114 protein-coding genes, 2 pseudogenes and 1 riboswitch (2 of these 117 only partly in view) are annotated in these 111,767 nt (G+C 70.9%); of the genes and pseudogenes, 56 read left to right on the top strand and 60 right to left on the bottom strand.

All coding sequences use genetic code 11. The features are described from left to right. Positions 1-2, top strand: a 2-nt sliver of a protein-coding gene (locus AB0B85_RS11925) for a YbaB/EbfC family nucleoid-associated protein (RefSeq protein WP_357406286.1). The gene continues 418 nt to the left of window position 1, outside the view; just 2 of its 420 coding nucleotides fall inside the window; its start codon lies beyond the left edge, outside the window; its stop codon straddles the left edge of the window (only 2 of its three bases are visible, at positions 1-2). Beyond that, on the top strand, positions 1-799 hold the 3' portion of the coding sequence (locus tag AB0B85_RS11920; RefSeq protein ID WP_357406284.1) for an SseB family protein. It extends 2 nt beyond the left edge of the window; 799 of the gene's 801 nt are visible here — the last part of the coding sequence; its start codon straddles the left edge of the window (only 1 of its three bases is visible, at position 1); the stop codon is at positions 797-799. Before AB0B85_RS11925 ends, AB0B85_RS11920 begins: the two co-directional genes overlap by 4 nt. A gap of 115 nt (positions 800-914) precedes the next feature. After that, positions 915-1,106 carry a DUF5703 family protein gene (locus AB0B85_RS11915; RefSeq protein WP_013734349.1) on the top strand — a complete coding sequence of 64 codons (192 nt, stop codon included), beginning with the start codon at positions 915-917 and terminating at the stop codon, positions 1,104-1,106. 46 nt (positions 1,107-1,152) lie between these two features. On the opposite strand, the gene AB0B85_RS11910 is transcribed toward AB0B85_RS11915, so the two are convergent. Further along, a complete protein-coding gene (locus tag AB0B85_RS11910) occupies positions 1,153-1,815 on the bottom strand; it encodes a hypothetical protein (RefSeq protein ID WP_357374921.1) in 663 nt (220 codons plus the stop codon). A 57-nt stretch (positions 1,816-1,872) separates the two neighbouring features. Next, entirely contained in the window at positions 1,873-3,201 is a 1,329-nt protein-coding gene (locus AB0B85_RS11905; RefSeq protein ID WP_357406282.1) for a M20/M25/M40 family metallo-hydrolase, read from the bottom strand. Positions 3,202-3,382: 181 nt separating this feature from the next. Between AB0B85_RS11905 and AB0B85_RS11900 the strand changes: the two genes are divergently transcribed. The 3 genes from AB0B85_RS11900 to AB0B85_RS11890 all read left to right on the top strand — a co-directional run bounded on the left by AB0B85_RS11900 (position 3,383) and on the right by AB0B85_RS11890 (position 5,362). After that, positions 3,383-3,991 carry a hemerythrin domain-containing protein gene (locus AB0B85_RS11900; protein WP_357406280.1) on the top strand — a complete coding sequence of 203 codons (609 nt, stop codon included), beginning with the start codon at positions 3,383-3,385 and terminating at the stop codon, positions 3,989-3,991. Positions 3,992-4,077: 86 nt separating this feature from the next. Continuing rightward, positions 4,078-5,058, top strand: coding sequence for a LysR family transcriptional regulator (locus AB0B85_RS11895; protein WP_357406278.1), 981 nt, complete (start codon positions 4,078-4,080; stop codon positions 5,056-5,058). A 58-nt stretch (positions 5,059-5,116) separates the two neighbouring features. Next, positions 5,117-5,362: a hypothetical protein gene (locus AB0B85_RS11890; RefSeq protein WP_357406276.1), complete on the top strand. Its 246-nt coding sequence runs from the start codon at positions 5,117-5,119 to the stop codon at positions 5,360-5,362. Between the two features lie 54 nt (positions 5,363-5,416). On the opposite strand, the gene AB0B85_RS11885 is transcribed toward AB0B85_RS11890, so the two are convergent. From AB0B85_RS11885 to AB0B85_RS11875, 3 genes are read right to left on the bottom strand one after another with little or no spacing between them, the layout of a single operon-like run. Then, positions 5,417-5,767, bottom strand: coding sequence for a DUF3140 domain-containing protein (locus tag AB0B85_RS11885; protein WP_357406274.1), 351 nt, complete (start codon positions 5,765-5,767; stop codon positions 5,417-5,419). Further along, the gene (locus tag AB0B85_RS11880) at positions 5,767-5,970 is read right to left on the bottom strand and encodes a hypothetical protein (protein WP_357406272.1); all 204 of its coding nucleotides are present in this window, start codon (positions 5,968-5,970) and stop codon (positions 5,767-5,769) included. The genes AB0B85_RS11885 and AB0B85_RS11880 overlap by 1 nt, the downstream gene beginning before the upstream one ends. Further along, complete coding sequence (locus AB0B85_RS11875) at positions 5,967-8,525, bottom strand: ATP-dependent Clp protease ATP-binding subunit (protein ID WP_357406270.1); 2,559 nt, start codon at positions 8,523-8,525, stop codon at positions 5,967-5,969. Before AB0B85_RS11875 ends, AB0B85_RS11880 begins: the two co-directional genes overlap by 4 nt. 140 nt (positions 8,526-8,665) lie before the next feature. On the opposite strand from AB0B85_RS11875, the gene AB0B85_RS11870 reads away from it, so the two are divergent. The 7 genes from AB0B85_RS11870 to AB0B85_RS11840 all read left to right on the top strand — a co-directional run bounded on the left by AB0B85_RS11870 (position 8,666) and on the right by AB0B85_RS11840 (position 17,093). Then, on the top strand, positions 8,666-9,046 hold the full coding sequence (locus tag AB0B85_RS11870; RefSeq protein WP_357406268.1) for a hypothetical protein: 381 nt from the start codon (positions 8,666-8,668) through the stop codon (positions 9,044-9,046). A 152-nt stretch (positions 9,047-9,198) separates the two neighbouring features. Continuing rightward, positions 9,199-9,459, top strand: coding sequence for a hypothetical protein (locus tag AB0B85_RS11865; RefSeq protein WP_030504016.1), 261 nt, complete (start codon positions 9,199-9,201; stop codon positions 9,457-9,459). 5 nt (positions 9,460-9,464) lie between these two features. Further along, positions 9,465-10,547, top strand: a complete 1,083-nt coding sequence (locus tag AB0B85_RS11860) for a hypothetical protein (RefSeq protein WP_357406266.1) — start codon at positions 9,465-9,467, stop codon at positions 10,545-10,547. Next, positions 10,540-13,215 (top strand): FtsK/SpoIIIE domain-containing protein, encoded by a 2,676-nt coding sequence (locus AB0B85_RS11855; protein ID WP_357406264.1) that lies wholly within the window; start codon positions 10,540-10,542, stop codon positions 13,213-13,215. Before AB0B85_RS11860 ends, AB0B85_RS11855 begins: the two co-directional genes overlap by 8 nt. Next, entirely contained in the window at positions 13,212-13,874 is a 663-nt protein-coding gene (locus AB0B85_RS11850) for a hypothetical protein (protein WP_357406262.1), read from the top strand. The genes AB0B85_RS11855 and AB0B85_RS11850 overlap by 4 nt, the downstream gene beginning before the upstream one ends. 45 nt (positions 13,875-13,919) lie before the next feature. Beyond that, the gene (locus AB0B85_RS11845; RefSeq protein WP_357406260.1) at positions 13,920-16,538 is read left to right on the top strand and encodes a CHAT domain-containing protein; all 2,619 of its coding nucleotides are present in this window, start codon (positions 13,920-13,922) and stop codon (positions 16,536-16,538) included. 39 nt (positions 16,539-16,577) lie between these two features. Next, on the top strand, positions 16,578-17,093 hold the full coding sequence (locus tag AB0B85_RS11840; RefSeq protein ID WP_357406258.1) for a trypco2 family protein: 516 nt from the start codon (positions 16,578-16,580) through the stop codon (positions 17,091-17,093). A gap of 64 nt (positions 17,094-17,157) precedes the next feature. On the opposite strand, the gene AB0B85_RS11835 is transcribed toward AB0B85_RS11840, so the two are convergent. Beyond that, positions 17,158-17,910: an alpha/beta hydrolase gene (locus tag AB0B85_RS11835; RefSeq protein WP_357406256.1), complete on the bottom strand. Its 753-nt coding sequence runs from the start codon at positions 17,908-17,910 to the stop codon at positions 17,158-17,160. A 62-nt stretch (positions 17,911-17,972) separates the two neighbouring features. Here AB0B85_RS11835 and AB0B85_RS11830 point away from each other — a divergent pair, with 62 nt between their 5' ends. Then, entirely contained in the window at positions 17,973-18,500 is a 528-nt protein-coding gene (locus AB0B85_RS11830; protein ID WP_357406254.1) for a PadR family transcriptional regulator, read from the top strand. A 1-nt stretch (position 18,501) separates the two neighbouring features. Here AB0B85_RS11830 and AB0B85_RS11825 read toward each other — a convergent pair whose 3' ends face one another. Both AB0B85_RS11825 and AB0B85_RS11820 read right to left on the bottom strand, forming a co-directional pair. Then, positions 18,502-19,776, bottom strand: coding sequence for a cupin domain-containing protein (locus AB0B85_RS11825; protein ID WP_357406252.1), 1,275 nt, complete (start codon positions 19,774-19,776; stop codon positions 18,502-18,504). Positions 19,777-19,785: 9 nt separating this feature from the next. Then, positions 19,786-20,091, bottom strand: coding sequence for a hypothetical protein (locus AB0B85_RS11820; RefSeq protein ID WP_357406250.1), 306 nt, complete (start codon positions 20,089-20,091; stop codon positions 19,786-19,788). A gap of 150 nt (positions 20,092-20,241) precedes the next feature. On the opposite strand from AB0B85_RS11820, the gene AB0B85_RS11815 reads away from it, so the two are divergent. Beyond that, a complete protein-coding gene (locus AB0B85_RS11815; RefSeq protein ID WP_357406248.1) occupies positions 20,242-21,021 on the top strand; it encodes a DUF72 domain-containing protein in 780 nt (259 codons plus the stop codon). Between the two features lie 47 nt (positions 21,022-21,068). Here AB0B85_RS11815 and AB0B85_RS11810 read toward each other — a convergent pair whose 3' ends face one another. The 10 genes from AB0B85_RS11810 to AB0B85_RS11765 form a co-directional block, all read right to left on the bottom strand. Further along, the gene (locus AB0B85_RS11810) at positions 21,069-21,497 is read right to left on the bottom strand and encodes a DUF2267 domain-containing protein (RefSeq protein WP_357406246.1); all 429 of its coding nucleotides are present in this window, start codon (positions 21,495-21,497) and stop codon (positions 21,069-21,071) included. Further along, complete coding sequence (locus AB0B85_RS11805) at positions 21,490-21,675, bottom strand: hypothetical protein (protein WP_357406244.1); 186 nt, start codon at positions 21,673-21,675, stop codon at positions 21,490-21,492. Before AB0B85_RS11805 ends, AB0B85_RS11810 begins: the two co-directional genes overlap by 8 nt. A gap of 131 nt (positions 21,676-21,806) precedes the next feature. Next, entirely contained in the window at positions 21,807-22,679 is an 873-nt protein-coding gene (locus tag AB0B85_RS11800; RefSeq protein ID WP_357406242.1) for a DUF72 domain-containing protein, read from the bottom strand. 48 nt (positions 22,680-22,727) lie between these two features. Next, positions 22,728-23,126 carry a TraR/DksA C4-type zinc finger protein gene (locus tag AB0B85_RS11795; RefSeq protein ID WP_357406240.1) on the bottom strand — a complete coding sequence of 133 codons (399 nt, stop codon included), beginning with the start codon at positions 23,124-23,126 and terminating at the stop codon, positions 22,728-22,730. Between the two features lie 161 nt (positions 23,127-23,287). After that, complete coding sequence (locus AB0B85_RS11790) at positions 23,288-23,950, bottom strand: uridine kinase (RefSeq protein WP_357406238.1); 663 nt, start codon at positions 23,948-23,950, stop codon at positions 23,288-23,290. 41 nt (positions 23,951-23,991) lie between these two features. Further along, positions 23,992-24,597 carry a winged helix-turn-helix domain-containing protein gene (locus AB0B85_RS11785; protein WP_357406236.1) on the bottom strand — a complete coding sequence of 202 codons (606 nt, stop codon included), beginning with the start codon at positions 24,595-24,597 and terminating at the stop codon, positions 23,992-23,994. A gap of 248 nt (positions 24,598-24,845) precedes the next feature. Continuing rightward, positions 24,846-25,388 carry a winged helix-turn-helix domain-containing protein gene (locus AB0B85_RS11780; RefSeq protein WP_357406234.1) on the bottom strand — a complete coding sequence of 181 codons (543 nt, stop codon included), beginning with the start codon at positions 25,386-25,388 and terminating at the stop codon, positions 24,846-24,848. Positions 25,389-25,429: 41 nt separating this feature from the next. Further along, entirely contained in the window at positions 25,430-25,921 is a 492-nt protein-coding gene (locus AB0B85_RS11775) for a rhodanese-like domain-containing protein (protein ID WP_357406232.1), read from the bottom strand. Positions 25,922-25,961: 40 nt separating this feature from the next. Next, positions 25,962-26,417, bottom strand: a complete 456-nt coding sequence (locus AB0B85_RS11770) for a cysteine dioxygenase family protein (RefSeq protein ID WP_357406230.1) — start codon at positions 26,415-26,417, stop codon at positions 25,962-25,964. Between the two features lie 110 nt (positions 26,418-26,527). After that, the gene (locus AB0B85_RS11765; RefSeq protein WP_357406228.1) at positions 26,528-26,905 is read right to left on the bottom strand and encodes a signal peptidase I; all 378 of its coding nucleotides are present in this window, start codon (positions 26,903-26,905) and stop codon (positions 26,528-26,530) included. Between the two features lie 63 nt (positions 26,906-26,968). On the opposite strand from AB0B85_RS11765, the gene AB0B85_RS11760 reads away from it, so the two are divergent. Both AB0B85_RS11760 and AB0B85_RS11755 read left to right on the top strand, forming a co-directional pair. Beyond that, the gene (locus AB0B85_RS11760) at positions 26,969-27,361 is read left to right on the top strand and encodes an ankyrin repeat domain-containing protein (protein WP_357406226.1); all 393 of its coding nucleotides are present in this window, start codon (positions 26,969-26,971) and stop codon (positions 27,359-27,361) included. Between the two features lie 32 nt (positions 27,362-27,393). Then, positions 27,394-28,344: a DUF3500 domain-containing protein gene (locus tag AB0B85_RS11755; protein WP_357406224.1), complete on the top strand. Its 951-nt coding sequence runs from the start codon at positions 27,394-27,396 to the stop codon at positions 28,342-28,344. Between the two features lie 20 nt (positions 28,345-28,364). Here AB0B85_RS11755 and AB0B85_RS11750 read toward each other — a convergent pair whose 3' ends face one another. The 8 genes from AB0B85_RS11750 to AB0B85_RS11715 form a co-directional block, all read right to left on the bottom strand. Then, positions 28,365-29,126, bottom strand: coding sequence for a class I SAM-dependent methyltransferase (locus tag AB0B85_RS11750; protein ID WP_357406222.1), 762 nt, complete (start codon positions 29,124-29,126; stop codon positions 28,365-28,367). 133 nt (positions 29,127-29,259) lie between these two features. Beyond that, a complete protein-coding gene (locus AB0B85_RS11745) occupies positions 29,260-29,454 on the bottom strand; it encodes a helix-hairpin-helix domain-containing protein (protein ID WP_357406220.1) in 195 nt (64 codons plus the stop codon). 147 nt (positions 29,455-29,601) lie between these two features. Then, complete coding sequence (locus AB0B85_RS11740; protein ID WP_357406218.1) at positions 29,602-30,093, bottom strand: DUF2231 domain-containing protein; 492 nt, start codon at positions 30,091-30,093, stop codon at positions 29,602-29,604. A 328-nt stretch (positions 30,094-30,421) separates the two neighbouring features. Continuing rightward, entirely contained in the window at positions 30,422-31,162 is a 741-nt protein-coding gene (locus tag AB0B85_RS11735) for a GAF and ANTAR domain-containing protein (protein ID WP_357406216.1), read from the bottom strand. A gap of 178 nt (positions 31,163-31,340) precedes the next feature. After that, positions 31,341-33,632 (bottom strand): accessory Sec system translocase SecA2, encoded by a 2,292-nt coding sequence (secA2, locus tag AB0B85_RS11730; protein ID WP_357406214.1) that lies wholly within the window; start codon positions 33,630-33,632, stop codon positions 31,341-31,343. 74 nt (positions 33,633-33,706) lie between these two features. Then, on the bottom strand, positions 33,707-35,485 hold the full coding sequence (locus tag AB0B85_RS11725; RefSeq protein WP_357406212.1) for an ABC transporter ATP-binding protein: 1,779 nt from the start codon (positions 35,483-35,485) through the stop codon (positions 33,707-33,709). 49 nt (positions 35,486-35,534) lie between these two features. Then, positions 35,535-36,623 carry a zinc-binding alcohol dehydrogenase gene (locus tag AB0B85_RS11720; RefSeq protein ID WP_357406211.1) on the bottom strand — a complete coding sequence of 363 codons (1,089 nt, stop codon included), beginning with the start codon at positions 36,621-36,623 and terminating at the stop codon, positions 35,535-35,537. After that, on the bottom strand, positions 36,616-37,626 hold the full coding sequence (locus AB0B85_RS11715) for a Gfo/Idh/MocA family oxidoreductase (protein WP_357406209.1): 1,011 nt from the start codon (positions 37,624-37,626) through the stop codon (positions 36,616-36,618). Before AB0B85_RS11715 ends, AB0B85_RS11720 begins: the two co-directional genes overlap by 8 nt. Positions 37,627-37,852: 226 nt before the next feature. On the opposite strand from AB0B85_RS11715, the gene AB0B85_RS11710 reads away from it, so the two are divergent. Then, the gene (locus tag AB0B85_RS11710; protein WP_357406428.1) at positions 37,853-38,836 is read left to right on the top strand and encodes a glucosyl-3-phosphoglycerate synthase; all 984 of its coding nucleotides are present in this window, start codon (positions 37,853-37,855) and stop codon (positions 38,834-38,836) included. Between the two features lie 79 nt (positions 38,837-38,915). Beyond that, positions 38,916-40,073 carry a glycosyltransferase gene (locus AB0B85_RS11705; protein ID WP_357406207.1) on the top strand — a complete coding sequence of 386 codons (1,158 nt, stop codon included), beginning with the start codon at positions 38,916-38,918 and terminating at the stop codon, positions 40,071-40,073. 27 nt (positions 40,074-40,100) lie between these two features. Here AB0B85_RS11705 and AB0B85_RS11700 read toward each other — a convergent pair whose 3' ends face one another. Beyond that, positions 40,101-41,573, bottom strand: coding sequence for a PLP-dependent aminotransferase family protein (locus AB0B85_RS11700; protein ID WP_357406205.1), 1,473 nt, complete (start codon positions 41,571-41,573; stop codon positions 40,101-40,103). A 62-nt stretch (positions 41,574-41,635) separates the two neighbouring features. On the opposite strand from AB0B85_RS11700, the gene AB0B85_RS11695 reads away from it, so the two are divergent. Further along, complete coding sequence (locus tag AB0B85_RS11695) at positions 41,636-42,247, top strand: LysE family translocator (RefSeq protein WP_357406203.1); 612 nt, start codon at positions 41,636-41,638, stop codon at positions 42,245-42,247. Between the two features lie 7 nt (positions 42,248-42,254). Then, entirely contained in the window at positions 42,255-42,995 is a 741-nt protein-coding gene (locus AB0B85_RS11690) for a phenylalanine--tRNA ligase beta subunit-related protein (protein ID WP_357406201.1), read from the top strand. Here the strand turns inward: AB0B85_RS11690 and AB0B85_RS11685 are convergent. Continuing rightward, a complete protein-coding gene (locus tag AB0B85_RS11685; protein ID WP_357406199.1) occupies positions 42,968-43,570 on the bottom strand; it encodes an MBL fold metallo-hydrolase in 603 nt (200 codons plus the stop codon). The genes AB0B85_RS11690 and AB0B85_RS11685 overlap by 28 nt on opposite strands. A 411-nt stretch (positions 43,571-43,981) precedes the next feature. Between AB0B85_RS11685 and AB0B85_RS11680 the strand changes: the two genes are divergently transcribed. From AB0B85_RS11680 to AB0B85_RS11670, 3 genes are all read left to right on the top strand, one after another. Then, positions 43,982-45,049, top strand: a complete 1,068-nt coding sequence (locus tag AB0B85_RS11680) for a DUF5919 domain-containing protein (RefSeq protein ID WP_357406197.1) — start codon at positions 43,982-43,984, stop codon at positions 45,047-45,049. An 80-nt stretch (positions 45,050-45,129) separates the two neighbouring features. Then, complete coding sequence (locus AB0B85_RS11675) at positions 45,130-46,017, top strand: pentapeptide repeat-containing protein (protein ID WP_357406195.1); 888 nt, start codon at positions 45,130-45,132, stop codon at positions 46,015-46,017. Positions 46,018-46,130: 113 nt separating this feature from the next. After that, a complete protein-coding gene (locus AB0B85_RS11670; RefSeq protein ID WP_357406193.1) occupies positions 46,131-46,367 on the top strand; it encodes a preprotein translocase YidC in 237 nt (78 codons plus the stop codon). A 7-nt stretch (positions 46,368-46,374) separates the two neighbouring features. On the opposite strand, the gene rnhA is transcribed toward AB0B85_RS11670, so the two are convergent. After that, positions 46,375-46,848, bottom strand: coding sequence for a ribonuclease HI (gene rnhA, locus AB0B85_RS11665; RefSeq protein ID WP_357406191.1), 474 nt, complete (start codon positions 46,846-46,848; stop codon positions 46,375-46,377). Positions 46,849-46,940: 92 nt separating this feature from the next. Then, a complete protein-coding gene (locus AB0B85_RS11660) occupies positions 46,941-48,185 on the bottom strand; it encodes a lycopene cyclase family protein (RefSeq protein WP_357406188.1) in 1,245 nt (414 codons plus the stop codon). A gap of 190 nt (positions 48,186-48,375) precedes the next feature. On the opposite strand from AB0B85_RS11660, the gene AB0B85_RS11655 reads away from it, so the two are divergent. The 7 genes from AB0B85_RS11655 (at position 48,376) to AB0B85_RS11625 (ending at position 53,709) form a co-directional block, all read left to right on the top strand. Continuing rightward, positions 48,376-49,200: a metalloregulator ArsR/SmtB family transcription factor gene (locus AB0B85_RS11655; protein ID WP_357406187.1), complete on the top strand. Its 825-nt coding sequence runs from the start codon at positions 48,376-48,378 to the stop codon at positions 49,198-49,200. Positions 49,201-49,494: 294 nt separating this feature from the next. Beyond that, the gene (locus tag AB0B85_RS11650) at positions 49,495-49,980 is read left to right on the top strand and encodes a hypothetical protein (protein WP_357406185.1); all 486 of its coding nucleotides are present in this window, start codon (positions 49,495-49,497) and stop codon (positions 49,978-49,980) included. Positions 49,981-50,069: 89 nt separating this feature from the next. After that, a complete protein-coding gene (locus AB0B85_RS11645; RefSeq protein ID WP_357406183.1) occupies positions 50,070-50,681 on the top strand; it encodes a class F sortase in 612 nt (203 codons plus the stop codon). A 109-nt stretch (positions 50,682-50,790) separates the two neighbouring features. Continuing rightward, positions 50,791-51,891: a magnesium and cobalt transport protein CorA gene (locus tag AB0B85_RS11640; protein WP_357406181.1), complete on the top strand. Its 1,101-nt coding sequence runs from the start codon at positions 50,791-50,793 to the stop codon at positions 51,889-51,891. A 50-nt stretch (positions 51,892-51,941) separates the two neighbouring features. Further along, positions 51,942-52,715, top strand: coding sequence for an SGNH/GDSL hydrolase family protein (locus AB0B85_RS11635; RefSeq protein WP_357406426.1), 774 nt, complete (start codon positions 51,942-51,944; stop codon positions 52,713-52,715). A 44-nt stretch (positions 52,716-52,759) separates the two neighbouring features. Beyond that, positions 52,760-53,179 (top strand): YchJ family protein, encoded by a 420-nt coding sequence (locus AB0B85_RS11630; protein ID WP_357406179.1) that lies wholly within the window; start codon positions 52,760-52,762, stop codon positions 53,177-53,179. Positions 53,180-53,322: 143 nt separating this feature from the next. Beyond that, on the top strand, positions 53,323-53,709 hold the full coding sequence (locus tag AB0B85_RS11625; protein ID WP_357406177.1) for a VOC family protein: 387 nt from the start codon (positions 53,323-53,325) through the stop codon (positions 53,707-53,709). Positions 53,710-53,750: 41 nt separating this feature from the next. Here AB0B85_RS11625 and AB0B85_RS11620 read toward each other — a convergent pair whose 3' ends face one another. Both AB0B85_RS11620 and AB0B85_RS11615 read right to left on the bottom strand, forming a co-directional pair. Beyond that, the gene (locus tag AB0B85_RS11620; RefSeq protein ID WP_357406175.1) at positions 53,751-55,022 is read right to left on the bottom strand and encodes an MFS transporter; all 1,272 of its coding nucleotides are present in this window, start codon (positions 55,020-55,022) and stop codon (positions 53,751-53,753) included. 221 nt (positions 55,023-55,243) lie between these two features. Then, positions 55,244-56,389 (bottom strand): hypothetical protein, encoded by a 1,146-nt coding sequence (locus AB0B85_RS11615; RefSeq protein ID WP_357406173.1) that lies wholly within the window; start codon positions 56,387-56,389, stop codon positions 55,244-55,246. Positions 56,390-56,600: 211 nt separating this feature from the next. On the opposite strand from AB0B85_RS11615, the gene AB0B85_RS11610 reads away from it, so the two are divergent. The 4 genes from AB0B85_RS11610 to AB0B85_RS11595 all read left to right on the top strand — a co-directional run bounded on the left by AB0B85_RS11610 (position 56,601) and on the right by AB0B85_RS11595 (position 60,622). Continuing rightward, a complete protein-coding gene (locus tag AB0B85_RS11610) occupies positions 56,601-57,731 on the top strand; it encodes an N-acetylmuramoyl-L-alanine amidase (RefSeq protein ID WP_357406171.1) in 1,131 nt (376 codons plus the stop codon). Between the two features lie 90 nt (positions 57,732-57,821). Continuing rightward, on the top strand, positions 57,822-59,396 hold the full coding sequence (locus tag AB0B85_RS11605) for an FMN-binding glutamate synthase family protein (protein ID WP_357406169.1): 1,575 nt from the start codon (positions 57,822-57,824) through the stop codon (positions 59,394-59,396). Positions 59,397-59,477: 81 nt separating this feature from the next. After that, positions 59,478-60,017 carry an N-acetyltransferase gene (locus AB0B85_RS11600; RefSeq protein WP_357406167.1) on the top strand — a complete coding sequence of 180 codons (540 nt, stop codon included), beginning with the start codon at positions 59,478-59,480 and terminating at the stop codon, positions 60,015-60,017. Further along, entirely contained in the window at positions 60,014-60,622 is a 609-nt protein-coding gene (locus tag AB0B85_RS11595; protein ID WP_357406165.1) for a GNAT family N-acetyltransferase, read from the top strand. The genes AB0B85_RS11600 and AB0B85_RS11595 overlap by 4 nt, the downstream gene beginning before the upstream one ends. On the opposite strand, the gene AB0B85_RS11590 is transcribed toward AB0B85_RS11595, so the two are convergent. Further along, positions 60,517-61,491 (bottom strand): YafY family protein, encoded by a 975-nt coding sequence (locus tag AB0B85_RS11590; protein WP_357406163.1) that lies wholly within the window; start codon positions 61,489-61,491, stop codon positions 60,517-60,519. The genes AB0B85_RS11595 and AB0B85_RS11590 overlap by 106 nt on opposite strands. Before the next feature lie 95 nt (positions 61,492-61,586). Here AB0B85_RS11590 and AB0B85_RS11585 point away from each other — a divergent pair, with 95 nt between their 5' ends. The 3 genes from AB0B85_RS11585 (at position 61,587) to AB0B85_RS11575 (ending at position 63,763) form a co-directional block, all read left to right on the top strand. Then, positions 61,587-62,024: a VOC family protein gene (locus AB0B85_RS11585; RefSeq protein WP_357406424.1), complete on the top strand. Its 438-nt coding sequence runs from the start codon at positions 61,587-61,589 to the stop codon at positions 62,022-62,024. 58 nt (positions 62,025-62,082) lie between these two features. Further along, positions 62,083-63,270: a DNA polymerase IV gene (dinB, locus tag AB0B85_RS11580; RefSeq protein ID WP_357406161.1), complete on the top strand. Its 1,188-nt coding sequence runs from the start codon at positions 62,083-62,085 to the stop codon at positions 63,268-63,270. A gap of 124 nt (positions 63,271-63,394) precedes the next feature. Further along, positions 63,395-63,763: a hypothetical protein gene (locus AB0B85_RS11575; RefSeq protein WP_357406159.1), complete on the top strand. Its 369-nt coding sequence runs from the start codon at positions 63,395-63,397 to the stop codon at positions 63,761-63,763. 127 nt (positions 63,764-63,890) lie between these two features. Here the strand turns inward: AB0B85_RS11575 and AB0B85_RS11570 are convergent, their stop codons facing one another. Continuing rightward, positions 63,891-64,556, bottom strand: a complete 666-nt coding sequence (locus AB0B85_RS11570; RefSeq protein WP_357406157.1) for a transglycosylase family protein — start codon at positions 64,554-64,556, stop codon at positions 63,891-63,893. Then, positions 64,556-64,728, bottom strand: a riboswitch (cyclic di-AMP (ydaO/yuaA leader). It overlaps the preceding gene by 1 nt. A 99-nt stretch (positions 64,729-64,827) precedes the next feature. After that, complete coding sequence (locus AB0B85_RS11565; protein WP_357406155.1) at positions 64,828-66,282, bottom strand: nitrilase-related carbon-nitrogen hydrolase; 1,455 nt, start codon at positions 66,280-66,282, stop codon at positions 64,828-64,830. 110 nt (positions 66,283-66,392) lie between these two features. Here AB0B85_RS11565 and AB0B85_RS11560 point away from each other — a divergent pair, with 110 nt between their 5' ends. Next, entirely contained in the window at positions 66,393-67,520 is a 1,128-nt protein-coding gene (locus AB0B85_RS11560; RefSeq protein ID WP_357406153.1) for a histidine kinase, read from the top strand. After that, positions 67,520-68,173, top strand: coding sequence for a response regulator transcription factor (locus AB0B85_RS11555; RefSeq protein WP_357406151.1), 654 nt, complete (start codon positions 67,520-67,522; stop codon positions 68,171-68,173). Before AB0B85_RS11560 ends, AB0B85_RS11555 begins: the two co-directional genes overlap by 1 nt. Before the next feature lie 106 nt (positions 68,174-68,279). Here the strand turns inward: AB0B85_RS11555 and htpG are convergent, their stop codons facing one another. Then, positions 68,280-70,196, bottom strand: a complete 1,917-nt coding sequence (gene htpG / locus AB0B85_RS11550) for a molecular chaperone HtpG (RefSeq protein ID WP_357406149.1) — start codon at positions 70,194-70,196, stop codon at positions 68,280-68,282. 162 nt (positions 70,197-70,358) lie between these two features. On the opposite strand from htpG, the gene AB0B85_RS11545 reads away from it, so the two are divergent. Next, positions 70,359-71,057 (top strand): SDR family oxidoreductase, encoded by a 699-nt coding sequence (locus tag AB0B85_RS11545; protein WP_357406147.1) that lies wholly within the window; start codon positions 70,359-70,361, stop codon positions 71,055-71,057. A gap of 72 nt (positions 71,058-71,129) precedes the next feature. Here AB0B85_RS11545 and AB0B85_RS11540 read toward each other — a convergent pair whose 3' ends face one another. Continuing rightward, a complete protein-coding gene (locus AB0B85_RS11540) occupies positions 71,130-72,578 on the bottom strand; it encodes a M28 family peptidase (RefSeq protein ID WP_357406145.1) in 1,449 nt (482 codons plus the stop codon). Positions 72,579-72,782: 204 nt separating this feature from the next. Between AB0B85_RS11540 and AB0B85_RS11535 the strand changes: the two genes are divergently transcribed. Next, positions 72,783-75,560 carry an ATP-binding protein gene (locus tag AB0B85_RS11535; RefSeq protein WP_357406143.1) on the top strand — a complete coding sequence of 926 codons (2,778 nt, stop codon included), beginning with the start codon at positions 72,783-72,785 and terminating at the stop codon, positions 75,558-75,560. Between the two features lie 16 nt (positions 75,561-75,576). Here AB0B85_RS11535 and AB0B85_RS11530 read toward each other — a convergent pair whose 3' ends face one another. Both AB0B85_RS11530 and AB0B85_RS11525 read right to left on the bottom strand, forming a co-directional pair. Beyond that, positions 75,577-76,320, bottom strand: coding sequence for a hypothetical protein (locus AB0B85_RS11530; protein ID WP_357406141.1), 744 nt, complete (start codon positions 76,318-76,320; stop codon positions 75,577-75,579). Continuing rightward, entirely contained in the window at positions 76,317-76,817 is a 501-nt protein-coding gene (locus tag AB0B85_RS11525; RefSeq protein WP_357406139.1) for a SigE family RNA polymerase sigma factor, read from the bottom strand. Before AB0B85_RS11525 ends, AB0B85_RS11530 begins: the two co-directional genes overlap by 4 nt. A 140-nt stretch (positions 76,818-76,957) precedes the next feature. Here AB0B85_RS11525 and AB0B85_RS11520 point away from each other — a divergent pair, with 140 nt between their 5' ends. Further along, positions 76,958-77,794, top strand: coding sequence for a DUF3152 domain-containing protein (locus AB0B85_RS11520; RefSeq protein ID WP_357406137.1), 837 nt, complete (start codon positions 76,958-76,960; stop codon positions 77,792-77,794). 182 nt (positions 77,795-77,976) lie between these two features. Beyond that, a complete protein-coding gene (locus AB0B85_RS11515) occupies positions 77,977-78,630 on the top strand; it encodes a hypothetical protein (RefSeq protein WP_357406135.1) in 654 nt (217 codons plus the stop codon). Between the two features lie 65 nt (positions 78,631-78,695). Here the strand turns inward: AB0B85_RS11515 and AB0B85_RS11510 are convergent. Next, a pseudogene (locus AB0B85_RS11510) lies at positions 78,696-78,953 on the bottom strand (trypsin-like serine protease); the annotation flags it as partial. Positions 78,954-79,006: 53 nt separating this feature from the next. After that, positions 79,007-79,954, bottom strand: a complete 948-nt coding sequence (locus AB0B85_RS11505) for a DUF5937 family protein (protein ID WP_357406133.1) — start codon at positions 79,952-79,954, stop codon at positions 79,007-79,009. A 108-nt stretch (positions 79,955-80,062) separates the two neighbouring features. Here AB0B85_RS11505 and AB0B85_RS11500 point away from each other — a divergent pair, with 108 nt between their 5' ends. Further along, a complete protein-coding gene (locus tag AB0B85_RS11500) occupies positions 80,063-81,325 on the top strand; it encodes an MFS transporter (protein ID WP_357406131.1) in 1,263 nt (420 codons plus the stop codon). Positions 81,326-81,455: 130 nt separating this feature from the next. Beyond that, positions 81,456-82,019, top strand: a complete 564-nt coding sequence (locus AB0B85_RS11495) for a hypothetical protein (protein WP_357406129.1) — start codon at positions 81,456-81,458, stop codon at positions 82,017-82,019. Positions 82,020-82,046: 27 nt separating this feature from the next. Here the strand turns inward: AB0B85_RS11495 and AB0B85_RS11490 are convergent, their stop codons facing one another. The 5 genes from AB0B85_RS11490 to AB0B85_RS11470 form a co-directional block, all read right to left on the bottom strand. Continuing rightward, positions 82,047-82,625 carry a dihydrofolate reductase family protein gene (locus AB0B85_RS11490; RefSeq protein WP_357406127.1) on the bottom strand — a complete coding sequence of 193 codons (579 nt, stop codon included), beginning with the start codon at positions 82,623-82,625 and terminating at the stop codon, positions 82,047-82,049. Continuing rightward, positions 82,622-83,824: an RNA polymerase sigma factor gene (locus AB0B85_RS11485; RefSeq protein ID WP_357406125.1), complete on the bottom strand. Its 1,203-nt coding sequence runs from the start codon at positions 83,822-83,824 to the stop codon at positions 82,622-82,624. The genes AB0B85_RS11490 and AB0B85_RS11485 overlap by 4 nt, the downstream gene beginning before the upstream one ends. Positions 83,825-83,844: 20 nt before the next feature. Then, entirely contained in the window at positions 83,845-84,198 is a 354-nt protein-coding gene (locus AB0B85_RS11480) for a YciI family protein (protein ID WP_357406123.1), read from the bottom strand. A 122-nt stretch (positions 84,199-84,320) separates the two neighbouring features. Next, positions 84,321-84,710, bottom strand: a complete 390-nt coding sequence (locus tag AB0B85_RS11475; RefSeq protein WP_357406121.1) for a hypothetical protein — start codon at positions 84,708-84,710, stop codon at positions 84,321-84,323. Between the two features lie 255 nt (positions 84,711-84,965). Then, a complete protein-coding gene (locus AB0B85_RS11470) occupies positions 84,966-85,280 on the bottom strand; it encodes an L-rhamnose mutarotase (protein ID WP_357406119.1) in 315 nt (104 codons plus the stop codon). A gap of 167 nt (positions 85,281-85,447) precedes the next feature. On the opposite strand from AB0B85_RS11470, the gene AB0B85_RS11465 reads away from it, so the two are divergent. The 6 genes from AB0B85_RS11465 to AB0B85_RS11440 all read left to right on the top strand — a co-directional run bounded on the left by AB0B85_RS11465 (position 85,448) and on the right by AB0B85_RS11440 (position 91,703). Next, positions 85,448-86,128, top strand: a complete 681-nt coding sequence (locus tag AB0B85_RS11465) for a response regulator transcription factor (protein ID WP_357406117.1) — start codon at positions 85,448-85,450, stop codon at positions 86,126-86,128. 12 nt (positions 86,129-86,140) lie between these two features. Then, positions 86,141-87,610 (top strand): HAMP domain-containing sensor histidine kinase, encoded by a 1,470-nt coding sequence (locus AB0B85_RS11460; RefSeq protein ID WP_357406115.1) that lies wholly within the window; start codon positions 86,141-86,143, stop codon positions 87,608-87,610. Then, positions 87,607-88,506, top strand: a complete 900-nt coding sequence (locus AB0B85_RS11455) for a Gmad2 immunoglobulin-like domain-containing protein (RefSeq protein ID WP_357406113.1) — start codon at positions 87,607-87,609, stop codon at positions 88,504-88,506. The genes AB0B85_RS11460 and AB0B85_RS11455 overlap by 4 nt, the downstream gene beginning before the upstream one ends. A gap of 139 nt (positions 88,507-88,645) precedes the next feature. Next, positions 88,646-89,275, top strand: coding sequence for a TetR/AcrR family transcriptional regulator (locus tag AB0B85_RS11450; RefSeq protein WP_357406111.1), 630 nt, complete (start codon positions 88,646-88,648; stop codon positions 89,273-89,275). A gap of 34 nt (positions 89,276-89,309) precedes the next feature. Then, a complete protein-coding gene (locus AB0B85_RS11445) occupies positions 89,310-90,803 on the top strand; it encodes a DHA2 family efflux MFS transporter permease subunit (RefSeq protein ID WP_357406109.1) in 1,494 nt (497 codons plus the stop codon). Between the two features lie 108 nt (positions 90,804-90,911). After that, positions 90,912-91,703: a maleylpyruvate isomerase family mycothiol-dependent enzyme gene (locus AB0B85_RS11440; protein WP_357406107.1), complete on the top strand. Its 792-nt coding sequence runs from the start codon at positions 90,912-90,914 to the stop codon at positions 91,701-91,703. Between the two features lie 42 nt (positions 91,704-91,745). On the opposite strand, the gene AB0B85_RS11435 is transcribed toward AB0B85_RS11440, so the two are convergent. The 3 genes from AB0B85_RS11435 to AB0B85_RS11425 form a co-directional block, all read right to left on the bottom strand. Next, positions 91,746-92,945 (bottom strand): RtcB family protein, encoded by a 1,200-nt coding sequence (locus tag AB0B85_RS11435; protein WP_357406105.1) that lies wholly within the window; start codon positions 92,943-92,945, stop codon positions 91,746-91,748. Positions 92,946-93,063: 118 nt separating this feature from the next. Further along, positions 93,064-93,189, bottom strand: a complete 126-nt coding sequence (locus tag AB0B85_RS11430; RefSeq protein WP_357406103.1) for a hypothetical protein — start codon at positions 93,187-93,189, stop codon at positions 93,064-93,066. Positions 93,190-93,274: 85 nt separating this feature from the next. Then, positions 93,275-95,272, bottom strand: coding sequence for a translation factor GTPase family protein (locus AB0B85_RS11425; protein WP_357406101.1), 1,998 nt, complete (start codon positions 95,270-95,272; stop codon positions 93,275-93,277). A gap of 304 nt (positions 95,273-95,576) precedes the next feature. On the opposite strand from AB0B85_RS11425, the gene AB0B85_RS11420 reads away from it, so the two are divergent. Beyond that, entirely contained in the window at positions 95,577-97,025 is a 1,449-nt protein-coding gene (locus AB0B85_RS11420) for a glycosyltransferase family 39 protein (protein WP_357406099.1), read from the top strand. Between the two features lie 195 nt (positions 97,026-97,220). Here AB0B85_RS11420 and AB0B85_RS11415 read toward each other — a convergent pair whose 3' ends face one another. Continuing rightward, positions 97,221-98,531: an RICIN domain-containing protein gene (locus tag AB0B85_RS11415; protein ID WP_357406097.1), complete on the bottom strand. Its 1,311-nt coding sequence runs from the start codon at positions 98,529-98,531 to the stop codon at positions 97,221-97,223. A 158-nt stretch (positions 98,532-98,689) separates the two neighbouring features. Here AB0B85_RS11415 and AB0B85_RS11410 point away from each other — a divergent pair, with 158 nt between their 5' ends. Continuing rightward, on the top strand, positions 98,690-99,877 hold the full coding sequence (locus AB0B85_RS11410) for a spore photoproduct lyase family protein (protein ID WP_357406095.1): 1,188 nt from the start codon (positions 98,690-98,692) through the stop codon (positions 99,875-99,877). 11 nt (positions 99,878-99,888) lie between these two features. On the opposite strand, the gene AB0B85_RS11405 is transcribed toward AB0B85_RS11410, so the two are convergent. Then, positions 99,889-100,527 carry a M15 family metallopeptidase gene (locus AB0B85_RS11405; RefSeq protein ID WP_357406093.1) on the bottom strand — a complete coding sequence of 213 codons (639 nt, stop codon included), beginning with the start codon at positions 100,525-100,527 and terminating at the stop codon, positions 99,889-99,891. Positions 100,528-100,631: 104 nt separating this feature from the next. Between AB0B85_RS11405 and AB0B85_RS11400 the strand changes: the two genes are divergently transcribed. Both AB0B85_RS11400 and AB0B85_RS11395 read left to right on the top strand, forming a co-directional pair. Continuing rightward, entirely contained in the window at positions 100,632-101,345 is a 714-nt protein-coding gene (locus AB0B85_RS11400) for a DUF2637 domain-containing protein (RefSeq protein WP_357406091.1), read from the top strand. A 214-nt stretch (positions 101,346-101,559) separates the two neighbouring features. Further along, the gene (locus tag AB0B85_RS11395) at positions 101,560-101,703 is read left to right on the top strand and encodes a hypothetical protein (RefSeq protein ID WP_357406089.1); all 144 of its coding nucleotides are present in this window, start codon (positions 101,560-101,562) and stop codon (positions 101,701-101,703) included. Between the two features lie 508 nt (positions 101,704-102,211). Here AB0B85_RS11395 and AB0B85_RS11390 read toward each other — a convergent pair. The 9 genes and pseudogenes from AB0B85_RS11390 to AB0B85_RS11350 all read right to left on the bottom strand — a co-directional run. Further along, complete coding sequence (locus tag AB0B85_RS11390; RefSeq protein WP_357406087.1) at positions 102,212-102,367, bottom strand: hypothetical protein; 156 nt, start codon at positions 102,365-102,367, stop codon at positions 102,212-102,214. A gap of 1,040 nt (positions 102,368-103,407) precedes the next feature. Further along, positions 103,408-104,217, bottom strand: a complete 810-nt coding sequence (locus AB0B85_RS11385; protein WP_357406085.1) for a hypothetical protein — start codon at positions 104,215-104,217, stop codon at positions 103,408-103,410. After that, positions 104,214-105,308 carry a hypothetical protein gene (locus tag AB0B85_RS11380; protein ID WP_357406083.1) on the bottom strand — a complete coding sequence of 365 codons (1,095 nt, stop codon included), beginning with the start codon at positions 105,306-105,308 and terminating at the stop codon, positions 104,214-104,216. The genes AB0B85_RS11385 and AB0B85_RS11380 overlap by 4 nt, the downstream gene beginning before the upstream one ends. 32 nt (positions 105,309-105,340) lie before the next feature. Continuing rightward, entirely contained in the window at positions 105,341-106,381 is a 1,041-nt protein-coding gene (locus AB0B85_RS11375; RefSeq protein ID WP_357406081.1) for a hypothetical protein, read from the bottom strand. Between the two features lie 872 nt (positions 106,382-107,253). Then, positions 107,254-109,179, bottom strand: coding sequence for a phage tail tape measure protein (locus AB0B85_RS11370; RefSeq protein WP_357406079.1), 1,926 nt, complete (start codon positions 109,177-109,179; stop codon positions 107,254-107,256). Between the two features lie 143 nt (positions 109,180-109,322). Beyond that, positions 109,323-109,724: a hypothetical protein gene (locus AB0B85_RS11365; protein WP_357406077.1), complete on the bottom strand. Its 402-nt coding sequence runs from the start codon at positions 109,722-109,724 to the stop codon at positions 109,323-109,325. Next, positions 109,721-110,212, bottom strand: a complete 492-nt coding sequence (locus AB0B85_RS11360) for a hypothetical protein (protein WP_357406075.1) — start codon at positions 110,210-110,212, stop codon at positions 109,721-109,723. Before AB0B85_RS11360 ends, AB0B85_RS11365 begins: the two co-directional genes overlap by 4 nt. 5 nt (positions 110,213-110,217) lie before the next feature. Beyond that, positions 110,218-110,634: a phage tail tube protein gene (locus AB0B85_RS11355; RefSeq protein WP_357406073.1), complete on the bottom strand. Its 417-nt coding sequence runs from the start codon at positions 110,632-110,634 to the stop codon at positions 110,218-110,220. A 1,023-nt stretch (positions 110,635-111,657) separates the two neighbouring features. After that, a pseudogene (locus tag AB0B85_RS11350) lies at positions 111,658-111,767 on the bottom strand (IS982 family transposase); the annotation flags it as partial.

The raw sequence follows: 111,767 nt of genomic DNA, 5'->3' as shown, positions 1-111,767 counted from the left end.
GACGTCGCCGACCTGGCCGGAGATCGTCACCCGGCTACGGGACACGGTGGCCCGCTGCGACCGGGACACCGACCTGGAGCTGTCCGCCGGTCCGCGCGGGATCCGGCTGCTGGTGCGCCGTGAGGTGGTGCGGGTGATCTGCCCCGGCCACGACGAGGCACGCCTGGCCGCGCTCGGCTGGCACCGCCCGAGGGGCGACGAGGGCTGGTGGCACGAGGCACCCCGCACCCCCGAGCAGGTGGAGCGGCTCAGTGCGTTCGTGACCCGTACCGCCGCCGAGGTGTTGACCGACGAGCCCGGGGCGCTCTCCTGCCGCGTGTTGCCCCCCGCAGCCCGGCCGGGGTCGGCGAGCCGGCCGGCTGCCGCCCGGTCGACGCCCGCCGAGCAGGTGCCCGCCGAGCAGGTACCGGCCGAGCAGATGCCCGCCGAGCCGGCGGTGGTGGCGGTGCTCGCCGCGGCGGCCGAACGGCGTGACCTGCCCGGCTACCTCGGAGTGCTGGCCGGCGCCACGGTGTGCGTACCGCTGGCTGCGCAACCGGCGGCGGACGCCGACTTCCCGTGGACGGTGGTTGGCGACGCGACAGGCGAGCCACTGCTGCCGGTCTTCACCTCACCCCGGACGCTCAGCGCGTTCGCCGGGGACGGCGTGCCGTTCCTCGCGCTGCCCTGCGCCGAACTGTTCGAGGACTGGCCGGACCGGTCGTGGGGGCTGGCGGTCGACCCGGGCAGCGCCCGGGCGGTCACGCTGCCCGCGTCGGGGCTCGCCGCTCTGTTGACGGCGAACGTCCCCGCCAGCTGACCCGCTGCCCAGCCCAGACGATGCGTCGCAGGGTGGCACGAACCGCCCAGGTCAGCGTCGTTGGTCACTCCGAAGGGGGTGGCGAATGGCCGCTGGGCTGGGCAGCATGGATGGCATGGACTACGAATACGCGCCGCTGCGGTTGCCGCCGAACGTCGACCGGCTGACCGCCGCGGCGCAGTTGGCGATCCAGGCGGAGTTCTCCGGATGGGAGTTGGCCCGGGTGCGGCTGTACCGCGACGGGACCCGGCAGGTGGTGCTGCGTCGCCGGCGGGTCAACCAGCCGCAGCCGGGCCTGTCGTACTGAACGGGCCGTGACGCCCGGGGCCCGTGCGGGCCCCGGGCCGTCTCACCTAGTGCTGGTGCCCGGCGTGGTCGTGGTCGTCGTCGAGCTCCAGGAAGGGATGCTCGTCGAGCCGGCCGACCAGCCGGTCGTCGACCGCCGGCTGGAACGGGCCGACCGCGTCGTCGTCGTCGAACGACTCCAGGTCGACAGGGGTGCCCACCTCGCTGACCATCACCACCCCGTCGAGGGGCTCCAACTCGGGGACGTCGAGCGCGCCGAGCGAGCCGTCGCCGCTCTGCAGCAACTCGAGCACCGCCTCGCCGACACCCTCCACCGGCGCCGGCTCGTCGTCCTCCGGGGTGCCCTCGCGGCGGGCCGCCTCGGCCACCCGCAGCAGCGCGGCGACGCTCGGCACCCGGTAGTCGCGACGCTGCCGCACCGAGATCACCCGCGGGTGCGGGTCGCTGGCCTCGGAGCCCTCCGGGCCGCCGAAGCGCTCGTCGGCCTCGTCCGGGTCGATCGAGTCGACATCCCACGGCGTCACCTCACCGAAGGCGTCGAGCAACCGCTCGTCGTAGGCGAAGGAGGCGTTGTTCAACGCCACGTACGCCTGCCAGACGTCGTCGTCGTCGACGCGGCCCTGCGCGGCGCGTACGGCGGCCAGGTGGTGGCGGGCCGCTTCGATCACCCGCTCGAGAGCGGCGTCCAGCTCACCGTGCTGGTCGGTCATGTGGGGCAGTCCCTTCACGTTGGGGAGGTCGCGCGCCGAATGCAGCGTCGGGCGCGGCTAGCAGGTGCGGAGGAACCGGTCGAGAACCCGCACGCCGAACTGTAGTCCGTCGACCGGAACGCGCTCGTCGATGCCGTGGAACAGGGCGGAGAAGTTGAGGTCGGCGGGCAGCCGCAGCGGGGCGAACCCGAAGCAGCGGATGCCGAGCTGGGAGAACGCCTTGGCGTCGGTGCCGCCGGAGAGCATGTACGGGACCGGTCGCGCGCCCGGGTCCTCGGCGCGCAACGCCGCCGACATGGCCTCGACCAGGTCGCCGTCGAAGGTGGTCTCCAGGGCCGGCTGCCGCTGGATGTACTCGATGGCGATGTCCGGGCCGATCAGCTCACGCAGCTGCCGCTCCAGCAGCTCGGACTGGCCGGGCAGGCTGCGGCAGTCGATGGTGGCGGTGGCCCGGCCGGGGATGACGTTGTCCTTGTAGCCGGCGCCGAGCCGGGTCGGGTTCGCGGTGTTGCGGATGGTCGCGCCGATGATGTTGGCGATCGGGCCGAGCTTGGCGATGGCCGTCTCCGGGTCCTCCGGGTCCAGTTCGACGCCGAGCAGGTCGGAGACCTCCTCCAGGAAGGCCCGCACGGTGTCGGTGACCACCACCGGGAAGCGGTGCCGGCCGATCCGGGCGACCGCCTCGGCCAGGGCGGTGACGGCGTTGTCGTCGTGCACCATCGAACCGTGCCCGGGGCGCCCCTTGGCGTGCAGCCGCAGCCAGTCGATGCCCTTCTCGGCGGTCTCGATCAGGTAGAGCCGCTGGCTGTCGTTCACCGAGTAGGAGAAACCACCCACCTCACCGATCGCCTCGGTGCAGCCGTCGAAGAGGTCCCGGTGGTCGTCCACCAGGAACCGCGCCCCGTAGTCGCTGCCCGCCTCCTCGTCGGCGGTGTACGCGAGCACGATGTCCCGCGGCGGCCGTACGCCGGTGCGCTGCCAGTGCCGCACCACGGCGAGCACCATCGCGTCGAAGTCCTTCATGTCGATAGCGCCGCGGCCCCAGAGGTAGCCGTCGCGCAGCTCGCCGGAGAACGGGTGCACCGACCACTCGTCGGCGTCGGCGGGCACCACGTCCAGGTGGCCGTGCACAAGTAGCGCGCCCCGGCTCGGGTCGGTGCCGGGGATGCGGGCCACCACGTTCGCCCGGCCCGGCGCGGACTCGTGCAGGACGGACTCGACGCCCACCTCGGCGAGCTTCTCCGCCACGTACTCGGCGGCGAGGCGCTCGCCGACGCTCGTGTCGTTGTCCCCGGTGTTCGTGGTGTCGATGCGCAGCAGGTCGCGGCAGAGGTCCACGACCTCTGCGTTGGGGTCGGGTCGGGCGGAGGCCGCATCGCTCGTCATCGCCTCTTCATACCAGTCGACGCTGGCCGACCGGCCGGCGCACCGGTGCGGACGGGCCGCCGTACCGGTGTCCCCGGGCCGATGCATCGACGGGACCGGTTTCGCCGCGGCCGGGTTCGGGTACCGCCGCCCACGACCGCATCCCTGCCGGAGCTTTCGCCCGCCAGTCGAGGAGGGCACCATGTCCGCCGTTCCCCTGCCGCCGCTGCCGCCCGCGCCCGCACCCGAGGAGGGCTACCGGCCCGGTGGCCGCAACATCGCCGACGTCGTCGACCGGGAGCACCGTCAACTGTTGGCGCTGCTGGACCAGCTGACCGGCCCGGACACCACGCCGCAGGAGGGGCTGCCGGTGCTCACCGCCGCGCTGTCGCGGCACCTGTCCGCCGAGGAGCAGTACCTGCTGCCGGCGGTCCGCGCCGCGTTGCCCGACGCGACCGAGCGGGTGGACGCCGAGATCGCCGCCGACGGCGGCCTGTTGAACGCCCTGAAGGGTCTGACCGACGAGGCGCTCACCGACGTCGCCGAGCGGGTTCGTCAGCACGTCGACGGGGTGGGCGCGCTCGTCACCGAGCTGCGGGCGGTCGCGACCGAGGAGGAGCTGATCCGACTGGGCAACCGGTTGGAGATCGCCGAGGAGGCGGCACCGACCCGACCGCACCCGGGCACTCCGGCCACGCCGCCGTGGAACCGGATCGTCGAGCCGGCGGTCGGGGTGGTGGACAAGATGCTCGACGCGGTGACCCGCCGGCCCACGTACCTGGCGGACCTGCCGGAGTCACCGCGGGACTGAGCGCGGCGGCGATTCCGAGATGCATTCATTATCACCGATCCGCTCAGGCTATTCCGCCGACTGACCGGTAGTCCTACCGTCACGGTATGAACCTGGAGCTGCGTCACCTGCGGGTGGTCTGCGCGATCGCGGAGACGGGGAGTGTGACGAAGGCGGCGTCGGCGCTCGGCCTGGCCCAGCCGGCGCTCACCGCCCAACTCCAGCGCATCGAACGGACCCTGGGCGGCCCGCTGTTCGACAGGGACCGGCGCGGCGCCCGGCCCACCGCGCTCGGTGAGCTGGTGCTGGCGCGGGCCCGGGTGCTGCTGCCGGCGATGAAGGGGTTGCAGGACGAGGCGGCCCGGCTGGCCGGGGCCGGCGACGCGCCGCCGTGCTACCGGTTCGGGGGCGTGAACAGCCCCATCCTGGGCCGGATGGTGCACCGCCTGGCGGCCGAGCAGCCGCCCGCCCAGATCACCACGTTGGCCTCCTGGTCGGTGGACGAGTTGGCGCAGTTGGTGGCGGGCGGCCGACTGGACTTCGCCCTCACCGGGGTGTGCGGCGACGCCAGCCCGTCGGCGGGGTTCGGCTTGAGCTGGCAGGAGGTGGCCATAGACCCGGTGCTGGTGCTGCTGCCGGAGACGCACCCGCTCGCGGCGCACGACGAGGTGCGCCTGGCCGACCTGCGCCACGAACAGTGGGTGGCCGCCCCGGGTGACGGCTGCTTCAGCGACTGTTTCGCCACCGCCTGCGCCCGCGCCGGTTTCACCCCCCGGAAGGTGTACGAGACCGACATCCGCGGCTGCGTCGACCTGGTCGACGCCGGGGTGGCGGTGGCGCTGTGCCAGGCCACGTTCCGTCCGGTGGCCGGGCTGGTGACCCGCCGCCTCGCCGGCATACCGCTGCGCTGGCGGCTCCTGCTCGGCTGGCACCCGGACTCCCCCGCCGCCCGGGAGGCCGACCGGATGTTGGAGACGGCGAAGGCGGCGTACGTCGACTCGTTGGCCCCGCATCCCGAGTACCTGGACTGGCTGCTGCGCCATCCGGCGTTCGGCGTCCGGCAACCCAGCGGGGTCCGGCCGGGCTGAGCGGGAGGTAACCGGCCCGTGGCGGTGCGAACCGCCGTTGGCCGGGTATCTGGCGGACATGACCGACCTCTACCCGCCCGCCGACGACCGGGAACTGCTCCGCGCGGCGGCCGCCGCGCACACCGCCGCCACCCGTGCGGTGGAGGCGTTCCTGCGCCGCCTGCCGCAGGTGCCCGACCCGGCCGCCGTCACCGAGTACGCCAACCTGCTCACCCGGGAGGACCAGACCCGCGCCGACCGCGACGCCGCCGCCGACGCGGCGGGGCTGACCATCGCCAGCCTGGAACCGGACCAGGGCCAGTAGACCAGCGCGACGGTGCCGTTCCCGGTGGGACGGCACCGTCGCGCGTGGCGTCGGTCAGCGTTCGACGAGCGGGTCGTGACCCAGGTCGAGCAGGGAGTGCCGCCAGTCGTCGTCGGCGTTGCCGCGCGACGGCTTGGCGTCCATCAGCTCGCGGATCCGCTCGACCGCCTCCCGCATCACCTCGATGTCCTCCGGGGTGAGGTCGACCTTGCGCTTGTTGAGCACCTTGAGGATCTCCCGGCCCGGCTGGGGCAGGTCGAGGTTCGGGTTCGGGCTGAACGAGTCCTCCCCGGAACCCCGGGTCAACAACCACGTCCGCAGCTGCTCCGACGGAACGTTGACCTCGGCGTGGAAGTCCTCCCAGAGCACTTCCACCTCGGGGTCGAGCCGCGCTTCGCGTACCATCAGGTCTCCTCTCCGGGCGGTTTCCCGGACGTCTCCGGGTCGTCCTGGTCGGTCTTGGGATGCAGGCCCTCCGCGGGCACCCGGGTACGGCGGGGGTTCGCGGTGGGCGACGCCAGGATCGGGTCGGGATGGTCGTCCTCGTCCCGGGGTTTCGTGGGCTCGGGCGGGTCCTCGTGTTCGTCTCGTCGTGCCGGCCCGCTCATCGTGGGTGGGTGGTCGTGGCGGCGGTGTACCCGCGCTCCCCCGCGCTCACCTCGAAGGTGAGCGCGCCGTCGCGGACGTCCACGGTGACCTTCTGCCCTGGTGAGATCGCCGACTCCAGCAGCATCCGGGACAGGTGGTTGTCCACCTCCCGCTGGATCACCCGGCGCAGCGGGCGGGCACCGAACTCCGGCTGGTAGCCGTGCTCGGCGAGCCAGTCGATGCCGGCGGTGGTGAACTCCACCTGGAGATCCTGGGCGTGCATGCGACGCCGGGTCTCCTCCAGCAGCAGCGCGGTGATGTCGCGCAACTGCTCGGCCTCCAGCCGGCGGAAGATGATGACCTCGTCGATGCGGTTGAGGAACTCGGGGCGGAAGTTCTCCTGCAGGCGGCGCATCAGCCGCTCCCGCAACTCGTTGCTCTCCTGCTCGCTGCCGACGTCCCCGGTGCCGAAGCCGACCGAACGCTGGGCGCCGGTGATCAGCTCCGAGCCGAGGTTGCTGGTCATGATCAGGACGGTGTTCTTGAAGTTGACGGTGCGCCCCTGGCTGTCGGTCAGCCGACCGTCGTCGAGCACCTGGAGCAGGATGTTGAACACGTCGGGGTGGGCCTTCTCGATCTCGTCGAGCAGCACCACCGCGTACGGGCGGCGACGCACCGCCTCGGTGAGCTGGCCGGCTTCCTCGTAGCCGACGTATCCGGGTGGGGCGCCGACCAGCCGGCTGACCGTGTGCCGTTCCTGGAACTCGCTCATGTCCACCCGGACCATCCGGTCCGCCTCACCGAACAGCGCCTCGGCCAGGGCACGGGCCAGCTCGGTCTTGCCGACGCCGGTCGGCCCGAGGAACAGGAAGCTGCCCATCGGCCGTTCCGGGTCGGCCAACCCGGCCCGGGAGCGACGGACGGCCTCGGCGACAGCGGTCACCGCGTCGTCCTGGCCGACCACCTTCTGGTGCAGGTGCCCCTCCAGGCGCAACAGCCGGTCCCGCTCCTCCTCGGTCAGCTGGCTGACCGGGATGCCGGTGGCCCGGGAGACCACCTCGGCGATCTCCTGCGGACCCACCTCCGGCACCTGCGAGGAGGACATTCCGTCCTCGCCGTTGGCCTGGCGGATCTGCTGTTCCAGCTCGGCGATCCGGTCGCGCAGGGCGGAGGCGCGCTCGTACTGCTCGTCGGTGACTGCCTGTTCCTTGTCCCGGCGTACCTCGTCGAGTTCCTGCTCCAACTCCCGCACGTCGGACGCGGGGGTACGGGTGCGCAACCGCACCCGGGCGCCGGCCTGGTCGATCAGGTCGATCGCCTTGTCGGGCAGGAACCGGTCGGTGACGTACCTGTCGGACAGCTCGGCGGCGGCGACGAGCGCCTCGTCGGTGAACCGCACCTGGTGGTGGGCCTCGTACCTGTCGCGCAGCCCGCGCAGGATCGCGATGGTGTCGTCGACGCCGGGTTCGGGCACCAGCACCGGTTGGAAGCGCCGGGCCAGCGCGGCGTCCTTCTCGATGCTCTTGCGGTACTCGTCGAGCGTGGTCGCGCCGATCACCCGCAACTCGCCACGGGCGAGGGCGGGTTTGAGCATGTTGGACGCGTCCATCCCGCCCTCGCTGCCGGCACCGCCCGCCCCGACCAGGGTGTGGATCTCGTCCATGAAGATGATCAGCTCGTCCCGGTGTGCCCGGATCTCGTCGATCACCTTCTTCAGCCGCTCCTCGAAGTCGCCCCGGTACCGGGTGCCGGCGACCAGGCCGGCCAGGTCGAGTTGGACGACCCGCTTGCCGAGCAGGGTCTGCGGGACGTCGCCGTCGCAGATCCGTTCGGCCAGGCCCTCGACGATGGCGGTCTTGCCGACACCGGCCTCGCCGATCAGCACCGGGTTGTTCTTGGTCCGCCGGGACAGGATCTCCACGGCCTGCTCGATCTCGTCGGCCCGTCCGATCACCGGGTCGATCTGGTCGTTGCGGGCCAGATCGGTGAGGTCCTGCCCGTACTGGTCCAGGGTCGGCGTGCCGCGATCGGGCTTCGGGCCGTTCATCGGCCCGCGCTCCGCGTTGGCGGCCTGCAACGACTCGGGTTGGATCCGGCCGGCGGCAAGCATCCGCCCGGCCGGCGACTCCGGGTTGAGCGGCAGCGCCATCAGGATGTGCTCGGGGCCGATGTAGTTGGCACCCATCGCCCGGGACAGCTGGTGGGCGTCGAGCAGCGCCCGCTTGGCGGCCGGGGTCAACGACAGGTTGGGCGGCACCTCGCCGCGCGGCGCGCCGTCGCCCTTGCCGCCGAGGGCGTTGAGCAGGGTGTCCGGGTCGGCCCCGGCGCGGCGTACCAGGTCACGCAGCGGTTCGCGTTGCAGCGCCGCCCAGAGCAGGTGGTCGGTGTCCAGGTCGTTGCTGTGGCGTTGCGCGGCCCGCCGGGCCGCGTCGGCAAGCATCTCCCGGGCGTCCGCGGTCATCAGTCGGGTGATGTCGACCCGGTGCGGCGGTCGGCGCCCTCCCTCGCCCCGACCGAAGTATCTGGCCAGGAATTCGTCCCACGGGTCGGAGCCGGTGTCACCGGGTCCCATCATGTCTTACCTCCGCAGTCGGGCGCGGCACGGTCGGCAGGGGCTACCCGGCGCGCGCCCCGACAAACGCCGTGGACGGCGGCGTAGCGGCGTTCCGGCAGTGGCGTCGGGTCGAGGCCGGCCGTTGGTGGCAGGCTGGTCGGATGGATGAGACACCGCTGCTGATCGTGGACGGCGCCAACGTGGTGGGCTCCCGCCCGAACGGGTGGTGGCGTGACCGCGCCGGGGCGGCGGCCCGCCTGCGCGACTCCCTCGCCCCGGTGGCGACCGGCGGGCTGCCGGCCCGGCTGCCCGCCCCGGTGGAGGTGGTGCTGGTGGTCGAGGGGGCCGCGCGGGACGTACCCGGGACCGACGGTGTGCGGGTGGTCGCGGCCCCCGGCTCCGGTGACGACAGCGTTGTCGACCTGGTCGCGGGTGCCCCGCTGCGGCGTCGGTTGGTGGTGACCGCGGACCGGGAGCTGCGCGAGCGGGTCACCGCCCTGGGCGCGGAGGTGTACGGGCCCCGCTGGCTCCGGGATAGCTGAGAAGTTCTCGCACTGGGAGTCCCACAGAACGGACTCCCGGCACTTCCGGGGTCCTACCGGACAGGCGGGCAGGAACACCGACAGGGCGGATGTTCTTTCGCGGTGGCCGATAGGCTCTAATGGAGATCTCCCCGCCCCCAGGAGGTTCCGCCGTGGCGAGCGTCGCCGAGCTGAAGGCTGCCATCGATGTCGCCCTCCAACAGATCGGAGACGGCCAGACAGCCGTGCAGGCGGCCGGCGAGAAACTGGCCGAGGCCCAGCAGACCCTGGCCGGTGCGCTGGAGGGCAGCGGGCACGAGACGGTGGAGGCGGCCCAGGCGTCGCTGACACAGGCCAGCCAGGAGCTGGAGGAGTGTCTCGCCGCGACACTTGTCGCGGTCGAGCAGGCGCAGCTCTACGTCGCGACCCTGTAGCCGCCATGTCCATCATCGAGGACGTCGGTGGGCAGGTCCGCGCCGCCAGCGAGGAGTTCCCGCTGGCCCTGCTCGGGCAGGCCCTGGACAAGTTCGGCCTGGCCGCGGAGCGACTGCGCTGGGTCCGCCAGGAGTCGGCGAACCCGATGGGAGTGCCGGAGTTGTCCGCCGCTACCGAGCATGCCGAGAGCGCCGGCTACGCGTTGCGGGTGGCACAGGAGCAACTCTCGGCGTACCTGGCGGCGATCGGGCTGGGCGCGGACGGCGGCCCGGCGCCCCGCCCCGAGCAACGCGCTCCCCGACACGACACGCCGCCGTCCGCAGGGCCCACCGCTGTCGCGCCGGAGCCGGCCGAGCAGGTCCGCATGAGCCGCTGGTGGTCGGTGCGGGTGGCCGAGCTGACCGGCGGACGCGAGAGCACCGACGACGAACCCGACGAGCGGGTGGACGACTCCCAGGAGTTGCTGCGCCGGGTGGTGGGTGGTGTCCGCTCCGGCGACCGGGACCGGCTCCGCAAGGATCTGCGCCGGGCCCCGGCCGACGTGGGGCTGGGTATGGCGGCGCTGGCGCCGCCCCTGCTGCGCGAGCTTGCCGGTGAGCTGCTCGGGCATCCGCCGCGCGCCGCCGACCTCCCTCGACTGCGCGGGGAGCTGGACGGGCGGGTCCGCGACCTGCTGCCCGGGCTGCCGCCGCCGGTGCTGGAGACACTGCTGACCCGGGTGTGCCGGATGCCGCCGCCGCGCGCCACCGGCGAGCCACCGCACGCCGCCGACTCCGCGGTGACCGCCGGTGTGGCGACCGGGTTGCTGCTCGCCCGCCTCGGCCGGGACCTGCCCGCCGGCACGGCCCGACCAGGCGGCACGGGCCAGTCGGGCGGCACGAGCCAGTCGGGCGGCACGGGCCAGTCGGGCGGCACGGGCCAGTCGGGCCGCACGGGCCCGTCGGGCGGCACGGGCCAGTTGGGTGTGCGCCCCGCTGGTGCGGTCCGACGGCCGGCGGATACGGGTGGACAGCGCTCCGGCGGGCTGCCGGCACGCTCGGGCAGCCCGTGGCGGGACGCCCCGACTCGCCGGGGCTCCGATGGCTGACCGGCGTGGTCAACTGGCCCGGCGGATCCGGGACACCCTGGCCGAGGCGTTGGGCGCCACCCGTACCCAGCTGTCCGCCGCCCAGGCGGAGCTGACCTCCGGGCGGGAACGGCTGGCCCGGGTCCAGCGGGCGGCGGCCGCCGTACCGGAGCGGGTGGGCGCCCAGCGGGACCGACGCATCGCCGAGATCGACGCCCGCTACTCCACCCGGATCGCCGAGCTGGCCCGCAGGGCTGCCGAGGCGGCCCGGCAGGAGGCGCCCGGCTGCGCGGGGGCCGACTGGGCCCGGTGGACGCCGACACCGACCCGGCGGGCGGAACCGCCCGGCGCGCTGCGGGTCGGCACCGTCCGGATCGACGGCGTCGACCCGGTGCCGGCGCTGGTGCCGCTCCTGGACGCCGGCCACGTCCACCTCTCCGGAGACGATCGGGCCGGCTGCGACGCGGTGGTGTCGGCGTTGCTGCTGCGGGCCGCCGGCCGCGCCGAACCGGGGGCGGTACGGCTTGTCGGGTACGACCCGGAACAGCTTGGTGGCGGCCTGGCCGGGTTCGCGCCGCTGGGCACGGCGGGGCTGCTCACCTTCGTCGGCCCCGGCGGGCTTGGCGCACTGCTCGACGACCTGGTGGAGCAGATCCGCCGGATCAACGAGACGGTGCTCGCCGGCGAGTACGCCTCGCTGCGCGAGCTGGCCGCGGCGACCGGCCGACGACCCGAACCGTGGCGGGTGGCGGTGCTGCTCGGCGGCGACGAGCTGAACCGGCACGAGCGCGGCCAACTGGACCGGGTGGTACGCGCCGGCGCGGCCTGCGGGGTGCACCTGGTGGTGCACGGTGTGCCGGTGCCGGAGGACCCGACGGTGACCCGGGTGGTGGCCGAGGCCTCGGGTGCCCGGGTCGGCGGGTCGGCCGGGCTGCCGGTGCGGTTGGATCCGCCGCCGCCGCCGACGCTTGTCACCGATACCTGCCGGGAGATCGCCGCCCAGGTGAACGCGGGCCCGCCGCCGACGCCGTTCGCGGACCTGCTGCCCCCGCCCGAGCTGATGTGGCGGGAGGACTCCGCCGACGGGTTGACCGCACCTATCGGTGAGGGACCGCAGGGCCGCCCGGTTCGGCTGACGTTGGGCGACTACCCGCCGCACGCGCTGATCGGTGGGCCGTCCGGCACCGGCAAGACCAACCTGATCTTCGCGTGGATCGGCGCTCTGGCCGCCCGCTACTCCCCCGCCGAGTTGGAGTTCTACCTGCTGGACTTCAAGGAGGGGGTGTCGTTCGCGCGGTTCGCGCAGGGCCGGCGTGACCCGAGTTGGTTGCCGCACATGCGTCTGGTCGGCATCAACGTGAACACCGACCGGGAGTTCGGCCTGGCGCTGTTGCGGTTCCTCGCCGAGGAGCTGCGCCGGCGGGCCGACGCGGCCAAGAAGCACGAGGTCACCAAGCTGGCCGAGCTGCGGGCGGTCGACCCGACCGGGCACTGGCCCCGGATCGTCGCCGTGGTCGACGAGTTCCAGATGCTGCTGGCCGGTCGCGACGTGGTCGCCCGGGAGGCCGCCGACCTGCTGGAGGACCTGGCCCGGCGCGGCCGGTCGCAGGGCATCCACCTGGTGCTCGCCTCGCAGGACGTGCGCGGCATCGAGGCGCTGTGGGGTCGCCCGGCGCTCGTCGCCCAGTTCACCCTGCGTATCGCGCTACCCAAGGCGCTGCGGATCCTCGCCGAACGCAACGACGCGGCGCAGTCGCTGCCTCGCTGGCACGCGGTGGTCAACGCCGAGTCGGGCATGGTGGAGGGCAACGAGGTCGCCCGCATCCCGTCGGCAAGCGACTGGGAGACGTGGAGCGGGTTGCAGCACCGGCTGTGGCGGATGCGGCCGCCCGACGCGGCACCGGCCCGACTCTTCGACGGCGACGCGATCCCCCGGCTGGCGGACGCCCCGGACTTCCGGGCGCTCACCGCGCCCGCGGACGGGAGCGTGCCGCGCAGCCCGGTGGCCCTGCTCGGCGAGATCATCGACGTGCAGTCCCGCTCGGCGGCGCTGCGACTGCCCCGCGCCCCGGGGCGCAACCTCGCGGTGCTGGGCACCCGGGTGGACGAGGCGTGCGCGGTGCTGGACGCGGCGGCCCGGTCACTGGCCCGCCAGCACCCGCCCGGCACCGCCCGGTTCTCCATCGCCTGCCTCGACGCGGACGCCGACCCGATGGCCCGGGCCCTCTACGACGACCTGGCCGACGACGCCGCCTGGTACGACGAGGAGACGGTGGGCGAGCTGATGGCCGAGACAGCCGACGGGTTGACCGGCCCGGGTACCCCGCACTACCTGCTGCTGTTCGCTGTCGACGCGGCGGCCGGCGCGCTCGCCGCCCGGGTGGGTCGAAGCACCGGCCTGGAGCAGCTGCGCCGGATCCTGCACGACGGGCCGGAACGACGGACGCACGTGCTGGCCTGGTGGCGGGGAGTGGCCCGGATGCGCGCCGACCTCGGCGGGCCCGCTGCCCGCACCGACCAGATCGGCGCCTGGGTGGCGCTTGACGCGCACGGCGGGGAGCTGGGTTCCTCGCTCTACCCGGGCACCGGCGGCCCGGACTGGTATCCCCGCCCCTGGCGAGGGCTCTTCTTCGACCGGGCTGTCCACCGCACCGGACAGGTGATCATCCCTTATGGACCGTCGCGATGAACGAACCAGTGGCCAGTGAGACGTACGCGGCGCAGTTGCGGCGGCTGGCCGAGCTGACCGCGCGGGTGGGTGAGCAGCGCGCCGAGGCACACAGCTGGTACGAGCGGCAGTGCGCCGCTGCCGAACGGGCCGTCGCCGACGCCACCGAGCAGGTCCAGGACGCCGAGGTGGCCCTCGTCGAGGCGCGCGAGCAGCAGGAACGGGTCGACGCCGAGGTGGCGCACCTGTGGCAGCAGGTACGCGCCCGCCTGGGCGCCCGTCGTCTCGGCGGCCCGCCCGCCCCGGCGAGCGGCGACGGGGCCACCGACGCGGTGCTGCTGCTCACCCGGGCCCGGGACCTGCTCGACCGGGCCGGGCAGCCGGGTGAGCTGCCGGGTTCGGTCAACCCGCTGCTGGCGCTCTGCGGGGTGGCCGGCGCGATGCTCGCGTACGCCCTGGGGGCCGGGGCGCGGGCGTTGGGCGTCGGGTACGGCGGCGACCTGGCGGTGGGCATGCCGGTGCTGGCGCTGGTGGTGACCCTGTTCGGGCCGTTCGTCGGGCTGGTGCCGGCGCGGGTGCTGGCCGACCGTCGGCACGCGGTGCTCGGCCCCCGGCCGATCACCGTGGTGCTCGGCGCGGGCCTGCTGACCACCGCGCTGCTGCTGACCCTCGGCCGCTGACCGGTCAGTCCGCAAGGGGTTGTCGAAAAGCTGACCCTCGGCCCGATGATCGATTCTGGGATCTTCGATATCGTGGGTGGGATGGTGAGCTTCTCGCTGAGTTACCACACCGACAGTGAGAGCCACCCGGCGCGTCTGCTCGTCGACGCACTGAGCGCCCGCGTCGGTGAGGACCACATCCTGCGCGGCGATCCGAGCCTGGTGGAGTCGTCGGCTGATCTTCGGCGTCGGCTGTCGGCCTCGGCGGCGCTCGTCGTCGTGATCGGGCCGCAGTTTCTCAGCGTTCTCCGGGATCCGTCGGCGGGCCTCCATGAGGTCGTCACCCGCGAGATCGAGACGGCGTACGAGCTGAAGGTCCGGATTGTCGCAGTGCTGGTGGAGAATGCCGAGCTACCGGCCGGCATGGAGAGGTCCCGGGCGCTGCGGGCACTGCGATCGTTGTGGACAGACCAGAGGCGGCTCAACCGACGCTTCGGCCCGCGATGGGTGAGCGATTCGGTCGACAGGCTCGTGGACGAACTCGCCACCGGCCCGCTCGGCCGAGTCGGGCCGGTGATCCCCCTGGTGCTCAGCGAGGAGCCGGTGCGCGTCGGCATGCCGCCGCGCGCACACCCGGGGGCGGCGGTGGTCTACCTGACTCGTCACGGTGACCTGGAGGTCGCCGAGGACGACCCACCAACCGGATCGCCGAAGATCGACGCCCGGTATTCCATCCGATACGAGGTGGACGCCGGCGGCCAGCAGGCCTCACTCGGCCTCCGACTGCCCACGTTGGACGAGGACTACTTCGAGGCGTCGTTCGCCGTCGACTTCCGGGTGACCGGCGCGGCCGAGGTCGTCCGGCATTCGGTCCGGGATGCCGCCGCCCGGCTCCGCTGCTTCCTGCTGGACATCTGCCGGCCGATCAGCCTCCAGTTCACCGTCGAGCAGGGCGCCGAGGCCGAGGAGGCAATCGATAGGCGGCTTGCTCGGCACCCGCTCGTCACCACCGGTGTGACGCTCTCCCGCCGCTACGTCTTCCTAAGCCACCCATCGACCCATGAAAGGTATCGCCAGCCTGCTCCGCCGCGGGTCACGGCCGAGCCGCCCATGGACTGGCCGACGCCGGTCGCGGGCTGGCCGACGCCGGCCACGCAGGGCCGGCCCGAAACTCCGAGCTGGGCCGGTCCTGCACAAAGCAGGGCGACTGTCGAGCCTGAACCGACGACGACTCCCACCCCGGACAGCACCGCAGAGCCGGATCGGCAACTGGAGGTCCGGGCGCCCGCTCGCGTCCCGGTGGGGCGGGACCTGAGCGTCGAGGTCCGGCTCGTCACCGTGGGACGGCCCGTCCATCCCGACGCCTTTATTGCTCCGATGCCGAATCTCATCGTCGCCGACGCCGGCACGCCGGTGACGGTGACCATTCACGCGCCAGCCGGCCTGCGCCCCGAGGGTCCGCTCCAGCAGACCGTGCTGGTCACGCCCGACGACGATCCGGATCCGATCCGGTTCGGCTTCGGCGCGCGTACCCCCGGTCTGCATCGTGTCGACGTGACCGCCTGGGCCGGTGGCACCTTCCTCGGCGAGGTGTCGGTGGAGGTCTTCGTCGCGGACGGTGGGCCGTTCCACCCCGGCCAGCCGAAGGCGGCGCCGATGGGTGCCCCGTCGGCCCGGCCCCGCGAGGTGACCATGGAGGTACGGTTCGACCGCGGTCGGTACACCTTCCAGTTGCGCTCCGACGCGGCCCTGTTCGCCCCGGTCGTCGAGCGGGTCACCACCACGCCGGACCAGACGGTGGAGCACACCATCCGGAAGTTGCAGCTGATGGCCGGAGGCGGCTCCCGCCACGGCGCGACGATGGCTCGCGAAGTCCTCCGGGCAGCGGGCATTCAGCTGTGGTCGGAGCTGGTGCCGGCCGCCGTGCGGGAACAGTTCTGGCAGGTCGGCGCTGACATGAGTGCCTTCACGATAGCCACCGACCACGACGTGGTCCCGTGGGAGTTGCTCTATCCGCTCGGTGCCGAGCACGATGACGGTTTCCTCGTCGAGCAGGTCCCGGTGGTGCGACGCACCTACGGGCAGCACCGCGCCGCAAGGGTCGGCCTGCGCAATCCGCGCTTCGTGCTGCCGGCGGAGTCGCCGACCGGCGCACACGAGGAGGTCGCCACCATCCGCGCGATCCTCGACGCGGCACACAGCGAACCCATCACCAGGTCGACCGAGTTGCTCACCCTGATCAGGTCCAGGGCGTCGGGCGCGCTCCACTTCGCCTGCCACAACACGTTCTCGTCGACCGGCTCCTTCATTGCCCTGGACGACGGACGATTTGAGCCGTCCCTGCTCAACGAGGCATGCCTGCAGAGACTGCTACAGGAGACCGCGCCGCTGGTGTTCATCAACGCGTGCCGCAGCGCGGGCGTCGCCCCGACGTACACCAGGATGCTCGGCTGGGCGCAGCAGTTCATGTCGTCCGGGGCGGGCGCTTTCGTCGGTACGCTCTGGGCGGTGCGCTCGGACAGTTCGGCGCGCTTCGCCACCGCGTTCTACCGGTCCCTGGCCGAAGGCGTCACGCTCGGCGAGGCGGCCCTCGCCGCCCGGGTCGAGCAGCGGGGCGACCCGCTGGACCCGACCTGGCTGGCCTACACCGTGTACGGCGACCCGTTCGCCACCGCGGCCTTGTGAACGATCGGCAGTTCAACTAGTGCGCAAGGGTGGTGCGACATGAACGTGGACGACTACAGCGTGCCCGTCGGGGAACTGGTGGCCGCGGTGAAGTATGCCGTGGAGCAGGCCGGCATCTCGACTACCGACGAGGGTCGGGACCTGCGGGTCGCCTCCGTTCAGCTGATCCTGAGCGCGGTCGTCACCACGAAGGGCGGTGCCGGCGTGGACTTCCGGGTCCCGGTGATCGGCTGGAAGGTCAAGGTGGGCGGCAGCCGATCCCACCAGAAGACCCACACGATCGACATCACCCTCGTCGCCGAGGATCTCCAGGATCGGCACGAGCTGCGGCACAGCGCGGTCGCGGCGACCCTGGTGGACGCGATCACCACGATCCGGGCGGTCGTCGCCGCCGGCAGCGGCGGCGACGACCCGCTCGTGTTACAGGCCGGCACTGTGGAACTCGTCTTCGGCGTCACCGAGCAGGGCACGATCTCGCTCGGCGCGGAGGGCGAGCTGACCGACGAGATCACCAACACGCTCCGGATCGAGCTGGTCGCGGCTGCCGCCAAATAGCGCGGACCGGGACAAGAACGGCCGCCGGCCAGGCCCGCTGGCGCAGTCGCCGGCGAAGCGTGCGCTATGCCGGCAGTGCCGCGACGGTTGCCGCGACAAAGCCGTCGGGGTTGTCCAGCATGATGTTGTGGCCGCTGTCCGACACGGCGACCACCCGCACGCCGGCGTCGGACAAGGCGCGCGCACCGACCGGTTCGTCACCGGCGGGGTGGAGGTAGGTGCGCGGCACGGGCAGTTCGAGCAGCAGTTCACGGATGGTCGGGGTGCTGTCGCGGTTGAGGTGTACCGCCGTGCGGTAGAGCGCCTCCGGGCCAGCGAGCCGCATCGTCGCCGCCCAGGCCGCGCCGACGCGGGTGAGCGTCTCGGATCGGCCGTCGCCGTGCACGAACTGCTCCTCGGTGTAGCGGGCTCCGATGCCGACGCCTGGAGGCTGCGGGTCGAGGGTGGCATGAACGAGAACCAGTGCGCTGACAAGATGCGGATGGCGGGCGGCCAGGACGATGGCGACGGCGCCGCCCATGCTGTGGGCGATCACCTCCGCGGCGCTGACCCCGGCGGCTGTGAGCGCGGTGGCGGCGAGGTCGGCGTGCTCCTCAAGGGTGTACGAGGCGTCGGCCGGTCGGTCGCTCATGCCGTGCCCGAGCAGATCCATCAGCAGGCTGCGCCGTCCGGCGAGGGCGGGGTCGGTGGCCGCCGCGGCGTAGTACGCCGGCGAGGAGGCGCCGAGACCGTGCAGGTAGACCCGGGTGGGTTCGGCGCCGGGCAGTTCCACCCAGCGGATCGTCGTGCCATCTTCTCGGACCTGGGCGCCACGCATCACGTGCCTCCTGACTGATACCTCGTGTTCGAGGTATTTCGTTGCCGAGGTAAGTTAGCACGGTGTTGGAGTTCGCGATATTGGGCTTCCTGGCCGACGCCCCGCTGCACGGTTACGAGCTACGCAAACGGGTGGCCGCGCTCACCGGCCACGTCCGGCCGATCGCGGACGGGACGCTGTACCCGACGATCAAGCGGATGGAACGTGCGGGCCTGCTTCGTCGGGACGTGCAGGCCGGCCAGGTGGCGGCCCCACGGCACGTGCTGATCCTGAGCCCGGCCGGAGAGGCGGAGTTGCTGCGTCAGCTCCGCAACCCCGACGCGCTCTTCATCACCGACGAGAACCGCTGGTTCACCCTGCTGGCGTTCCTGCATCGTCTCGACGACCCGGCAGGTCAGGCGGCCGTCCTGCGCCGTCGCCTCGACTTCCTCACCCAGCCGGCGAGCTTCTTTTGGGACGGCGACCGACCGCTGCGCGCTGACGACTTTCCCGACGACCCCTTCCGCCAGGGTCTCTTTCGCATCGCCACCGCCACCAGCCGCACCGAGATCGCCTGGCTACGAGAAATGCTCACCGCACTGGCGCGGTAGCTCAGGCCGGGATCAGGACGGCCTCGCGCAGGAGCCGGCGGGTCAGGGTGACCCGGTCGGCGTCGTCGGGCAGGCCGGGCAGGTCACCGACCCGGGCGACCGCGCCGCTGAGCAGGGCACGGACCGCGGCCTCGCAGCTCACCGGCAGGGTGATGGTCCGGTCGAACAGCCGCAGCGCCACCGTGTCCGACCCGTGCGGCACCAACTGCCAGCGCAGGCCCGGCCGCAGGGTGACCCGGGTGTCGGCGTCCAGCGCGGCCAACGCGTCGGCCTGGGCGAGCGGTCGGATGGGTGCCGGGCGGGCCGCCGGCCAGGCCCGCTGACGCAGACGCGCGGCGACCGCGCCCGGGTCGGCGCGCAGCAGCCAGTCGCGCAGGGCCTCCACCGTCTCGGTCAGCTCCGGCTCGATGTCGTCGGGGTCGGCGACGTCGGTGCCGAACGGTAGGGTCGCCCGCAGCCGCTGGTCCTCGGCGGCCAGCGCGAGCAACTCCTCGACCAGGGCGTAGCGGGTGAGTGCCCGGATGCCCACGGTCAGGTGCAGCGAGCTGGCGTCCTGCGCCTGCGCGCTGTGCAGCCAGCCCCGGGGCAGGTAGAGGGCGTCGCCGGGGGCGAGCACCACGTCCAGCGCGGCGGGGCCCTGCGCTGTCGCCCCGACCTCGTCGGCCCGTCCACCCCACTGCTGCTTCTCCAGCGGGTCGGGCAGCACCGGTGGGTGGATCCGCCAGTGTTTGCGGCCGTCGACCTGCAGGACGAACACGTCGTGGGTGTCGTAGTGGGTGGCGAAGCCCTGACTGCCGGTCGGGGTGAGGTAGGCGTTGACCTGTAGCGGCTGGTTGAGCGCCAGCCCCAAATCACGGGCGAAGTCGACGAGCGGTGGCCAGATCCGGTGCAGACCCTGCAACACCAGGGTCGCGCCGGCGGCGTACTGCTCCAGGACCCGCTCGTCGAGCACCTGGTCGCCGATCTCGGCGCCGGCGCCGCCACCGCCGGTGAAGCGCGCCGCCGGCACCAACTGGCCGTCCTTGGCGACCCGCAGGAACGGGGTACGCAGACCCCGCCGGCTCAGCAGCTCATCGGCGTCGGCGGGGCTGAGCAGGTCGGTGAAGCCGGCCGGGTCGGGCAGCTCGGCGGCGCGCGACAGCAGCGGCGTGTGGCCCCAGTGCGCGGCGGCGAACTTGGCCGGTTCGACAGAGACGCAACGGGCCAGCGCGGCGGCGGCGGATGCGGACGGAACCGCCGGGCGGCCGTGGCCGCCCGGCGGGTCGAGGTGCGTCATGATGTGCCGCTACCGCGCGCTGCCGTCGGCGCCACCGTCCTGCTGACCCGGCGTCGCACCGCCGTCGGCCGGGCCTTCCGCGCCACCGTCCGCGCCACCGTCGTGCTGACCGGGGGTCGCGCCACCGTCGGCCGGGCCCTCCGCGCCACCGTCCGCGCCACCGTCGTGCTGACCGGGGGTCGCGCCACCGTCGGCCGGGCCCTCCGCGCCACCGTCCGCGCCACCGTCCTGGTGACCGGGGGTCGCGCCACCGTCGGCCGGGCCCTCCAGGCCGCCGCCGCCGCTGGTCTGCATGTCGTCGTCGTTGAGTGCCATCGGTACTCCCTCGGGTGTGCCGCCCCGCCGTACGCCGGGGTTCGTCGTGCTGCGGGTGGTACCCCACGCGCGATCTTCTCTAACCCTCACCGTAGACGTCGAAGCGGGGCGAGACGGGCGGTTCACCGGCGGCAGTGTCACGATGGGACGGTGATCCTGGTGGGTACGTCCGGCTGGCAGTACCGGGACTGGCGGGGCCGCTTCTATCCGCAGCGGTTGCCGCAGCGGCTCTGGCTGGAGCACTTCGCCGAGGGCTTCGCCACGGTGGAGGTCAACAACGCCTTCTACCGGCTGCCGGAGCGGGACACCTTCGCCGCCTGGCGGGCCCGGACGCCCGCGGACTTCTGCGTTGCGGTGAAGATGAGCCGCTATCTCACCCACATCAAACGGTTGCGTGACCCGGCCGAGCCGGTGGCCCGGTTCCTGGGTCGGGCCACCGCGCTCGGTGACCGGCTCGGCCCGGTGCTGCTGCAACTGCCGCCGAACCTGCGGGTGGACGTGGCGGCGCTCGACGCCACCCTGCGGCTGTTCCCGGCGGACGTGCGGGTCGCGGTGGAGCCCCGACACCCCTCCTGGTGGACCGACGCCACCCGGGCGGTGCTGGAACGGCGTCGGGCGGCCCTGGTCTGGGCGGACCGGCTCGGACGACCCGTCGCGCCGCTCTGGCGCACCACCGACTTCGGCTACCTGCGGCTGCACGAGGGCCGGGCCCGACCCTGGCCCCGCTACGGTCGCGCGGCGCTGCGGTCCTGGGCGCACCGGCTGGACGACACGTTCGGCGCGGACGAACCGGCGTACGTGTACTTCAACAACGACCCGGGCGGCGCGGCGATCGTGGACGCTGTCGCGTTCGCGGCGGAGGCCCGGCGGGTCGGGCAGCCGGTGTCCCGGGTGCCGACCGCCGCCGAGGCGGACCCCACCGGCGACTGAGCCCGCCCGACGGGGTCGTCGGGCGGGCTCCGGCGCGGATCAGGTCGTCACGGCATCATGGTGGCCAGGTCGGCCGGCATGGTGTCCTTCACGTCCTGCCATTCGCCCTGCGTGACGTGTCGGCGCAGAGTGTCGAGCACCACCTGCGTCACCCGTTCCGGGCCGCCCTCCGCGTCGTACGGGAAGCCCTGGCGGACCTCGTAGAGGAAGTCGTCCCGGTTGAGCTTGATCGGCACGTCCGACGGGACCCACCCGTCGAAGTAGATGCCCCGCACGAGCACCGGCAACTGCTGGGCGAACTCCACGCTCTCGTCCACCGGCAGCCGGTCGCGCAACAGGTGCAACACCGTGCGCAGCGCCGCGTACGACTGGTTGCGCCGATCCTTCGGCCAACCGTAGGCGTCCTCGATGTCCTTCAGGATCAGGTTCGTCTTGTCCAGCGAGGATTCGAACGCTGAGATCATCGCGTCAGCCATCGGTGGCCCCCCGTTCCGTGTTGTCCCACCGTCGGTCGTCGGTGCGACGTGGCGGCCCCACCGGGCCGCGTCGGGCCCGCACCGGGCTGCCCTGCGGGGCGCGCCGGGCGTCGTCGGGTGTGCCGACCACGTGCAGGACGGCTCCACGCCGCCGATCCGTCACCACTCGAACCGTCATCCCCCGTCACCTCCGTGTCGTCTCCGGCGGCGGCCACCGACCCGGTGGCCGCACCCACCGCGTCCACCCTGCCGGCGGCCCGGGTGACCCGACCTCACCCCGGTCGGGTGAGTGGTGACCGCGGCGACCTCTCAGTCCGCGCCGAGCAACCCGGCCAGGGTCGTCGCGTTTGTCTGCGCGTAGTCGCGGTAGCAGTTGTTCATCAACACGTGGGTCTGGCCGGCCTGGTCGGCCAACTCGCGCAGCTTCGGCGCCCAGTCGGCCAGCTCCCGCTTGGAGTAGTGGTAGCCGAACTTCTCGTGGATGTCCTTGCTTGTCCACTTGTCGCTGTGGCCGTGGAAACGCACGACCGCGAGGTCCGCTGTGGCGGCCAGCACCGGGGGCAGCGACGAGCGGTGACCCTGCGGCATGTCCACGCACACGTACGGCAGGTTGTGCTCGCGCAGGAAGGTGAGGGTCTCGTCGGCGTTGTCGCCGTCGAACCAGGAGGCGTGCCGGAACTCGTAGACCGGGCGCAGCGGCGCGCAGCGCTTGGCCACCTCCAGCAGGTACTCCTTGTTGGCCCGCTTGATGGTGAACCAGGGCGGGAACTGGAACAGCAGCGCGCCCAGCTTGCCCGCCTCGACGAGCGGGTCCAGCGCGGACAGGAACCGCGTCCAGACCTCCTCGTACGCCTGGGCGGGTAGATCGTCGGGGTAGACGTTCTTCTTGTCGGTCTCCGGTCGCAGGTCCTTGTAGAGCGCGCTGACCCGGGTGGGGTGTCCGGTCAGTAGGCTGAACGCCTTGATGTTGAAGGTGAAGCCCGCCGGGGTGCGCTCGGCCCACAGCCTCGCGGTCGCCTCGGCGGGTGGGGAGTAGTAGGTGGCGTCCACTTCGACGAGCGGAAACTTCCGGGCGTAGTAGGCCAGCCTTTTCTCCGGGGTGTCCGCGGTCTGCGGGTACCACCCCGAGTCGAGCAAGGTGCGGTCGGTCCAGGACGCGGTGCCCACCAGGATGTCACCCATGGGTGCAGTCCATCGCGTGCTGGACCGACCGGCAACCGCTGGCGTCGCTCAGGCCGCCCGCCGTTCACGGGTCTGCTTGCAGGACACACAGGTGGTGGCCGCCGGGAAGATCTCCAGCCGCTCCACCGGGATCGCCGCCGCGCACCCCTCGCACCAGCCGTAGGTGCCCTCCTCGAGCCGGCCGAGGGCGTGCTCGTACTGGGCGCGGCGGTCGAGGATGGTGCGCAGCAGCGACTGCGCGGTGTCCCGCTCGGCGGTCTTGGTGCCACTGTCGGCCTGGTCGTCGCCGGCGGTGTCACCGACCTCCACCAGTCGCAGCACCTGACTCTGGAGCACGGCCTGGTCGTACTCGGCGGTCAGCTCGTCGTAGCGCGCCTGCAGGGAGTGCCGGATCTGGTCGATCTCCGCCTGGGGACGGGTCGCACCGACCGTGTCGTGGACGAGCATCGCTGCCTGCCTTTCCTGGGCCTTGGCTCTCGGTGAACCGGCTGCCGGCGGCGTGGTGCCCCGGTCACTGTCGCGTCTGGTGCGCGGGCGATCACCCGCGCGCTGTGAGCCGGGCGAGTACCCACCCGACGAGCCGAGCAAACCGACGATCTCGACGGTTTTCAGGCGTCCTCGTCGGGCTGCACGAGCGCCGGGTGGCGGGGGTCGTCGGCGCGGACCACCACGTCGGCGAAGCTCGCCGGAACGACCTCCTCGGCGTACCTGTCGAAGGCCGGCAGCGCCCATTGCTGGGCAGCTTCGGTACGCCGGCGCAGCGCCGCCGGGGACAGCTGAAGGTGGACGGTGACGTCGAAGGGCAGGCCGCCGCCGAGCAGCAGCGGGCCGCTGACCAGGACGACGCCTCCGGGTGGCAGGTGGACGTAGCGGGCGCGGCTGGCGCGGTCGGCGTCGGCGTCCCAGAGCGACGGGAGCAGTCGCCCGGTACCACCCGGACCGGCCGGGTCGAGCACCTCGCGACGCAGTCCGGCCTCGTCGACCCAGTTCTCGTAGAAGGAGTCCGGGTTGGTGCGGCCCAACTCGAAGCGCAGCGACGCGGGGCGGAGGAAGTCGGTGGCCCGGACGTGCAGCACCGGATGACCCCGGGCGCGCAGTGGATCGACGAGCGCGGCGGCCAGGTCGTCGACGCCCGCGGCGGGTGGGCCGTCCACCGCCACCCGCAGTCGCGCGGGCCCGGCGGCGTCGGTCGCGGCGCGTGTCGCGGCGGCGGCCAGCCGGCCGGTCAGCTCGTCGACGAGCAGGTCGGGCGAGATGGGGCGGATGCGCACCGGACCATCCTGCCCCGCGCCGGGCGGGGCGGTGCCGCCGGTCAGCCGGTGCGGTCGATCGTGACCCGGGCGTCGTCGGCCAACCGGTAGCCCACTCCGTAGACCGTGGTGACCAGGGGCACGTCCACGCCCACCTTGCCGCGCAGCCGACGCACGTGCACGTCGACGGTGCGTACGCCGGCGTGCTCGTAGCCCCAGACGGCGTTGAGTAGTTGCAGCCTGGTGAACACTCGGCGCGGGTGGGCGACAAGGTGCAGCAGCAGGTCGAACTCCAGCCGGGTCAGCGGCAGTGGCTCGTCGTCGCGCAGCACCGAGCGCGACGACGCGAGGATGTGCAGGGCCGGGATGGTCGGGCTGAGCGCGCGGGTCGACGCTCGGTTGGAGGACGTCTGCTCGGGGCGGCGCTCGGCCGGGACCGCGCCGACGATCACGCCCTCCCCCCGCTCGAGCATCTCGCGGGCGGCTTCGAGCAGCCGACGTGCCGCCGGGGTCAACGACTCCTCGCAGGCCAGCGGGATGGACAGCGTCACGGTGAGCACGGGCGCGGCGGTGTTGGCCGGGCGACGCTGGCCGCCGGGAGGTCGACCGGGCACCGGAGGTTGGGACGTATGCCATCCGGCGCGCGGCGAGGCAGGGCTGACCGACATGGTCCTCCTTGGGCTGATCCGGGTATCTCCCCACGGCCCGGGACGCCGCTTCATCGATGTTTCCCGGCGCTTGGGCGAGGGTCAAGAGGCGGCCGCGTTGCATGACTGTGACAATTGACTTACACATCGGAGCCACGTGCTCGCTCTGCGTGTGAGGTCAGATGATTACAGCAGAGCCCGCCAGATGCCCCGATACGGGGGTCCCCGTCCCGTTCGGTGCGGCCTCGCCGGATCGCCGGAGTGAGGGCTCAGCGATCGTGGTCCACGCTGATCCCCGCATCGTCGGCCAGCCGGTAGCCGACACCGTAGACGGTGGTGATCAGCTCCGCGCCGGGGAGCTTGGCGCGGAGCCGGCGGACGTGCACGTCAACGGTCCGGGCCACGGCGTGCTGGTAACCCCAGACGCTGGACAACAACTGCGGGCGGGTGAAGACCCGGCGCGGCCGCTCGGCCAGGAACAGCAGCAACTCGTACTCGATGCGGGTCAGCGGGACGACCTGGCCGCCACGGCGGACCAGCCGCGAGCCGGCCAGGATGTGGACGTGCTCCACGTCGGCGGGCAACTCGGCGATGGGCGGAACCGGTCGCGGCCCCGCCGCGACGTCCTCGACGGCACCCGGTTGGCCCTCCCCCGACTCGGCCAGCTCACCGAGCAGCTGGACCAGTCGGGCAAGCCGCGGGCTCAGCGGCCCGGGGACGAGGTCGACGGTGATGGTCAGGGTCGGTGCGGTGCGCGGCCGGGCGGGGCGCAGCCCGGGGTGACGGCGCGTGGGGATGGCGACGACGGACATGGTGCCTCCTGGGTGGCGGTACGCCCGCTACGGCGGGACGGTCAGCGACGCGCTCGCCCGGTGTCGACCGGGGGCGCGGGAGCGGTGGTGCGGTGCAGCGGCGTCGGGCCGAGGGCTGGCAGACCGGCGATCCGCCAGGCCGCGAACCCACCCGCCACGTCGGTGGCCCGGTGCAGTCCGAGGTCCTGCAGGGCGGCGGCGGCCAGCGACGAGGTGTAGCCCTCCTGGCAGAGGATCACCACCGGCACGTCGTAGTCGACCGCCTGCGGCAGGCGGGCCGGACAGCGCGGGTCGAAGCGCCACTCGAGCACGTTGCGCTCGACCACGAGCGAGCCCGGCACCATGCCGTGCGCGGCCCGCTGCGCGGCCGGTCGAATGTCGACGAGCAGCGCCCCGGCCCGGTACGCCAGGTGCGCCCGCTCCGGGTCCAGTCGGTCGAGGCGGGCACGCGCGGCGGCCAGGATCTCGTCGATGCCCCGAGCGCCCGGCGGCGGCACCGGGGCCGGGCAGTGCTCGGCGGTCAGCTGCATCATGGGTTCCTTCCGGTGACGGGTATGGATCGTGGCGGGCCGCTCACCAGGACCGGCCGGCCTCGGCGACCTCGGCGACCCGCAGTCGGCCGTCGACGAGGTGATAGCGGGTCATCCGCAGCAGGGCCGGCCGGTAGACGTGCACGCTCACCGCCGGCACCGGCCCCTGGTTGGTCACCTGGTGCACGTGGCGGGCGCCGAAGCGGCGCACCGCGCCGGTGGGCAGCAGCCGGGGGCGCAGCCGACCGGCGCTCACCGTCTGCTCGGTGAGCGCGCCGGCGACGACCCGGAACGCTCCGGCGGAGCCACCGTGGTCGTGCAGGTCGGTGCCCTGTCCGGGCAGCCAGCTCAGGGCCCACACCTCATGGTCGTCGCCGCCGTGCAGGCGTGCGTACCAACGCTCGGCCGGGTCGTAGCGCAACGCGACCGGCCAGCCGGCCGGGTCGGCCCACCGCGCGGCGATGGTACGCAGGTCGGGCTCCGGGCGGTGGTGCGTCATGGCGGTTCCTCGCGGGTCGTTCGGCGGGGTGCCCTCGTACTCTAGACGGTAAAGCCTATAGGTTTAGTAGGTAATACCGTCTGGTGGGACGCCGTCCCCGCCCTCGACGATCAGCGCAGCACCGGCGGGTCCACCCGGTAACCCGGCACCGAGGGCCACCGCACGGTGAGCACCACCGACGCGCGTTCGGAGAACCAGGAGTGGTCCACCCCCCGGCCCCACACCACGTAGTCGCCGGGCGCCGCCAGCCGGACCGTCCGGTCCGGCAACTCCACCCGGAAACACCCCTCGACGAGGACCAGCAGGGTGGTGCGCCGTTCTCCGGTGGCCCACCGCGACCGGGCCTGCCCGGGCGGATGCACACCCCACTTCACCTCGACCTCGCTGCTGTGCCGGATCTCGCCCGGCGGCACGAAGTGCCCCAGCAGCCAACCGGCGTCCGCGGCGCCGTCGACACCCGCGTTGCCCACGTACACCGTCTCCGCCATCGGACCCTCCCCCAGCACGCCGGCCGAGCAACCTATCAGGATCGTGGCGACTAACCTGAACCGGTGACCGACCACCTCGACGCCGAGACGCTGGCGTTCGCGCACCGGATGTTCGACCTGGCCCGGGCCGGTTCCACCGAGGAACTGGCCGCGCAGGTCGACGCCGGCCTGCCCGTCAACCTCACCAACGACAAGGGCGACACGCTGCTGATCCTGGCTGCCTACCACGCCCACCCAGACACCGTGGCCGCCCTGCTCAGTCGCGGCGCCGACCACTCCCGGGCCAACGACCGCGGTCAGACCGCGCTGGCCGCCGCTGTCTTCCGCAGCAACACCGAGGCGGTCCGCGCGCTGCTCGCCGCCGGCGCCGACCCGGCCCACGGTAACCCGTCGGCCCTGGACACCGCGGCGTTCTTCGACCTGCCGGAGATGACGCGGCTGCTGCGCACCGGCTGACACCGACGGCGACCGGCCGGTATACAGGGTCGGTGGAAGATCCCCTGCCCGAGCAGATGCGCACCGCCGCCACCGCGCTGCTGGCCGCGCTCAACCCCACGGCCCGCGACAGCGCCGTACACCCGTTCGACGACGAGTCGAACCGACGGTGGCTGGAATACCGCCCCCGCCCCCGCCCCGGCGTCTGCCTCGCCGCGCTCGACATCGCCGGCCGCAAGGCCGCACACCGGCTGCTGGCCACCGCGCTCAGCCCCTCGGCGTACGCGCAGGCGATGGCGATCATCGCGCTGGAGGAGGTGCTTGACCGGGCCGAGGACTGGCAGCGAGGGCGGCACAGCGGTGACTACTGGGTGGCCGTCTTCGGCGATCCGGCGCGTGACGACCGCTGGGCGTGGCGGCTGGAAGGACACCATCTGTCGGTGAACATGACGGTGGTGGACGACCAGGTCTCCCCCGCGCCGATCTTCTTCGGCGCCAACCCGGCGGCGGTCCGGTACGCCGGCCGCCCGGTCTCCCGCCCGCTGGGCGTCGAGGAGGACCTGGCCCGGGCCCTGCTCGACGCGCTGGGGCCGGCCGAGCGGGATGCCGCGATCATCGCCGACGAGGCCCCGGCGGACATCATCAGCGCCACCCGTGGGCGGGTCGACGGGCCGCTGGAACCGCTCGGCGTGTCGGCGGCCCGGCTGGGGCCGACCGGCCGCGCCCTGCTCGACCAGGTGGTCGCGGTCTACCTGGACCGGTTGCCGCCCGAGTTGGCGATCCGCGAGGCGGCCCGGCTGGACGCCGGCCAACTGCACTTCGCCTGGGCCGGCCCCACCCACCCCGGGCAGCGGCACTACTACCGCGTCCAGGGCGACGACCTGCTCATCGAGTACGACAACACCACAGCGGACGGCAACCACGCGCACACAGTGCTGCGCCGCCCCGCCAGCGACTTCGGCGCCGACATCCTGGCCACCCACCACCGGGCCCACCGGCACTGAGGCGCGGCGGGCCACACTCGTCAACGAGGGCGGGTGGCCTCGATGAGGAAACGCTGGGCGTGGGCCACGAACGGGCCCTCGCTGACGATCCGGTGGTGCAGGGCGCGCAGTTGTTCGCGGTAGCGGTCGACGGTGAACCCGGGCACCGTCCAGATCACCTTGCGGAGAAACCACACCACCGCCCCGACGTCGGCGAAGGTCGCGCGCAGGGTGGCCCGCCGCAGCTCGACCACCCGCAGGCCGGCGGCCTCGGCGGCGGCCACCGCGTGCTCGGGGTGCCGCTCGGCCGGCGGGGGCAGCGGACCGAGGATCGCCTCACTCAACTCCCGCATGGTGCCCGCCCCGATCTGCTGCGACAGGAACGTGCCGCCCGGCCGCAGCACCCGCGCCGTCTGCGCCCAGTCGGTACGCACCGGATGCCGGCTGACCACCAGATCGAAGGAGGCGTCGCGGAACGGCAACGGCCCGTCCTGGGCGACCGCCACCACCGTCGCGCCCACCCGCCGCAGGGTCCGCCGGGCGACCTCGACGTTCGGCGGCCACCCCTCGGTGGCCGCCAGCAGCCTCGGTGGCCGCGGCACCTCGGCGAGCACCTCCCCACCACCGGTGTCCACGTCCAGCGCCGCGTCGACGCGGGCCATCCGGTCGGCGACCAGCCGCGCGTACCCCCAGGGTGGGCGCTCCTCGGTGGCCCGGCCGGCGAGCCAGCCGAAGCCCCAACCGTCGACCGGCGCGGCGGCTCCCTGCGCGATCAACTCCTCGACGTCATCCGTGGCATGCACGGCGACCAGCCTTGTCGGCCGATCGCCCGGCCGGCAACCCATTTGCCCGCCGGCCGGGCGAGATGGGCCCTGCCGAAGCAGGTTGGGGTGGACCGGTGACCGGGTGGTACGGCTGCGGTCCCGCTCGCAGATCTCAGCCGAGCCCCAGCTGATGCTCTTCGAGGGCGGCCTGGAGGGTGGCGAGCGCCTTCGGCCCCATGCCATGCAGTCTGGCCAGGTCCGATCGGGCGACGCCGGCGAGTTGGCGCAGGGTGGTGTAGCCGGCACCGTGCAGGGCCCGCGTCGCGGGCGCACCGATCTTCGGGAGGGTATCCAGATCAGACGTCATCCGCGGATGATAGGCGGCTCGGCCGTCCCGGCGCCGGCCTGGCGGCCGGATCGCGGACGGCCCGGTGGTGCGCTCGGCGCGCGGGGACGGCCCGGTGGTGCGCTCGGCGCGCGCGGACGGCCCGGTGGCGCGCTCGGCGCGCTCGGGTCAGGGCCGGGGGCGGGACATCTCGACAGTGGAGCCGGCCAGCGTTTCCAGGCCGCCGGCCTCGGCGCGGCCGGTGTCGAACTGGCGCATCAGCCGGGCGCCCAGGTGCACGCCGACCCCGCCGACAGCCAACGCGACAAGCTCGGTGATCAGGATCGCGGCTGACGCTCCACGTTGCGGGGAGTGCGACCGGACCAGGCAGGTGAGCAGGAACATGGCGGCCATCACGGTGTTCACCAGATTGAAGGCGACAGCGGTGCGGCGGGTGCGGTCACCCGGCACGTCCCACAGGTCGACCATGCCGGCCACCGCGGTCAGCCCGGCAGCGACGAGTGCGGCGACAGCCGTCCAGTAGCCGACCTCACCGAGGAACGCCGGGCCACCGATGACGTCGGTCAGGTCGAAGACGGCGGCGCTCACGAAGAGCCCGAGCGGGAACGTCACGAGCATCGGTTGGATCGGGTGGCCCTGCACCCGCAGTCGGCTCTGCATCGGTCCTCCCCCGGGTCGGCGCACCTCACCTGCCCCAAGGGTGCTACCCGGGCGCGGTCGACGCGAAACGATGCCGCCCGACTCGCCGCTGGCAGGGAGAACGGGCACCCCGTGGCCATCGCGTCGGGGCGGAACGGTTGATCGACTCGCGTTCAAGGAAACCGGGTCATCGGCGAGCCTCGGACACCCCGAGGTCAAGGAACCCGAGTCGATCACCAGTCGGCAGGCGGGCCAGCGGCAGGCGGGCCAGCGGCCGGCGGGCCGGGCAGCGGGCCGGCGGACCGGGCAGCGGGCCGGCGGGCCGGGCAGCGGGCAGGGCGGCGGCCGGTCAGGTGTCGCGCTGGCGGGAGACCGTCCGGACCAGTCGCTCGGCCACCTCACGGAGCGGGATGTCCAACGACGACGCGGCGGTACGCAGCACCTCCAGGGCCTCCACCGGCGGGCACCCGCGCTGGGTCATGATCACGCCGACGGCCTGGCCCACCACCCCGTCCTTGAGCAGCGCGGCGTCCCGCTCCCCGGCCAGAGCCGTGCGTCGGCCGCGGTCGCGGACGGCGGCCAGCAGCAGGCCGGCGTGTTCGGCGAGCAGCATCGCGGTCAACTGGTGTTGTGGGGTGAGCACGTCCGGCGAACCGGCGTAGAGGTTGATCGCCCCGATCACCTGGTCGTCGATGTCCACCGGAGCCGAGATCACTCCGTGTACGCCGAGGTCGCGGGCGCGGGCCGTCCAGACCGGCCAGCGCGACTCACCGGCCAGGTCGGCGGCGAGGATCATCTCCCGGCGGTGGATCGCGCTCATCGCTGGCGAGTCCGGCCCGTGCCGCAGGTCGTCGAGGCAGGCCAGCCGCTCGTCGGAGGCGGCCACGCCGGCCGGTTCGCCCGCCCGCAGGGCGGTGAACCCGCACCAGCGCACCCCGGCCACCGCGTCGCGGGTGACCCGGACCAGCGCCAGCAGTGCCTGATCGAAATCGGTCAACGCGATGAGGCCGGCGGTCAGTTCCCGCAACAGTGCGGCGGTCTCCAGCACACCGAGTCGCTCGACCACCGGTTCCCGCGTGTCCAGGTTCACCGTTTCACTGCCCTCGTACGCCCCCGCGTGCATCCCGCCGACGCCGTCACGTGTGCCATCGTCTGCTCTCTTCCGAGTTGACCGACCCGCCCTACTACCCTCGCAAACCGGGATCGAAACGGCGTAGGGCGGGGCCTCTGCCACACCCGGAGGTGTCGCAGAGGCCCCGAAGGTCGAGTCAGCGCGACGCGCCGCTGAGCCGCCGCCCGATCGAGGCGATCAGCCGGTCGAGTTCCGAACCGAACGGGTTGTCGTGCACCAGGTACGTCCAGGTGGCGGTCGGCCGGACCAGGGTGCCGTCGTCGGGCTGCCAGTCCTCGTCGAATTCGGTCTCGTTGAAGGTGGCGATGGTGCGGGCCTCGATCTCCGGGATGAGATCGTTGAACGCCGGCACGGCGGCCCGGTGGAATTCGTCGAGCGGGTCGAGCCGGCCCAGCGCCCGCAGGTGCACGCCCTCACGGACCTCCGACAGCTCGGCCAGGTGCTCGGCCCAGAGCCGGTCCAGGTGGTAGAGCGCGATCGACCGGGCCACCCGGGCGAGCAGGTCCTCGTCCATCTCGCTGGCCTTCTCCGGCGCCTTCTCCAACAGCATCACCGCGGCCACGTCGCTCGTCAGCAACCGCTCACGACGCGCGGCCAGAGCCTTGCGCTGCTGCTCGATCACCACGCTGTAGCGCCAGGTGTTGCGGTGGATCTCGTGGTTGACGCCCTCGGCGACCCGCTGGGCGTGCTCCACCGCGTAGTCGACCTGCTCGTCGGTGACCAGGCCGTCGGCGTTCATCCGCGGCGACGGCGGCACCGCGTCGGCGGCGTGCCGGACGACCAGGTCGTCCTCCAGGCTGACCAGGAAGACGGAACCACCCGGGTCGCCCTGCCGGCCGGCCCGACCACGCAGCTGGTCGTCCACCCGGCGGCTGTCGTGCCGGCCGCTGCCGATCACGTAGAGGCCGCCCAGCTCGGTGACCCGCTCCTGGTCGCTCTGGTCGCTGCCGCCCAGCCGGATGTCGACACCCCGGCCGGCCATCTGGGTGGAGACCGTCACCGCGCCGTACGCACCGGCCTCGGCGATGATCGCCGCTTCCTCGTCGTCGTTCTTGGCGTTCAGCACCACGCAGGGCACCCCGGCCGCGTTGAGCCCGGCGGCCAATCCCTCGGACTCCTTGACGTCAAGCGTGCCGATCAGCATCGGCCGCCCCTTGGCGTGCCAGCGCTGGATCTCGTCGATCAGCGCCTCGTCGCGTTCGGCTCGGGTGGCGTAGATGCGGTCCGGCTCGTCCTCGCGGATGCACGGGGTGTTCGGCGGGATCACCGCGACCTCGAGGCCGAAGAACTCCCGCAGCTGGTCGCCGACGAGCACCGCGGTGGCGGTCATCCCGCACACCTTCGGGTAGAGCGCGATGTACGCCTGCACGGCGATGGTGCCCAGCACCTCGCCCTCGGCGGTGGCGTCCAGGCCCTCCTTCGCCTCGACCGCCGCCTGGAGCCCGTCCGGCCAGCGGCGGCGCTGGGCCACCCGGCCGCGCATCTCGTCGACCAGCTCGACCGAACCGTCCCGGACGATGTAATCCACGTCACGGTTGAGCAGGGCGTGCGCGTGCAGCGCCACGTGCACCGCGGAGAGCTGGGTGACGTGCTCGGAGTCGTACAGGTCGATGCCGAGCTTGGCCTCGACGGCGGCCAGGCCGGCGGAGGTGAAGGCCACGCTGCGCCCGTCCTCGGCGACCGTGTAGTGCTTGCCCTTGCGCAGCCCGCGGACCAGCGCGGCGGCGGCGTGCACCGGGTCCTGCTCGCCCGGCACCGCGCCGGCCAGGACCATCGGCACCCGCGCCTCGTCGATCATGATGGAGTCGGCCTCGTCGACGATCGCGGTGCTCAGCGCCGGCTGCACCCGGTCGTCGACGTCGGTGACCAACTGGTCGCGCAGATAGTCGAAGCCGGCCTCGCTCACCGAGACGTAGGTGACGTCGCAGGCGTACGCGGCGCGCCGCTCCTGCGGGGTGGAGGCCTCGTTGACCCAGCCCACGGTGAGGCCGAGCAGGGTGTAGACCGGCTCCATCCACTGGGCGTCGCGGCGGGCCAGGTAGTCGTTGATGGTGAGCACGTGCACCGGCCCGTTGCCGAGCCGAACGTGCCCGTACGCGGCGATCGTGGCGGTGAGCGTCTTGCCCTCACCGGTGGCCATCTCGGCGACCTTGCCGGACAGCAGCGCCATCGCGCCGAGCAGCTGCACGTCGTACGGCCGCTGGTCGAGGCCCCGGCGGGCGGCCTCGCGGCCGACGGCGCAGATCTCCTCGTAGCCGACAGCGGCACCCGCGGCCTCGGTCAACTCGGCGTCGTCGAGCGCCGCCAGCTCGTCCGCACGCGCCTCGATCGCCGGCAGCAGCTTCTCCAGCGGAGCGAGATCCACGGTCGAGCCGGGGCGCTGGAGGAACCGCCGGAACTTGCTCTTGAACCGTTGCGACACACCCATGAGCGGCAACGGTACGCGATTCCGAGCGGCTTGCGCGGCCCGGCCGCCGGCAAGTTGACAGCGATCCGCCGGCGTCAGCCGACCAGCAGCTGATGGGCTGCGAGTTCCCGGTACAACGGATCGGTGGCGGTCAGCTCGGCGTGGGTGCCGACCGCCACCACCCGACCGCCGTCGAGGACGACGATCTGGTCGGCGTCGACAACTGTGGCGAGCCGGTGCGCCACGATCAGCAGGGTCCGGCGGACGGCCACCGCGTCGATGGCGCGGCGCAGCGCGACCTCGTTGCGCGAGTCGAGGTTGCTTGTCGGCTCGTCGAGCAGCAGCACCGGCGGGCTGGCGAGCAACGCGCGGGCGATGGCCAACCGCTGCCGCTCACCCCCGGAGAGCAGCACGCCGCCCTCGCCCACCTGGACGTCCAGGCCCTCGGCGGTGCGGGTCACCAGGTGGCTCAGGTTGACCTCGTGCAGGACCTCGCGCAGCCGCTCGTCGGTGGCGTCCGGGGTGGTGATCAGGAGGTTCTCCCGCAGCGTGCCGGCCAGCACCGGGGCCTCCTGCTCCACGTAGCCGAGCCGGGCCCGCAGCGCGTCACGGGGCAGGTCCCGCACGTCGCTGCCGTCGATCCGGACCGCCCCGGCGCTCACCTCGTAGAAGCGCTCGACCAACGCGAGCAGCGTCGACTTGCCGGCGCCCGAGGGCCCCACCAGCGCGGTCCGGGTGCCGGCGGGCACCGCGAAGCTGACCTCGCGCAGCACCGGCTCGCCGCCCGGGTAGCCGAACCCCACCCGGTCGAATTCGATCATCGGGGTGGGGCCGCGCGGGGTCGCCGTCGCACCGGCCGGCGCCGGCTCGTCCGCCGCGCCCTCCGCCGGCACGGCCAGGATCTCCTCGATCCGCTGCAGGGCGCCCAGGCCGGACTGCAACTGGGTGTACGCCCGCAGCACCTGGGCCAGCGGCAGGGCCAGGAAGAACAGGTACATGACGAAGGCGACCAGGTCACCCACGGTGATCGCCCCGGCGGCCACCCGGGCGCCGCCGATCCCGAGCACCAGCAGGAAGGCGCCCTGCACGGTGAGCGAGCCGATCGGCCCGACCACCGACTGCACCCGGGCCACCCGCAGCCCCGCCGCGTACGCCTCGCGGGCGCTGCCGGTGACGGTTTCGGTCTCGCGGGCCTCGGCCCGGCTGGCCCGGATGGTCCGGGCCGCCGAGATGGCCCGCTCCACCGCCGAGGTCATCTCGCCGATCCGCTCCTGGGCGGTGCGGGCCAACGCCCGGACCCGCCGGGCGAAGGTGGCCGCGAAGCCCAACCCCAGCACCACCCCGAACACTGTGACGCCGAACAGCAGCGGGTCGAGCAGCACCATCGCGGTCGCGGCACCGACCACCATCACCGTCCCGGTGACGGTCTCGAAGAGCCCGGCGGTGACGACCGCTCGCAACAGGGTGGTGTCCGAGCCGACCCGGGAGAGCAGGTCGCCGGTGCGCCGGCGGTCGTACTCGGCGATGGGCAACCGCAGCAGGTGCCCGGCCAGCCGCCGCCGGGTGCCCAGCACCAGCCCTTCGGCGGTGCGTTGCAGGAGGTAGTCGCGCAGCCCGCCGATCGCCGCCGCGAGCACCACGAGGGCCACCAGCACCGCCACCAGGTCGGCGACCGGATGGTCGGCGCTGATCCGGTCGAGCACCGACCGGGTGAGCAACGGTTGGGCCAACGACGCCGCCGCGCCGACAAGCGACAACACACCCACCACGGCCAGGGTGCCGCGATGCTCCCGCAGGTACGGCAGCAGCGCGGTCAGTCCGACCGGCCGGCCGTGCGACATGTCGTCGGCCGGCCGGCCGTGCGAGGTGCTCATCCCGCGAACGGTAGCCGGCCCGATCACCCCGCGGGCCCGCCTGGACAGGTCAGCCGGACAACACCACCTGTAGCTCCTGGCGGCGCCGGTCGGCCAGGTCGGTGAGCAGGCTCGGTGCCTGGTCGAACGGCACCACCGCGGAGACCAGGTGCTTACGGATCACGTCGCCGTAGGTCCGGAGCAGGTCGACGGTTTCGGCGGAGAGCCGCTCCCGGTCCCAGGTGGGGGCCAGTCCGCGCGGCACCCGGCCGATCTGCGCGCAGCGCAGCGACAGGCCGTTGTGGTGGAACTCCTCACCGAGCCGGACCGCGTCCGCCCCGCCCTGGTAGAACGCCAGGTCGATGACGGCGCCCTGGGGCCGCAGCAGCCGCAGGGCGAGCTGCAACGCCCACGCCTGCCCGCGGCACTGGAACACCACGTCGGCGCCCCGGTCGCCGGCGGTGTGCGCCCACCGGGTCTTGAGCACGACCGCCGGGTCGTCCGCGTCCGGGTCGAGGGTTTCCAGACCGAGCGCCTCGGCGACCTGTCGGCGGTGCGGGGTGGGATCGAGCACCACCACCGAGGCAGCGCCGTTGCGTTTGGCGAACAGCGCCGTCAGCAGCGCCACCACGCCCGCCCCGACCACCGCGACCCGGCGGCCGCGTACCCCGTCGCCGAGCGCGCGGACGTCGCCGCCGTGCAGGTCGGCGGCGGCGTGCAGCAGACCGTTCGCGCAGATCGGGCCCATGTGCGCGACGTAGACGCCGAGCAGCGGGTCGAGGTCGTCGGGCAGCGCCACGAACCGCTCGGCGACCGGGTCGGCCAGCCAGCCGGTGCGGTGCCCGTAGGTCATGGCGCCGACAGTGCCCACCGCGACCGCCGGGGTGTCGCTCTCGACCACCCGGCCGACCTGCATGTAACCCAGCCGGGTCACCGGGTACGGCGTGCTCGCCGCGCCCGGTTGGAACAGCCCCAGGTCGGCGTTCCAGGTGACGTTGAGGTAGGGGTTGGTGCCCTTGACGTAGCTCAACTCGGTGCCGGCCGAGACACCGCTGAACAGCGTCTCGACCCGGAACGTGCCGGGGCGCAGCGGCTCGGCGTCCTGCTCGACGATCTCCACGCGACCGGGCGCGGTGACTGTGACAACGCGATCACGCATCGACCGTCACCCCGCTGGTGAGCGGCGCCGGCTCGACGGGCGCGCTGAGCCGCACCGTCGTGCCGGTGCGGGCCGAGTCGGCGACGGCGAGGGCCACCCGCTGGGTCGCGAGGGCCTCGGCGTACGGGACGCGCACGTCGTCGCCGATGCCCCGCACGGCGTCGACGAAGGCACGGTCCACCGCCACCCGGGCGGCCTCCGGGTCGGCGGGGACGTGGCGTTCCCCGTCGGCGTCGCGGATCGTCAGGCCGTCCTCGCTCAGCGCGAGGGCCAGCCCGTCGGCGAAGATCTCCAACCCGGCGCGGTGCTTCCAGCCGAGCACGCAGGTGGCGCTGAGCGTGCCGACCGCCCCGTCGGCGAAGCGCAGGACGGCGGTGGTCACCGAGTCGATGTCGGCGCCGTCGACCGGCGGCGGGGTGCCGTTTCCGTACGCGGTGACCTCGGTGACCTCGCCGACCAGCACGCGGATCAGGTCGAGCACGTGGGCGGCCTGCTCGACCACCGGGCCGCCGGAGCGGTCCCGTCGCGACCACCACGGCACCGGGGGCACCTTGTCCAGCCAGGTGCCGCTGACCATTCGCACCGGACGGTCGGCGAGCAGGTCGCGGACCTCGTCGAGCACCGTCGAATAACGCCAGTGGTGGCCGACGGCGGTGCGCAGCCCACTGCGCGCGACCAGGTCGGCGATCCGCTCGGCGGTGTTCAGCTCGGCGGAGACGGGCTTTTCCACGAACATCGGCAGCCCGGCCTCGATCACCGCCTCCTCGGCGGGACCGTGCGCGAACGGCGGCACGCAGACGTACACCGCGTCCAGGCCGCTGGCCAGAAGTTCGGCGACGTCGGCGCAGGCCTGCCCGCCGTGCTGCGCGGCCAGCGCGGACGCCGCCTCCGGCGCGACGTCGGTCACCCCGACCAACTCGACGTCGTCGAAGCCGGCCAGCACCCGGGCGTGACGTTGCGCCACTCCCCCGGCTCCGATCAGACCCACCCGGCATTCCTGCATTCGGCACCCCTTTGAAGACCTTTCATGAGCGATGGGAGCAGTCCCCTGGGGTGTGCGCAATCAAACGTTCATCCCCCGGGAACGCTGAGATGTCACCGTTGTGATCAAGCTGTTGCCGAGAAAGCGGTTAGCGCGTGCTGAGGAATGGGAACAACCAAATTCGGTTTTTCCACGCACGAACGGAGGGGTGCCCGTGCGGGATGAGACATCGAACGTGTCACCGGTGGTGGAGGCCTGGGCCACCTACCGGACGACGTCGGCGGGGGACTGGCCGGCGCGTCGACTGGTGCGTGCCAAGGGCGACACCCGGGTGAGCGTCGTACTGCCGGCGCGCAACGAGGAGGCCACCGTCGGCGCCATCGTGTCGACAATCCGGGAACACCTGATGGATCGGGTCGCCCTGGTGGACGAGCTGATCGTTGTGGATTCGCGGTCGAGCGACAGGACCGCGCAGGTGGCCCGCGCCGCCGGCGCGGAGGTGGTCAGCCAGGACGCGATGACCCGGGGGCTGCCCCGACTCACCGGCAAGGGCGACGCGCTCTGGGCCGGTCTGGCCGCCGCCGAGGGCGACGTGGTGGCGTTCATCGACGCCGACCTGCGGGAGTTCCGGCCGCACTTCGTCAGCGGGCTGCTCGGTCCGTTGCTCACCGACCCGTCCGTCGACTTCGTCAAGGGCTTCTACCACCGGCCGCTGGTGGGCACCTCCAGTGTGGAGCAGGACGGCGGTGGCCGGGTGACCGAGCTGATGGCCCGCCCGCTGCTCAACCTGTTCTGGCCCGAACTGGCCGGCTTCGTGCAGCCGCTCGCCGGCGAGTACGCGGGCCGCCGGGACGTGCTGGCCCGGGTGCCGTTCGTCTCCGGGTACGGGGTGGAGACGGCCATGATGATCGACCTGTTGGACCTGGTCGGCCTGGACGCGATGGCGCAGGTCGACCTCGGCGAGCGCAAGCACCGGCACCAGGACACGGCGGCCCTCGGCCGGATGTCCGCCCAGATCATGTTGACCGCCTGGTCCCGCCTGCAACGGCGCGGCTGGGCCACCCCCGGGCTGGCGCCGGAGGCGTTGCTCACCCAGTTCCGGCGCGGTGGCTCCGACACGCTGCCCAACCTCGACCGGGAGATCGTGGTCAGCGACGTGTCCATCGAGGAACGGCCACCACTTGACGAGCTACGCCACCGGGTGCCCCGTCGCCGGGTGGCCGCCGCGTGAGCGCGAGGAGTGAGCCGATCTTGCGAGCCCCGCAGTCGCGAACCGGAGGCACCGCGACCGGCAGAGAGGGACGGGCCCGATGAGCCTGACCGTGTTGATGAACGCCGGCCCGTGGTTGGCCGTGCCGCCGCCCGGTTACGGCGGCATCGAGAACGTGATCGCCACGCTGGTGCCGGAGCTGCGGCGACTCGGCGTACGGGTGGTGCTCGCCTCGGTGGGCAGCAGCACCCTGCCGGTGGACGAACGGGTGTCGGTGTTCGCCGACGGGCAGTTCGCCTCGTTGCAGCGGCCGTACAACCAGGTCTGCGGGATCGCCCAGGCGCACCTGGCCGGGGTGGTGCGGGAGTTGCACTCGCGCGACGACATCGACCTCGTGCACGACCACGTGGAGGCGGTCGGCCTGGCCACTCTCGCGGCGATGGGACCGGCCGGGCCGCCGACCCTGCACACCCTGCACTGGGACCTGGCCAAGCACCCGGCGCTCTACGGCAGCCTGGACGGCGGCGACCGGGTCCGGGTGAACGGCGTCTCCGCGTCGCAACTGGCCCGCGCTCCGCTGGCGTTGCGGGAGCACTCGGTGGGGCACGTGCACCTGTCCACCCCGCTCGCCGTCGACGCCGACCGGCGACCGCGACCGGAGAAGGGCGAGCACCTGCTCATCCTGGGCCGGATCAACCCGGGCAAGGGGCAGGACGTGGGTGCCCGACTCGCGCATCGCGTCGGTTTCCCGCTGGTCCTGGCGGGGCCGGTCGGGCCGTACCATCGGCCCGCCGATCTCGCCGCGGCCGGCGACGAGGCCCGACAGAACCCGGACGTGCGGTTCTTCCTCGACGAGGTGGCGCCGCACGTCGACGGCGACCTGGTCCGCTGGGTCGGCACCGTGGCCGGTCAGGAGCGCGACGACCTGCTCGCCAGCGCCCGCGCGTCGCTGTTCCCGCTGCGCTGGGAGGAGCCGGGCGGCACGGCCGTCGTCGAGTCGTTGGCCCTTGGCACACCTGTGGTGGCCACGGCCCGGGGTTGTCTGCCGGAGCTGATCGAACACGGCCGCACCGGGCTGCTCAGCGCCGACGAGGAGGAGTTGGGCGACCTCGTCCGCTCGGCCGAGTTGCTCGACCCCGACGAGTGCCGGCGGGTCGCCGCGCAGCGGTTCACCCCCGCGGTGATGGCGCAGCGCTACGTCGAGTTGTACGAGCGGGTCCGTCAGCTGGCCAGCGCGCCGCGGCTGCTTCCCGCCTGACCAGCCCAGCGCTGGTGCTCGACGGTCCTAGCCGGCGGTGAGCACGGCGGCGACAGCGGCCACGCCGTCCTCGATCTCGGTCGTGGTACGGGCCGCGTAGCCGAGCACGAGACCTGGCGGGTAGGGCCGTTGGCAGTGCCAGGACAGCGGTTGCACCTTCACCCCCCGCGCCAACGTCGCCGCGGCCAGGTCGGTGTCCACCACGGCGTCGTCCAAGGTGATCATCAGGTGCAGGCCGGCGGCGGCGCCGTGCACAGTCGCCGACGGCAACGCTCGGGCCAGCGCGGCGATCATGGCGTCCCGCCGACGGATGTGTCGGCGGCGCAACAGGCGCAGGTGCCGCTCGAAGGCCCCGGAGGTCATCAGCTCGGCGAGCACCAGTTGCGGTAGCACAGCGTTGCCCAGGTCGGCGTTGCGCTTGGCGGTCACCACCGCCTCGCGCAGCCGCGGCGGCACGAGCAGCCAGCCGACCCGCAGGGCGGGGGCGAGCAGTTTGGAGACGCTGCCGGCGTAGCAGACCTGCTCGGGCAGCAGGCCACGCAGCGCCGGCACCGGTGAACGGTCGTAGCGGTGCTCGGCGTCGTAGTCGTCCTCGATGATCAGGCCGCCGGTTCGCGCCCAGGCGACGAGTTGGCGGCGGCGGTCACCGTCGAGCACCACACCGGTCGGGAACTGGTGCGCGGGGGTGAGCATCACCGCGGCCAGCCCGCTGGCGGCCAACTCGTCGACCCGTAGCCCGCCGTCGTCGACGGTGATCGGCGGGGTGTCCATCCGCCAGTTGTTCAGGTGCTGACGCACGCCGAGCGAACCCGGGTCCTCGACCCCGATCCGGTCGACGCCGACGGCGGTGAGTGCCTGGGCGAGCAGCCCGAGCGCCTGGGAGACGCCGGCCACGATGATCACCTCGGCGGGGTCGACGCTGATGCCGCGGTTGCGGGCCAACCAGGCGGCGACGGCCTGGCGCAGCGCCGGCGCACCGCACGGATCGCCGTAGCCGAGGTCGGCCGCGGCGAGGCGGCGCAGCACGCTCCGCTCGGCGCGCAGCCAGTCGGTGCGGGGAAAGGCGGTCAGGTCGGGTACGCCGGGCGTCAGGTCGATGGTCGCGCTCGCCGCGCGTACCGCGTCGAAGATGTCGGTGCCCGGAGCCGACGGGAACAGTGCGGCCGGGGGCGGCACGGCGGCCGGGGCGGTTGCCGGCGCGGTCGGCGCGGCGACGACAACGGTGCCCGCCCGGCCCCGGCCCGCCACCTGCCCCTCCTCGGTCAACCGCTGGTACGCCTCGGTGACCACGCCCCGCGACACGCCGAGGTCGGCGGCGAGCACCCGGGTCGGCGGCAGCCGCGCACCGGCCGGCACCCGCCCGTCGGCGATGGCCTGACGCAACCGGTTGGTCAGCCAGTCGGCCCGCCCGCCCGGCGGCGCGTCGGCGATGGTCAGGTGCAGAAAGTCCGATCCCGCCGTTATGGACCTGTCGGATGCCCTCGGTTTGGCCCTGCTCATCGGACCATCTTGGCAGCAGAGTGGATCCGGTACCGCCCCACCACACCGGCCGGAGGACGACAGTGACCATTGCCTTCCTGGTCACCACGCTGGTCGTGGTGGTCACCCCCGGCACCGGGGTGTTCTTCACCCTCTCCGCCGGGCTGTCCCGGGGGGCCCGCGCCGGCGTGGTCGCCGCGTTCGCCTGCACGCTCGGCACGCTGCCGCACCTGCTGGCGGCGATGACCGGGCTGGCCGCGCTGTTGCAGACCAGCGCCGTGGCCTTCGACATCGTCAGGTATCTCGGGGTCGGCTACCTGCTCTATCTGGCCTGGTCCATCGCCCGCGACCGCGACGCCTTCACGGCCACTACCGATCCCGCGCCCCGCTCGGCGCTCCGGGTGATCATCTCAGGCGTGGTGGTCAACCTGCTGAACCCGAAGCCGACGCTGTTCTTCGTCGCGTTCCTGCCCCAGTTCGTCGGCGCCAGCACCGTCGGCTCGACCCGGGCGATGCTCGCCTGCGGCGCGGTGTTCATGCTGCTCACCTTCGTGGTGTTCAGCGGCTACGGCATCTTCGCGGCCCGGGTGCGGGACCGGGTGCTGACCCGACCCCGCGTCACCGACTGGCTGCGGCGATCCGTCGCCGGCACGTTCGTCGCGCTCGGCGTGACCCTCGCCCTCACCCAACGATAGGAGTGCCGTGCAGTTCGAGCATTCGGCGCAGCTGCGCGCCGCGTACCCCGATCTGGTCGCTGGTGTGGTCCACGCGACAGGCATCACCGCCACCGCCGACGTGACACGGCGGACGGCCGAGCACCTGGCCGCCGCCCGCAGCCGGCTGGCCGGCGGGCCGGAGAGCGGGTTCCCGGAGATCCAGGCGTGGCGGCGGGCGTACGCGGCGATGGGGTTGCCGCCCACCCGGTACCGGTGCGCGGCGGAGGCGTTGCTGCGTCGGCTGCGCCTGGACGGTGAGTTGCCCCGGCTCCACCCGCTTGTCGACCTCTGCAACGCCGTCTCGGCCGCGTACGCCACCCCGATCGCCGCGCTCGACCTGGACCGGATCGACGGTGACCTGGTGGTCCGGCCCGCGCACGGCGACGAGGAATACCACACCTTCGCCGGCGGCACCGAACATCCCGAGCCGGGCGAGGTGACCTTCACCGACGCCGCCGGACGGGCCCACGCCCGACGCTGGACGAACCGGCAGAGCGGTTGGTCCGCCGTACGGGCCAACACGTCGTCGGTGCTGATCGTCGCCGAGGCGCTGCACGCCGGGGCGCTACCGACAATGACCCGCCTGGTCGCCACGCTGGTGCGGGAGGTGACCGACGGGTGGTCCGCGCCGACGGCAAGCGCGGTGCTGACCGCCGCCGCGCCCCGCTTCAACGCCATCAGCACCGGTGGTGGCGTCGGTCAGGCGGTGTCGCCGGGGCGGAGGTGACGGTAGCCGGGGATCGTCTCACCGAACCAGCCGGCGACGCTGTCCAGGCCGCGCTCGTTGAGCTGCGCGTCGTGGATCGGGTACGCGGCGTCGGCGCCCACTGCGGCGGCGAACCGGATCGCCTCGTCGAGGCGCAGCCAGGACCCCTGGGCCGGGACGAGCACCGTGTGCACCGGCTCGTCGGGCACGTGCAGCGCGTCGCCGGGGTGGTAGAGCCCGTCGCCGATCAGGTAGCCGAGGTTGGGGCAGTCCGGCTGGCCCCCGTGGATGGTGGCGTGCCGGCCGCCGTGGGCGCTTACCTCGATGCCGGCCGCCGTGAAGCGTTGCCCGGCGCGAACCCGGGTGACCGGCAGCGGGGCGAGGTCCGGCAGTCGGGCACCGGCCGGGGCGTACACGGGGACGCCCCGGCCGGCCAGGCGCAGCACGTCGACGTGGTCGGTGTGCTCGTGGGTGACAAGGACGGCGTCCGCGCCGACGAGGGCGGCCGGCTCGCTCCACGTCCCCGGGTCGACGACGAGCACCCCGCCGTCGTGCTCGATCCGGACGCAGGCGTGCGTGAATCGGGTGATCCGCATCCGACGACGGTACGCGACCCGAGGCGATCGGGTCGGCCCGGCCGAGGTGGTCACGCGGGGTGCCCGGGCGGGACCCGAACCGCCCCGGGGTCGCCGTGCCTCGGTCTGGAACCTGGTCAGCGCCGCTCGCCAGCGGCCGTGCGCAGGATGTGGAGGAACTGCGCGGCGAACACCGCCAGCGCGGACCAGCGACCAGGCCGACCGCATGGTGCCCTCGTCGGTCACGGCGTCGACGAAGAAGTCGTGCTGGCCGGCGAACCGGTGGTGGTAGTACGCACGGATGCGCTGGATCCGCCACAGGCCCAACTGTCGGTCCCATTCGGGACAGCGAGCGGCAAAGCCGGCACGTATCCTCCGCATTCTGGTGCTTTGTGGGCGCCGGTGGGCCGGCCGTCGACGGGAGGGGACCGGATGCCCGAGTGGGCTGGTCGGGGTGGGCGGCAACGACGGGCCTTCGGCGTCGGTGGGGCACTGCTCGGGATCGCCGTCGTCATGCTGGTCGGCGCCTGGCGCAGCACCGGTTTCCTCAGCGACCTGCTGCTCAACCTCGGTGCCAGCGTCGTGCTCGCGGCCATCTCGTACGTCATCTTCGACCCGCTGTTCGAGGAGGCCCGCAAGGCGCGGGTGCAGGAGCACCTGAGCTTCGACCAGCAGGCGTTCGTGACCCGGCTGCACCGCTCCGGCCGCCGGGTGCGCATCCTCGACACCTGGACGATCCTGCTTGAGCAGCGACACCGCGAGGAGACCCTGAGCGCGATCCGGGCGGCGCTCGGCAACGGCGCCCAGGTGCAGCTGCTGCTGCTCGATCCGGACTGCACCGCCGCGCAGCAACGCTCGGAGGAGCTGGAACGCCAGCGGGTGGATGTGCCCCGGCAGATCCGCACCAACCTGCGCCACCTGGCCGCCTTCGCCGAAGCCCTCGACTCCCGGCTGCGGCAGCGCCTCCAGGTCCGGCTCTACGACGCGTCCCCGTCGATCCAGCTCTACCAGTGGGACGGGCGGGCGTTGATCTCGTTCTTCCCGATCGGGAAGCTGTCGTTCAACGTCCCCCAGCTCGAGGTGGACATGGACAGCCCGTGGGGCGGGTTCGTGCACGCCCGGTTCGAGGAGCTGTGGGAGCACGAACAGGCGACCCTGGACCTGGACCGGTACTGGTCGGTCCTTGTCACGCTGCGCCACGACGACTCGGACGTGGTCGAGGTGCGCGTGCCGTACGTGCTGGTGGACGGGCAGCACTACGTCGACTGCCGTGGGTTCCGGGTGACCGGGCCGTTGACCGTGCGAGCCATGCTGCCGCCCCGCTCGCCCGGGGCGTCGCCCGCGGTGTTCGCGCTCGCGGAGCCCGCCGACGGCGACCACACACCTGTCGACGTCGTGAAACGGCACTTCGACCAGAAGTACGGGCACGACGACGGGGATCGGGCGATCCACCGGTTGGTGCCGCCACCGGGCGGTGCTCGCCCCCCGGCGGCCAGCTAGCGCGGTGCACCCGCCGGGACCGGTCGGCCCGACGCACGGGACAATTGTGGTCCCATCCCGAACCGCGGAGGACCACCCACGTGTCGCCAAGCACCACACCGTCGCCCGGGTCGACGCCCCTGCGGGCCGACTGCGGACGCTGCTTCGGCCTGTGCTGCGTGGTGCCCGCGTTCGCCCGATCGGCGGACTTCGCCATCGACAAGCCGGCCGGGCGGGCCTGCCCGAACCTGCGCCCGGACCACCGCTGCGGCATCCACACCGAGCTGCGGCAACGCGGCTTCCCCGGCTGCACCGTGTTCGACTGCTTCGGGGCGGGGCAGCAGGTCGCCCAGGTCACCTTCGGCGGGCGGGACTGGCGGGACGCGCCGGAGACGCTGCCGGCCATGGCGGAGGCGTTCGCGGTGCTACGGCCCCTGCACGAACTGCTCTGGTACGTCACCGAGGCGCTGGCGCTACACCCCCCGGCCGACCTGCGCGAGGAACTGACCCGCGCCCGCGCCGAGACGGCGGCACTCACCGAGGGTGACCCCGCGCAGCTGCGCACCGTGGACGTCGCCGCGCACCGGGACCGGGTCAACCCGCTGCTGTCGCAGGCCAGCGCCGCGGCCCGCTCCCCCGGCGGCGCCGACCACCGGGGCGCGCACCTGCCCGGCGTCGACCTGCGCCGGGCCGACCTGCGCCGGGCCAACCTGCGCGGGGCGCTGCTGATCGGCGCCGACCTGCGGGGCGTCGACCTGAGCCAGGCCGACGTCACCGGCGCGGACCTGCGCGGGGCCGACCTGCGCGGCGCGGACCTGCGGCGCACCCTCTTCCTGCACCAGACCCAGCTGGACGCCGCCCGGGGCGACACGCGCACCGGCCTGCCGCAGCCGCTCACCCGGCCGGCGCACTGGACGACGCTGCCGCTCACCCCGGTCCGCCAGCGGTCGCGTTCCGGTGCCCCTGCGCGGCGCGACCGACGACGCTGAACACGGCGAGTCGGGCACGCGCGACGACACCCCCACACCGGGCGCGAGGTTTCGGCCGCGGCGACGCCGGGTAGCCAGCGCCGACGCGAACCGGCATCGACGGGGGGCACGGCGTGAGCTACCGAAATCGCCAGGGTGAGCAGCCGGGCAACCCGCAGCACAGCGAGGACGAGGCCGGCCAGGTGCCACTGGTGCAGGTCGAGGCGGACACCGAGGTGCCCGCACCGCCGGACACCGACGTCCGGCCGGACATCGTGACCGAACCCGACAACTCGGGTGTCGTCGGCGGTTCGTCCGGCAGCAGCGGCGGCGGGTCAAGCATGCCGGGGCACCCGGACGCGACCCGCTGACCCAAGCTCAGCGGCTGGTCAGCGCCGCCCGCGCCTCGGTCATGCCCTTGTTGGCCAGCCCGTCGGCCCGCTCGTTCTCCGGATGCCCGTTGTGCCCCTTGACCCACAGCCAGGTGACCTCGTGCCGTGCACAGGCCGCCTCCAGCCGCTGCCACAGGTCGGCGTTCTTCACCGGCTGCTTCGCGGCGGTCCGCCAACCGTTGCGCTTCCAGGACGCCAGCCAACTGGTGATGCCGTTGCGCACGTACGTGCTGTCGGTGTGCAGCTCGACGGTGACCGGCCGATTCAGGCTCTCCAACGCCTGGATGGCCGCCATCAGCTCCATCCGGTTGTTGGTGGTGGGCGTGGCCTCGCCGCCGCACAGCTCCCGCTCGTGGTCGCCGTAGCGCAGCAGCGCACCCCAACCACCCGGGCCGGGGTTGCCGCTGCACGCCCCGTCGGTCCAGATCTGTACGCCCCTGCCGGCCGCCGCGTCCACCATGCCCGGCAACCTACCGGGCGCTGAGCGCCCCCTGACCGCACGGGTGGCCGGCACGCCGAGGCGGCACCGCGCAGCAGTCGACGCCGGTCCGGTCAGCCGCGGTCCGGGCTCCGCGCCCCGCCGACCACGGCGGGCGGGATGGCCGGCGCGGGCCGGGTGGGGCGGGTCCGATCGCGGACGCGGTGCACGGCGTCGCCGGCGGTAGCGACGATCATCGGCAACAGCCGGGTGGAATTCATGATCGCGACCTCCTCGGCCGGGGTGGTCCGACCGTCGAGGAAACGCAACACCCGCTCGGCCGGGTTGCGGTCGAAGAGCCGGTCGAAGAACTCGGGGCCGCCCACCCCGCCCCGGTCCAGCGCCCGCAGCGCCACCGCGTCCATCCAGCGATGCCGGCGCGGGTACGCCGCCTGCGGCACCGGCGGTCGGCCCGCCGCGAGGGCGCGGGCCACCTGGTCGGCCTGGCGGTACATGGCGGAGAAGGTGAAGCCGGTGGAGGGGCGGGTCGCGCCACCGGCAGTGCCGAGCCGGACCACCCGGGGGGTGGGGCGGGCCGGGAACGGCGCGTCGGTCATCGGGATCACCCCGTTCTCCACCTCGCGCACCCGCAGCCCGGCCGGGTCGAGCCCGAGCAGGTCCCGGTAGCCGGCCAGCGCCGTGTCGTACCCGGCGTCGGTGAGCAGGTCCGGCGAGAACTCGGTGTACTCGACAAGGGCGTAGCGGTCACTCACCGGCAGCACGTACCCGAAGGAGACGCCCCGGGGCGGCTGCGGGGTGCGGAAGTCCATCAACACCGCGCGGGCCGGGTCGAACACCGGGCGGTCGGCCTCCAGCCACCATCCCCGGAAGTGCTGCAACCAGGTGGTCCGCCCCGCTCGGGCCGGTGGACGGGGGCGCGAGTCGAGCACCCAGCCGGCCCGTACGGTGCGCCCGTCGCCGGTCCGCACCAGCACGCGGGTGCCGTCGTCGCGCACGGTGTCGGCGGGCGCGACGATCCGGGTGGCGTCGAGCCGACGCTCGGCTGCGGCAGCCTGGTCGTAGACCGGGCCGGAGCGGAGCATGGCGTACCGCAGCGGGGTGAGGTCCAGGACCCGACGCCGGACCGCCGTGGCCACCTCGACCTGCTGCCAGCTCGCGCTGAGCAGCGGGTCCAGGTCGGTGTCGGGCTGGCCCCAGAACGCCCAGGTGCGGTCCTGACCGCGTCGGCGCACCGGGTCGACGACGGCGATGCGCAGGCCGCGAACGCCGTGCCGGTCCAGCGCGGCGAGCAGCAACGACGCCGCGCCGCCACCACCGAGCAACGCGAGGTCGACATCGAGCGGCGCGGAATCGGTCACCGCCCCACGCTGTCACACCGCCGCGCCCGCTCGCGCGTCGCCACCCGACGACGGTGCCCCGGGGTGGGAGTCGGTCGCGGCTGCCCGCGCTCGGCGTCGTCCAGAGGCGCCACCGCGACAGGTTGACAGGCAACCGTATGGTTGCCTACGTTGACATGCAACCACATGGTTGCCTGTTGACGGAGGGTCGATGGACGACGTTTTCCGGGCGCTCGCCGATCCCAGCCGGCGTCGACTGCTCGACCGGCTCAACGAACGCAACGGCCAGACCCTGCGCGAGCTCTGCGACGGGCTGGCGACGAGTCGACAGGCGGTCAGCAAGCACCTCTCGGCGCTGGAGGCGGCGCAGCTCGTCACGAGCGTTCGGCGTGGCCGGGAAAAGGTGCACTACCTGAACGCCGCGCCGATCAACGCCATCGCCGACAGATGGCTCAGCCGCTACGACCGCGAGCGAGCCGCCGCGCTCGCCGACCTGAGCACCGCATTGGAGCGACAGTCCATGGAGAGTCAGGCATTCGTCTACACCACCTACGTCAGGACCACCCCGCAGCGGCTCTGGGCCGCGCTCACCGAACCGGCCTTCACCCGCCGCTACTGGGGCGGCGCCGCGATGGCGTCCGACTGGCAGGTCGGCTCCCCGGTGCTGTGGCAGGACTCGCCGGACGACGAGCCCCGCGACCTCGGTCAGCGGGTGCTCGTCGCCGAGCCGTACCGGCGCCTCTCGTACAGTTGGCACGGCTTCCAGCCCGAGCACGCCGAGCACTTCGGCTGGTCACCCGAGGACCTGGCCGCCCGGCTCGCCGAGCGTCGGTCGAAGGTGACCTTCGAGATCGAGCCACACGGCGACACTGCCGTCCGGCTGACCGTCATCCACGACGACTTCTCCCCCGACAGCGAGATGCGGCGGGCGATCAGCGGCCAACTCGACGGCAGCGGCGGCTGGCCGGAGCTGCTGGCCGACCTCAAGACCCTGCTGGAGACCGGCGAGCCGATCCTCGCCCAGCCCGCCGGCTGACCTGTCACGCCCACCGGATCGCGGACAGCCGACGCCATACCTCGCCATCGACCCAACGGCGACAGCCCGGGCAGCGGGGACGTCGATCGGAGCACCGGTGCCGCTCGGGCCGTCCGGGCCTTTGCGCAGCTCTCCCGGCCTTCGGGTGGACACGTGACGGCAACGAGGATTTCTCATTTTCACCTGATCGAGGACCCAACCACCTAGTGTTGGGCACACCGGTGCTAGTCACGGAGTTGGCCACCCGAACGACGTCCCACGCAGTCAGCGGACGAAAAGTGAGGGAAGACGCGTATGAAGGTCTCAACAGCACTCTGCTCGGCGGCGCTCGGCGTGGGCCTCGGCACGCTCCTGCTGCCAGGCGCCGCACTGGCCGACACCACTGTGTCACCGGCCACCACTCCGGTCGGTGGGACCGTCGTGCTCACCGCGACGACCTGCAACCCGAAGTCGGGTGACGCCCTCTTCCGGGTCACCGGGCCCAACCGCGACCAGAACGTCCGATCCACCACGGCCGCCGCCGGCGGCGGACTGAGCGCCGAACTCTTCACCGCCGGGTTCACCCTGGGCACCTACACGGTGGCGGCGACCTGCGGCGACGGCAGCTCGGCCGGCACCGCCACGTTCACCGTCACCCCGATCGGCGGCGCACCGGCCGGCTCCGGCGGCGACAGCCGCGACACCGGCACGCTGGCCGCCGGTGGCACCCTGCTCGGCACCGCCCTCGCCGGCGCGGTGGTCCTGATCCGCCGGCGGCGTCCGGCGTCCACTGTCGCCTGATCGGCGACTGCTCCATCCCTGAGGACGGGTGCCCGTGCCGGCGACACCGGCGCGGGCACCCCGACGACGCCCAACGGAGGTGTGCCCACGTGTGGTGGCGGCGGACCCTACCGGCGGTGGTGGCCCTGCTCGGCGTGAGCGGGCTCGGGCTGATCACCGTCGGCCTCACCGCCGACCCGACGCGGCCACCGCCCCCGCCGGCCGACGCGCCGCGCCGCACCCGCCCCGCACCGGACCTGGCGCCGCTGCCCCGCGCCGCGCCGGTCCGGGTGCAGATCACCGCCATCGACGTCCGCGCCGAGGTCGTCCCGGTCGGTGCCGACGCGGCCGGGGTGCTCGAGGTGCCGCCACTGGACCGGCCCACAGTCGCCGGCTGGTACCGGCACGGGGTCAGCCCCGGCGAAACCGGCAACGCCGTCCTGGTGGGACACGTCGACTCCCCCGCCGGACCGGCGGTCTTCTTCGACCTCGGTCGGCTACGCGCCGGCGAACAGATCCAGGTCACCCGCGCCGACGCGCAGGTCGCCACGTTCACCGTGGACGACGTCCGCGCGTACCCGAAGGAGCACTTTCCCAGCACCCTCGTCTACGGCCCGGCGGCCACCGCCGGGCTGCGCCTGATCACCTGCGGCGGCCGGTTCGACGCCACTACCGGCAACTACGTCGACAACGTCGTCGTCTTCGCCACCCGCACCGGCTGAGCACCGTCGCCCGACTGTCGGACGTCGGACCCGGCTCGGCAGAATGCGGTGACACCATCCCCGCGGGCACCGTGACCGGGGCGGTGCGCGGGCGACGGGGAGGCACGCGGTGGATCAGCGACCGGTACGGGACCGGGCGGGTCGAGGCGTACGCGCCCTGGCCCGTCGACTGCTCGGCCGGGTCGAGGGCGACTCCCCCACCCCGCGCCGGTCCAACCCGGACGCGGTGGTCGACTGTGCCGTCTACGTCAACGGTCGGCGCGAGCCCGGTCGACCGCACTACGCCGACGCGTACGCCCAGGCCCGGCACGCGCGCAACGCCTTCGTGTGGCTGGGCCTGCACGACCCGGGACCGGCCGTGCTCGCCGCTGTGGGCCGGACCTTCGGCCTCGACGAGCTGACCGTCGAGCAGGCGCTCGCCGACGGGCACCGGCCCACTGTGCAGCGGCACGGGTCGGTCACCCTGCTGGTGCTGCGCACCGCCGGGTACGTGGAACACGACGAGCTGACCGACACCTCCGAGGTGATCGACACCGGGGACGTGATGGTGCTGCTCGGCGACCGGTTCGCCATCACCGTGCGGCACGGCGCGGCCGGGGCGCTGCGCAGCGTCCGTGCCGACATCGAGCGCCGCCCCGCGCTGCTGGCCGCCGGGCCCTGGGCGGTGGCGTACGCGGTCTGCGCCCGGATGGTCGACTCCTACCTGGAGGTGGCCGGGCACGTGGAGCGGGATCTGGAACGGGTCGAGGAGGCGGTGTTCGCCCGCGACCGCAGCGCCGACATCCAGCACATCTACCAGCTCAAACGGGAGGTGGTGGAGTTCAAACGGGCGGTGTTGCCGTTGCAGGCGCCGATGCGGACGCTGCTCGACCCCGAGGGCCCACCACGCGCCCTGCACCGCTGGTTCGTCGACGTGGACGGCCGGCTGAGCCGGGCCGTCGACCGGGTCGCCGCGTACGACGACCTGCTCACCTCGATCGTGCAGTCCCGGTTGGCGCAGCTCGCCGTCGAACAGAACAACGACATGCGCAAGATCGCGGCGTGGGCGGCCATCGCCGCCACCCAGACCGGCATCGCCGGCATCTACGGCATGAACTTCGACCACATGCCCGAGTTGGCCTGGCGCTACGGCTACGCCGGTGCCATCTGCCTGATGGCCGTGGTCGCCCTGGGCCTGTACCGGCTGTTCCGGCGCTCGGGTTGGCTCTGACGCCGCGGGCGTGCGGCACCGGGCGGGCAGCGGCTAATCTCGCAGCCGTGATGTGGCAGCGGTACGTGGCGATCGGCGACAGCACCACCGAAGGGCTCGACGACCCGGACGAGGCGGGCGGCTACCGGGGCTGGGCCGACCGGTTCGCGCTGGCGGTGGCCGAGGCACAGGGCGGCGGGCTGGACTACGCGAACCTGGCCATCCGGGGCCGGACCACCGCGCAGATCCGGGCCGAGCAGCTGCAACCCGCCCTCGACCTCGCACCCGACCTGGCCACAGTGGTCGCCGGCATGAACGACGTGCTGCGCCCCTCGTTCGACGCGGAGCAGGTCGCGGGAGACGTGGAGGCGATGCAGCGGGCGCTCGTCGGGCAGGGCGCCACCGTGCTGACGTTCACGATGCCGGACCCCGCCACGGTGATGCCCCTGGCCCGGCCACTGCGGGGCCGGATGCTCGCGCTCAACGAGGCGATGCGCGCCGCCACCGCGCGGACCGGGGCGTCCCTTGTCGACCTGGGTGCCCTCCCGGTCGCCTCCGATCCCCGGCTGTGGAGCGACGACCGGCTGCACGCCAACAGCGCCGGGCACGAGCGGATCGCCGCCGCGCTGGCGTACACCGTCGGGCTGCCCGGGTTCGACGACTCCTGGAAGGCCTCGTTGCCGCCGGCGCCGCCGCGCCGCCGCGGGGAGGTGCTCGGCGCCGAGCTGGCCTGGACCCGCCGGCACCTGCTGCCCTGGCTGGTCCGGCACCTGCGCGGCAGGTCGTCCGGGGACGACCGGGTCGCGAAGCGGCCGGTGCCCCTGCCGGTGGCGTTGGGCCGGTGACGGCCGGCCGCCGGGGCCGCTCGGCGGTGCGGCAGGATGGCGGCGTGGGCAAGCGTGCGGGACGACGACGGGCGGGCGCGACGACACCGCCGGCCTGCCCGTGCGGCTCCGGCCAGGCGTACGCCGCCTGTTGCGCGCCCGTGCACGCCGGCGACGCGCAGGCACCGACCGCCGAGGCGTTGATGCGCTCCCGGTTCAGCGCCTTCGCCCTGGGCGACACCGGTTACCTGCTGCGCAGCTGGCACTCCTCGACCCGGCCGGAGGACCTTGAGCTGAGCCCGGCACAGCGGTGGACCCGACTGGAGATCATCGACACCGAGCGGGGTGGCCTGCTCGACACCGCCGGCACCGTGACGTTCCACGCCCACTACCGGGACGCGGGCCGCCCCGGCACGATCATCGAACGCAGCAGGTTCGTCCGCGAGGACGGCCGATGGGTCTACCTCGACGGCGACGTGGCCTGATCCCGCGCCGGTGGCCGAGTCTGCCCCGTAGGATGACAGTGGCGTCGTCCTACGCCCGCACCCCTTCCGGCGCTCACGCCGCCGGCCGCGCGGAGGCGAAGGGGGGCCTGGAGCCCTCGGGACGAGTCGAACGGAGACCACCGATGACCATGACGTTCATCAACCTGCCGGTGCGCGACCTGACCACCGCCGCCGAGTTCTACCAGGCGCTCGGCTTCACCAGCGACCAGACCGGGCCGGAGGGCGACACCATGGCGCTCACCGTCTCCGACACCACCCGGCTGATGCTGCACCTCCGCTCGGCCTTCGAGACGTACACCGGGGTCGCCACCACGGACACGGCAACAAGCCGGGAGGTCATCGTCGGCCTGTCGGCCCGGAGCAGGGAGCAGGTCGACGAGCTTGTCGACAGGGCCGTGGTCGCCGGCGGGGAGTCGCTCGGGTCGGGGATCGTCAACGGGCCGATGTACATGCGCGGCTTCCGCGACCTTGACGGCCACCAGTGGTCGTTCCTGCACCTGGCCGGCTGAGTGAGGGCCCGGCGGCGGCCACACCGCCGCCGGGCGCCGGGTCAGCCGGGGTCGCGTGCCAGGCTCGCGGTGCTGCCGCTGGGCACTGCCGCGCCGCGCCGGCGGCGGGTCAGCAGCACCACCGCCACCACGAGGTACGCCCCGGCGGTCAGCGCGAACGCCACCGCGTTGCCGGCCGCCGTGGCGAGCAGGCCGTAGCCGGCGTACGTCACGATGACCAGCACGTCGGTGGCCATCCCGGCCAGGGAGGTGACGGTGGCGCGGCTGGTGCCGGTGACCCGGGCCTGGAGCCGCGCGTCGGCAAGCACGGTGGCCAACTGCGCCGCGCCGAAGGCCACCGCGAGCAGCACGAACCCCGCCGGGTGCCGGAGCAGGGCCCCTGCGGCCAGCGCGACGCCGACCAGCCCCGGCAGCGCGGCGTACCCTCGACTGCCCAGCCGCTCTCCCGCCGGGGCGAGCAGCCCGCCGACTGTCACCCCGGCCCAGAGCAGCAGGAGCAGCAGGGGCACCGCCTGCGCCCCGACGCCGGTGTCCAGGGCCAGCAGCGGCGTGTACTCGTCCAGGGCACCCCAGTCGGCAGCGACAACGGCCACCAGCAGCACGGCGTTCCGTACCGGCGCACGGGTGCGGACCTGCGCCACCGCCGCCCGCAGCGTGTCCCACCACCCCAGGTTTCCGTCATCGTCGTCCAGCTCGGACGTTTGTCGGGTCGACCCGGTGGCTGGCGTGCGGTGCTCCGGAAACCGGGTGGCGACGATGCTGGCCAGCAGGCAGGCGAGCACGCTGGCCGCGCCGACCGCCGGGTACCCGCCGGCCGCGAGCACCGGGCCGGCGAGCACCCCGGAGAGCACCACGCCCAGCACACCCGCCGTCCGCGCCCGGCCGAGCACCCGGGCGTAGCGGCCGGTCGCGCCGAGCCGGTCCAGTTCGGTCCAGACCAACGCCTCCTGGGCACCGGAGACCAGTGCGCCACCCGCGCCCCAGAGCAGGAAACCGACGGCGAATGCCGGGTACGACGGCACCAGCACCCAGAGCGCGAACCCGGCGGCGGCCACCAGCGGGCCGAGGCACAGCAGCAGCCGTCGGGACACCACGTCGGCCCACGCACCGGAGGGCACCTCGAACAGGATGCCGGCCACCGACCAGATGACGAAGAGCGACGAGATCTGCCCCACCGACAGTCCGCTGTCGATGAAGAACACCACGTACAGCGGGTAGAGCAGCACGAGGTCACTGAGGAACGCGTACCCGTAGAGGGTGGTCGTCAGCCGGCGGACCGCCGGGTCGGGCACGCGGGTGGCGCTGGGGATCATTTGGCCTTCCCGTGGGAGTGGAGACGGACACCGGACGTGCGGTGCCCGTGGCGGCCCACGGTTTCGGCCGACGCTGCTGGATCAATGTCGCCAGGTCATGCCCGCGATGCTAGACAACCGGCGCGGCCACGGCCAGCGCTTTCGACGTGCCGGGCGAGCGGGGCGGGCAACGCGAGGCGGGACGGGATCAGATCGATCCCGCCCCGCCCCGTACTGCTGCGTCAGCGCCGGTCCACCGGCGGAATGACTGTGGTGGTCTCACTGTCGTCGCTGGCCCGCTGCCCGGGCACCGCGGGATCGGTGCCGCCCCGGACCACCTGGGTCGCGTCGGGGTCGACACCGGTGCCCACCGCCTGCGTGACGTCCGAGTCGGCCGAGCCCCTGACCACCTGGGTCGTGTCGTCGGTCGCGGCGGGCCGGGCCGGCGTCGGCGTCGTGTCGCCGGCGCCGCGACCGACCGGCTGGGTGACGTCGGAGCTGACCGGGAAGTGGACGACCTGGGTGGCCTCCGGGTCGGCGGGCCGGGTCACCACCTGGGTGGTGTCGGCGTCGGCGGGCCGGGTCACCACCTGGGTGGTGTCGGCGTCGGCGGGCCGGGTCACCACCTGGGTGGCCTCCGCGCCACCGGTGGTGGCCGACCGGCGGGCCAGCTCGGCCTCGGCGTCGCGGCGACCGGCCCGGTACGCGTGGGTGTGCTCGGCGATCAGCCGCGACTCCTGCTCGGCGCGGGTCAGCCACGACTCCCAGCGACTCTGCATCGGACGGATCAGGCCGCCGCCGACACCGACGACGAGGATGCCGCCGATCGTGGCCAGCACGGCGATCAGCACGGGCGTGGTGACCGCGGTGGCCACCCCGATCTGGTTCAGCGCGGCGATGACGCCGAGGCCGAGGATGAACACCGAGGCGATGGTGGCCAGCACCCGGCCGTAGGACAGCCCGCCGAGCGCGCCGCTGATGATGTCCTTCACCGCGTTGGCGATGGCGGCGGCGACCACGACGATGACGATCGCGACGAAGGCCCGGGGCAACCACGAGATCACCGCGGCGAGCAGGTCGGAGATCGGGTTCGGCCCCCAGATGCCGAAGGCGAGCTGAAGGGTGAACAGCAGCACCGCGTAGTAGACGAGCTTCGCGACGATGTCGCTGGCGTCGTACCGGGATCGGCTCAACGCGCGGCGGATGCCGCCGCGTTCGACGGCGCGGTCGAAGCCCACCCGTTCCAGGACCTTCTCCACGATCTTCAGGACGGCCTTGGCGATCAGCCAACCAGCCACCAGGATCGCCAGGAACGCGACGGCCTTGGGCAGGAAGAGCATCACCGAACGGAGGGCGTCGCCCACCGCGTCGCTGACGTTGTCACTCATCTGGTCATTCCTTTACGCGCAGCCGGGGATGGTCAGTCCCCGACCTACCCCCGAGCCGACGTGGGGAAACGCCAGCCACTGCCGGCCCGATCAGCTGGATCACGGACCGGGACCCCTAGCGCGCGGGCAAGCCCTGGCAATATCCTCCGGGATACGTGCGGCCACTGGAGCTACTTTTCATCCCCCGCCGTCGGCCGCAGGAGGAGACACGATGCACGTCGACAATTCCGAAGTGGACCGGCGGACGCTGCTGCGCGCTGGTCTCGGCGCCGCCACGGTCGCCGTCGTCGGAAGCGAACTCGCCTTCCCCGGGGCGGCCCAGGCCGCCCCCGGCACCGACCTCGACTGGATCATCAGCTGCGACGAGTGGGCCGCCCGCCCGCCGAAGGACCCGCTGTCGGTGAGCGCCATCGCCACCAACAAGATCATCGTGCACCACATGGCGTTCCCGAACGTCACCGACTACTCCCGCGAGCAGGCGGTCAAGCTGGCCCACGACTGCCAGGACCTGCACATGGACGGCAACGGGTGGTCGGACACCGGCCAGCACTTCACGGTGAGCCGCGGCGGCTACGTGCTGGAGGGCCGTCGGGGCAGCCTGGAGCGCCTCGAAGCCGGCGACCGGCAGATGATCTCGGCGCACTGCCCGGGCGAGAACGGCCGGGCCATCGGCATCGAGAACGAGGGCACCTACGTCACCGAGACGCCGCCGAAGGCGCTTACCGACTCCCTGGTGAAGCTCTGCGTCGCGGTCTGCCGGCAGTACGGGCTGCACGCGTTCGACATCTTCGGCCACTGGGACTTCCGCACCACCGAGTGCCCGGGCGCCGCCTTCTACCGCCAGTTCCCGGACCTGCGGCGGCGGGTGCACGCCGCCCTCGGCACCACGCTCGGTGACGTGCCCGCGCGTCGCTGGCCGGACCTCTGGCGCTTCGTCAACTCCCCCTCCGTCCGGGTGGTGCAGCACCTGCTCGTCCACCGGGGCTACACGGTGACGGTCAGCGGCACGTTCGACGCCGCGACAGTGGCGGCCGTGCAGGACTGGCAGGCCCGCAACGGCATTGCGGTGGACGTGGACGCGACCCTCACCCCGCCGACCTGGGAGACCCTCGCGCCGGAGCTGGACCAGCACGCCACCGGTGCGCCGGTCACGGCAGTGCAGGAAATCCTCGCCACCAAGGGGTACGCGGTCACCGTCACCGGGGCGTACGACCACGCCACCCGGGCCGCCGTGCAGGACCTTCAGGCGCTGCACGGGCTGCCGCGCAACGGCAAGCTCAGCACGAGCACGTGGTGCACCATCGTCGGCGGGTCGGTCCGCGAGTCGTACCGGCACCGCTGAGCCTCGCCGGTGGCGGTGCGGGGCCGCCCCGCACCGCCACCAGCCAGCTCGCCGGTTTGATCCACGGGCCCGGCGGAAAGAGTCCTCGGTATGAGATGGGCCCGTCGAGCCGTACCCGCCGCTGCCGCCGCTGTCGCGGCGCTCGCCGCGCGGGATCTGATCCAGCGCGACCACGCGTTGCTGCGCAACTTTCCGGTGCTCGGCCGCGCCCGTTACCTGCTGGAGGCGATCGGGCCGGAGCTGCGGCAGTACATCGTGGCCGGCAACGACGAGGAACGCCCGTTCACCCGCGACCAGCGCCGCTGGGTGTACGCGTCGGCCAAGCAGGAGAACAACTACTTCGGCTTCGGCACTGACAACGACATCGAGCACACCCGCGGTTACCCGATCATCAAGCACCGCACGTTCGGCCGGGCGGTGCCGCCGTCGACCCCGACCGCCGGACACGACGTGCGGCTGCCCTGCGCGAAGGTGCTCGGCGCGGCCCGGGGGCGAGCCCGCGCCTTCCGCCCGGAGTCGGTGGTCAACATCTCCGGGATGAGCTTCGGCTCGCTCTCCGGCAATGCCGTCACCGCGTTGAACAAGGGGGCCGCGCTCGCCGGCTGTCTACAGAACACCGGCGAGGGCGGCCTGTCGCCGTACCACCGCAACGGCGGCGACCTGGTCTTCCAGCTGGGCACCGCGTACTTCGGCTGCCGGGACGAGCACGGCCGGTTCAGCCTGGAGCGGCTGAAGGACCTGGTCGCCGGCGCACCCGTACGGGCATTGGAGATCAAGCTGAGCCAGGGCGCCAAGCCGAGCCTCGGTGGGCTGCTGCCCGGGGCGAAGGTGTCCGCCGAGATCGCCGCCACCCGGGGCATCCCGGCTGGTCAGGACTGCGTCAGCCCGTCCCGGCACGCCGAGTTCTCCGACTGTGACAGCCTGCTCGACTGGGTGGAGTTGCTGGCCACCGAGACGGGCCTGCCGGTCGGCATCAAGTCGGCGGTCGGTGACCTGGACTTCTGGCGGGAGCTGGCGGACCTGATGCGCGACACCGGCCGGGGCGTGGACTTCGTGACGATCGACGGCGGCGAGGGTGGCACCGGCGCCGCGCCGCTGATCTTCAGCGACTCCGTGTCGCTCCCGTTCCAGCAGGGCTTCTCCCGGGTCTACAAGATCTTCGCCGAGCGGGACCTGCACGAGCGGGTGGTCTTCGCCGGCGGCGGCAAGCTCGGCCTGCCGGACAACGCCGTCGTGGCGTTCGCGCTCGGCTGCGACCTGGTCAACGTGGGTCGGGAGGCGATGCTGGCGATCGGCTGTATCCAGGCCCAGAAGTGCCACACCGACACCTGTCCCACCGGGGTGGCGACGCAGAACGCCTGGCTGGCACGGGGCCTGGACCCGGCGTCGAAGTCGGTCCGGGCGGCCAACTACCTGCGGACCCTGCGCCGCGACCTGACCAAGGTCGCCGAGGCCTGCGGCGTGGAGCACCCCGGCCTGATCGGCACCGACGCCGTGGAGATCCTGGACGGCCGCACCGGCTCCACCCCACTGCACGAGGTGTACGGCTACCAGCCGCACTGGGGTCTGCCCTCGGCAGCCGACCAGGCGACGATCGTGCGCCTGATGACGCCGCAGGCACCGCAGGGCGGCAGCGCCCCACCCTCGGCCACCGCCGTCGGCTGACCCACGCCCGACCCGGCCCGCACGGCGTTCGGCGGGATAAACGCGTGGAGTCGTCGCCGGGGACACCCGTATCGTGGCGCGGTGCTGATCAGACGCGAGACACCCGCTGACGTCGACGCCATCCGGGCGGTGCACGCCGCCGCGTTCGGCGGAACCGGCGGCGACGGGAACGACGGGGGCCAGGCCCTACCGGTCGAGGCGACCCTTGTCGACGCGCTGCGGGCCGACGAGGGCTGGCTGCCCGCGTACTCCCTGGTGGCTGTCGATTCGGACGGCCAGGTGGTGGGCCACGTGGTGGCCACCCGCGGCCGGGTGGGCGGTGAGCCGGTGGCGTTGGGCCTCGGGCCGCTCGGTGTGCTGCCGGAATGGCAGCGGCGCGGCGTCGGCAGCGCGCTTGTGCACGCGGTGCTCGGTGCGGCCGACGCCCGCGACGAGCCCCTCGTGGTGCTGCTCGGGCACCCCGAGTACTACCCGCGCTTCGGCTTCGGGCCGGCCGTCGAGGTGGGGGTCACGCCGCCGCAGCCGTGGGGTCCGCAGTACTTCATGGCGCGGCCGCTCACCGCGTGGCGCGGATCGATCCGGGGCGAGTTCCGCTACGCCCGCCCGTTCGACGACCTGTGATCCCGCCGCGGATCCGCCGCCGGCGCGCTACCGACCTCGACGGGTGTGTCGCGGCCCTCGCCGAGGTCCACCGGGTCGACGGGTATCCGCTGAACTGGCCCGCCGACCCGCACGGCTGGCTGCGCGAACCACACCCGGCTCGCGCTTGGGTCGCGGTCGCCGCCGACAACGCCGACGCCGACGCTGACAACGCCGCCGCCATTGTGGGGCACGTCGCGGTGCACCGGGTGCCCAGCCCGGCGAGCGGGCTGCCCGCCCGACCAACGGCCGAGTTCGCGCGTCTCTTCGTGGCGCCGGCCGCCCGAGGGTTGGCGCTGGGCGGCGCGCTACTGGCGCGGGCACGGCAGTGGGCGAGCGCGCGCGGCATTGATCTGGTGCTCGACGTGACCTCCGGCGACACCGCGGCTATTGCCCTCTACGAGCGCACCGGCTGGCTGTGCACCGACGTCAGCACCGCACCGTGGACCACACCCGACGGCAGTCCGGTGTCGCTGCGCCACTACACGCTGCGCTGCGACGCCGCCCCGGCCATCGCCGCGAGGCGGCGGGCGAGCAGCCCGGCCGCCTCGCGCAGCTCCGGCGGCTCCAACACCTCCACCTGGTAATCCAGGCGGGCGAGGTGCGCGGCGAGCCAGTCCAGGCTCTCACCGCCGACGACCAGCACACACCACCCGTCGCTGTCCTCCTCGACCCGCCCCACCTGGGGTGGCACCACCGCCCGCACCCGGTCGGGATGGGCGCGCACCCGCGCCCGGGCGACATACCGGTACGGCGCCCCAGTCACCGACCGCTGCACGAAGGCGACCGGATCCGGGTGGTCGCGGGCCCGGAACCGCCAGGTCGTCGCCACCGCGGCGGCCATCCGATCCAGGCGGAACGTGCGCCAGTCGTCGCGGTCGACGTCCCAGCCCATCAGATACCAGCGGCGACCCGTGGTGACCATCCGGACCGGCTCGACAGTCCGCTCCTGCGCCCCGCCGTCGCGGGCGGCGTAGCTGAACCGGACCCGCACGGCGTCGCGACAGGCCCGTGCGAGCGTCACCAGCAACTCCGCGTCGATCTCGGCCACCGGGCCGATCAGGGTCTCCGTCGAGCCGTGCACGGCCCGCACCTCGGCGCGCAGCCGCGCCGGCATCACCTGGTCGAGCTTCGCGAGCGCCCGCAGCGCCGCCTCCCCCGCCCCGGCGACCGTGCCGCCCGAGGCGAGCCGCAGGGAGACCGCTGTCGCGATCGCCTCCTCGTCGTCGAGGAGCAGCGGCGGCAGCCGGGTGCCCGCACCGAGTTGGTAACCACCGCCCACGCCCGCCGTCGCGTACACGGGGTAACCGAGCGCACGCAGACGCTGCACGTCACGGCGCACACAACGGCTGGTGACCCCCAGCTCGGCAGCGAGCTCGCCGGCCGTCCAGGACGGTCGCCGTTGCAGCAGCGCCAGCAGCCGAAGGACCCGCTCGGTGGTCGCCTCGACGCTCATCCGTCGATCGTTTCACGGATAGCGGAACATCCCTGTCCGCTATCCGCGAGAGGCTTCGGACCATGACCGACCAGACCAGGAAACAGGGAGCCGAGATGGCCCGCGACATCCAGATCACGTTCGACTGCGCCGACCCGGCCGCACTGGCGACGTTCTGGGCCGAGGCGCTCCGCTACCAGGTGCAGCCTCCCCCCGGAGACTTCGAGTCGTGGGACCAGGCCCTCGAAGCGATGGGAGTGCCCCCGGAGCGCCGCAACGACGCCTCGGCGGTGGTCGACCCCGACGGCTCGGGTCCTCGGCTGTTCTTCCAGCGAGTGCCGGAGCCCAAGCAGGTCAAGAACCGGGTACACGTCGATGTGCGGGCCGCTCCCGGGCTGGCCGGCGACGAGCGGATGGCGGCCCTGGAAACGGAGGCGGACCGGCTCGTCGCGCACGGGGCCACCCGGCTCACCCGGCACGAGCCCGCTCCCCCGCTGGGGGCCGGTCACCTCGTCATGGCCGACCCCGAGGGCAACGAGTTCTGCCTGGACTGACATGGGCGTTCGCCCAGCTCACCGCCGTCGCCGCCGGACGTCATGCGAACATGTGTACGTGTCGTCCGGCGCCCACATCCTGCACGCCGACCTGGACGCGTTCTACGCGTCGGTCGAGCAGCGTGACGACCCGCGCCTGCGCGGGCGGCCGGTCATCGTCGGCGGGGGCGTGGTCCTCGCGGCCAGCTACGAGGCGAAGGCCCGGGGCGTACGCAGCGCGATGGGTGGCCAGCAGGCGCGCCGGCTGTGCCCGGAGGCGATAGTGGTGCCGCCCCGGATGTCGGCGTACACGGCGGCGAGCCGCGCGGTCTTCGAGATCTTCCGGCAGACCACCCCGCTTGTCGAGGGGCTCTCCATCGACGAGGCGTTCCTGGACGTGGGTGGCCTGCGGCGGCTGGTCGGGTCGCCGACCGAGATCGCCGAGCGGCTGCGCCGGGAGGTCTGGGCCGGGGTCCACCTACCGATCACGGTGGGGGTGGCCCGCACGAAGTTCCTGGCGAAGGTGGCCAGTGGGGTGGCGAAGCCGGACGGGCTGCTGGTTGTCGCACCGGACGCCGAGGTGGCGTTCCTGCACCCGCTGCCGGTCGAGCGGCTGTGGGGCGTCGGCCCGGTCACCTCGGCGAAGTTGCGGGCGCACCGGATCCGTACCGTCGGCGAGGTGGCGCGGCTCGGCGAGGCCGCGTTGGTGTCTCTGCTCGGGTCCGGCTCCGGGCGGCACCTGCACGCCCTGGCGCACAACCGTGACCCACGCGCGGTGCAGGTCGGTCGACGACGCGGATCGATGGGTGCCCAGCACGCACTGAGCCGCAGCCCGCACGCCCCGGCGGAGTTGGACGCCATCCTCGCCGGCCTTGTCGACCGGGTCTCCCGGCGGATGCGCGCGGCCGGGCGGGCCGGGCGCACAGTGGTGCTGCGGCTGCGTTTCGGCGACTACACCCGGGCGACCCGCTCGCACACAGTGGACAAGGCGACAGCCGACACGACCCCGTTGCTCGCCGCCGCGCGGGCGCTGTTGCGGGCGGCCCAGCCCGAGATCGACAGTCGTGGTGTCACGCTGATCGGTGTCTCGGTGGGCAATCTGGACGACAGCCCGGTGCAGCCGGAGCTGCCGTTCCACAGCGACCCGGGTGCGGAGCTGGACGCCGCTGTGGACGCGGTCCGCGACCGGTTCGGATCGGCGGCGCTCACCCGGGCGGTGCTGCTCGGCCGGGAGCCGGGCGTCGAGATGCCGCTGCTGCCGGATTGACCGATCTGCGTGCGGTGTCCATCCGAAGAGGTGCGATCGGAGACACATCACAGCAGGTCGGCGGTTTAGCCGGCGGCTGACGGGTGACCCTTGGGGGGTACAGCCTGACAAGGGGGGACCCAGCATGTCCGACGACACCAGCAACCGAGTGAGCCGCAACGCCGAGCGCCCGCACGACGTGACCGACCCGCTGCTCTGGCAGTTGGCGATCGATGTGCTGAGCGCCCACGAGCCGGACGACGAGGGTCACTGCCGCAACCTCCAGTGCGCCGGGCAGTCCTGGCCCTGTGCGGCCCGCGCCGGCGCCGAGCAGTCGATACGCCTGGCCCGCAGCACACCCGCCCCGGTCGAGACGACCACCGACGGCGGCGACAGCGAGGAGGGCGGCACGGGTTGGTCCGGGGAGAGCAGCGCACCGGCTCCCCGGTGGGGCTGGAACGCCGGTCCGGTCACGTCGCACCGAGGGCCGAAGGCGTCCGCGTCCGCGGCGTGACGGCCTTCCCCCGGGGGTACGAGCGCGCGGGGCTGATTGGCATCACACGCACGAACGCTCGGCCGGTGATCCGGCCGAGCGTTCGCGTGTCATCCGTCAGAGGCTGAGCCGCTGCGTCGGGAAACGATCAGAGGCTGAGCCGCTGACCCGGGAAGATCAGGCCCGGGTCGGCCCCGATCAGCTGCCGGTTGTGCTCGTACAGCGCCTGCCAACCGCCGGTCACCCGGTGGCCGTCAGCGATCTCCGACAGGGTGTCCCCCGGCTTGACCAGGTACGTCTGGCCGCCGGTGGTCGGCGCGGTGCGTTCGTGGCTGCGGGTCGCCGGCTGCTCGCCGCGCGACGGCCGCTCGGTGGGCTTGGTCGACTTCGTGGTGGGCTTGGTCGACTTGGTGGTGGGCTTGGTCGACTTCGTGGCCGAGCCGCCGGTCGATCCGCCCTTCTTGCCGCAGGTCGGCCAGGCGCCGATGCCCTGCCCGTCGAGTACCTTCTCGGCGATCGCGATCTGCTCGCCGCGGCTGGCCAGGTCGGCGCGGGCGGCGTACTTCTTGCCGCCGTAACCGGCCCAGGTGCTCTGGGAGAACTGCAGTCCGCCGTAGTAGCCGTTCCCGGTGTTGATCTTCCAGTTGCCGCCGGACTCGCACTTGGCGATCGCGTCCCAGTTGACCGCGGCCTGCGCCGGGGCGGCCGGCCCGAAGAGGGCGACGGCGCCGGTGACCGCACCGACAGCCAGGGTGCCGACGGCGAGGCGGCGGGTGGTGACCCGTCGATGACGGGGGGTGTAGACAGACGTCATGTGAGCTTCCTCCACGCCGGCGAGGTGAGCTGTCGGGTTCGGGCCGAGGAGCCCGGCCGCACGGTGGCGGCTTCACCCCGAGGTGACATGCACCGAGGAACGTGTGGGTCCCCCGCTCCTGCCCGGTGACTGGGTTCCGACGACCGGGGGCAGGATTTGGCGTTGCCGGCCGTGGTGTCCGCGTTGGCGAACCCGACCGACGTTAGGCACGGTCGGTGACGATCGCCCAACCCCTGTGAACTTCTTCACCGGGGCACGCTGGAGAGTCCGCTCAGCGGTTGCGGGCCTGGTGACTCTGTGCAGTGACCACCATGGACCGTTTGCGATCAGCTGTCCTCCTGGAGCCAGACGCCGACCCCTCGACGGCGACGACCAACAAGACCAGGGACAACAACGGAAACCAATCTCCCGTACGCGAGTAGACAGTGCCCCATCCGGTGGTCGGAGCGGCCGTTACCAGCAACTCCGCGTCACCGGCGCTGACGTCACCCAGCAGTCTGCCGCCGCCGTCGCTTACCGTCAGCCGGCCCAACTCGGCGGCGCGGACCACTGTGATTCCGTTCTCCACACCCCGGACCATTGCGATGCGACCGTGCAGCCAACCGTCGGAGGTGAAGTCCAGGGCGGGGACGAGCAGCACCGAGGCGCCCTCCGCCCGATACCGCCGGACCAGGCCGGGATAGTCGAGGTCCTTGCAGATGGCAACGCCGAACCGCCCGTTCACGATGACGTCGTCGTCGCCCGGCGTCAGCCACTCCTCCAGGCCGGGGACCAGATGCTGTTTCTGGTACGTCGTGACGCCGCCATCCGGGTCCAGCACCAGCGCGACGTTGCTGGCCGTGCCGGCCCGCCACAGCACCGTGCCGACGACGATCTGGGCCCCGGCCTGCCGCAGCGCGTCCACGAGCAGGGGCAGGGTCGTGTCCGTCACGGCGAACACCTTCTCCGGCAGCACCACGATCCGTGCCCCACGGGCGGTCAGGTCCGCCACCCGCGCGGCGTACCGGGCGAGCAGGTCCCGGCCGGACGGTTCGTCGATCGGGAGCCCGTCCGTGGACTGCCGCAGGGCGAGCAGACCGACGGTAAGCGGCTCGGCCGGGTCGGCTGAACGACCCAGTGACCAGGCCGACCACCCGCCGGCGCCGAGCAGGAGGGCGAGCAGGCAGGCGAGGGCGGTGCGGTCGAGCCGGCCGGTGCCTGTTGGCAGTGCGCTGCCGAGCACGGCGGCGACAGCGATCGGGACGGCGAGCAGCAGGTAGGTGACGCCCCAGACGCCGGTGAGCGCGGTCATCTGGATGACCGGCCGGACGTCGGCCTGCGTGTAGGCGAGACTCCACCACGCCCCCTGCGGGAACAGGTGCGACGCCGCGTACTCGCCGAGCACCCACAGTGCCGGCACGGTGAGGACGGCGCGCACGGTTCGCCCCCGCAGCAGCAGGGCACGGGCGAGCACTACCGTGCCGGCCGCCAGGCCGAGGCCGAGGCCGAGCACGGCGGCGACCGCGGGGACCGGAAGGCCCAGGGTGCCGTGGTAGTACCTGACCATGTCGAGCTGCCCGATCGACCAGGCGAGGATCGTCGCGCCGAGCGCGGTCCTCCGGCGTACCCGCACCGAGGCGAGGATCAGCGGGATCGGGGCGAGCCAGGTCAACGCGGCAACGGGGTGCAGCCCGCACCCGCCGAGCCAGAGCAGGCCACTGAGGAGCGCGGCGACGATCGTCATCATGCGCCAATCGTGTGGCGAGGGTTGGCCGGTGCGGATCGCCGTACGCGGTGGAGGTGTTCTGGTCCTGTGGAGGGAGGCGCGGAGGAACCGGGCCGGACGATACTGCCGACGTGAAGCGGTACGTCAATCTCGCTGTCACGGTGGCCGCCGTCGCCGCGACAGTGCTGCCGGCCGTGGCCGACGGGCCACCCGCCTGGTGGGTGCTGCCGCTGGCGGTCGCGTCCTCGGTCCCGGTGCTGTGGCGGGACCGCGCGCTGGTCCCGGTCGCCGTCGTGGTGGGGGTCGCCACGACGGTCTCGGCCTCGCTCGGCGCGCCCCCGCTGCTGCCGGTCGGCCCGCTCGTCTGCGTCTACACGTTCGCGGCGCGATCCTCGCTTGCGGTCCGCCTGCTCGGCATCGTGCTCACCGCCGCCGGCCTGCTGTTCTCGCTGCTGTATCCGCACCCGGACGTGGAGGTGCTGCGCTACCTGTCGGTCGCCTACCTCTTCTCGTACGCCCTGGGGACCAGCGCCCGGGCCCGCCGTACCCACGCCCAGGCCCGCGCCGAACGGGATCGCCGCGTCGCCGGTGACCTCGCGGCGGCAGTGCTGCGCGAACGCGCCCGGATCGCCCGCGACCTGCACGACATCCTCACCCACGCGGTCGGCGTCATGGTCGTGCAGGCGGAGGCGGGGCCGCTGCTGGTGCGCGACCAACCCGAACGCGCCGACGCCGCGTTCGCCGCCATCGCGGCCACCGGCAGGGACGCGGCCACCCAGCTGCGCCGCGCGGTCGGCAGCCTGCGTGAACCCGCCGACGAACCGTTCGACCAGCCGGGACTGGCCCAGCTCCCCGTCCTTGTCGACCGTGTCCGCGCCACCGGCCTCGACGCCGTCCTCGAGGTCACCTCCGGGACGCCGTTCGGGGGTGCCTCCCCGTCGCCGTTCGCGCCACCCGCGGACGTCGGGGTCGCGGCGTACCGGATCGTGCAGGAGTCCCTTACCAACGTGGTCCGGCACGCCGGGGCGCGATCGGTCCACGTCCTGCTGGACCACGCACCTGACTCGCTCACCGTGTCGATCACCGATGACGGCAGCGGCGACCGGGCGGCCGGCACCGGCATGCCCGGGTACGGGATCGTCGGCATGCGCGAGCGGGCCCAGGCCTGCGGGGGAAGCCTGCGCACCGGCCCGGCGTCCGACGGGCACGGCTTCACTGTCACCGCCACCCTGCCCCTGCCGGCGTCGGCGGTCGGCTGATGCTGCGCGTCGTGCTCGCCGACGATCAGGACCTGTTCCGGGCCGGGTTCGCGACGATCCTCGGCGCCGAGCCGGACATCGAGGTGGTCGCCGAGGCCGCCGACGGCGCGGGCGCCGTGCGTGCCGCTCTCGACCACCGACCCGACGTCGTCCTGATGGACATGCGGATGCCCGTCCTCGACGGGGTCGCCGCGACCCGCCAGGTCTGCGCCCGTACGCCGAGCCGGGTCCTCGCCCTGACCATGTTCGACACCGACGACTACCTGTACGCGGCGTTGCGTGCCGGCGCCAGCGGCTTCCTGCTCAAGGACGCACCCCGGGCCGACCTGGTGAACGCGGTCCGCGTGGTCGCCGCCGGCGACGCGTTGCTCGCCCCCGGCGTCACCGCACGGGTGATCGGCGAACTGCACCGGCGCGGTCACCCGGATCCGGCGCGGGCCGCCGCGGTGACCGCGCTCACCGCTCGCGAGACGGACGTGCTGCGCCTGATCGCGGCGGGTCTGTCCAACGCCGAGATCGCCGCCCACCACCACCTCAGCGAGCACACGGTGAAGACGCACGTCGGCAACCTGCTCGCCAAACTCAACCTGCGCGACCGCGCCCAGGCGGTGATGGTCGCCTACGAGTCCGGTCTGGTGATTCCCGGTCAGTGACCCGCGGCGGTCCAGCCCCGTCGATCATGGAGTTGTGGTGCCCGTTGCGCCCTACGACGGGCGCTTTGTCGCCCAGCACAACTCCATGATCGACGAGTCACGCCAGTTACAGGGTGCGCGCCAGCCGGTCGGCGAGCGTGCGGGTGAAGCGGGCCGGGTCGGTCAGCTCGCCACCCTCGGCGAGCACCGCCAGGCCGTAGAGCAGCTCGGCGGTCTCGGCCAGAGCCGCCGTGTCGGTGCCCTGCTCGTGGGCCTTGCGCAGCCCGGAGACCAGCGGGTGACCGGGATTGATCTCCAGGATCCGCTTGGTCGGGGGAATCTCGTGCCCCATCGCCCGGTACATCTTCTCCAGGGTCGGGGTGAGGTCGTGGGCGTCGCCGACGACGCAGGCCGGTGAGGTGGTCAGCCGGGACGACAGGCGGACCTCCCGGACGCTGTCGGTCAGGGTGGTGCCCAGCCAGTCGAGCAGCGCGGCGAACTCCTGTCGCTGCTGCTCGCGCTCGGCCTCGGCCTGCTGCTTCTCCTCGTCGGTGTCCAGGTCGATCTCGCCCTTGGCGATCGAGCGCAGCGTCTTGCCGTCGTACGTGCCGACCCGCTCGACCCACACCTCGTCGACCTGGTCGGTGAGCAGCAGCACCTCGTGACCCTTGGCCCGGAACGCCTCCAGGTGCGGAGAGTTCTCGATGGCGGCCCGCGACTCGCCGGTGGCGTACCAGATGTCGTTCTGGCCGTCCTTCATCCGCGACACGTAGCCGGCCAGATCGGTGGGCTCGGCCGGGTCGTGGGTGGAGGCCACCGACAGGATGTCCAGCAGCGTGTCGCGGTTGTCGGTGTCGTCGATCAGCCCTTCCTTGACCACCGCGCCGAACTCCGTCCAGAAGGTGCGGTAGCGCTCGGCGTGGTTGGTCTTGAGGTCCTTGACGGCGGCGAGGACCTTCTTGACCAGGCGACGGCGGACGATCTGGATCTGCCGGTCCTGCTGGAGGATCTCCCGGGAGATGTTCAGCGACAGGTCGTGCGCGTCGACAACGCCCTTGACGAAGCGCAGGTAGGTGGGGACCAGCGCCTCGCAGTCGTCCATGATGAACACGCGTTTGACGTAGAGCTGGACGCCGCGGCGGCCCTGCGGGGAGAACAGGTCCAGCGGGGCGTGGCTGGGCAGGAAGAGCAGCGCCTCGTACTCGAAGGTGCCCTCGCCCTTCATGTGCACGACCTCGAGCGGGTCGGCCCAGTCGTGGCTGACGTGCTTGTAGAACTCGTTGTACTCGGCGGCGTCGACCTCGTCGCGGGGCCGCGCCCAGAGCGCCTTCATCGAGTTGAGCGTCTGCACCTCGCTGGTGGCGGGGGCGTCGTCGGTGCCCGGCCGCTCGACGGTCATCCGGATCGGCCACGCGATGAAGTCGGAGTAGCGCTTGACGATCTCGCGGACGGTCCACTCGGCGGTGTAGTCGTGCAGGTTGTCCTCGGTGTCGGCGGGCTTGAGGTGCAGGGTCACAGTGGTGCCCTGCGGTGCCTCGTCGACCTCCTCGATCGTGTACGTGCCCTCGCCGGTGGACTCCCAGCGGGTGCCGCCGGTCTCGCCGGCCTTGCGGGTCAGCAGGGTGACCCGGTCGGCGACCATGAACGCGGCGTAGAAGCCGACGCCGAACTGGCCGATCAGGTCCTGCGAGGCATGGGCGTCGGAAGACTCCCGCAGCTGGCGCAGCAGCTCGGCGGTGCCGGACTTGGCGATGGTGCCGATCAGCGCGACGACCTCGTCGCGGGTCATGCCGATGCCGTTGTCCCGCACGGTGAGGGTGCGGGCGTCCCGGTCGATCTCCAGGGCGACGTGCAGGTCGTCGGTGTCGGCGACGAGGTCCTTGTCGACGAGCGTGGCCAGCCTCAGCTTGTCCAGCGCGTCGGACGCGTTGGAGATGAGTTCCCGCAGGAAGACGTCCTTGTTCGAGTAGATGGAGTGGACCACCAACTGGAGCAGCTGACGCGCCTCGGCTTGGAACTCCAACGTCTCGGCCTGATTGCTCACACCGTCTCCCTTCTCGGCTCGTGCGGATGTTCGCGGAAAGGATACGAGTCGTCACCGGTCGCGTGGTGACCGCATCCCGGTCGTATTCCCGATCGGACCGGGGCAGCTCCGTGACATGGCTGACTTTGGCATACAGAAGTCAGGTGGGATAGCGTCACCGCCATGAAGATCGCAGGAAGCACCGCCCTCGTCACCGGCGCCAACCGCGGCTTCGGCCGGCACCTGGCCGCCGAACTCCTCGCCCGGGGCGCCACCGTCTACGCCGGCGCGCGCAACCCGGACACCGTCGACCTGCCCGGCGTGACGCCGGTGCGCCTCGACATCACCGACCCCACCTCGGTCGCCGCCGCCGCCACACTGGCCGGGGACGTCAACCTTCTGATCAACAACGCCGGCATCGACTCCCGCACCGACCTGATCGACGGTGACCTGGACCTCATCCGGCTGGAGCTGGAGACCCACTACATCGGCACCCTGTCCATGGTCCGGGCCTTCGCGCCGCTCATTGCCGGCAACGGCGGCGGGACGATCCTCAACGTGCTGTCCGTGCTGTCCTGGGTGAACTTCCCGATCCACGGGGCCTACGGCGCCGCCAAGTCCGCCGAGTGGGCGATGACCAACGCGCTGCGCCTCCAGCTCGCCGAGCGGGGCGTCCGGGTCGCCGGCCTGCACGTCGGCTATCTGGACACCGACATGGCCGCGACCGTCACCGGCCCGAAGTCCGACCCGGCGGTGATCGCCCGGCTCGCGGTGGACGGCATCGAGGCCGACGCGTACGAGATCGTCGCCGACGAGGTCAGCCGGCGGGTGCAGGCCGGATTCCCCGGCGGCGTGTCCGCGCTCTACCCGCAGCTGCCCTGACCACGCCGCCGCTCGGGCGCGACGGGCCGTCGCCGGTTCGACCGACGACGGCCCGCCCCTGGCGGTACGCGGTCAGCTCGCCTGCAACGCCACGTCGTCGATCACGAAGCTGGTCTGCAGTGACGAGTCCTCGGTGCCGGTGAACCTGAGGGTCACCGTCTGACCGGCGAACCCGGCCACGTTGAAGCTGCGCTGGACGTAGCCGGCGGCGGCGTTGAGATTCGAGTACGTCGCCAGCGTGGTGGAGCCCACCTGCACGGTGAGCCTGTCGTACGCGGTGGAGGCGGTGGTCTCGGCGGTGTCGATGCGCAGCCAGAACGACAGCGTGTAGCTGGCACAACCGGCCGGTACGGTCACCGACTGCGTGAGGCTCTCGGTGCCGGAGCGGCCGTTGCCGCCCAGCCACGCCTTGTACGACCCGGTCCGCGCCGGCTTGCTGCTCGAATTGGTGATCACTCCGGAGGACGCGGTCCACGGCGTGCTGCCGTTCTCGAACCCGCCGTTGCCGACCACCTGACCACCGGTGCAGCTCGGGGTGCCACCACTGACGGCGAGCTGCCACAGCGCGTACGCGACCCCGTCGGCCGCCCGGTTGAGCACCGTGGCGCTGACGTTGGCGGTGGTGTCGCAGGCCCGGTGGTAGCACGGGTCGTACGCGGAGTTGGCGGTGCCGCCCCACTTGGCCGCCTGCGAGCTGGTCTTGCGGGCGCTGGCGCCGGCCGCGTAGCCCGAGGTGGGGATGCCCGCCTGTTGGAAGTAGTAGTCGTCGGAGCGGCCCTGACCCTCGACGTTCTCCTCCGGTTGCAGACCCAACGAGTCCCAGTACGCCTTCAGTGGCGCGGCAGTGCTCGAGGTGACCCGGTTGATGAAGTAGCCGCCGTTGACCGAGCCGACCATGTCGAAGTTGTAGTAGCCCGTGAGATAACCGCGCTGGGTCGAGTTGAGCGAGTTGACGTAGAACCGGGAGCCGTTGAGCCCCTGCTCCTCGTCGGTCCACCAGGCGAACCGGACCCGCTTGGTCATCGTCGGGTTCTGCGCGGCCAGCACCAGCGCGTTCTCCAGCAGTGTCGCCGAGCCGGTGGCGTTGTCGTTGATCCCCGGCCCGGCGGAGACGCCGTCCAGGTGCGCGCCGAACATGACCACCTGGTCGGCCGGCCCGCCCGGCCACTCCGCCAGCAGGTTGTTCGAGGGGTACGTGCAGCTGGAGCAGTACTGCTCGGTGACGGTGTAGCCGGCCGACTGCAACCTGGTCTTGACGTAGTTGAGGGAGGCGCTGTGGCCGGCCGAGCCGGCCCGGCGGTTGCCGCCGTTGCTGCTGGCGATGGAGTTGAACTGGGTCAGGTGGGCCTGGACGTTGCTGACGGCGACGTCCGGTGCGGCCAGAGCGGCGGCGGACGCGGCGATCGGCCGGGCCACTGTCGCGGTGGTGGGCGACGCGGTCACCGGCTGGGCGGCCAGCGTCACCGTCATGCCGGCGAACACGGCGAGCGCGACACCCGCGCTCAGCGTTCTGCCTCTCATGGGGGCTCCTCGGGGTTGGGGGGAGATACCCGAGACACTTACAGATGTCGATGTCGCAAGCATCGGTCGTTCGTGTCGAACCCCCGCCGCCTCGGTGGTAGGTACCGGCGTCGGCACAGGTGAGTAGAGGTGCCAGGATGGGTAGGTACGCCAGCAGGGGTCGTTGGGCCCGGAACGGGGGCTTGCGATGGGGCCGGATCAGGCGTGACAGGACCCGGCACCGACCTGTTCACCGGCGGCGGTGACACCGGCCGGTTGATGGCAGAGCTGGACTGGGCCCGTACCCCACTCGGCCCGGTGACCAGCTGGCCGCAGAGCCTGCGCGCCGCGGTCCGGATGGTGCTCTCGTCCCGGTACCCCATGCTGCTGCTCTGGGGAGAGCGCTTCTCCCAGCTCTACAACGACGCGTACTCCGCGTTGATCGGCGACAAACACCCAGCCGCGCTCGGCGACGACGTACGGGTGACCCTGGCCGAGGGCTGGGACGTCCTCGCCCCGCTCATCGACCAGGCCACCGAGACCGGAGTGGCCACCTGGGTCCCCGCCCTGCAGCTGCTGCTGGAGCGGGCCGGCTACCGCGAGGAGGCGTACTTCAGCGTCTCGCACGCCCCGGTCCGCGACGACGACAGCCGCACCGTCGGCATCCTCACCGTGTGCAGCGAGGTCACCGAACAGGTGGTCGGCGAACGCCGGCTGCGACTGCTGCGGGACCTGTCAGTTCTCGGCGACGGACGCACCGTCGACGTGCCCGCCACAAGCGTCCGGCTGACCGACGCGATCGAGGGCCACCCCCTGGACGTGCCGTTCACCGCCATCTACCTGCGCGACGGCACGGTGCTGCGGCACGTCGCCTGCACCGGCGGCGACCAGGGGTACCAGGGAGCGCTACCGGACACCGTCGAGCTGGCCGACACCGGCCGGGTCGCGGACGGGTGGGGGCTCGCGGATGCCGCGCGGGGCCGACCGACGGCGGTGCCCAACATCGCCGACCGGCTGTCGGTGCCCGGCGGCCCGTGGGGCGACCCGGTCCGCAGCGCGCTGGCCTTGCCACTGCCCTCGGGCGACGAGGACCAGCCGCTCGGCGTCCTGCTGGCCGGGGTCAGCCCCAGCCGGGGGCTCGACGAGGCGTACCGATCCTTCTACCAGCTCCTGGCCCAGCAGATCGCCGTGTCGCTGCGCAACGCCCAGGAGTACGAGCAAGAGCGGCGTCGGGTCGAGGCGCTTGCCGAACTGGACCGGGCGAAAACCGACTTCTTCGCCAACGTCAGCCACGAGTTCCGTACCCCCCTGACCCTGATCCTCGGCCCGCTCACCGACGCCCTCACCGACGCCACAGCGCCGTTGCCGGTGGCGCAACGGGAGCGGGTGGAGACCTCCTGGCGCAACGCCACCCGGCTGTTGACACTTGTCAACAGCCTGCTCACCTTCTCCAGCCTGGAGGCCGGACGCGCCCGCAGCGACGCCCGGGTGGTCGACCTCGCGGCCCTCACGGCCGAGCTCGCCGGCGTGTTCCGGGCCGCCGTGGAGCGGGCCGGGCTGACCCTCGAGGTGGTCTGCCCGCCACTGCCCCGGCCGGTCGCGGTCGACCCGGTCAACTGGGAACGCATCGTCACGAACCTGCTGTCGAACGCCTTGAAGTACACGTTCATCGGCCGGATCCGGGTGGCCCTGGAAGCCGATGACGAGGAGGTCCGCCTCACCGTCGCGGACACCGGCATCGGCATCGGGGACGCGGACCTGCCGAAGCTCTTCGAACGCTTCCACCGGGTCCGGGTCCGGGGCGCCCGCGCCCGCAGCCACGAGGGTACGGGCATCGGCCTGGCCCTGGCGTACGAGCTGGCCCGACTGGAGGGCGGCACGGTCCGGGTGACCAGCAGCGTGGGTGTCGGCAGCACGTTCACCGTCGCGCTGCCCTGGGCGACGGCGGGTCGCCCGGCGGGGACCGGACCGGCGTCGGTCGGACGGGGCGACGCCGCCCGGGCCACCGTCGAGGAGGCGATGGGCTGGCTCACCGAGCCGGGCGGCGACCCGACGGTGCCTGGCGACGTGTCCGGTCCGGCCGTGGACGAGTTGGCCGGCGCGCGGATCCTCATCGCCGACGACAACGCCGACATGCGGGCGTACCTCAGCCGGCTGCTCACCGGGCAGGGCTGGCGGGTGCGGGCGGTCACCGACGGCCGGCAGGCTCTCGACGAGATCCGCCGCGAACCGCCGGACCTGCTCCTCACCGACGTGATGATGCCGGTGCTCGACGGTTTCGACCTGGTCCGGCGGCTACGCGCGGACCCGGCGACCCGGTCCCTGCCGGTGCTGGTGCTCTCCGCCCGCGCCGGCGGGCAGGCCAGCGTGGAGGGCCTGAACCTGGGCGCCGACGACTACCTGGTGAAGCCGTTCGCCGCAGCTGAGCTGATCGCCCGGGTCCGGGCCGGCATTCGGCGGGCCGGCAGCCGCCCGAGCGGCGACGCGAACGCACCGGCTGTCGAGGTGGCGCCGACGCGACCCGACCCGGTCACCGCCGTCGCGCCGCCCCGGTCGGTAGCACCCGGGCCGAACCCGCCGGTGCTGGCGCCGGCCCCGACCGACCGGATCGGGTTGGGCGACGTCCTGGACGTCGGGTGGACCTACCCGTCCACGCCCACCTCGGCAGCTGCCATGCGTCGCGACGTCCGGCTGGCACTTGACGACCTCGACGTCGACCCGGACCTGGTGGAAGATCTGCTGCTCGCCGCGTCCGAGGCGACGAACAACGCGGTCGAGCACGCGCAGCGGCCCAGCCGGCCGGAGGTACAGGTCCGGCTGCAGGCGGGCGGCGGGCTGATCCGGATCTCGGTGCGGGACTTCGGCACCTGGCGGGACCGTCGGCCAGCGATGGACCGGGGACGCGGCGCGTTGCTGATGAACGCCTACGGCGACGTGCGGCTGATCTCCACCGCGGAGGGCACCACTGTGACTATCGAGCGCCGGCTGACAGGTTCGGCCTGAGGGACCACGCGGCGCGTCAGAGCCGTTGGCCGCGGACGTCGCGGGCGATGATGCCGTCGAGCCGTTCCCCCGGGGTCAACCGGGTCGGCTCGAACCAGAAGATCACCACCTGCTTGTCGAAACTCCAGCGGGCCAGTCGGGCGTCGACCTGCCGGCCACCCACAGTGCCGGTGATCCGATGGGCGGGGCCGACGAAGTAGCCGAAGGTCGGCACCGGCGTGGTCGACGAACTCTCGTCGTAGCCGATCTCGTGGAACCCGGGACTACGGTCGGCTCCCTCGACGTCGTTTATCAGCAGGTCCGTGGTCAGTGCGCCGCCCGGCGCCTGGCGGCCGGCGGCCAGCCCGATCGTCACCTTCGGCGCACGGGGTACGGACACCCCGACGACGTAGTAGACCCGCCGGTCGGTGCCGTACCGCACCCCGGTGTCGATCACCTGACCCAGGGGCTTCGGGGGCGGCTCGTCGCCGGCCACCGTCGGCTCCAGCGGGTCCGGAACCGTCGGTGAGACACCGGCCGACGGCCCAGCGACGGCGGCCGGCGGTGGGCGCTCGGGTGCGGGCGGATCACCCGGCCGGGCGACGACCCCCACCACGACGACGGCGACGAGCGCGGCCGCGAAGGTGCCTGCCCCCGCTCCGAGGATCCGTCGACGGGTGCGTAGCCGCCGGCCCTCGCGCATGACCAGGTCCAGGTCGAGCACGGCCTCGGGGCGCTCGGTGGCCCGCATGGCGTCGCGGAGCCGGTCCCACTCGCTCATCGGCGTGCCGCCCGGTCAGCCGTGCGCGGCGCGGCGCTGCGCAGCTTCTCCAGGGCCCGCGAACTCGTGCTCTTGACAGTGCCCACGGATACGGCGAGTTCCCGAGCCACCTGCGCCTCCGGAAGGTCGAAGTAGTAGCGCAGCACGACGATGGCCCGCTCGCGAGGGCTGAGCGCGCCGAGGATGGTGATCAACCAGCGCCGGGTGGCCACCTCGTCGGCCACGTCGTCGCGCCGCTGCTCCGGCACCTCGTCGGTCGGATACTCCCGCATCGGTCGTCGCCACCCGTCGACCAGGTGGTTGACCAGGGTACGGCGGGCGTACCCGTAGGCGTCGTCGTCGTGTACCCGTGACCAGGACGCATAGGTGCGGACCAGGGCGGTCTGCGCGGCGTCCTCGGCCAGGTGGTGGTCGCCGGTCATGAGGAACGCGGCATGCACCAGTCGCGCGGACGCCGCTCTGGCGAACTCGACGAACTCCGCGTCACCCCGCGCCACCGTCGAACCCTCCCCCCGTGCCACACCGCTAGGGACGGGTGAGGCCCGGAAAAGGTTGAGCCGAAGTCACGTCAACTTTTCGCAGTCATCGCCCGTCTTCTCCTCCGCGCCGCCGCCGATCGGCGCGCGAGGGGAGAGACATGTCGACGAAGGTTACCCGCCGGTGGCGTACCGCCTCAGCGGCGATACTGATGGTGGTGGCGCTGCCCACCGGCTGTGGACAGCCGGCCGCCGGGCAATCGGGCACCGCTCCCGTCGCCGTCGAGCCGAGCACCAGCGGGCCGGCCCCGCTCACCGCCTCCGGTCGGCCGGCCGGAGTCGCCGGTGTTCCGCCCGGCTCCGCGCCGGCCGTCGAGGTCACCTACCCCGCCACCGGCGGCAACCGCTGGACGACGGCACCCGCCGAGGCGGCATCCACGGGCGCGACAGGCGGTCGGTTGCTGCGCTACCGGGTCGCCGTGGAACGCGACATCCGCGGTCTGCCGGTGCGCGACACCGCGACGGCCATCTCCACGACGTTGAACGATCCGCGCGGGTGGACGGCGGGCGGGAGGTGGCGGCTGCGCCGGGTGGGTCCCGACGAGCCGACCGACTTCACCATCTACCTGGCCACCCCCGGCACCCGCGACACCCTCTGCCAGGACCAGCCGGAGGGCTACACGTCGTGCCGCAACGGCGCCCGGGTCGTGCTCAACGTGGCGCGCTGGGTCAAGGGGGTGCCCCGGTACGGCGCGAGCCTGACCACCTATCGGGAGTACATGGTCAACCACGAGGTCGGGCACAAACTCGGGTTCGGTCACGAACGATGCCCCGGCCGGGGTCGGCCGGCACCGGTGATGCAGCAACAGACGCTGGGCCTGCACGGTTGCACCGCGCACGCCTGGCCGTACCCACAGGGCACGGTCCGCTACAGCGGGCCGGTCGGGGCGTACGACGACGACATCCCGAGGCGCGAGGGCGCGTACCCGGCGCGGTGAGGCGGCCACGCTCCCGGGCGAGCCGATCCGGTTCGTGGACCGCGTTGGGCTGGTCGGCAGCCGGCCTCGGGGGCCGGCCCGGTGCGGCGGCGGATGAGCAGCGGTGCCAGCATCGGGAGGGCAGCCGGCCGCGCCCTGCTCGCCTACGATGCCAGGAACGCAGCGGGCAACGAGAGGGCGGCATGGTCGATTTCGCGCCGGAGTTGCGCATGCGTCGAAACCTGCTGCGGGTGCTCGGCACGCTGCGACCGATCAAGGCCGGTTATCGGATGCGGCCGATGACTGTCAGCGGGGTCCTCGGCCTGATGGTCGCCGGGGTCCTGGCCCTCCTCGTGACCGCGCCGCTGGCTACGGTGGCGGCGTGGCTGCCGTTCGTCGCTGTGCCCGCCGTGGTGGTGGCTGCCCCCCTGCTGTTGCTGATGGCGAATATCGGCGCGGGCGCCTGGTACGCCTGCGGCGCCGGGCTCCCGATGCTGTCGGTCACCGACGGGGAGGTCCGCGGCCGACTACGCGGAGTGTGGGCCGACGAACTGACCGACGCCGACCCCGATGACCCGGCCTGGTGGGACCTGCGGCTGCCGGCCCGTGCGCTCAGCGGCGTTCGTGTGGAGCGCGACAGCCCCTTCGGCCCGCTCCTCATCCTCGACCTGCCACCCGCGGCAGCGCAGGCGCTGACAGCGCACTCTGACACGCAGAAGCTGGCCGAACACTGGCGCAGCAGCGTCGACAGCCCCGCCGCGTGGCAGATCGGCCTCTTCGAGGGGCGGTTTCGCCGCGAGCGCCGTCTCCGGGAATTCCTGAAGGCCCTCGCCGCCGCAGGTGGCCCGGTCCTCTAGAACACGCGCCGCGGGCGGAGGTCGCCGATCGCGCGTCCTCCGCCCGCAGAGTCAGTCCAAGGTGGTCAGACCGGTAGGCCGCCGACCTGGGAGTTGATCCAGGACCGGATGGACGGCAGGTCGACGTAGATGGACGGGCCGGTGGCGCAGGTGGAGTTGTTGTTGCCGGCCCGGCTGGTGGCGCCGATCAGGTTCCACACTCCGTTGACCCGACGCACCTGCGGCCCGCCCGAGTCGCCGTAGCAGGCGCCGGAGTTGCCGTTTGTGTTGTTGGTGCAGATCTCGTACGGGCCGTTGATGCCGGAGCACCGGCTGTCGGCCACCGCGTCATACCGCCGAGGCGGGCCAGCGCCGTGGCAGGTCGTTCCGACAGGTCTCAGGTGACGGTCGTACCGTCGGCGGCGATAAGCGCCTCGGCTGCGGTGGTGCGGGCGTAGAGCACGAAGCGTCCGACCCGGTGGGTGCCGACCAGGCCGGCGTCACGCAGCGCGCCGAGGTGCTGGGACACGGTGCCCGCGCTGAGCCGGCACCGCTCGGCCAGTTCCAGGGTTGAGGTCGGTACGGCCAACTCGTGCAGCAGCGCCGCGCGGGTCCGACCCAGCACCCGGTCGAGCGCGTGCCCGTGCGGTTTCCGGTCCCGTTCCCAGAGCGTCGCCACCGCCCGCGCCGGAAAGCGCAGCACCGGTTGCCCAGGAGAGCCGAAGTTCGACCACACCCGGCGGCCGATGAACACCGACGGCACCAGCAGCAGGCCTCGCCCGTCGAGTCGCACCGTGCCACTGTGGGTGAGGTGCTGCACCGACAGCGTGTCGGCCTCCAGCCGGACAAAGGGATCGAGGTGGTTGAGCAGACCATGGACCCCGTCGGTGGCCATGCGCTGCGCACCGAGGAGCACCTCCCGCTCCAGCAGGGTGCGCATCCGCGGCCAGTAGGGTGCGATGACCGCGTCGACGTACGCCCGGATGGCCTCGGCCAGCCGCGCCAGGTGACCCGGCGGATCGGCGTAGAGCGCCGCCAGACGTGACGACCGGGGTCCGGACAGTGCGTCGAGGCTGGCCCGCACCGCGTCGGCAGGGGTGGCGACGAGGGCCGCCAACTCGATGTCGAGGGTGGGCTGTGAGGTGGCCGGCGGCGGGCAGACGAAGGTCGGGATGATCAGCGTCGGGATCTGCACCAGGTCGGCGAAGAGCTGCCACCGTACGCCCGCCAAGCGCGGCTGGGCCCGCTCGTACCAGGCCAGATGCTCGGGAAACTGACGCGGTCGCTTGATGATCCGCACGCTCGCCACAGCCTCCCAGAGCGGTGACACAGCGAATCGGGTCATCGCCAGGTCCCGTGCGTTCAGACCGACAAGCATCATTCGCGCCCCCGACGGATTCGGCGAGAGTCAAATCTATCGGTGCGAAGCACCGCTGCTGGCACCGTGGGCGGCATGACCACCGCCTCGACGACGACCGGATCGAAGGACCAGACCAACCGCTGGCCGCTACCCTTCCGACTGCTCTACACCGCCGCCCTCATCGATGGTGTCGGCTTCCACATCGGCCAGTTGGCCGTGCCGGTGTTGGCGGTGGCCCTGCTGTCGGCGAGCCCCGGCGAGGTGGGGCTGCTCGGCGCACTGAGCACCGCCGCGTTCCTGCTGATCGGCCTGCCCGCCGGAGTCTGGGTCGACCGGCTGCCACGCCGTGCCGTCCTGGTCAGCGCCGATCTCACCCGGGCGGCGCTTGTCGCATCCGTGCCGGTGGCCTGGTGGGCCGGGTGGCTGACCATCGGTCAGCTGTACGTGGTGGTACTGCTGACCGGAGTCGGCACCGTCTTCGCCGACGTCGCCGCGCAGAGCTATCTGCCGGAGGTGGTCGGCAGGAGCCGGCTGGTGGCGGCGAACGCGCTGATGATGAGCACCAATGCGACAATGCAGATCGCCGGTCGAGGGCTGGGCGGGATCGTCGTACAGGCGCTCACGGCGCCGGTCGCGATAGTGCTGGACGCGGCGACCTTCGTGCTGTCCGGTGTGATTCTGGGCCGAATCCGTGTCGAAGCACCCCGCCGACGTCCGGCTCGGGACCCGGGCGGCTTCGTCAAGCAGCTCCGCACGGGCGTCCGGCACGTGACCGGCAACCCCCTGCTCCGCCCGCTAGCCCTCTCGACCGCGAGCATCAACCTGACCATGCAGCTGACCACCACCCTGCTGCCTGTGGTGTTCCTGCGCGAGTTGGGGCTGGGCGCCGCCACCCTCGGCCTGTTCCTCGGCGTGGGCGGGATCGGTGCCCTGCTCGGCGCGGTGACCGCACGCCCGCTCGCCGAACGGATAGGTCATGGTCGCGCGCTCTGGCTGCCCGGGTTGCTCGTTGCGCCGCTCGGCGGGTTGGTCCCGCTGATCGACACCGGGCCGTTGCTCTGGGTGGCGGCGACCGGTTGGCTGGCGTTGGCCTGGCGGACGGGAGTAGCCAACGTGATCGGGGTCAGCCTCCGCCAGGGCGCCACCCCGGACGCGTTGCTCGGGCGGATGAACGCCACCTTCCGGTTCCTGCTCACCGGGGCGCTCACCATCGGCGCGGTATTCGCCGGAACGCTCGGACAGTACGCGGGCGTCCGCACCGCGCTGGTGGTCGGCGCGGTCACGAACGCGGTGACCTGGCTTCCGGTGTTCTGCTCCCCGCTGCGCAGGCTTGAAAGGCCGCCCACTGTCGACTGAACCCCGGCCACTGTTACCGAGCGGTTACGCCACGGCGAAGTGCCGGTGCCGAGGCAGGACGACGGTGGCGGCAGAGGGCCACCGGCAGCGCCGCCGCCACGTGGTCCCGACTCTCGATTGGAGAACCACGATGAGGATCAGAAGCGCCCTGACAGCACTGGTGGTCGTCCTCGCCGGGCTGGTCGTCGGCGCGGGCAGCAGCACCGCGGCCGGCACCACGACCGGGTCGGCGTCCTGCGACATCACCTGGGGCAGCGGGGAGAAGTCGGCGGGCGCGCTCAGCGACGCCCCGCTGGTCGACGTCCGCACCGGCCAGCACGACTGCTACGACCGGGTGGTGTTCGAGTTCGCCGGCCCGGTCGACGGCTACGCGATCGGCTACGGCGAGACGTGGACCGAGGGCGAAGGGTTGGCGCTGTCGCCGTACACCGCCGGAGGCGCGCTGCTGCGGGTCTCCCTGCGCGCACCCGCGTACGACGACGCCCACCAGGGCACCGTCCCGTACGCGGTCGGTGCGCACGTCGCGAACCTGCTGCGCTACCAGACAGCGCGTGACGTCGTCTTCGGCGGCAGTTTCGAGGGGTACAGCACCTTCGCGGTCGGCGTACGGGCGCGGTTGCCGTTCCGCGCGTTCGTCCTCAGCGGTCCCGGCGCGCACAGCCGGATCGTGCTCGACGTGGCCCACCAGTGGTGATCGGACCCTGACGGTTGCCGGGACGGCTCAGACATGCGGGGTGGGGCGGTAGACGAGTTCCTGGGACCGAGAGTCGAGGATGCGGCTGTCGACCAGCTCCAGGTCGAAGTCGGCCGCCCCCGAGAAGATCGGCTCCGTCCCGGTCTGACCGGTGATCACCGGGAAGATCGTCACCTGGATGAAATCGACCAGACCGGCGGCCATCAGCGCCCGGTTCATCGACAGGCTGCCGTGCGATCGCAGCGGCACGTCGGACTCCTCCTTGAGCCGGGCGACGACGTCCACGGCATCACCGGGCACGACCGTCGCGTCCGGCCAGTCGAGGGGGCCGCGCAGGGTGTTCGACACGACAGTCGCCGGCAGGCTCCTCATCCGGGTCACCCAGGCGTCGCGCACCTCGGATTCCTCGGTGCTGGCCGCCAGCAGCTGCGCGAACACCCGGTACGTGCGGGCCCCGATGACCATGCGCTGCTCCTCGTCGTAGACGGCCAGGCGGTGCGCGAGCAGCTCGGGACCCTGTTTGCCCCAGTACCCGCCCCAGTTGCCGCTTGTGGTGCCGAAGCCGTCGAGGCTGGAGAAGACGTCGACGGTGTAGGTGGCGGTCATGATGTGCTCCGTTCACGGGGACTCAGTGCGGTACGACGGGTCTGCAGGTAGGCCCGCTCGGTCTCGTTGGTGGCCAGCGCCACGGCCTGGTCGTAGGCGGCTCGCGCCTCGTCGTCGCGTCCGAGCCGGGCGAGCAACTCGGCCCGGGTGGCGGGCAGCCGGTGGTAACCCGGGAGGTCGACACCCTCCAACTCGGCGAGGGCCACCGCCGGCCCGTACACCTCGGCGACGGCGACGGCACGGTTGAGCGCGACGACCGGCGTTGGCGCGATCACGAGGAGCTGGTCGTACAGTGCCAGGACCTGTGGCCAGTCGGTGGCGGCGCCGTCGGTGTGCACGGCGCCGATCGCGGCCTGGATCTGGTACGGGCCGGGCCGGTTGCGCCGCAGGCACCGCCGGACCAGGTCGTGCCCCTCGGCGATGAGTGCCCGGTTCCACAGTGACCGGTCCTGGTCGGCCAGCAGCACCAGTTCGCCGGACGGGCCGAGCCGGGCCGGACGACGTGCTTCGGTCAGCAGCAACAGGGCCAGCAGGCCCAGCACTTCGGGCTCGTCGGGCATCAACGCGGCGAGCTCCCGGGCGAGCCGGACCGCCTCGGCGCACAGTTCCGTTCTGATCAACGGCCCGGCGGTGGACGCGTAGCCCTCGTTGAACATCAGGTAGAGCACGGTGAGCACCGGCGGCAGCCGGTCCGGCAGCTCGTGTTCGGCGGGCACCCGGTACGGGATGTTGGCGTCCCGGATCTTCTTCTTCGCGCGCACGATCCGCTGCGCGACTGTCGACTCCTGAATCAGGTAGGCCCGGGCGATCTCGGGTACGTCGAGACCGCCGAGCAGGCGAAGCGTGAGGGCGGTCCGCGCCTCCGGGCCGAGCGCCGGGTGGCAGCAGGTGAAGATGAGTCGCAACTGGTCGTCCTTCACCGGTCCCACCTCTCGGGGCTCGTCCTGGTGGTGCAGCAGCAGAGCCTGGGCGTGCCGGGCCTCGCGGGTCGACTCCCGGCGGAGCCGGTCGACGGCCCGGTTGCGGGCGGTGGTCACGATCCAGGCACCCGGGTTGGGTGGCGGGGTCTGCCACTTCTGCAGCGCCGTGGTGAAGGCGTCCTGGACCGCCTCCTCGGCGAGGTTGATGTCACCGAGGACGCGGGCCAGGGTGGCGACGCAGCGGCCGTACTCCGCGCGGTAGATGCTCGCCAGGTCCATGTCGGGTGATCGACTCCTGTTCAGGCCTGGGACAGGTCGTCGAAGGGGCGTACCTCGACCGGGCCGCAGGCCGCCGCGCACTTCTCGGCCCAGGCGAGCGCCTGGTCCAGGTCCTCGCATTTGATGACCCAGAACCCGGCGATGTGCTCCTTCGTCTCGGCGAACGGCCCATCGCTCATGGTGGTGGCGCCGTTCTCGACCCGGACGACGGTGGCGCTGTCCGGCGAGACGAGCCCTCCGCCGAAGACCCAGGCGCCCGCGGCCTGCATCTCGTCGTTGATCCGGCCGGTTTCCGCGAACATGGTCTGCATCTCCTCGTCGGACGGGGCCGGCGCGCCCTCGACGAAGTGCACGGACAGCAGGTATTGCTTCATGACGGTCATCGTGCCCTCCAGCGGGTCTGCGGCCCGCCGCGCTGGCGGGCTCTCACCAGGGCTACGAATGGAACCGATCCCGATCGACAGGCCCGCGCCTATTCTGCCGAAGAAATTCGCGGTCAGTAGGGGCGGTAGACGAACAACGCCCAGAGAAGGGGAACGGCGGCCACCGGCGCCACGCTCAGGGCGCCGATGCGCACCCAGGGCGGCAGGCTGGCTCTGAGGGCCAGGACGATGGCCGCCGTGCCGTAGCCGCCCGCCAGCAACGCGGTCGGGAGCAACGCCAACGGCTCGGGTCCGCACTCCGACGGATCCTGCACGAATGGGGGCCGGCACGGCTCGGACGGAGCCATGGCCGTGACGAGCGCCAGCCCCGACATGCACATGATCAGCAGTAGCGGGACCGCCAACAACACGAGTGCGACAGTTACCCCGGCGCCGCCACGGTGCTGCGGCGTCGTCGCGTGCTCGCGCCTGTCGGCACCGCCCCTGTTACCACCGTCGGTCACCGTCGCCCCCGCGATGCCTGGGTGATCCGTTGTTCCACCGGACCCCGTGGATCCAACCTCGACACTCGCATCGTAGTGCGATACATCCACCACCGACAGTGAGCATGGACAGCGAGATCGACCGCGTGGCGCGCAGCCGGAGCAAGCCGCGTCCCTCGCCCCGTCGATCATGGAGTTGTGGTGGGCGACAAACCCGGCGAACACCGCGGCATCGGGCACCACAACTCCATGATCGACGCGGTCGAGCATCCCGGGTCAGGCCTCGTCGGTCAGGTGCCAGACCTCGCGCATCGGGGCCCACCAGTTCCCCGAGCCGGGCTCGGCGATCGACTCCTGACACGGGTCGGTCAGCTTCCACCACTCCTGCGTCTGCGGGTCGGCGGCGATCAACCTCTGGTCGGCCTCGTAGTCGTCGCCGACGTACTCGTAGTAGCCGAACAGCAGGTCGTCGTGCAGGAAGATGGTGTAGTTGCGGAAGTTCGCCTCGCGCAGCGTCTTCTCGACGCTCGGCCAGACGGCGGCGTGCAGCCGCAGGTAGGTCTCCCGCTGCTCGGGGCGGAGTCGGATCACGCAGCCATGACGTTTCACGTCGTGCCCTTTCGTGTGAGCTTGGTCCAGGGGTGCCGAAGGCACCTGACCGTAGCTGTTGGACGGCGCCGCACCGGGGGCCAGCCGGCCACCGATGTCGACCGTTCCGCCAGGACTACGCACCGTGGCCCCGGGTCTACCCTCGGATGATGGAGGGCCGCGTCCTGGTGGTCGAGGACGACTTCTCGATCCGGGAGGTCGCCGCCCTCGGACTGCGCCGCGCCGGCTTCCGGGTCGACACGGCCGTCGACGGGCGGCAGGCCCTGGCGACCTTCCGCGCTCGCCCGGTCGACCTCATCGTGCTCGACATCATGCTCCCGGGCCTGGACGGTCTCGAGGTCTGCCGGGAGATCCGGCGGACCAGCCAGGTGCCGATCCTGATGCTGACCGCGCGCACCGACACCATCGACGTGGTGGTCGGGCTGGAGTGCGGCGCGGACGACTACCTGCGCAAACCCTTCGACCTGCCCGAGCTGGTGGCCCGGGTCCGCTCGGTGCTGCGCCGGGTGAGCGTGCCGCCCCCGTCGACAGTCATCGAGGTCGGCAGCCTGGAGATCGACCCCGACGGTTTCGTGGTGCGCCGGCACGGCCGGGAGGTGACGCTCACCGCCACCGAGTTCCGCCTGTTGCTGGAGCTGGCCCGCCGACCCGGCCAGGTCTTCACCCGGGAGCTGCTGCTGGACCTGGTCTGGAACCACGACTTCCTCGGCGACTCCCGACTTGTCGACGTGGCGGTACAGCGGCTCCGCGCGAAGATCGAGGACGACCCGGCGCAGCCACGGCTGATCCGGACCGTACGCAGCGCCGGCTACAAACTGTCGACGGCCTGACGGGGGTGGGCGATGGCCGGACGCGCGGTGCTCTCCGGCCGCCTGCGGCGCCGGCTGACGATCGCGTTCGTCCTGGTCGCCGGCGTCTCAGCCGGTCTGCTCGCCGGCGGGACCGGGCTGCTGCTGCGGCAGTCCTGGTTGGACGCCTCGCTGCACGAGGCCGCCGCCGACGCCCGCTACCAGCTCGTGCTCGCTGGTCAGTTCCTGCCGCTGACCGAGCAGCGCAGCACCGAACTGCTCACCAGCTTCGAGGCCAGCGGTCGGCACGTGCTGCTCGTCGACGGCCCGGCCCGTGCCTCGCACCCCGCGTACGACCCGGTGCTGGGCACCCGGTTGCGGGCCGTCGTCGCGGACGGGCGGCTCGGTTACCAGCGCTCCGCGCCGACGGAACGTCCTCGGCTGCTGGTGGTCGGCGGGCGCATTCCGGGCTCGACCGCCGAGCTGTACGTGCTGACCGTGGAGGACGACGTCGCCACCGACCTGGGTCAGCTGCGCACCGCGCTGGTGGCCGGCTGGGTGCTCGTGGTGGTGCTCGCCGCCGGGGTGGGTCACGCGTTGGCCCGCCGCACGTTGGAGCCGGTGGGCCGGGCCAGCCGGGCCGCCCGAGCGCTCACCGAGGGGTTGCTCACCACCCGTCTGCCGGTACGCGGGCACGACGAGTTCAGCGTCTGGGCGGCGACGTTCAACGAGATGGCCGAGGCCCTGGAGTCGAAGATCGCGGCGCTGTCCGCCGCGCAGGCCCGCGAGCGGCGGTTCACCGCCGACGTCGCACATGAGCTGCGTACCCCGGTGACCGCGTTGGTGGCCGCGGCGTCGCTGCTGCGCGAGCACCTCGACCGGTTGCCCGACGACGCCCGGCCGGCGGCGCGGCTGCTTGTCGACGACGTGGTCCGGCTGCGCCGGCTGGTCGAGGACCTGATGGAGATCTCCCGGCTGGACGCCGGGCGGGAGCAGTTGACCGTCGGGCCCGTCGACGCGGTGGCGCTGCTGCACGGCATCGTCGCGGCGCGCGGCTGGTCGACGCGGGTGCGGGTCACCGGTGACCCGGTCACGGTGCGCACCGACGGGCGTCGGCTGGAGCGCGTGCTGGCCAACCTGGTAGCCAACGCGGTGGAGCACGGCGGTGGCGAGATCACGGCGCGGGTGGCCGGCGCGGGCGACCTTGTCGTCTTCGAGGTCACCGACCAGGGCCCCGGCATCCCGGCCGAGCATCTTCCCCGCGTGTTCGACAGGTTTCACCAGGTCGACCCGGCGCGCTCCGCGCCGGGCAGTGGGCTCGGGCTGGCCATCGCGCGGGAGCACACCAACCTGCTCGGCGGCGCGCTCGGCGTGCGCAGCGAACCGGGCGAGGGCACCCGGTTCCGGCTGGAGCTGCCCGCCGACGGTCCCGTCGGCGCGCAGCCAGGGGTGCCGCGCCCGGACGACCGTGCCGACCCGGGGCGGGTCGGGCGTACCGCCGGCACGGCGGGCGGTGTGGGATGAGCGGCTGCGGTGCGGTGCGGCTGGGCGTACCGGTGCTCGTCGCGACGCTCCTGCTCGCCGGCTGCGGCACTCCCCGCTCCGGTGACCTCGGCCCGGCGCCCACCGCGTCGCCGCCGAGCGCCGCGCCCACCTACCGTCCGGCACCCGCCCCGACCCCGACAGTGGGGCCGAGACCACCACCCACCCAGCGGACACCGGGCCCATCGAAGGCGGCGTCCACCGGCACGCGCCGGGCCGAGGTGGTGACCATCGAGCTGTGGTACGTCCGCGCCGGGCTACTCGTGCCGACCCGGCGCACCCGGCCGGCCACTGTCGCGACGTCCCGGCTGGCGCTCAACGAACTGGCCGACGGGCCGACGGCGGCGGAGGCCGCCACCGGGATGAGCACCCTGCTTCCGGCCGGCGTCGAGGTGACGCGCATCGCCGACGGCGTGGCGACGCTGCGGGTGCCGCCCGGTGGCGACGCGGTCACCCGGCGGCTGCGCGAGGCGCAGGTGGTGTGGACGCTTACCCAGTTCCCCAGCGTGCGTCAGGTCCGCCTCGACGGCGCGGCCCCGGTCGATCGGACGGCCTACGCGGACCTGCTGCCACCGATCGTGGTCGTAGGTCCGATTCCCGGCGAGCGCGTCTCCGCCCCGCTCGTCGTCACCGGCACCGCCGACGTGTTCGAGGCCACGGTGAGCGTGCGCGTGCTTGACGCCGCCGGCCGGGAGCTGGCCGCCGGTTTCGGCACTGCCAGTTGCGGCAGCGGCTGCCGGGGTGGCTACCGGGTCGTGGTCGGCTGGCACACCGCCCGGGAGCAGCGGGGCACTGTCGAGGTGTACGAGGTGTCCGCCCACGACGGCACCCGGATCAACACGATGGCCGTGCCGGTGCTCCTCGCGCCCGGCGGCTGAGCACCGAGTTCACCCGCCGGACCCTCGCCCGAAACGCAATCGTTTCCATGACTCGGTGCGACGCAACTCACGAAAACCTGCACCTTCACCATTTCAGAACTACTGTCGGTACGACATCGTTTCGCGGGGGGGGCACAGGATGCTTGGTGGTCAGCAGGTAGGAGCGGGTGCCGGGGTGCCGGCCGCCCGGGTCCCCCGCTGCACCGACAGCGACCTGTTCGGCGTGGTCATCGACCTGCTGGGCGAGATGGGCTTCGACCGGATGACAATCGACGCCGTCGCCGCCCGCGCCCACGTCAGCAAGGCCACCATCTACCGACGCTGGGACGGCAAGGCGGAGCTCGTCGTCGCCGCCCTGCGCGATCGGCACGTCGGTGTGCACAACCCGCCCGACACCGGCAGCCTGCGCGGTGACCTGATCGAGCTGCTGCGGGCCACGGCCGCCATCTGCGTGGCCGACTGCGACCTGATGCAGGCGCTGACCTTCGCCATGCGGACCAACCCCGAGCTGGAACGTCTGGTCCGTCACCAGGTGCTGCCGGCCGGGCGGGTGGCCAGCACCGCCATCCTGGTCCGCGCCGCCGCCCGTGGGGAGATCCCTCCCGAGGCCGGCGAACGGGAGTTGTTCCACGACCTCGCGCCGGCCCTCACCATGTCCCGCCTCGTCGCGCACGGCCTGCCCGCCGACGACGCGTTCCTCATCCAGGTCGTCGACCAGGTGCTGATCCCGGTACTCCGCTACCAGCCCGACCGCCCGACCCAGGCCTGATCCCACCGACATCCGCAACACGGAAGGCTTCACCATGCCCGGAACCACCTCGACCGCACCTGGCGCACCCGGCGCCGGGACGTCGACAAGCGCGCCGCACCCGCGGCGCTGGATCGCGCTTGCGGTCATCGCGGTGTCACAGCTGATGGTCGTCCTGGACGCCACAATCGTGAACATCGCACTGCCGCAGGCACAGGCTGACCTGGGCATCACGGACGCGAACCGACAGTGGGTGATCACCGCCTACACGCTGGCCTTCGGCGGGTTGCTGCTGCTCGGCGGCCGGATCGCCGACTACTGGGGCCGCAAGCGCACGTTCATCGTCGGCATGGTCGGCTTCGCGCTGGCGTCCGCGCTGGGCGGCCTGGCCACCACCGGTGGGATGCTCTTCGCCGCCCGCGCGTTGCAGGGCGCCTTCGGTGCGCTGCTTGCCCCGGCCGCGTTGGCGCTGCTCACCGTGCTGTTCACCGAGGCCACCGAGCGGGCCAAGGCCTTCGCCGTGTACGGCGCGATCGCCGGCGGCGGCTCGGCTGTCGGTCTGCTGCTCGGCGGGGTGCTCACCGAGTACGCCGACTGGCGCTGGTGCCTGTTGGTGAACATCCCGGTCGCCGCCATCGCCATCGCGTTCGCGCTTCCGCTGGTGCCGGAGAGCCGGGCACACGGCAACACCCGCTACGACGTGCCCGGCGCGATCGTGGTGACCGCCGGCCTGGTCTCCCTGGTGTACGGCTTCACCAAGGCCGCCGAGGACGGCTGGGACGCCACCGCGACGCTCGGTTTCATCGCCGCGGGCGTGGTGCTGCTCGCCGCCTTCGTGGTGATCGAGCTGCGCTCCAGCCACCCGCTGCTGCCGCTGCGGATCCTGCTGGACCGTAACCGGGGTGGGGCGTTCCTCACCTCGACGCTGATCGGCGCCGGCCTGTTCGGGGCGTTCCTGTTCCTGACCTTCTACTTCCAGGTGGTACTGCAGTACAAGCCCCTGGAAGCCGGTCTCGCGTCGCTGCCGGTCACCGCCGGTGTGCTGATCGCCGCGGGTGGCGCCAGCCAGCTGATGCCGCGACTGGGTGCCAAGCCGCTGATGGTCGCCGGTGCCGCGCTCGCCGCCCTGGGCATGCTGGTGCTCACCCAGATCGACGCGGACACCTCGTTCCTCACCCACCTGCTGCCCGCCCAGGTGATCCTGGGCCTGGGGCTGGGCTTCACCTTCGTCCCGCTGTCCAGCCTCGCCCTGGTCGGGGTGCCGGAGCACGACGCCGGCGCGGCAAGCGCGACGCTCAACGCCACCCAGCAGATCGGTGGCTCGCTGGGCACCGCGCTGCTGAACACCTTCTACACCAGCGCGGTCGCCGCCTACCTGGTCGGCCGGGCACCGAACCCGGTCACCCAGGTCGAGGCGCTGGTGCACGGTTACCGGGTGGCCTTCGCCTGGGGTGCGGCGCTGATCGTGCTCGCCGGCCTGGCCACAGTGGTCCTGGTCAAGGTGCGCAAGGAGGACGTACCGACCGGCACCACAGTGCACATGGGCTGAGCTGACCGGCGTGGCCGCCGGCCGGACCCTCCGAGCGTGGAGTGGACCGGTCGGCGGACACGTCGGGTAGCGTCCCGACAAACGTCGAGAATCCGGTTAAGGAGATCCATGTCGACCCCTGCTGACCACGTCATCACGGCTCTGCGCGCGGGCCACGAGGAGCTCGCCGCGCTCGTGCGGGACCTCAAGGACGACGACCTGCTCCGGCCGTCGGGGGCCAGCGAGTGGCAGGTGTCCCAGGTGCTGAGCCACCTCGGCAGCGGCGCCGAGATCAACCTGGCGACGCTGGACGCCGCCCGCACCGGCAAGCCCGGCCCGGACGGGGACTTCAACCGCGGCGTCTGGGCGCGCTGGGACGCGATGCCCCCGGCCGAGCACGCCGCCGGGTTCCTCGCCGCCAACCAGCGGCTGGTCGAGGCGTACGAGTCGCTGGACGCCGAGACCCGGGCCACGCTGCGGATCGATCTCGGCTTCCTGCCGGAGCCGGTCGACGTGGCCACCGCGGCCCGGTTCCGGCTCAGCGAGTTCGCCCTGCACCAGTGGGACACCGAGGTGGCGTTCAACCCGTTCGCGGCGGTCACGCCGGACGCGGTGACGCTGCTGCTCGACCAGGTCGGCGGCATGCTGGGCTGGACCAGCCGCCCGCAGGAGCTGGGCGGGCGGGAGGCGACCCTGCTGGTCCGGCTGCACGCGCCCGATCGGACGTTCGGGCTGCGGCTGGGCGAGAAGGTCGAGGTCGTCGACGCGCCGGAGCGTCCCGACGGGGAGCTGGCGGCCCCGGCCGAGGCGTGGCTGCGGCTGGCCACCGGACGGTTGGGCCGCGAACACACCCCCGAAGGGGTGGAGGTGACCGGCCCGGTCAGCCTCGACGACCTGCGCCGGGTCTTCGTCGGCTTCTGAGACGCCTGCCGCGCGGGTCGGTGACCCGACCCGCGCGGCTGCTCAACCCTTCACGCAAACCACCTGCTTGAGGTGCGCCACCACCTCGACCAGGTCCTCCTGCTGGGACATCACCTCGGTGATGTCCTTGTACGCGCCGGGGATCTCGTCGACCACCCCGGCGTCCTTACGGCATTCCACCCCGGCGGTCTGGGTGGCCAGGTCCGCCGTGCTGAACGTCCGCTTCGCCTGCGCCCGCGACATCCGCCGCCCGGCCCCGTGCGAGGCCGAGCAGTACGCGTCCGGATTACCCCGACCCCGCACGATGTACGACCCGGTGCCCATCGACCCGGGGATGATGCCCAGGTCGCCCCGGCCGGCCCGGATCGCGCCCTTGCGGGTGACAAGCACCTCCACCCCGTCGTAGCTCTCCTCGGAGACGTAGTTGTGGTGGCAGCTGATCGGCTCGTCGTAGGAGACCTGCGGGAAGTGCTCGCGCACCACACCGCAGAGCAGGGCCACCATGACGGCCCGGTTGCGCCGGGCGTACTCCTGCGCCCACCACAGGTCCCGCCGGTACGCGTCCATCTCCGGCGTGCCCGCGAGGAACACGGCCAGGTCCCGGTCGGGCAGGTCGGCGTTGTGCGGGAGACGCCGGGCCACAGCGATGTGCCGTTCGGCCAGCTCCTTGCCGATGTTGCGGGACCCGGAGTGCAGCATCAGCCAGACCCGGCCCTCGTCGGCGCCGCCCTGCTCCAGGCAGACCTCGATGAAGTGGTTGCCGCCGCCGAGGGTGCCGAGCTGCCGCTGCGCCCGGGTCTCCAGCTGCGCCACCCGGCGGTCCAGCCCGGCGAACCGGCCCCAGAAGTCGTCCCAGCCGCGCTGCTCCAGGCCCCGGATCCGACGCGGGTCGACGGCCCGGTCCCGCTGTGCGAAGCCGACCGGGATGGTGGCCTCGATCGCGGAGCGCAGCCCGGCCAGGTCGTCCGGCAGGTCAGCGGCGGTCAGCGAGGTACGAACCGCCGACATGCCGCAGCCGATGTCGACGCCGACCGCCGCCGGTGAGACGGCCTGCCGCATCGCGATCACCGAACCGACGGTGGCGCCCTTGCCGAAGTGCACGTCGGGCATGACGGCGACGCCCTGCACCCAGGGCAGCGCGCCGATGTTGCGCAGTTGCTTGGCGGCCTGCGGCTCGATGGCGTACGGGTCGGTCCAGACCCGGACGGGTGCCCGGGTACCGGCCAGCGGGGTGAATCCCACTGTGGTCTCCTTCTGTCGTGCGATGACCGCAAGGTGGTGTCCGGCGGCGGTACGGGGATACGAAACGGCCGCCCGATCCCGGTGGGATGGGCGGCCGGCGGACGCGTCAGCGCCCGCGTCAGTCGCGCCACCCCGGCTCGTTGCACCGCAACGGTTGATAGGCACAGGTCGTGGTGGTGCCGAGCAGCGCCGCGCCGGCAGCGGGCAGCCACCGCGCGGCAGCGGTGCGGGTGCGTCGTGGCACGGCGTACTCCCTTCGGGGTGTGCTCGGTCGACCTTGTGCCGCCGAGAGTAGGAGGACCGCGGCGTGTCCGCAATGGATATCGCCGTTACCGGCCGCCGACCCGGCGGGCGACCGCGAGCAGGTACTCCTTGCGATCCAGCGGGTTGCTGTCCCACCGGGCCCGGACCGGGGCGGGGCCGCGCACCGGCCGGTAGTTGTCGAACTCGGTCTCCAACACGCCCTCGCCCCGGGTCAGCGCGGGCAGGCGACGCTCCAACGTGTGCACCAGGGCCGCCGGAATCTCGCCCGAGACCAGGTACGACGTTCCCCGCACCTCGGTGTCGGTCGGCACCGCGTCCAGTCGGGTGAGCGCCGGCAGCAGCGTGCCGAGGACGTCACCTGGCACCTCCAGCCGGAAGCGGTGCACCGGCTCGTGGACCCGCGTGCCGGCCCGGGTGAGCGCGGCCATCAACACCAGTGGGGTCAGGTTACGGAAATCCCCTGCGGTGCTGGACATGCTCTTGTCGAAGCTGCCGTGCGAATGGCTCTGCCGCGCCCAGTAGCCGGCGTGGGTCATCGTCACCTCGCAGTCCGGAACCTCCCACCCGTGCGGACCCTGGCGCAGGGTCCGTCGCACGGACTCCTCCACGGCGGCGAAGAAGGCGGGTGGCATCGAACCCAGCTCGACGCCGAGTCGGAAACGCACACCGGCGCCGGTCGGCGCTGGCGCGATCCGCAACCCGACGGTGGCCAGGAAGGGGTTGGGCGCCACCGCGATCACCTCGACCGCCGCACCGACGCCGCACACCCGCTCCACGTGCACCGTTGTGGTTTCCCGGAACGTCACCCGCACGCCGAAGTCGTCAGCGAGGGTGGCCTGGATGACCTCCTTCTGCACCTCGCCGTAGAGCGACACGCTGATCTCGTGCTGCCTGTCGTTCTGCCGCAGGTTGATCAGCGGGTCCTGTTCGGCGAGCTGGGTCAACGCCGCGTGGAGGTTGACCCGGTCGACGGGGCGCTCCGGCACCACCACCGTCTCCAGCGTGGGTGGCGGGAAGTGGCGGTCCGCGCCGGCACGTTCCGGGGGTACGCCGACCGGGTCGCCGATCCGCGCGTGCGTCAGACCCCACAGTCGGGCGATGTGGCCGGCACCGACCGACGACGCCACCACGTCGGCCCCCAGGGTGGCCACCCGTATCGCCGTGACAAGCGCGGCGTCGGCCGTACCGACGCGGACCCGGTCGCGGACCCGGAGGGTGCCGGCGAAGAGCCGGACCAGGGCGATCCGCTCCCCCGCCGGGCCCCGTTCGATGGCGAACACGGTGCCGGAGACCGGGGCGTCGACGTCACCCTGAACGGTCGGCAGCAGTTCGGTGATCCCGGCGATCAGCGCGTCCACGCCGGCGCCGGTGATCGCCGAGCCGGCGTACACGGGCTGCACCAGTGCCCCGCCGGTCCACGTCGCCAACGCCCGGCGCAGGCGCGGGTACGGCACCGACGACGTGTCCGCCACCCAGTCGGCGAGCAGCGCGTCGTCCGGCCCGGCGAGCACGTCGAGCAGCCGTTCGGTGAAGGCCGCGTCGGCGGGGCCGTACGGCGAGCAGTGGGCGGCCCGAGTCCCCGGCATCGCCACCGAGCCCATCGCCACCGCGGCCGGGGTGAGCTTCTCCGCGATGGCCCGTACGACCCGATCGGGGTCCGCCCCGGCCCGGTCGACCTTGTTGACGAAGATCAGCGTCGGGATGCGCAGCCGGCGCAGGGTGCGCATCAGCACCCGGGTCTGCGGCTGTATCCCCTCCACCGCGGAGATCACCAGCACCGCGCCGTCGAGCACCCCGAGCACCCGCTCGACCTCGGCGATGAAGTCCGGGTGGCCGGGGGTGTCGATCAGGTTGACTGTCACGTCGTCACGCACGAAGGAGACGACGGCCGAGCGGATGGTGATCCCGCGTCGCCGCTCCAGAGCCAGGGAATCGGTGCGGGTGCTGCCCGCGTCGACACTGCCGAGCTGGTCGGTCACGCCGACAGCGTGCAACAGGCGTTCGGTCAGGCTGGTCTTACCGGCATCGACGTGGGCCAGGATGCCGAGGTTCAGGGTTTTCACGCAGCGTCAGGTCCTTCAGGTAGGCGACAGGTCCCCTCTGGTCGGACATCGACGCAGCGCGCATTGGTGCTCCCTTGGGCTTGGTGGCGGTCTCCGGTAGTCCAACAGGCCGGCGCGGACCGGGCAACCGATTTGCCCGGCACTCCCGTTCACCTGCTGTCCGACTCCGCGACGTCGTGTGCTCACCTGACGCGGCTAGGTTCGCGCGGACACTTCCGGCCCCTGTTCAGGGAGAACCACGATCACCGCCACCTGGCCGTCGCACCACGCCGGCACCGTCGTCGCCGCAGCGAACCCATCCCGGGTGGACGCGGATCGGGAGACGAGCGACACCCGGCCCGGCTGGGCGGTGGCGAGTTGGGTGATCCCCGCGCTTGTCGCGCTGCTGCTGGGCCGGTGGCGCCTGACCGGTCCGGCGCTCTGGGCCGACGAGCTGGCCACCTGGGGCGCGGTCCGGTTGAGTTGGTCGCAACTGTGGCAACTCGCCGGTTCGGTGGACGCGGTGCTGACCCCCTACTACGCCCTGATGAAGGGGTACGTCACGGTGGCCGGCACCTCCACTGCCGCGTTGCGGCTGCCCTCGGTCGCCGCCTGCACCGTCGCCACGGTGGTGGTGAGCGCGCTCGGGCGTCGACTCGGCGGCGCCGGGACCGGTCTGCTGGCCGGGCTGCTCTTCGCAATCCTGCCTGTCACGTCGCGCTACGCCCAGGAGGCCCGGTCCTACGCGCTGGTGATCCTCGGTGCCGCAGTCGCCCTGTGGTACCTGATCCGGCTGCTGGCCGAGCCCACGCGCGGTCACCTCGCCGGGTACGCCACCGCCGTCGGCGTGGTGGGGTCGCTGCATCCGCTCAATGGTCTCCTGATGCTCGCGGGTCACACCGTCGCGGTCGGCTGGTGCCAGCTTTCCCGCCGGGCCGAGGGCCGGCAGGTTCTGCGCGGGTGGTCGGCGGCGGCCGGCATCGGCCTACTGCCGGCGCTCGCGCTGTCGATCTGGGGACGGGGACAGACCGCCCAGGTGTCCTGGATCGCGCTCGTCGACCTGAGTGCCCTCCAGGCGTTCCCGGAACGGCTCTTCCACTCCGCGGCCGTCGGTGGGCTCGTCCTCGTCCTCGCGGTTCTGGGCGTGCGCCGCGACCCGGCGTACGTCTGCCTGGCCGGCGCGGCGTTCGTGCCGATGGCGCTGCTGTTGCTCGCCGGCACCCAGGTGCACGTCTGGGTGGCCCGCTACGCGCTGGTCGTGCTGCCGGCGCTGGCCGTCCTCGCGGCGTCGGCAGTGGTCCGCGCCGGGCGGTCGCCGGCCATCGCCGCGGTCGGCCTCGCGGCCGTCCTGGCCTTTCCCGCACAGGTCGCCATTCGCGCCCACGCCGGCCACAGCCAGGACTCGTACCGCATCGCATCGGTCATCGGTCCCCGCTACCAACCGGGCGATGTCGTGGTGTTTCCGGACAGCCACCCGAGCATCCCCTGGTCACCGCGGGACATCTACGAGCGCTACCTGCCCGTCCCCCGCCCCCCGGACGTGCTGCGCGTCGCCCCGCAGCGCAGCGACGGCAGGTTCCTGGCCACCGAGTGTCCGAACGCCACCTGCCTGGGCACCCCGCCGCGCATCTGGGTCGTCGGGGCCGACCCCTCGGCCGACCCCCTTGACGACATGACGCCCGGCAAGCGGCAGCGGATCAGCGCCGGCTACCGGGAGACGCAGCGGTGGCGGTACCCGCTGCTGAGCATCACCCTCCTGGAGCGCACGAGGTGAGAGCCGGCGAGTCGGCAGCACCACCGCGCCGCGCGCGCACGGGGGACCGGGACCGGTCGGCTTCGGCTCCGCCACCACCGGCCGGTGCCGAGGTGACGGAGCCGAAGGACCGACCTCCGGTCGTGCCGGCCGATGAGGCGGGGCGGCAGACCGGCTGCTCCGATCGGGTCGGGGCGATCACCGGGCCGGGCGCTACTACGCCTGTGGCACCAGCCGGAACGACTGCGCCGCGGTGCCGTTGCAGGCGTACTGGATGAGTTGGACGCTGTCGGCAGTGGACGCTCCGGGCACGTCGAGGCACTTGCCGCTGGCCCGGTTGACCAGGCGGTAGTAGCCGCCGCCCTCCGGTTCGGCACGCCACTGCTGGTTGGTGCCGCCGCTGTAGGACCAGAGCTGGATCGGCGCCGAGTCGGCCGTCGACCGGTCGGTCACGTCGAGCACCTGGGCGCTGTTGTTGCGGTTGTTGACCCGCAGGTAGCCGCCGCTTGTCGGTACGAACTGGTACTGCTGTGCCGCACTGCTGTTGCAGGTGTACTGCTGGATGGCGGTGCCGTTCGCGCTGGCCGCGGCGCGGGCGTCCACGCACTTGCCGTTGCCCCGGTTGACAACCGTGTGCCAGGCGGTCGGCGAGATCGTGCCGTCGGACGGCGGGGGCGTGGTCGGAGGGACGGTGCCGGTGCCGGCCAACCAGTGCAGTCCATCGATCAGCAGCTGGTTCTGCTGCGGGCTGTCGAACGTCGACGACAGCCCGGTGTTGGTGCTGTAGTTCATCGCGTTGTGGCCGAAGTTGGCGTAGAGCATCTTGTACTGCCTGTTGCTCCAGACCAGCGGGTAGTAGCCGCCGTACCAGGACTGGTTGGGGTCGGTGCCGACCGGGAAGCTTGACGCGTCGACCGAGGCGAGGATGTCGATGTTCGGGTTCTGCCGCAGGTCGTTGCTCCAGGAGTACCACTCGCTTATCGACGAGGGGAACGTCGCGGGCAGGTTGCGGGTGGCCGGGTGGGTGCGGTTGTCGGCGCGCATGGTGAGCCGGGTCGGCCCCCAGGTGTTCGTCTGGAACGAGCCGGTGCCGAGGAAGGTGTTGTAGTACCAACTCCAGCTGGACGGGTTGTCGGTCCAGGCACTGACGTGGAAGCCCAGCCACGCCCCGCCGTTCTGCATGTACTGCTGGAACGCGGCGCGCTGCGCGGTGGGCGGCGCGTCGTCCAGGAACATGACGACCTTGTACTGGGCCAGGTTCGCGGTGTTCAGCAGACCCCAGTTGTTGGTGGCCTCCCAGGAGAAGCCGTACTGGTTGGCGGCCTGCGGGAACCAGGCCCGGGCGTCCTTGACGAAGTCGATGTGCGCGGCGTCCCAGGTGCCGTTGTAGAAGGCCAGCACCTTGAACGTCGGCGCGGCCTGCGCGGAGCGCGAGGCGGTGACGGCGACGCCGACGGTCAGCGCCACGACGAGGGCGACGAACAACGACAGGATCCGTCTGGTACGGGTGGAGAGTTCTGCGATCACCTGATCGTCCCTTCGCTGGGGGACGCGCGCCGCCGCGTCGAGGTACATCTGTTCACATTGTTTACAGATAGACGAAAGGTTATTCCTCTGACCTGATCACGTCAATCACGGATCGACCTTTCGGGTGGGATTCCTGCGGTAGGGGGTACCCCGGCCCGGTGACCAGTCCGGACGCCGTCGACGTCGACAAGCCCCTCGCCATCGACGTGCCCGCCGCGCCGCACGACGCCAGCGGCGAGCGGGTGCCGACCCGCGACCTGGCCGGCCTCGCGCCGCCGGCCCGGCCCGCCCGCCGCTGGACCCCGGACCGGGTGGTGGCCACCCCGGCCGCGCTGGAGCACCCGCACGGACAACGGATCGTCGAACGGGTGCGGGCGCTGGGCATCGAGGTGGAACACCTGCGATCCAACCGGCTCACCGGGGTACGCGGGCAGACCGACCGGGAGACGTACGCGCGGGCCAAGGCGACAATGGCGATCGTGGTGAGCCCACCCTCGCGGCGCACCCTGCAACCGATCGCACCCAGCGCCGACTGGCGCGTCGACCTGGCCGAGGGCTGCCCCGCGCACTGCCAGTACTGCTACCTCGCCGGCTCGCTGTCCGGCCCACCGGTGACCCGGGTGTACGCCGACCTCGACGACATCCTGGCCGGGCTGACCGGGTACGCCGGGCGCGGGACGGTGACCAGCCGCAACGCGCGACGCGCCGACGAGGGCACCACCTTCGAGGCGTCCTGCTACACCGATCCCCTCGCGTTGGAGCACCTCACCGGCAGTTGGCGGCGGGCGGTGCAACACTTCGCGGCCTGGGACGCGCCGGTGCAGTTGCGTTGGACCACCAAGTACGCCGACGTGGACAGCTTCGTCGGACTGCCGCACGCCGGCCGGACCCGGGTCCGGTTCAGCGTCAACTGCGCCCCGGTCAGCGAACGGTTCGAGGGCGGTACCGCCCGGGTGCCGGACCGGCTGGCCGCGCTGCGCCGGCTCGCGCTCGACGGCTACCCGGTGGGGCTGACCATCGCGCCGATCATCGCGCTGCCCGACTGGCGGGACCGCTACGGCGAGTTGCTCGACCAGGTCCGCGCGGCGGTCGACGGGGTGCCGGACCTGGACCTGACCGCCGAGCTGATCACCCACCGGTTCACGCCGGGCAGCAAGGAGGTGCTGCTGGGCTGGTACCCGCGCACCCGGCTGGAGATGGACGAGGAGGCCCGCAGCCGTAAACACGGCAGGTTCGGCGCGGTGAAGTACGTCTACCCGCGCGAGACCATGGCCGAGCTGCGCGAATGGTTCACCGCCGAACTGGCCGCCCGCGTACCGACCTGCCGGATCCTCTACTGGACCTGACCCGCCGAGGATCAGCCGACCGACGAGCGGGCGACCGGAGCGGCGAAGAACGTGTCGGGGTACGGCTCGTCGCGCAGGCTGTAGTGCCACCACTCCCGGTCGTAGTTGACGAAACCGGCGTCGGTCATCAGCCGCCGCAACAACCGCCGGTTGTCCCGCGCCGTCGCGCTGACGCGGGGGTCGGCGGTGTGCGCCCGGGAGTCGAAACAGTCGAAGCCCGTCCCCATGTCGATGCTGTTGTCGGGGAAGCGCTGCCCTCGGGGTGCGGTGCAGGCGACAAGTGGCTGTCCGGGCCGGTACGCGCGCTGGCTGGCGGCGGGATCGTCCACAAGCGTCAGGTCGATGGTGCTGCCGCGACTGTGCGCCGTGGGCGCCCCGATGTAGCCGTCGGCGAAGAGCCGGTCCTTGGCCAGGTCCGGGTAGAACTCCGCCTTTGTCTGCTGCTCGCCGGGACGCTTCGACCAGGCGACGAAGTCGTCCACGGCGGGCTGCGGGCGGTAGCAGTCGTACACCTTGAGGCTGTGGCCGCCGGCCAGCGCGGCGTCCTGCACCCGGCGCAGCGCTTCGGCGGCCTGCCGGGTGAGCAGGCACAGCGGCTCCGGGTAGCCGCTGATCGGGCGGCCCACGAAGTTGTGCGCCGTGGCGCACACTCGGGACTATCAAACGCCTCACAGGGCTGCTGAGCAGGCAAAACGAGTTTGATTCACCGGAGTGCCGATCTTCTAGACAAGATCAACTAGAGGAGAGCACCCCCATGAACGCGAGACGTGTCGCATCCATCATCTGCACTGTGGTTGTCAGCCTGGTTGCCCTTGTTGGCAGCTACAGCCACATGTACGAGCTAGCCCTGATGGCTGGTCAAGGCCCGTTCCTGTCAGCCCTTCTGCCTCTGTCGGTAGACGGCATGATCCTCGTCGCCAGCCTGGCTCTCGGTGACGGCAGGGAGAAGAAGGGATCGGCATGGCTGGCCTTCCTGGTTGGTGTGCTTGCCTCCCTGGCAGCCAACGTGATCGTTGCCGATCCAGACATCATCAGCAGGGTTGTATCGGCATGGCCGGCAGTCGCGTTGCTGCTGACCGTGGAAGTGCTTGTGCGTGCCGGAAAGAAGAAGGCTCTGCCGATCGGCAATCAGCAAACCACTCCCCTGCCGATTCCTACTCCCCTGCCGATTCCTACCCCTGCCGAATCGGCACAGGTTGACGTTTCCCCTGCTCCTGAGGCTTTGCCGATTGCCGATCCTGAGCCTGTTGCCGATGTGAAGCCTGCCGATTCGGCAAAGGTCAGCAAGCCTCGTCAGCGTCGGCACGTCGTTCCGGCACATCCGGAATCGGCACAGAAGAGCGATGCCGAAATCCTGGCTGCCTATGAGGCCATGCGTGCCGAAGGAATGAAGATCGGCGAGATTGCCGAAACTCTCGGCATCAATCCGAAGAGGCTCTTCAACGTCCGAAAGAGGGCAGGGGTATGAGACTGCGTGACTTTGTGCCGACTAGCCGTCAGTGGGCTTTCGGCTTCCTCACCGCTCTAGTCATCCTCTGCGCCTACGGGCCGATTACTCACTACCTGATTCCTTGAAAGGCAGTCACGGAATGAACCAGCCAGCCTGCATCACACACGGCCCGGTCAACGGCTTTGAGGCACGCAAGGTTTGGAACTTCACCGAGGTTGGCGCGGCAGAGGGCATGAACTCTGTGCTGCTCTCCTGCGGCTGCTTGCACGAGGGTGTGACCACCCAGACGGACTACCTGGCAGACGAGAAGATCACCACCCTGACCTACTACACGGGTGAGCCGATCATCACCTACTCAGAGATCTACGACGACTAACAGCACCAGGAGGAAGAGAGTCACCTTTCGGGGTGGCTCTTTTTCTTTGCCAACATAGCGAGTTTGATCCTGACTGGTTCCGATGTATTAAGTAAGGCCACGAGGAAGAGGAGAAACCCGATGAGCCAGCAAAAGCGTATTGAGACAGCCCTAGACATTGCTCTTAAGAGGCAGAAGGAGATTGAGGAGCTAACTGCTCGCCTACGTCAGGCACGGAAGGATTGGGAGTATGCCCATGTGTTTCCTGTGCCCTTCTGAGGCAACTGTCAGGATGGTGCATGTCTCTACTAGACAACGAGCATGGTTCTGCCTGAGGCACAACACAAAGCGGTGGGAGTTGTGGTTAGCCCTCTACGGGTGGATACCGGAGGAATGAAAAAAGGGAGGCTTCCTAAGAGGCCTCCCTTTTCCCTGTCCGGGGTGTTAAGCAGGAGCACCCTTGGTGTCCTCCCCGGAAATCTTAGGATTCCTCGTCGCTCTCATTGAGGTGAGGACGCTTCTCCGCAATCTACTTCTCAACATCAGCCTTGAGCCAGACGCTACCCATCTTGAGCGTGGCTGCTGGTGCTGGAAAGTCTCGCCTGTTTATCAAAATGTAGGTGCGCTGGCGAGACAAGCCAAGACGATCTTGTATCTCTGCTGCCCCGTACACCTCAAGCGCCATGAGCAGAGGCTATGGGTGGTTTGAGTAGGCATGTCGCGTCTATCAGGTGCCTACCCCTACAGGGGATGACGCGTAGGGTTGACCTCTTGTAACCCCCTGCAACCTTGGAGGCAGAGTGACCAAGCAGAGGCGCAACTACCGGACAGGCTTCCTGGCTCGTGTGCTCAACAGGCTCCGCAGAAGGCCTCAGGCAGCGCTAGACGTGACTGGCTCCGCAACCGCCTACCCGCACAGGACAGGCGCGTACCTGAGCCGTGAGAGCGCACCAGGGATGCCCAACGCCAGGCACCTGCACCAGGACGACACGCCAACCATGATCCTCGCCCGTCCGATGACACTCGGCGCTGAGTGGCGCAGCAGTCATGCCATGAAGAACCTGAATCAGAGGAGCTACCGATGAGCCAGGGAACGTCTGATGTGGCTGAGCTACCGATCATCTCGGTAGAGGCTGGCACCAAGCCTGAGCTGATCGTAATGAAGCGAGACGATGAGGTTGTGGGATGGGCTCTCGTCTTCCCTGACGGCTCAGCCTGGCTGCTGCGCTCTGGTGTCCGCAGCATGATTCACTCTGGCTCCCTGGCGACGCTGGTCAACTTCTGGGCATCCATCTTTGAGTGCGAGGTAGGGCTACCCGAGGAGCACTAGCCCAGAAACAGAAATAGCCCGGTACCTATCCACTACGGACGGGTACCGGGCTATCTGTTTGTCATGCGCCATGGCCGTTAATGTGATCATCGAGCCTCTGCCCTAAGAGATCAACCTTGTCTCGCAGCGTTGATCCGCCGTTAGGGTTTAGTTCCTTCTCAATCCTGGCTAGTCGCTCAGGCACACCAGGGATAGCAGCACGGCCAGGCCTAGCCGCTACTCCATACCAGTCCTCACGGAACTCATCGTTCTGCCTTGCTACCTTACGGATCGGCTTAGCGATGAGAGTAATTAGCGTGAGAAGAGTGAGAAGCGCACCACAGGCTGCCCCGATTAGTAAAAATAGTTCCATGCCCATAAGGCCTCCTAAATGCAGCCTTCTAGGCTTCCCCTAATTATGGTGAACGGTATCCGTAGCACGCATACACTTGGCCGATTGCGCGGCCTGTTCCTCCTGTGCGTCGCACCTGAAGATTGATGTCAGCTTCTTTGGAGAAACCAACAGTAGTGCCCCAACCAGGAACGTCATAAATGCCGTCAATCCAACCACTTGTAGAAGTGGCAATGACTGTTCCGTCAAGAGTGATTCGACCTTCGGCTGTAGTGCCTACCACATCACTACCCACATAAGCTCTGATCCTCAAGCGAGGATGAGTAAGGTATGTGCGGTTTTCATAGAGTGAGGTGAAGGTGCTAGACGTGACGCCAGGAACCTGCGGATACGTCTCAGCATTCAGGCTGATACCAAAATTAGCTGCCGGTAGGTATGGCCTAGCTAGACCCTGACCGGTACCAGCATCGTCAGAGAAAATGATGTTTCCGGAGTCATCCCTGACAGTCATGAACTGACTATTAGGATCTGTGCCTTCAAGGGTTAACGCGCGATTGCCGTTTGCCCGATTGAAGAACCAGCCGATTCCTGCCGGCACTCCGCTGTAGGAGATCGGACCCATGTAGACCTGAATAGCGTCATTGCTGTCTCTGAAACGGACAGAACCCTTTGCTTCGATGCTGCCGGTAACGGATAATCCTCCGGCGTCTTCAATCTTGACCTTTCCACCACCCTTGACGGTTAGACCACCACGACCAATAGTCGCTGCCTCAAGACGTCTTCCCGCTTGTAGCTCACGTACCTGACGTTCCAACTCAGCAAGCCGACGCGAAATCCAGTCACTACCGCCCGGGGTCTGATCAGACGCAATCATGAGATCACTTCCTCTCCTGAAGTCAGAAGGATGGGCGAGACAGTTCCGGCTTGCGGATCTAGTTCCCATCCGATAGCGCGAGCTACACCCTGAAGTCCGTCAGGATGCCTGTGGCCGATCAGCTCATAGCCGATGTCGTCACCGATATTCCAGTCAGTTCCTAATACCGGGTAGACGTCAGCCCTGGCAGTAATCGTCAGAGAGCGTGCTCCTCGTGACATGAGATTCAAGGCATGCGTTGCGTGAGCGTCTAGGACGCTCGTGTTGATGATCGATGATGAGGGGCTGTACCTGTGTTCCCAAAGAGGCCAACCAGCGCCTAGCAGCGTCTCATCTTGTGCTGGTGCGGACTGTGGCCGTGACTCGCCTTCACCTGAAGATGTGGCGACAACCGAGTTAGCACCCTTGCCTGATGTGTAGTCCTCAGTGAAGGTGTAGCGGGCACCAGAGACACCCTCTGACGAGAGAACGGCTGATGCTCCACCAGTAGAGAACACCGCATTAGGATTCGGTGAGGCAAAGCCGATCCGCTTACGGACTGTCGCAATCTTCAGAACCGTAGTCTGAGAGGCATCAGCCCAGTCAAGCGCAATGCTCCATTCCGGGCCGTTATCAACACCCATCAACTCTCGCAAGCGAGAATAGACAGTTGCGTCATCCTGATCTAGGTAGGTGCGATCACGCAGGGTGCCTGTTGCGGGAGCATCGACCATAAAGCCGATTCCCTCAATGTTGGCATCGTCAATGAGCTGCGCAGCGATCAGCGCCTCATCAACAGCAGTGAACTCATGGTCACGCACAAACCGACGATCAAAGTAGCCGTCTAGCGAGACACAACCAAGCTCAAGCATTGATTCAGTGCCAGCAGCCCGCACTAGCACAATGCCAGCCCATACCGGTAAACCGTTCAATACAGCCACGATCATGGTACGGCCGGGCTCAGTAGCGGACTCCCAATTCTTAGGTGCAGAGCCATGACCACCTAGCGGAATTGGCATCCTAAAAGACGCTGATGTGTAGGCACCCAGCAACCCGCCGATCGTGCCTGAGGCTTGAAGTTCGGGTAACTCTTCAATGATGCGACCTGTCACGAGGTCACATCCCAGCCACGTAATTAGGGTACTCATGGGAGCCTCTGCATCTGCATCCATGAAAGCGCCTGCACTGCTGTGACGCCCGCGTTAGATGCACTCTGTGCCCACTGAAGACGGATAGCGCCTGGTGTGGCTCCTACGCTAACAGTGCCTCTCAGGCTGATGTTTTCCGCCGGACCAGTCGTCTGAACTGTCAGCGTGTCAGTCTCACGTAGCTCTGTACGGCTTGTGTTTACGTCAAGCCAGGTGATAACCGTTCCACTCGGAACCGACCACTTAAGCTTGATGTCGGCATTCGGGTGAGACAGCACACGCAGGAATACGTCTAGTGACCACACCGTGTTTGGGTCAGCCACAGTAATAAACAGTTCAGTGTCATTGTGTAGCGTCGTATTGTTGCTGATAGCCTCGTCATTTGCCTTGCGCCTAACAAGCGGAGCGATAGGAATCCACTCAGAGCCAGTGTCACGCTCAAGCTGATTCGTATCGAGACGATGACGGTAGCGGCCGGCTACTGATGCACTGATGTCACCTGCTGCCGACACCGGCACGATTCCACCGTTGCTGGCAGTGAACTGACGCCGGTCGGTGACAACCGCTGAGCCACCACCCGACTGAGGCACGTCGATATCCGCTAACAGCATTGCTCCGGCTGGCACGGCTGGTGCGCTAGGTGTAGGGCTAGGCGTACCAACAATGTATTCGGAGCGAGCCAGACGCAGGCCTGACGAATCCTCATCGTGGTCGTAGACCCGAATGACAACTCTGTCCTTACGTGGGTTAGTAGCGTGCGCCGCAGACAGTGTGTGTGTCTCATCCGCAGGCAGAGCAACCCAGTAAGGTCCCTGAGCTGTTGACAGTGCGGGATCAATGAGGCAGATACCAGTCCTCACGGTGATGGTGCTACCCGACAACTCAGTCTTGAGCTGAGTGCCACCAGGACGAACACCAGCGCGACCACCTAGATTGCGTCCGTCGTACATCAGCGCCAGGGCCATAGCCTGCCGCATCTCATTTGCTGCATATGCAGGCGCACCACCTGATGCGTTAATCCATAGCGGATCAGCCATTGTATGTCTCCTTAATCAGTGCCATGCGTCACGCCACGACACCGTTAGGGATGCCGATGGGTTGTATAGGGATGAGTCGAAAGCAATCTCTGACGTGCCAGACGGCAGGACAGGCCAACCAGCGCCACTCGCTGTCATGGAGCCTCTGCGGCTAGCCGTGCCGTTGAGGTAGACCGTTTTGGTGCCAGTGTCGATATCCAGCCATTGCCCTGTTTCCAGGTTTAGCCAGAATTGAAGGGTTGCTGTCCCTAGGCTTGAAAGCAGCGAAACCCTAGGCTGCTGAACGGGACCGTTGATGCGCAGATTCAGCCCAACTGGCTTAGTGCCGGAATTGGTGATCGACTCACGTCCGGTTGCGACTGTCGCACCGATAGTGAGTGGCGCAGTCAGAGGTAGTGTCAGACCACCTGAGGACGTTGGTAGGCCTAGCGTGGCGCTGTGCTCAGTGCCGCTGTAAGTCGTGGGATCTAGCGCCACGAAAGCACACTGCGTAATTGCATATCCCAGATCAACAGTCTCAACGTTAGGGTCAACCATGCGTGGTCTGCCACGCATCATGTATTCAATACCGCCTTCGACCCACCGGATTTCAATATCGCTGTGAGTTGGAGCAAACGCAGCGGCTAACGCCTGGTCTGCTTTAGTCCAACTAGCATGGTTTGGCTCACTGCCGTGAACTGACACAGGAATAGGGATGGTCCGCTCAGTTGCCCATTCGGCACCAGACCACGAACCATCACCCCACGAGCGAGAACCACCCTGATCAGCCCTGACGTTACGAGTCTTGGGGTTAAACGCCACCAAGATCCTGTACGGTGTGCCAGGTCCCATAACGAGCGACCCGACCTGTACCTGTCCTTCTAGTAATGCCATTAGTGGACTCCTCGCATTGCAAGGTCAGACATCACCTGCGAGAAGCTGAACCTGTCTGAATAGGACTTGACCTCAATGTTGTAAGTATTTCCGCCGCTCTTGCTCTCAGGCTCTTTTGCCCGACCAGCTGTAGTAGTGAGCGGAGTAACCTGAGCGCCACGATTCAGGCTTAGCAACTCAGGCCCGTTCTCACCAACAATCGCCAAACCAGAAGCGGTGATCGTTCCACCCTTAGCCAGGAACGGAATGTCAGGAGTACCCATGCTCGCGTGTGGAATGTTCATTCCCATGAACGAGCCACCACCAATGGTGAATGAAAGGTTGTTCCACTTACTGATGATCCAGTTGACGCCATTTCTAAAGGCATTCTTCAGACCGTCGAACATGCCTGAGGCGGCGCTACTGATTCGACCAGGTAAACCCTTGATCATATTGACGAAGGAACCGATTTTGTCGGTGATCCAATTAAGTGTCGATGAGGCAACCTCACGCACCTTGCCCCAAGTAGAAGAGAAGGTTGATGACCAAGACAGCAAAGCTGAAGCTAGGAATCCAATAGCGTTGTTCCACGCAGAAACAATCCAGTTGAATACCGCTGATGCCGCAGCCTTGATCGCTCCCCAAGCGGTATTCCAGATCGTCTGGAACCATGTCGTCTTGGTAGCAATAAGCACAATCGCAGCAACTAGCGCAACGATCGCCAACACAATCCATGTGACAGGAGATGACCAAAGCGCCAGGTTAAGAACAACCTGCACGGCTGACCAAATCCGCATAGCTACAACGATTGTGTAGATAGCACCAGCAAGAGCAGCGATACCGGCAGTCAGTGGAACAACCCAGTCGGAATTCTTAGACAGCCATCCAAACGTGCTTTCGATCGTCGGAATGGCTTGTGCCAGTGTCGTTACTAGAGCTTGCTGTGCTTGACGCTTAAAGCTCTCAAGCTTCGCGCCAGCGCTTTGCTCAAGTGTCTTTCCTGCCTTGTCCGCAGCACCAGCCACGTTGCCTAGCTGTCCTACAGCCTTGCTCGTGTCCATGGACAGCAAAGCCTTCTGCATGTCCTCAGACTTGGTACCGAACAGGCCTACCGCAATCTGCGCTCTCTCAGCCGGATCTTTGATTCCCCGTAGCTTGTCCAGAACAGATCCCAAAGCAGCAGTTGCCTTAGGTCCACCAGCAGCAACAGCAGATGTCATCTTCTCAGCGTCCAAGCCCAAAGCCTTGAAGGCTGCGGCACTTGTCTTAGAGCCATCCTGAGCACGGATAGCGAATTCCTTCAGAGCATCAGCAGCTACGTCAGAGTTGCGGGCACCACCAGCGATAGCCTGTGACAGCAGACCCATAGAGGTAGTGGCGTTTAGACCAAGCTGACGGAAGACAACCGGATACTCAGTGAAGGTGTCTAGAAGATCCTGCTGCTTGTTGACACCTAGTTGTGTTCCCCGGGTCAGGACATCAAAGGCTTCCTCAGCCGACTTAGCCATACCAGTCTTAAGCATGGTCGACACAGCAGCAGATACCTTGTCCGACTCCTCAGTCATTACAGACCCAAGAGTCATGACCTTTGCTGAGACAGCCTCAATAGCTGCGTTGCTCGCATCGGATGGAACTAGAGCGTTCTGAATAACTCCCTTGATGGCGTTGGTGGAATCCTGGATTGACTCACCCAGACCCTTGGCATACAGGGAACCTGACACCTGGCCTAGCTTCGTAGCAACCGCAGGAGTAGCGCCTACCTGTGCTGCAAGCAGCGCATCAGACTTACTCTTTTCCAAAGTGCCAGCCAAGCCAGTAGCCAGACCAGCAGCCAACACAGCGCCAATAGCGGCACCAGCAACAGCCGCCTTACCTCGGATGTTGTCGAATACCTTTGATGCCTTATCCTTGGCGAGGACGTTAAACACTACGCTTGTGTCAGCCATCGGAACTCACCTCGCCTCGTCCATGTCTTTCTTCATCTTTTTGAATGCTTCGATTGCCTGATAGAAGTAATCAGCGGGCAGTGCATAGATTTGCTCAATGTTGAGGTGAAGAACCTCAGCGAAGTTGAACCAGTACCGGTCAACTAGTTCTTCGAACTCGCTTTTCCCAAGCCTTCCGGAGCGTCAGCAATCTGAACGTCAAGTGCGGCTAGGGTTGACTCACGCTCATCGGCGTTAAGGCCTGATGCCTGCGCAACCTGTGCGCGCATTCCTTCAAGTTCTGCCTTTGTGAACTCAAGCTCTAATTCCTCGTCAAAGAAGTCAGGCATGTCCTCAAAGCGCAGCGTGTGGTGCTCCCTACGCAGGCAATGAAAGAGCATGACTCTGCGGGCACGCATGTCACCCTTGAGGACACCAACCTTGAATTCATCCCAAGTGCCGCCATAGCGCTTCTGTAGAATCTCTGCCTCAGAAGACTTGATACGGCCAGGGCTGAATTCCCACTGCTGAGCCTGATCACCGTCAGGCGTGTAAGTAACAATCATCGTGCGTTCCTCGCAATTCTCTGCGCAGTCTTCTCCATGGCCGCTAGAACGGCATCCCGGTACTTCGCTGCGTTGTCTTTGATTGCCCTGTCGAAATAGCCGGGCTGGCCTTCCTGCTGCACCCAGACGTCACGTCCGAATACCTTGTGTCGCCAGCCGCCTTGCCTGTTGAGACGCTTAGGTGCGTGTGTGAATCCACGAACGCCAGGTGTGCGCTTGATACGCAAACGGGCACCTGTCGCCTTGCCAGATAGGCGAGCCTCAGCCTTCAAGCCCTTCAGGACTTGTGTACGCAGTCCGGCACCCTCTACGGGCATTCCACCGGTCTGCATAGACATCAGCGCTGAGCGGACTTCTGACTTGGCTGGCTCAAGCGCCTGGCGCATCTCTCTAGCCAGATCTCGGCGCAACATCTTGCCGTCTACCTCTGACTTGAGTGCTTTACCAATAGCCTGTAGCGCCTGCTGATCTACGCTCATCTCAATCATGGCTATCAGGCCGTTGCGCGAGTGACAGCACCAGAAGTAGGGAAGGAAACCTTGACCTCAGCCACGTCACCGACACCACCGCCAATAGGCGTCCATTCCTTGACCAGGACGTTGCCTGTGTACTTAGGGTTTGACGTACCGACAACGGCATTCGATACCCGGACTTCAAAAGTCACGGCAGATCCGCCGATAAAGTTTGCCCACATAATCGAGTCAAGTGCGGAAGCTGCAACGTCCTGCTTGAACTCAATAGCCAGAGTGCCGGACCTCAGACCAGGAATGTTCTCCTTCCAACCACCTGAGGTGAAAGTAGTGACATCCTTTTCGTCGGCCTCAACACTCAGCTCAATGCTGTTGGTGTAGCTGCTTAGATCAGTGCCGCCTAGCGCCAGGTATGCAGCCGTAATTACTTGCTTTGCCATTGGAAGCTCCAAAAGGTAATAAGAAACCCAGCACCCGTCTTGGATGCTGGGTTGTGATTGCTTGGGATTTAGGCGACGCCTACCGACACCATGAACAGGAAGCTCGGAGACGTGCCAGAAATGGTGTAGCTGACCCTGTAATAGGTGTCAGCGTTTGTCGTTGCAGATCGGAGGATCTGACTTCCAACGGCTGTAGCCGAAGCAAATGACAGGCGCGTAGTCGGAGAGGCAAAGCCTGCGGCATCGTCTGACTCCACAGTCACAGTCAGGCTTGGTGTAGCTGTGCCAGCGATAGAGAGCACGTGCAGGGCTGCATAGAGCTGCTTGCCAGCAGGCACCGGTACGGCCTGTACGCCTGGTGCGCTTCCTGTAGCCGTCCGAGCTGTGCCAGGCCCGTGCACGGAGACTCCCCGTACTAGCGGCCAGGTGCCTGACGCGTCTGCCTTCCATGGGGCTACGTCACCAGGCTTGCCGCCTAGCTCGTAGGACGTCCGTAGGGCATTGGTGAAGTACGCCAGGCCGCCAGGGCTAGCCGCAGTAGGGCAGATGGTCCATGCGCCGATGGCACCCAGGCCAGACCAAGACTCGTTGTCCACTCTGGACGGATCGCCTGCCTCCCACTGACCCTCACCAGAGATCTTGGTAGAGGCCAAGCCTCCTATGACTTCTTTCCAGCCAGCCTGACCCTCAGCAGGGTTGAAGGCAGTGACGTCCTTTTCCTCACGCTCACTCGATAGCTCGATCTTGTTTGAATAACCCGTCAAGTCAGCAGCACCAGCGAAAATACGCGTGTTGTGCAATACGAACTTCGCCATTGCTAGTCACCTACGTTCTTTCCTAGGACTTCTACGACGATCTCAGCGCCGAAATACTTCTCCGTGCCAAGCTCATAGATCCTGTAGCCTTGAATACTTTTGATAGAGAAGTCATCAGCAGCGCCATTCAGCGCGTACTCCCCCGGCTCGCCTCTAGCCGCATTAAGAGCAGCCCGGACAGACCTAGACGAGTAAGTCCTAACCCTGGTTAGTGGTCATAGGCGATCAGGGATCGGGTGATGGGTTGGCCGGTGTTGCGGTTGTGCCAGATGGCGGCGGTCAGGGCCAGGATGCGTTGGGCGATGCGGGCGCTGACGC

The organism is Micromonospora sp. NPDC049044, assembly GCF_040649215.1.
GTDB lineage: Bacteria > Actinomycetota > Actinomycetes > Mycobacteriales > Micromonosporaceae > Micromonospora.
This window is presented reverse-complemented; position numbering and strand designations above follow the sequence as displayed.

Coding starts and splice junctions, on each gene's coding strand:
- AB0B85_RS11505 (WP_357406133.1), bottom strand. CDS start 79,954: ATGACCCGATTCGCTGTGTCACCGCTCTGGGAGGCTGTGGCGAGCGTG.
- AB0B85_RS11365 (WP_357406077.1), bottom strand. CDS start 109,724: ATGATTGTTACTTACACGCCTGACGGTGATCAGGCTCAGCAGTGGGAA.
- AB0B85_RS11355 (WP_357406073.1), bottom strand. CDS start 110,634: ATGGCAAAGCAAGTAATTACGGCTGCATACCTGGCGCTAGGCGGCACT.
- AB0B85_RS11515 (WP_357406135.1), top strand. CDS start 77,977: ATGGTCGATTTCGCGCCGGAGTTGCGCATGCGTCGAAACCTGCTGCGG.
- AB0B85_RS11375 (WP_357406081.1), bottom strand. CDS start 106,381: ATGGCTGATCCGCTATGGATTAACGCATCAGGTGGTGCGCCTGCATAT.
- AB0B85_RS11855 (WP_357406264.1), top strand. CDS start 10,540: ATGGCTGACCGGCGTGGTCAACTGGCCCGGCGGATCCGGGACACCCTG.
- AB0B85_RS11590 (WP_357406163.1), bottom strand. CDS start 61,491: ATGAGCGTCGAGGCGACCACCGAGCGGGTCCTTCGGCTGCTGGCGCTG.
- AB0B85_RS11650 (WP_357406185.1), top strand. CDS start 49,495: ATGAAGGTCTCAACAGCACTCTGCTCGGCGGCGCTCGGCGTGGGCCTC.
- AB0B85_RS11810 (WP_357406246.1), bottom strand. CDS start 21,497: ATGGCTGACGCGATGATCTCAGCGTTCGAATCCTCGCTGGACAAGACG.
- AB0B85_RS11745 (WP_357406220.1), bottom strand. CDS start 29,454: ATGACGTCTGATCTGGATACCCTCCCGAAGATCGGTGCGCCCGCGACG.
- AB0B85_RS11900 (WP_357406280.1), top strand. CDS start 3,383: ATGTCCGCCGTTCCCCTGCCGCCGCTGCCGCCCGCGCCCGCACCCGAG.
- AB0B85_RS11795 (WP_357406240.1), bottom strand. CDS start 23,126: ATGCTCGTCCACGACACGGTCGGTGCGACCCGTCCCCAGGCGGAGATC.
- AB0B85_RS11540 (WP_357406145.1), bottom strand. CDS start 72,578: ATGAGAGGCAGAACGCTGAGCGCGGGTGTCGCGCTCGCCGTGTTCGCC.
- AB0B85_RS11485 (WP_357406125.1), bottom strand. CDS start 83,824: ATGGACCTGGCGAGCATCTACCGCGCGGAGTACGGCCGCTGCGTCGCC.
- AB0B85_RS11850 (WP_357406262.1), top strand. CDS start 13,212: ATGAACGAACCAGTGGCCAGTGAGACGTACGCGGCGCAGTTGCGGCGG.
- AB0B85_RS11570 (WP_357406157.1), bottom strand. CDS start 64,556: ATGACGTCTGTCTACACCCCCCGTCATCGACGGGTCACCACCCGCCGC.
- AB0B85_RS11440 (WP_357406107.1), top strand. CDS start 90,912: ATGTCGACCCCTGCTGACCACGTCATCACGGCTCTGCGCGCGGGCCAC.
- AB0B85_RS11450 (WP_357406111.1), top strand. CDS start 88,646: ATGCTTGGTGGTCAGCAGGTAGGAGCGGGTGCCGGGGTGCCGGCCGCC.
- AB0B85_RS11465 (WP_357406117.1), top strand. CDS start 85,448: ATGGAGGGCCGCGTCCTGGTGGTCGAGGACGACTTCTCGATCCGGGAG.
- AB0B85_RS11370 (WP_357406079.1), bottom strand. CDS start 109,179: ATGGCTGACACAAGCGTAGTGTTTAACGTCCTCGCCAAGGATAAGGCA.
- AB0B85_RS11840 (WP_357406258.1), top strand. CDS start 16,578: ATGAACGTGGACGACTACAGCGTGCCCGTCGGGGAACTGGTGGCCGCG.
- AB0B85_RS11725 (WP_357406212.1), bottom strand. CDS start 35,485: ATGAGCACCTCGCACGGCCGGCCGGCCGACGACATGTCGCACGGCCGG.
- AB0B85_RS11390 (WP_357406087.1), bottom strand. CDS start 102,367: ATGGCGCTTGAGGTGTACGGGGCAGCAGAGATACAAGATCGTCTTGGC.
- AB0B85_RS11455 (WP_357406113.1), top strand. CDS start 87,607: ATGAGCGGCTGCGGTGCGGTGCGGCTGGGCGTACCGGTGCTCGTCGCG.
- AB0B85_RS11785 (WP_357406236.1), bottom strand. CDS start 24,597: ATGTCGGTCAGCCCTGCCTCGCCGCGCGCCGGATGGCATACGTCCCAA.
- AB0B85_RS11400 (WP_357406091.1), top strand. CDS start 100,632: ATGAACGCGAGACGTGTCGCATCCATCATCTGCACTGTGGTTGTCAGC.
- AB0B85_RS11765 (WP_357406228.1), bottom strand. CDS start 26,905: ATGGCGGAGACGGTGTACGTGGGCAACGCGGGTGTCGACGGCGCCGCG.
- AB0B85_RS11490 (WP_357406127.1), bottom strand. CDS start 82,625: ATGACCGCCACCTACACCGTCGACGTCTTCTCCAGCCTCGACGGCTTC.
- AB0B85_RS11500 (WP_357406131.1), top strand. CDS start 80,063: ATGACCACCGCCTCGACGACGACCGGATCGAAGGACCAGACCAACCGC.
- AB0B85_RS11555 (WP_357406151.1), top strand. CDS start 67,520: ATGCTGCGCGTCGTGCTCGCCGACGATCAGGACCTGTTCCGGGCCGGG.
- AB0B85_RS11775 (WP_357406232.1), bottom strand. CDS start 25,921: ATGATGCAGCTGACCGCCGAGCACTGCCCGGCCCCGGTGCCGCCGCCG.
- AB0B85_RS11585 (WP_357406424.1), top strand. CDS start 61,587: ATGGCCCGCGACATCCAGATCACGTTCGACTGCGCCGACCCGGCCGCA.
- AB0B85_RS11740 (WP_357406218.1), bottom strand. CDS start 30,093: ATGCAGAGCCGACTGCGGGTGCAGGGCCACCCGATCCAACCGATGCTC.
- AB0B85_RS11905 (WP_357406282.1), bottom strand. CDS start 3,201: ATGACGAGCGATGCGGCCTCCGCCCGACCCGACCCCAACGCAGAGGTC.
- AB0B85_RS11915 (WP_013734349.1), top strand. CDS start 915: ATGGACTACGAATACGCGCCGCTGCGGTTGCCGCCGAACGTCGACCGG.
- AB0B85_RS11880 (WP_357406272.1), bottom strand. CDS start 5,970: ATGAGCGGGCCGGCACGACGAGACGAACACGAGGACCCGCCCGAGCCC.
- AB0B85_RS11845 (WP_357406260.1), top strand. CDS start 13,920: ATGATCGATTCTGGGATCTTCGATATCGTGGGTGGGATGGTGAGCTTC.
- AB0B85_RS11885 (WP_357406274.1), bottom strand. CDS start 5,767: ATGGTACGCGAAGCGCGGCTCGACCCCGAGGTGGAAGTGCTCTGGGAG.
- AB0B85_RS11610 (WP_357406171.1), top strand. CDS start 56,601: ATGCACGTCGACAATTCCGAAGTGGACCGGCGGACGCTGCTGCGCGCT.
- AB0B85_RS11835 (WP_357406256.1), bottom strand. CDS start 17,910: ATGCGTGGCGCCCAGGTCCGAGAAGATGGCACGACGATCCGCTGGGTG.
- AB0B85_RS11685 (WP_357406199.1), bottom strand. CDS start 43,570: ATGCGGATCACCCGATTCACGCACGCCTGCGTCCGGATCGAGCACGAC.
- AB0B85_RS11770 (WP_357406230.1), bottom strand. CDS start 26,417: ATGACGCACCACCGCCCGGAGCCCGACCTGCGTACCATCGCCGCGCGG.
- AB0B85_RS11805 (WP_357406244.1), bottom strand. CDS start 21,675: ATGACGGTTCGAGTGGTGACGGATCGGCGGCGTGGAGCCGTCCTGCAC.
- AB0B85_RS11460 (WP_357406115.1), top strand. CDS start 86,141: ATGGCCGGACGCGCGGTGCTCTCCGGCCGCCTGCGGCGCCGGCTGACG.
- AB0B85_RS11860 (WP_357406266.1), top strand. CDS start 9,465: ATGTCCATCATCGAGGACGTCGGTGGGCAGGTCCGCGCCGCCAGCGAG.
- AB0B85_RS11530 (WP_357406141.1), bottom strand. CDS start 76,320: ATGAGCGAGTGGGACCGGCTCCGCGACGCCATGCGGGCCACCGAGCGC.
- AB0B85_RS11605 (WP_357406169.1), top strand. CDS start 57,822: ATGAGATGGGCCCGTCGAGCCGTACCCGCCGCTGCCGCCGCTGTCGCG.
- AB0B85_RS11890 (WP_357406276.1), top strand. CDS start 5,117: ATGACCGACCTCTACCCGCCCGCCGACGACCGGGAACTGCTCCGCGCG.
- AB0B85_RS11700 (WP_357406205.1), bottom strand. CDS start 41,573: ATGAGCAGGGCCAAACCGAGGGCATCCGACAGGTCCATAACGGCGGGA.
- AB0B85_RS11655 (WP_357406187.1), top strand. CDS start 48,376: ATGGACGACGTTTTCCGGGCGCTCGCCGATCCCAGCCGGCGTCGACTG.
- AB0B85_RS11565 (WP_357406155.1), bottom strand. CDS start 66,282: ATGATGACGATCGTCGCCGCGCTCCTCAGTGGCCTGCTCTGGCTCGGC.
- AB0B85_RS11360 (WP_357406075.1), bottom strand. CDS start 110,212: ATGATTGAGATGAGCGTAGATCAGCAGGCGCTACAGGCTATTGGTAAA.
- AB0B85_RS11875 (WP_357406270.1), bottom strand. CDS start 8,525: ATGATGGGACCCGGTGACACCGGCTCCGACCCGTGGGACGAATTCCTG.
- AB0B85_RS11495 (WP_357406129.1), top strand. CDS start 81,456: ATGAGGATCAGAAGCGCCCTGACAGCACTGGTGGTCGTCCTCGCCGGG.
- AB0B85_RS11635 (WP_357406426.1), top strand. CDS start 51,942: ATGTGGCAGCGGTACGTGGCGATCGGCGACAGCACCACCGAAGGGCTC.
- AB0B85_RS11820 (WP_357406250.1), bottom strand. CDS start 20,091: ATGGCACTCAACGACGACGACATGCAGACCAGCGGCGGCGGCGGCCTG.
- AB0B85_RS11385 (WP_357406085.1), bottom strand. CDS start 104,217: ATGATTGCGTCTGATCAGACCCCGGGCGGTAGTGACTGGATTTCGCGT.
- AB0B85_RS11575 (WP_357406159.1), top strand. CDS start 63,395: ATGTCCGACGACACCAGCAACCGAGTGAGCCGCAACGCCGAGCGCCCG.
- secA2 (WP_357406214.1), bottom strand. CDS start 33,632: ATGGGTGTGTCGCAACGGTTCAAGAGCAAGTTCCGGCGGTTCCTCCAG.
- AB0B85_RS11615 (WP_357406173.1), bottom strand. CDS start 56,389: ATGAGTGACAACGTCAGCGACGCGGTGGGCGACGCCCTCCGTTCGGTG.
- AB0B85_RS11870 (WP_357406268.1), top strand. CDS start 8,666: ATGGATGAGACACCGCTGCTGATCGTGGACGGCGCCAACGTGGTGGGC.
- AB0B85_RS11545 (WP_357406147.1), top strand. CDS start 70,359: ATGAAGATCGCAGGAAGCACCGCCCTCGTCACCGGCGCCAACCGCGGC.
- AB0B85_RS11520 (WP_357406137.1), top strand. CDS start 76,958: ATGTCGACGAAGGTTACCCGCCGGTGGCGTACCGCCTCAGCGGCGATA.
- AB0B85_RS11895 (WP_357406278.1), top strand. CDS start 4,078: ATGAACCTGGAGCTGCGTCACCTGCGGGTGGTCTGCGCGATCGCGGAG.
- AB0B85_RS11625 (WP_357406177.1), top strand. CDS start 53,323: ATGACCATGACGTTCATCAACCTGCCGGTGCGCGACCTGACCACCGCC.
- AB0B85_RS11620 (WP_357406175.1), bottom strand. CDS start 55,022: ATGATCCCCAGCGCCACCCGCGTGCCCGACCCGGCGGTCCGCCGGCTG.
- AB0B85_RS11910 (WP_357374921.1), bottom strand. CDS start 1,815: ATGACCGACCAGCACGGTGAGCTGGACGCCGCTCTCGAGCGGGTGATC.
- rnhA (WP_357406191.1), bottom strand. CDS start 46,848: ATGGTGGACGCGGCGGCCGGCAGGGGCGTACAGATCTGGACCGACGGG.
- AB0B85_RS11715 (WP_357406209.1), bottom strand. CDS start 37,626: ATGCAGGAATGCCGGGTGGGTCTGATCGGAGCCGGGGGAGTGGCGCAA.
- AB0B85_RS11825 (WP_357406252.1), bottom strand. CDS start 19,776: ATGACGCACCTCGACCCGCCGGGCGGCCACGGCCGCCCGGCGGTTCCG.
- AB0B85_RS11780 (WP_357406234.1), bottom strand. CDS start 25,388: ATGTCCGTCGTCGCCATCCCCACGCGCCGTCACCCCGGGCTGCGCCCC.
- AB0B85_RS11720 (WP_357406211.1), bottom strand. CDS start 36,623: ATGCGTGATCGCGTTGTCACAGTCACCGCGCCCGGTCGCGTGGAGATC.
- AB0B85_RS11680 (WP_357406197.1), top strand. CDS start 43,982: ATGCCCGAGTGGGCTGGTCGGGGTGGGCGGCAACGACGGGCCTTCGGC.
- AB0B85_RS11445 (WP_357406109.1), top strand. CDS start 89,310: ATGCCCGGAACCACCTCGACCGCACCTGGCGCACCCGGCGCCGGGACG.
- AB0B85_RS11705 (WP_357406207.1), top strand. CDS start 38,916: ATGAGCCTGACCGTGTTGATGAACGCCGGCCCGTGGTTGGCCGTGCCG.
- AB0B85_RS11800 (WP_357406242.1), bottom strand. CDS start 22,679: ATGGGTGACATCCTGGTGGGCACCGCGTCCTGGACCGACCGCACCTTG.
- AB0B85_RS11395 (WP_357406089.1), top strand. CDS start 101,560: ATGAACTCTGTGCTGCTCTCCTGCGGCTGCTTGCACGAGGGTGTGACC.
- AB0B85_RS11480 (WP_357406123.1), bottom strand. CDS start 84,198: ATGAAGCAATACCTGCTGTCCGTGCACTTCGTCGAGGGCGCGCCGGCC.